This is a genomic window from Streptomyces sp. NPDC002888, from assembly GCF_042888465.1.
Classification (GTDB): Bacteria; Actinomycetota; Actinomycetes; order Streptomycetales; family Streptomycetaceae; genus Streptomyces.
On sequence record NZ_JBIAPU010000013.1, the window covers coordinates 1 to 115,343 of the forward strand.

87 protein-coding genes, 1 tRNA gene, 1 rRNA gene, 1 other RNA gene and 3 pseudogenes (1 of these 93 running past the window's edge) are annotated in these 115,343 nt (G+C 70.9%); 55 read left to right on the forward strand and 38 right to left on the reverse strand.

Features of this window, described 5'->3' with window-relative positions:
• Positions 1 to 91 (forward strand): 5S ribosomal RNA (gene rrf / locus ACFYWX_RS21590); the annotation flags it as partial.
• Positions 92 to 183: 92 nt separating this feature from the next.
• Here rrf and ACFYWX_RS21595 read toward each other — a convergent pair.
• Genes ACFYWX_RS21595 through ACFYWX_RS21615 form a run of 5 tightly spaced genes read right to left on the reverse strand, consistent with a single transcriptional unit; the run spans position 184 to position 5,857 of the window.
• Entirely contained in the window at positions 184 to 1,494 is a 1,311-nt protein-coding gene (locus tag ACFYWX_RS21595) for a DUF58 domain-containing protein (RefSeq protein ID WP_389425676.1), read from the reverse strand.
• The gene (locus tag ACFYWX_RS21600; protein WP_389425677.1) at positions 1,494 to 2,486 is read right to left on the reverse strand and encodes an AAA family ATPase; all 993 of its coding nucleotides are present in this window, start codon (positions 2,484 to 2,486) and stop codon (positions 1,494 to 1,496) included. Before ACFYWX_RS21600 ends, ACFYWX_RS21595 begins: the two co-directional genes overlap by 1 nt.
• Positions 2,483 to 3,679 (reverse strand): DUF4350 domain-containing protein, encoded by a 1,197-nt coding sequence (locus ACFYWX_RS21605; RefSeq protein WP_389425678.1) that lies wholly within the window; start codon positions 3,677 to 3,679, stop codon positions 2,483 to 2,485. The genes ACFYWX_RS21600 and ACFYWX_RS21605 overlap by 4 nt, the downstream gene beginning before the upstream one ends.
• Positions 3,676 to 4,458 (reverse strand): DUF4129 domain-containing protein, encoded by a 783-nt coding sequence (locus ACFYWX_RS21610; RefSeq protein WP_389425679.1) that lies wholly within the window; start codon positions 4,456 to 4,458, stop codon positions 3,676 to 3,678. Before ACFYWX_RS21610 ends, ACFYWX_RS21605 begins: the two co-directional genes overlap by 4 nt.
• Before the next feature lie 4 nt (positions 4,459 to 4,462).
• Positions 4,463 to 5,857, reverse strand: a complete 1,395-nt coding sequence (locus tag ACFYWX_RS21615) for a hypothetical protein (protein ID WP_389425680.1) — start codon at positions 5,855 to 5,857, stop codon at positions 4,463 to 4,465.
• 140 nt (positions 5,858 to 5,997) lie between these two features.
• On the opposite strand from ACFYWX_RS21615, the gene mtnA reads away from it, so the two are divergent.
• The 7 genes from mtnA to ACFYWX_RS21650 all read left to right on the forward strand — a co-directional run bounded on the left by mtnA (position 5,998) and on the right by ACFYWX_RS21650 (position 15,061).
• On the forward strand, positions 5,998 to 7,140 hold the full coding sequence (gene mtnA, locus ACFYWX_RS21620; protein ID WP_389425681.1) for an S-methyl-5-thioribose-1-phosphate isomerase: 1,143 nt from the start codon (positions 5,998 to 6,000) through the stop codon (positions 7,138 to 7,140).
• A 151-nt stretch (positions 7,141 to 7,291) separates the two neighbouring features.
• Positions 7,292 to 7,981 (forward strand): two-component system response regulator MtrA, encoded by a 690-nt coding sequence (gene mtrA / locus ACFYWX_RS21625; RefSeq protein WP_187283109.1) that lies wholly within the window; start codon positions 7,292 to 7,294, stop codon positions 7,979 to 7,981.
• Position 7,982: 1 nt separating this feature from the next.
• A complete protein-coding gene (mtrB, locus tag ACFYWX_RS21630; RefSeq protein ID WP_389425682.1) occupies positions 7,983 to 10,058 on the forward strand; it encodes an MtrAB system histidine kinase MtrB in 2,076 nt (691 codons plus the stop codon).
• Positions 10,048 to 11,880 carry an LpqB family beta-propeller domain-containing protein gene (locus ACFYWX_RS21635; protein ID WP_389425683.1) on the forward strand — a complete coding sequence of 611 codons (1,833 nt, stop codon included), beginning with the start codon at positions 10,048 to 10,050 and terminating at the stop codon, positions 11,878 to 11,880. Before mtrB ends, ACFYWX_RS21635 begins: the two co-directional genes overlap by 11 nt.
• Positions 11,881 to 12,055: 175 nt before the next feature.
• A complete protein-coding gene (locus tag ACFYWX_RS21640; protein WP_389425684.1) occupies positions 12,056 to 13,105 on the forward strand; it encodes a ComF family protein in 1,050 nt (349 codons plus the stop codon).
• Between the two features lie 315 nt (positions 13,106 to 13,420).
• Complete coding sequence (gene hpf / locus ACFYWX_RS21645) at positions 13,421 to 14,113, forward strand: ribosome hibernation-promoting factor, HPF/YfiA family (protein ID WP_389425685.1); 693 nt, start codon at positions 13,421 to 13,423, stop codon at positions 14,111 to 14,113.
• 201 nt (positions 14,114 to 14,314) lie between these two features.
• Positions 14,315 to 15,061: a response regulator gene (locus ACFYWX_RS21650; protein WP_389425686.1), complete on the forward strand. Its 747-nt coding sequence runs from the start codon at positions 14,315 to 14,317 to the stop codon at positions 15,059 to 15,061.
• A gap of 43 nt (positions 15,062 to 15,104) precedes the next feature.
• Here the strand turns inward: ACFYWX_RS21650 and ACFYWX_RS21655 are convergent, their stop codons facing one another.
• On the reverse strand, positions 15,105 to 16,277 hold the full coding sequence (locus tag ACFYWX_RS21655) for a winged helix-turn-helix domain-containing protein (protein ID WP_389425687.1): 1,173 nt from the start codon (positions 16,275 to 16,277) through the stop codon (positions 15,105 to 15,107).
• A gap of 194 nt (positions 16,278 to 16,471) precedes the next feature.
• Positions 16,472 to 17,041, reverse strand: a complete 570-nt coding sequence (locus tag ACFYWX_RS21660) for a GNAT family N-acetyltransferase (protein ID WP_389425688.1) — start codon at positions 17,039 to 17,041, stop codon at positions 16,472 to 16,474.
• 243 nt (positions 17,042 to 17,284) lie between these two features.
• Here ACFYWX_RS21660 and secA point away from each other — a divergent pair, with 243 nt between their 5' ends.
• The gene (secA, locus tag ACFYWX_RS21665) at positions 17,285 to 20,098 is read left to right on the forward strand and encodes a preprotein translocase subunit SecA (RefSeq protein ID WP_389425689.1); all 2,814 of its coding nucleotides are present in this window, start codon (positions 17,285 to 17,287) and stop codon (positions 20,096 to 20,098) included.
• A gap of 64 nt (positions 20,099 to 20,162) precedes the next feature.
• On the opposite strand, the gene ACFYWX_RS21670 is transcribed toward secA, so the two are convergent.
• Positions 20,163 to 20,591, reverse strand: coding sequence for an Rv3235 family protein (locus ACFYWX_RS21670; RefSeq protein ID WP_389425690.1), 429 nt, complete (start codon positions 20,589 to 20,591; stop codon positions 20,163 to 20,165).
• Positions 20,592 to 21,372: 781 nt separating this feature from the next.
• Here ACFYWX_RS21670 and ACFYWX_RS21675 point away from each other — a divergent pair.
• Together ACFYWX_RS21675 and ACFYWX_RS21680 are read left to right on the forward strand one after the other, a co-directional pair.
• On the forward strand, positions 21,373 to 21,888 hold the full coding sequence (locus ACFYWX_RS21675; protein WP_389425691.1) for a DUF6912 family protein: 516 nt from the start codon (positions 21,373 to 21,375) through the stop codon (positions 21,886 to 21,888).
• Positions 21,889 to 22,022: 134 nt separating this feature from the next.
• Positions 22,023 to 22,688 (forward strand): HAD family hydrolase, encoded by a 666-nt coding sequence (locus ACFYWX_RS21680; RefSeq protein ID WP_389425692.1) that lies wholly within the window; start codon positions 22,023 to 22,025, stop codon positions 22,686 to 22,688.
• Positions 22,689 to 22,697: 9 nt separating this feature from the next.
• Here ACFYWX_RS21680 and ACFYWX_RS21685 read toward each other — a convergent pair whose 3' ends face one another.
• A complete protein-coding gene (locus tag ACFYWX_RS21685; protein WP_389425693.1) occupies positions 22,698 to 23,264 on the reverse strand; it encodes a DJ-1/PfpI family protein in 567 nt (188 codons plus the stop codon).
• A 577-nt stretch (positions 23,265 to 23,841) separates the two neighbouring features.
• On the opposite strand from ACFYWX_RS21685, the gene ACFYWX_RS21690 reads away from it, so the two are divergent.
• Together ACFYWX_RS21690 and ACFYWX_RS21695 are read left to right on the forward strand one after the other, a co-directional pair.
• Positions 23,842 to 28,782 carry an NAD-glutamate dehydrogenase gene (locus ACFYWX_RS21690; protein ID WP_389425694.1) on the forward strand — a complete coding sequence of 1,647 codons (4,941 nt, stop codon included), beginning with the start codon at positions 23,842 to 23,844 and terminating at the stop codon, positions 28,780 to 28,782.
• A gap of 130 nt (positions 28,783 to 28,912) precedes the next feature.
• Positions 28,913 to 30,370: a hypothetical protein gene (locus ACFYWX_RS21695; RefSeq protein ID WP_389425883.1), complete on the forward strand. Its 1,458-nt coding sequence runs from the start codon at positions 28,913 to 28,915 to the stop codon at positions 30,368 to 30,370.
• A 135-nt stretch (positions 30,371 to 30,505) separates the two neighbouring features.
• On the opposite strand, the gene ACFYWX_RS21700 is transcribed toward ACFYWX_RS21695, so the two are convergent.
• The 4 genes from ACFYWX_RS21700 to ACFYWX_RS21715 all read right to left on the reverse strand — a co-directional run bounded on the left by ACFYWX_RS21700 (position 30,506) and on the right by ACFYWX_RS21715 (position 36,327).
• Positions 30,506 to 32,209, reverse strand: a complete 1,704-nt coding sequence (locus tag ACFYWX_RS21700) for a glycosyltransferase family 2 protein (RefSeq protein WP_389425695.1) — start codon at positions 32,207 to 32,209, stop codon at positions 30,506 to 30,508.
• Complete coding sequence (locus ACFYWX_RS21705; RefSeq protein ID WP_389425696.1) at positions 32,206 to 34,404, reverse strand: CDP-glycerol glycerophosphotransferase family protein; 2,199 nt, start codon at positions 34,402 to 34,404, stop codon at positions 32,206 to 32,208. The genes ACFYWX_RS21700 and ACFYWX_RS21705 overlap by 4 nt, the downstream gene beginning before the upstream one ends.
• Positions 34,405 to 34,580: 176 nt before the next feature.
• Positions 34,581 to 35,414: an ABC transporter ATP-binding protein gene (locus tag ACFYWX_RS21710; RefSeq protein ID WP_389425697.1), complete on the reverse strand. Its 834-nt coding sequence runs from the start codon at positions 35,412 to 35,414 to the stop codon at positions 34,581 to 34,583.
• Entirely contained in the window at positions 35,407 to 36,327 is a 921-nt protein-coding gene (locus ACFYWX_RS21715) for an ABC transporter permease (RefSeq protein ID WP_389425698.1), read from the reverse strand. The genes ACFYWX_RS21710 and ACFYWX_RS21715 overlap by 8 nt, the downstream gene beginning before the upstream one ends.
• Positions 36,328 to 36,583: 256 nt before the next feature.
• Here ACFYWX_RS21715 and ACFYWX_RS21720 point away from each other — a divergent pair, with 256 nt between their 5' ends.
• Positions 36,584 to 37,222, forward strand: coding sequence for a TetR/AcrR family transcriptional regulator (locus ACFYWX_RS21720; RefSeq protein WP_389425699.1), 639 nt, complete (start codon positions 36,584 to 36,586; stop codon positions 37,220 to 37,222).
• 80 nt (positions 37,223 to 37,302) lie between these two features.
• Positions 37,303 to 37,947, forward strand: coding sequence for a LuxR C-terminal-related transcriptional regulator (locus ACFYWX_RS21725; RefSeq protein WP_389425700.1), 645 nt, complete (start codon positions 37,303 to 37,305; stop codon positions 37,945 to 37,947).
• A 133-nt stretch (positions 37,948 to 38,080) separates the two neighbouring features.
• Here the strand turns inward: ACFYWX_RS21725 and ACFYWX_RS21730 are convergent, their stop codons facing one another.
• Positions 38,081 to 38,425, reverse strand: coding sequence for a hypothetical protein (locus ACFYWX_RS21730; protein WP_389425701.1), 345 nt, complete (start codon positions 38,423 to 38,425; stop codon positions 38,081 to 38,083).
• A 291-nt stretch (positions 38,426 to 38,716) separates the two neighbouring features.
• Entirely contained in the window at positions 38,717 to 39,004 is a 288-nt protein-coding gene (locus ACFYWX_RS21735; RefSeq protein ID WP_389425702.1) for a hypothetical protein, read from the reverse strand.
• A gap of 201 nt (positions 39,005 to 39,205) precedes the next feature.
• Between ACFYWX_RS21735 and ACFYWX_RS21740 the strand changes: the two genes are divergently transcribed.
• Complete coding sequence (locus ACFYWX_RS21740; RefSeq protein ID WP_389425703.1) at positions 39,206 to 40,402, forward strand: RNA-guided endonuclease InsQ/TnpB family protein; 1,197 nt, start codon at positions 39,206 to 39,208, stop codon at positions 40,400 to 40,402.
• Between the two features lie 30 nt (positions 40,403 to 40,432).
• On the opposite strand, the pseudogene ACFYWX_RS21745 reads toward ACFYWX_RS21740, so the two are convergent.
• The 3 genes and pseudogenes from ACFYWX_RS21745 to ACFYWX_RS21755 form a co-directional block, all read right to left on the reverse strand.
• Positions 40,433 to 40,723, reverse strand: a pseudogene (locus ACFYWX_RS21745) (RNA polymerase sigma factor); the annotation flags it as partial.
• 5 nt (positions 40,724 to 40,728) lie between these two features.
• The gene (gene galE, locus ACFYWX_RS21750) at positions 40,729 to 41,709 is read right to left on the reverse strand and encodes a UDP-glucose 4-epimerase GalE (RefSeq protein WP_389425704.1); all 981 of its coding nucleotides are present in this window, start codon (positions 41,707 to 41,709) and stop codon (positions 40,729 to 40,731) included.
• Positions 41,710 to 41,793: 84 nt separating this feature from the next.
• The gene (locus ACFYWX_RS21755) at positions 41,794 to 42,282 is read right to left on the reverse strand and encodes a MarR family winged helix-turn-helix transcriptional regulator (RefSeq protein WP_389425705.1); all 489 of its coding nucleotides are present in this window, start codon (positions 42,280 to 42,282) and stop codon (positions 41,794 to 41,796) included.
• Between the two features lie 120 nt (positions 42,283 to 42,402).
• On the opposite strand from ACFYWX_RS21755, the gene ACFYWX_RS21760 reads away from it, so the two are divergent.
• On the forward strand, positions 42,403 to 42,816 hold the full coding sequence (locus ACFYWX_RS21760) for an organic hydroperoxide resistance protein (RefSeq protein WP_389425706.1): 414 nt from the start codon (positions 42,403 to 42,405) through the stop codon (positions 42,814 to 42,816).
• Between the two features lie 21 nt (positions 42,817 to 42,837).
• Here ACFYWX_RS21760 and ACFYWX_RS21765 read toward each other — a convergent pair whose 3' ends face one another.
• The 9 genes from ACFYWX_RS21765 to ACFYWX_RS21805 form a co-directional block, all read right to left on the reverse strand.
• Positions 42,838 to 44,391, reverse strand: coding sequence for a hypothetical protein (locus ACFYWX_RS21765; RefSeq protein ID WP_389425707.1), 1,554 nt, complete (start codon positions 44,389 to 44,391; stop codon positions 42,838 to 42,840).
• 73 nt (positions 44,392 to 44,464) lie between these two features.
• Entirely contained in the window at positions 44,465 to 45,727 is a 1,263-nt protein-coding gene (locus ACFYWX_RS21770) for a hypothetical protein (RefSeq protein ID WP_389425708.1), read from the reverse strand.
• Positions 45,724 to 47,946: a CDP-glycerol glycerophosphotransferase family protein gene (locus ACFYWX_RS21775; RefSeq protein WP_389425709.1), complete on the reverse strand. Its 2,223-nt coding sequence runs from the start codon at positions 47,944 to 47,946 to the stop codon at positions 45,724 to 45,726. Before ACFYWX_RS21775 ends, ACFYWX_RS21770 begins: the two co-directional genes overlap by 4 nt.
• Before the next feature lie 8 nt (positions 47,947 to 47,954).
• Complete coding sequence (locus ACFYWX_RS21780) at positions 47,955 to 50,174, reverse strand: CDP-glycerol glycerophosphotransferase family protein (protein ID WP_389425710.1); 2,220 nt, start codon at positions 50,172 to 50,174, stop codon at positions 47,955 to 47,957.
• 108 nt (positions 50,175 to 50,282) lie between these two features.
• Complete coding sequence (locus ACFYWX_RS21785; RefSeq protein ID WP_389425711.1) at positions 50,283 to 52,574, reverse strand: CDP-glycerol glycerophosphotransferase family protein; 2,292 nt, start codon at positions 52,572 to 52,574, stop codon at positions 50,283 to 50,285.
• Between the two features lie 150 nt (positions 52,575 to 52,724).
• Positions 52,725 to 53,567, reverse strand: coding sequence for a carbohydrate ABC transporter permease (locus tag ACFYWX_RS21790; protein ID WP_389425712.1), 843 nt, complete (start codon positions 53,565 to 53,567; stop codon positions 52,725 to 52,727).
• A complete protein-coding gene (locus tag ACFYWX_RS21795) occupies positions 53,564 to 54,907 on the reverse strand; it encodes a carbohydrate ABC transporter permease (protein WP_389425713.1) in 1,344 nt (447 codons plus the stop codon). The genes ACFYWX_RS21790 and ACFYWX_RS21795 overlap by 4 nt, the downstream gene beginning before the upstream one ends.
• Before the next feature lie 7 nt (positions 54,908 to 54,914).
• Positions 54,915 to 56,297, reverse strand: a complete 1,383-nt coding sequence (locus ACFYWX_RS21800) for an ABC transporter substrate-binding protein (RefSeq protein WP_389425714.1) — start codon at positions 56,295 to 56,297, stop codon at positions 54,915 to 54,917.
• Positions 56,298 to 56,469: 172 nt separating this feature from the next.
• The gene (locus ACFYWX_RS21805; protein WP_389425884.1) at positions 56,470 to 60,231 is read right to left on the reverse strand and encodes an FHA domain-containing protein; all 3,762 of its coding nucleotides are present in this window, start codon (positions 60,229 to 60,231) and stop codon (positions 56,470 to 56,472) included.
• 353 nt (positions 60,232 to 60,584) lie between these two features.
• Here ACFYWX_RS21805 and ACFYWX_RS21810 point away from each other — a divergent pair, with 353 nt between their 5' ends.
• The 4 genes from ACFYWX_RS21810 to ACFYWX_RS21825 all read left to right on the forward strand — a co-directional run bounded on the left by ACFYWX_RS21810 (position 60,585) and on the right by ACFYWX_RS21825 (position 65,801).
• Positions 60,585 to 62,258 (forward strand): serine/threonine-protein kinase, encoded by a 1,674-nt coding sequence (locus tag ACFYWX_RS21810; protein WP_389425715.1) that lies wholly within the window; start codon positions 60,585 to 60,587, stop codon positions 62,256 to 62,258.
• Between the two features lie 145 nt (positions 62,259 to 62,403).
• Positions 62,404 to 63,645 (forward strand): serine/threonine-protein kinase, encoded by a 1,242-nt coding sequence (locus ACFYWX_RS21815; RefSeq protein WP_389425716.1) that lies wholly within the window; start codon positions 62,404 to 62,406, stop codon positions 63,643 to 63,645.
• Positions 63,646 to 63,747: 102 nt separating this feature from the next.
• On the forward strand, positions 63,748 to 64,854 hold the full coding sequence (prfB, locus tag ACFYWX_RS21820; RefSeq protein ID WP_389425717.1) for a peptide chain release factor 2: 1,107 nt from the start codon (positions 63,748 to 63,750) through the stop codon (positions 64,852 to 64,854).
• A gap of 284 nt (positions 64,855 to 65,138) precedes the next feature.
• Positions 65,139 to 65,801, forward strand: coding sequence for a hypothetical protein (locus tag ACFYWX_RS21825; RefSeq protein ID WP_389425718.1), 663 nt, complete (start codon positions 65,139 to 65,141; stop codon positions 65,799 to 65,801).
• 104 nt (positions 65,802 to 65,905) lie between these two features.
• Here the strand turns inward: ACFYWX_RS21825 and ACFYWX_RS21830 are convergent, their stop codons facing one another.
• On the reverse strand, positions 65,906 to 66,097 hold the full coding sequence (locus tag ACFYWX_RS21830; RefSeq protein WP_389425719.1) for a hypothetical protein: 192 nt from the start codon (positions 66,095 to 66,097) through the stop codon (positions 65,906 to 65,908).
• A gap of 248 nt (positions 66,098 to 66,345) precedes the next feature.
• On the opposite strand from ACFYWX_RS21830, the gene ftsE reads away from it, so the two are divergent.
• The 7 genes from ftsE to ACFYWX_RS21865 all read left to right on the forward strand — a co-directional run bounded on the left by ftsE (position 66,346) and on the right by ACFYWX_RS21865 (position 72,270).
• Positions 66,346 to 67,035, forward strand: a complete 690-nt coding sequence (ftsE, locus tag ACFYWX_RS21835) for a cell division ATP-binding protein FtsE (protein WP_389425720.1) — start codon at positions 66,346 to 66,348, stop codon at positions 67,033 to 67,035.
• Between the two features lie 43 nt (positions 67,036 to 67,078).
• Entirely contained in the window at positions 67,079 to 67,996 is a 918-nt protein-coding gene (gene ftsX, locus ACFYWX_RS21840; RefSeq protein ID WP_389425721.1) for a permease-like cell division protein FtsX, read from the forward strand.
• Positions 67,997 to 68,063: 67 nt separating this feature from the next.
• The gene (locus ACFYWX_RS21845; RefSeq protein WP_389425722.1) at positions 68,064 to 69,233 is read left to right on the forward strand and encodes a S41 family peptidase; all 1,170 of its coding nucleotides are present in this window, start codon (positions 68,064 to 68,066) and stop codon (positions 69,231 to 69,233) included.
• Positions 69,234 to 69,290: 57 nt separating this feature from the next.
• On the forward strand, positions 69,291 to 69,830 hold the full coding sequence (smpB, locus tag ACFYWX_RS21850) for an SsrA-binding protein SmpB (protein WP_389425723.1): 540 nt from the start codon (positions 69,291 to 69,293) through the stop codon (positions 69,828 to 69,830).
• A gap of 104 nt (positions 69,831 to 69,934) precedes the next feature.
• Positions 69,935 to 70,323, forward strand: a transfer-messenger RNA (tmRNA) gene (gene ssrA / locus ACFYWX_RS21855).
• 88 nt (positions 70,324 to 70,411) lie between these two features.
• Positions 70,412 to 71,635 (forward strand): hypothetical protein, encoded by a 1,224-nt coding sequence (locus ACFYWX_RS21860; RefSeq protein ID WP_389425724.1) that lies wholly within the window; start codon positions 70,412 to 70,414, stop codon positions 71,633 to 71,635.
• Entirely contained in the window at positions 71,632 to 72,270 is a 639-nt protein-coding gene (locus ACFYWX_RS21865; RefSeq protein WP_389425725.1) for a hypothetical protein, read from the forward strand. Before ACFYWX_RS21860 ends, ACFYWX_RS21865 begins: the two co-directional genes overlap by 4 nt.
• Before the next feature lie 25 nt (positions 72,271 to 72,295).
• On the opposite strand, the gene ACFYWX_RS21870 is transcribed toward ACFYWX_RS21865, so the two are convergent.
• The 6 genes from ACFYWX_RS21870 to ACFYWX_RS21895 form a co-directional block, all read right to left on the reverse strand.
• Positions 72,296 to 73,303, reverse strand: coding sequence for a LacI family DNA-binding transcriptional regulator (locus ACFYWX_RS21870; RefSeq protein WP_389425726.1), 1,008 nt, complete (start codon positions 73,301 to 73,303; stop codon positions 72,296 to 72,298).
• The gene (yicI, locus tag ACFYWX_RS21875; protein ID WP_389425727.1) at positions 73,303 to 75,552 is read right to left on the reverse strand and encodes an alpha-xylosidase; all 2,250 of its coding nucleotides are present in this window, start codon (positions 75,550 to 75,552) and stop codon (positions 73,303 to 73,305) included. Before yicI ends, ACFYWX_RS21870 begins: the two co-directional genes overlap by 1 nt.
• Positions 75,553 to 75,565: 13 nt before the next feature.
• Positions 75,566 to 76,390, reverse strand: a complete 825-nt coding sequence (locus ACFYWX_RS21880; RefSeq protein ID WP_389425728.1) for a carbohydrate ABC transporter permease — start codon at positions 76,388 to 76,390, stop codon at positions 75,566 to 75,568.
• A complete protein-coding gene (locus tag ACFYWX_RS21885; protein ID WP_389425729.1) occupies positions 76,387 to 77,352 on the reverse strand; it encodes a carbohydrate ABC transporter permease in 966 nt (321 codons plus the stop codon). Before ACFYWX_RS21885 ends, ACFYWX_RS21880 begins: the two co-directional genes overlap by 4 nt.
• Positions 77,349 to 78,641: an ABC transporter substrate-binding protein gene (locus ACFYWX_RS21890; RefSeq protein ID WP_389425730.1), complete on the reverse strand. Its 1,293-nt coding sequence runs from the start codon at positions 78,639 to 78,641 to the stop codon at positions 77,349 to 77,351. Before ACFYWX_RS21890 ends, ACFYWX_RS21885 begins: the two co-directional genes overlap by 4 nt.
• Positions 78,642 to 78,814: 173 nt before the next feature.
• On the reverse strand, positions 78,815 to 80,137 hold the full coding sequence (locus ACFYWX_RS21895) for an MFS transporter (protein WP_389425731.1): 1,323 nt from the start codon (positions 80,135 to 80,137) through the stop codon (positions 78,815 to 78,817).
• Positions 80,138 to 80,220: 83 nt separating this feature from the next.
• Between ACFYWX_RS21895 and ACFYWX_RS21900 the strand changes: the two genes are divergently transcribed.
• From ACFYWX_RS21900 to ACFYWX_RS21955, 12 genes are all read left to right on the forward strand, one after another.
• Positions 80,221 to 81,186: a LysR family transcriptional regulator gene (locus ACFYWX_RS21900; protein ID WP_389425732.1), complete on the forward strand. Its 966-nt coding sequence runs from the start codon at positions 80,221 to 80,223 to the stop codon at positions 81,184 to 81,186.
• A gap of 228 nt (positions 81,187 to 81,414) precedes the next feature.
• Positions 81,415 to 82,320 carry a hypothetical protein gene (locus ACFYWX_RS21905; RefSeq protein ID WP_389425733.1) on the forward strand — a complete coding sequence of 302 codons (906 nt, stop codon included), beginning with the start codon at positions 81,415 to 81,417 and terminating at the stop codon, positions 82,318 to 82,320.
• The gene (locus tag ACFYWX_RS21910) at positions 82,320 to 84,530 is read left to right on the forward strand and encodes a bifunctional polysaccharide deacetylase/glycosyltransferase family 2 protein (RefSeq protein ID WP_389425734.1); all 2,211 of its coding nucleotides are present in this window, start codon (positions 82,320 to 82,322) and stop codon (positions 84,528 to 84,530) included. The genes ACFYWX_RS21905 and ACFYWX_RS21910 overlap by 1 nt, the downstream gene beginning before the upstream one ends.
• Positions 84,527 to 85,747, forward strand: coding sequence for an acyltransferase (locus tag ACFYWX_RS21915; RefSeq protein WP_389425735.1), 1,221 nt, complete (start codon positions 84,527 to 84,529; stop codon positions 85,745 to 85,747). The genes ACFYWX_RS21910 and ACFYWX_RS21915 overlap by 4 nt, the downstream gene beginning before the upstream one ends.
• A gap of 225 nt (positions 85,748 to 85,972) precedes the next feature.
• Positions 85,973 to 87,355, forward strand: a complete 1,383-nt coding sequence (locus ACFYWX_RS21920; RefSeq protein WP_389425736.1) for a nitrate/nitrite transporter — start codon at positions 85,973 to 85,975, stop codon at positions 87,353 to 87,355.
• A gap of 134 nt (positions 87,356 to 87,489) precedes the next feature.
• Positions 87,490 to 88,641, forward strand: a complete 1,152-nt coding sequence (locus ACFYWX_RS21925; RefSeq protein WP_389425885.1) for a uroporphyrinogen-III synthase — start codon at positions 87,490 to 87,492, stop codon at positions 88,639 to 88,641.
• A gap of 181 nt (positions 88,642 to 88,822) precedes the next feature.
• Positions 88,823 to 89,425: a CGNR zinc finger domain-containing protein gene (locus tag ACFYWX_RS21930; protein WP_389425737.1), complete on the forward strand. Its 603-nt coding sequence runs from the start codon at positions 88,823 to 88,825 to the stop codon at positions 89,423 to 89,425.
• 301 nt (positions 89,426 to 89,726) lie between these two features.
• On the forward strand, positions 89,727 to 90,308 hold the full coding sequence (locus ACFYWX_RS21935; protein ID WP_078947779.1) for a sigma-70 family RNA polymerase sigma factor: 582 nt from the start codon (positions 89,727 to 89,729) through the stop codon (positions 90,306 to 90,308).
• A gap of 50 nt (positions 90,309 to 90,358) precedes the next feature.
• The gene (locus ACFYWX_RS21940) at positions 90,359 to 91,123 is read left to right on the forward strand and encodes an anti-sigma factor family protein (protein ID WP_389425738.1); all 765 of its coding nucleotides are present in this window, start codon (positions 90,359 to 90,361) and stop codon (positions 91,121 to 91,123) included.
• 82 nt (positions 91,124 to 91,205) lie between these two features.
• Complete coding sequence (locus ACFYWX_RS21945) at positions 91,206 to 93,641, forward strand: HelD family protein (RefSeq protein WP_389425739.1); 2,436 nt, start codon at positions 91,206 to 91,208, stop codon at positions 93,639 to 93,641.
• Positions 93,642 to 93,946: 305 nt separating this feature from the next.
• A complete protein-coding gene (locus tag ACFYWX_RS21950; protein ID WP_389425740.1) occupies positions 93,947 to 95,374 on the forward strand; it encodes an NAD-dependent malic enzyme in 1,428 nt (475 codons plus the stop codon).
• Positions 95,375 to 95,777: 403 nt separating this feature from the next.
• Complete coding sequence (locus ACFYWX_RS21955; RefSeq protein WP_004000874.1) at positions 95,778 to 96,059, forward strand: HU family DNA-binding protein; 282 nt, start codon at positions 95,778 to 95,780, stop codon at positions 96,057 to 96,059.
• Positions 96,060 to 96,355: 296 nt separating this feature from the next.
• Here ACFYWX_RS21955 and murA read toward each other — a convergent pair whose 3' ends face one another.
• Positions 96,356 to 97,696: a UDP-N-acetylglucosamine 1-carboxyvinyltransferase gene (gene murA / locus ACFYWX_RS21960; protein ID WP_389425741.1), complete on the reverse strand. Its 1,341-nt coding sequence runs from the start codon at positions 97,694 to 97,696 to the stop codon at positions 96,356 to 96,358.
• A 310-nt stretch (positions 97,697 to 98,006) separates the two neighbouring features.
• Between murA and ACFYWX_RS21965 the strand changes: the two genes are divergently transcribed.
• The 13 genes from ACFYWX_RS21965 (at position 98,007) to grrM (ending at position 113,133) form a co-directional block, all read left to right on the forward strand.
• On the forward strand, positions 98,007 to 98,579 hold the full coding sequence (locus tag ACFYWX_RS21965; protein ID WP_389425742.1) for a YqgE/AlgH family protein: 573 nt from the start codon (positions 98,007 to 98,009) through the stop codon (positions 98,577 to 98,579).
• A gap of 29 nt (positions 98,580 to 98,608) precedes the next feature.
• Positions 98,609 to 98,890, forward strand: a complete 282-nt coding sequence (locus ACFYWX_RS21970) for a DUF3039 domain-containing protein (protein WP_289936940.1) — start codon at positions 98,609 to 98,611, stop codon at positions 98,888 to 98,890.
• A 229-nt stretch (positions 98,891 to 99,119) separates the two neighbouring features.
• Positions 99,120 to 100,412: an extracellular solute-binding protein gene (locus ACFYWX_RS21975; RefSeq protein WP_389425743.1), complete on the forward strand. Its 1,293-nt coding sequence runs from the start codon at positions 99,120 to 99,122 to the stop codon at positions 100,410 to 100,412.
• Positions 100,412 to 101,398 (forward strand): carbohydrate ABC transporter permease, encoded by a 987-nt coding sequence (locus ACFYWX_RS21980; RefSeq protein WP_389425744.1) that lies wholly within the window; start codon positions 100,412 to 100,414, stop codon positions 101,396 to 101,398. The genes ACFYWX_RS21975 and ACFYWX_RS21980 overlap by 1 nt, the downstream gene beginning before the upstream one ends.
• Positions 101,395 to 102,240, forward strand: a complete 846-nt coding sequence (locus ACFYWX_RS21985) for a carbohydrate ABC transporter permease (RefSeq protein ID WP_389425745.1) — start codon at positions 101,395 to 101,397, stop codon at positions 102,238 to 102,240. The genes ACFYWX_RS21980 and ACFYWX_RS21985 overlap by 4 nt, the downstream gene beginning before the upstream one ends.
• Before the next feature lie 4 nt (positions 102,241 to 102,244).
• Positions 102,245 to 103,921, forward strand: coding sequence for a beta-N-acetylhexosaminidase (locus tag ACFYWX_RS21990; RefSeq protein ID WP_389425746.1), 1,677 nt, complete (start codon positions 102,245 to 102,247; stop codon positions 103,919 to 103,921).
• Positions 103,922 to 104,185: 264 nt separating this feature from the next.
• Positions 104,186 to 105,079, forward strand: a complete 894-nt coding sequence (locus tag ACFYWX_RS21995) for an FAD binding domain-containing protein (protein WP_389425747.1) — start codon at positions 104,186 to 104,188, stop codon at positions 105,077 to 105,079.
• Positions 105,076 to 107,268, forward strand: a complete 2,193-nt coding sequence (locus tag ACFYWX_RS22000; protein ID WP_389425748.1) for a 2Fe-2S iron-sulfur cluster-binding protein — start codon at positions 105,076 to 105,078, stop codon at positions 107,266 to 107,268. The genes ACFYWX_RS21995 and ACFYWX_RS22000 overlap by 4 nt, the downstream gene beginning before the upstream one ends.
• Entirely contained in the window at positions 107,265 to 109,574 is a 2,310-nt protein-coding gene (locus ACFYWX_RS22005; protein WP_389425749.1) for a xanthine dehydrogenase family protein molybdopterin-binding subunit, read from the forward strand. The genes ACFYWX_RS22000 and ACFYWX_RS22005 overlap by 4 nt, the downstream gene beginning before the upstream one ends.
• Before the next feature lie 120 nt (positions 109,575 to 109,694).
• Positions 109,695 to 110,225 carry an AAA family ATPase gene (locus tag ACFYWX_RS22010; RefSeq protein WP_389425750.1) on the forward strand — a complete coding sequence of 177 codons (531 nt, stop codon included), beginning with the start codon at positions 109,695 to 109,697 and terminating at the stop codon, positions 110,223 to 110,225.
• Positions 110,226 to 110,380: 155 nt separating this feature from the next.
• Positions 110,381 to 111,583 (forward strand): SUKH-4 family immunity protein, encoded by a 1,203-nt coding sequence (locus tag ACFYWX_RS22015; RefSeq protein ID WP_389425751.1) that lies wholly within the window; start codon positions 110,381 to 110,383, stop codon positions 111,581 to 111,583.
• A gap of 66 nt (positions 111,584 to 111,649) precedes the next feature.
• Positions 111,650 to 111,943, forward strand: a complete 294-nt coding sequence (locus ACFYWX_RS22020) for a hypothetical protein (RefSeq protein WP_389425752.1) — start codon at positions 111,650 to 111,652, stop codon at positions 111,941 to 111,943.
• On the forward strand, positions 111,940 to 113,133 hold the full coding sequence (grrM, locus tag ACFYWX_RS22025) for a cyclophane-forming radical SAM/SPASM peptide maturase GrrM/OscB (protein ID WP_389425753.1): 1,194 nt from the start codon (positions 111,940 to 111,942) through the stop codon (positions 113,131 to 113,133). The genes ACFYWX_RS22020 and grrM overlap by 4 nt, the downstream gene beginning before the upstream one ends.
• Positions 113,134 to 113,228: 95 nt before the next feature.
• On the opposite strand, the pseudogene ACFYWX_RS22030 reads toward grrM, so the two are convergent.
• Positions 113,229 to 113,813 (reverse strand): annotated as a pseudogene (locus tag ACFYWX_RS22030) (DinB family protein).
• 5 nt (positions 113,814 to 113,818) lie between these two features.
• Between ACFYWX_RS22030 and ACFYWX_RS22035 the strand changes: the two are divergent.
• Positions 113,819 to 113,986 carry a hypothetical protein gene (locus tag ACFYWX_RS22035; protein WP_389425754.1) on the forward strand — a complete coding sequence of 56 codons (168 nt, stop codon included), beginning with the start codon at positions 113,819 to 113,821 and terminating at the stop codon, positions 113,984 to 113,986.
• Positions 113,987 to 114,064: 78 nt separating this feature from the next.
• Here ACFYWX_RS22035 and ACFYWX_RS22040 read toward each other — a convergent pair.
• A tRNA-Cys gene (locus ACFYWX_RS22040) sits at positions 114,065 to 114,139 on the reverse strand.
• 159 nt (positions 114,140 to 114,298) lie between these two features.
• Positions 114,299 to 114,424 (reverse strand): annotated as a pseudogene (locus tag ACFYWX_RS22045) (HAD family hydrolase); the annotation flags it as partial.
• Between the two features lie 484 nt (positions 114,425 to 114,908).
• Here ACFYWX_RS22045 and ACFYWX_RS22050 point away from each other — a divergent pair.
• On the forward strand, positions 114,909 to 115,343 hold the 5' portion of the coding sequence (locus ACFYWX_RS22050) for an MFS transporter (protein ID WP_389425755.1). The gene runs 1,011 nt beyond the window's last position; only the first 435 of its 1,446 coding nucleotides appear in the window; the start codon lies at positions 114,909 to 114,911; its stop codon lies beyond the right edge, outside the window.

Sequence of the window (115,343 nt, forward strand, 5' to 3'; positions counted from 1 at the left end):
GCCCGGTTACATTTCGAACCCGGAAGCTAAGCCTCACAGCGCCGATGGTACTGCAGGGGGGACCCTGTGGGAGAGTAGGACGCCGCCGAACAATCATTGGGAAAACCCCCGCACCTTATGGTGCGGGGGTTTTCTGCGTTACACACCCCTGTATGCCCGTGCGTTACAGGACGGCCTTTCCCCTCACAGCCGTCCCGCCGCCTTGAGTGCCAAATACGCATCCGCCAGCGCCGGCGCCAGTTCCTCCGGAGTAGCGTCCACGACCGTTACGCCGTGTCGCCGGAGTTGCTCGGCCGTACGGTGGCGTTCGGTTTGGGCCTGCGCCGCAGCCGCTGCCTCATAAATCGCCTCCGCGTTGCCGCGTGCCGTCGCCATGCGGGCGATGTGGGGGTCGGCCACTGATGCCACCAGGACCGTGTGGCGCTGGGTGAGCTGCGGGAGCACGGGGAGCAGGCCCTCCTCCACGGGGGCCGTGTCGAGCGTCGTGAGGAGCACGATCAGGGACCGGCGGGGAGCCGAACGGAGGGCGGTGGCCGTGAGGCCCCGGGCGTCTGTCTCGACGAGTTCGGGTTCGAGTGTGGCCATCGCGTTGACGAGGGACGGCAGGACGTCGCCGGCCGCCCGGCCCTGGACCAGGGCGCGTACCCGACGGTCGTAGGCGAGCAGGTCCACGCGGTCGCCGGCGCGGGATGCCAGCGCGGCGAGGAGAAGTGCCGCGTCCATGGAGGCGTCGAGGCGCGGGGCGTCGCCGACGCGGCCCGCGGAGGTGCGGCCGGTGTCGAGGACCAGCACGATGTGGCGGTCGCGTTCGGGACGCCAAGTGCGTACGGCGACCGCGGACTGGCGGGCAGTGGCGCGCCAGTCGATGGAGCGGGTGTCGTCACCGGGGACGTACTCGCGCAGGCTGTCGAACTCCGTGCCCTCGCCGCGGGTGAGCACGCTGGTGCGGCCGTCGAGTTCGCGCAGGCGGGCGAGTTTCGAGGGCAGGTGCTTGCGGCTGTTGAACGGGGGCAGGACGCGTACCGTCCAGGGGACCTTGTGGGTGCCTTGGCGGGTGAAGAGGCCGAGGGGGCCGTACGAGCGGATCGTCACGCGGTCGGCCTGGTGGTCACCGCGGCGGGTCGGTCGTAGACGCGTGGTGACGCGGCGGCGTTCGCCCGGGGGCACCGTGAGGTGGTGGCGGGAGGCTGTCGTTTCGGTGCCGGACCGCCAGGTGCTGGGGGGCCACGCATCGCGGAGGTGGGCCCGCAAGGGTCGGCGGCTGGAGTTGGTGACCGTGAGAGTGACGTCGGCGAATTCGCCCAGGCGTACGGAGGTGTCGCCGGAGCGGGTCAGGCCCAGGCGTCGCACAGGCGCGGCGAGGGCGAAGTCGCAGGCGCAGGCGAGAGCCAGGGGGGCGTTGACCGCGAGGATGCCCGTCCAGCTGGGGTCCCAGATGCCGACGGGGAGGGAGCCGAGGGCCGCGAGGAGCGCGGTGCGTCCGGTGAGTGCCATCAGCGGGGGACGGGGACGTGGGCCAGGACCGCGTTGATCACGGAGTCGGGCGTCACGCCCTCCATCTCGGCTTCCGCGCGCAGTTGTACGCGGTGGCGGAGAGTGGGGAGGGCGAGGGCCTTGACGTCGTCGGGGATGACGTAGTCCCGGCCGGTCAGCCATGCCCACGCGCGTGAGGCGGCGAGGAGAGCGGTGGCACCGCGCGGGGAGACGCCGAGGGTGAGGGACGGCGACTCGCGAGTGGCGCGGCAGATGTCCACGACGTATGCGGTGATCTCGGGGGAGACCGTCGTCTTGGCGACTGCGGCGCGGGCGGCTTCCAGGTGGGCCGGGCCCGCTACGGGGCGTACGCCGGCGGCGTGCAGGTCGCGTGGGTTGAAGCCCTCGGCGTGGCGGGTGAGGACGTCGATCTCGTCCCGACGAGAGGGGAGCGGGATCGTGAGCTTGAGGAGGAAACGGTCCAGCTGGGCTTCCGGGAGGGGGTACGTGCCCTCGTATTCCACGGGGTTCTGGGTCGCGACGACGAGGAAGGGGTCGGGGAGGGGGCGAGGGGTTCCGTCGACCGTGACCTGGCGTTCCTCCATGGCTTCCAGGAGGGACGACTGGGTCTTCGGGGGCGTGCGGTTGATCTCGTCGGCGAGGAGCAGGTTGGTGAAGACCGGGCCGGGCTGGAAGGAGAACTCGGCGACGCGGGTGTCGTAGACCAGGGAGCCGGTCACGTCGCTCGGCATCAGGTCCGGGGTGAACTGGACACGCTTGGTGTCGAGTTCGAGTGCGGATGCGAGGGCGCGGACGAGCAACGTTTTGGCGACTCCGGGGACTCCTTCAAGGAGAACGTGTCCGCGGCAGAGGAGGGCGACGACGAGGCCGGTCACGGCGGGATCCTGGCCGACCACGGCCTTGGCGATCTCGGCGCGCAGGGCCTCCAGGGAGGCGCGGGCGCTGCCCGGGTCCCCCGTGGGCCCGGCGTTGTCAGTGGTCGGGGCCATCATGGACGGCGTACCTCTCTTTCGAGGGCGTCGAGTTGGTCGGTGAGTGCGAGCAGGGCCGCGTCGTCGCTGGGGGGCGGGCCGAAGAGGAGGGAGTGCAGGGACTGTCCGTCGCCGTGGAGGTGCGCGGAGAGGGCGGGGAGCATGACCTCGGGCGTGTGCGCCTGGGTGACGGGGACGCCGATGAGGGGGGCGAGGCGGGTGCGGGTGGTGGAGCGAAGAGCGGCGGCCGCGCGGTCGCGGGCGTTGGCCTTGCGGTAGAGGCGGGCGCGGCCTTCGACGGTTTCGGAGGCGCGGATCGCCACGGGGAGTTTTTCGGGCACGAGGGGGCCGAGTCGGCGTGCCCGCCAGAGGGCGGCCAGGGCTGCGGCGACGAAGAGCTGCAGGGTGCCCCAGAGCCAACCGGAGGGGAGCAGGTCGAAGAAGCCGCGCTCGTCTTCGGGCTCGGCGGCCGAGGTGTCGGAGAGCGAGGGGAGGTACCAGACCAGATGGGGGCGGGAGCCGAGGAGTTGAAGGGCGAGGGAGGCGTTGCCCTGCTCGTCGAGGTGGTGGTTGAGGAGGATGTCGGGCGCGCCGAGTGCGACGGTGTCGCCGTTCCCGGTCTTGTCCGGGACGCGGACGAGGGTGGCGAGGCGTTCGCTGGGGTAGCACTTGTCGGCGTCGAGGTGGGTGGTGGTGTAGCGGATGCCGCCCGTGTCGGCGGTGCCCGCGCGCTCGGCGGCGGGCAGCTCGCAGTGGGGGGAGAGCGTCGAGTCGAGGCTGGTGGCGGGGTCCGCGATGACGCCGGGAGCGAGTCTTTCGACGGACGGGCTGCCGGCGGCGACGAGGACGGTACGGCCGCCGGAGTCGGCCGTCGCCGAGTGCAGTCGGTTCTGTTGACGGTGCGTCAGCAGGTCGGGGGCGGCGACCAGGAGGGTGGTGTCCGGGCCGACCGCGTCGCGTGCCTCGTCCAGCGTGGTCACCACGTGCGTGTCCACGCCGCGTTCGGAGAGGAGTTCGGCGACGGCGTGGCTGCCGTACGGGTCGACGGAGCGTGGGTCGAGGGAACCGTGCCGGGTGTCGGAGCGGACCACGGCGATCGCCACGGCCCCGGCGATGAGGAGGGCGAGGGCCAGGGCGATGCCTCGCGCGCGGGTCCACACCTGGCGGGCGGTGGGCGAGGCCGAGGTGGGCGGGAGCGTGGCCTCGGAGGTCATTCGGCGGCTCCCCGGCGGGCGTTGTGGGCCGTGCTGGGGGTGCTGCTCGTGAGCTGTGGTTTGGTGCGCTCCAGGTCGCGGTCCAGTTCGGCGATGCGGTGGTACGACAGCTCGCTCGCGCTGCGGCCGCCGTACGTGACGTCGTCGAACTGCTCGGCGGCGGCGCGGAGTGGGTCCGTGTGGGCGGGCAGGGCGCGGCCGGCCTCGGCGGCCGCCTCGTCGGCGGTGCGGCCCGGGCGGACGTCGAGAAGGGCGCGTTCCTCGAGGGCGCGGACGATGGCTCGCATGCGTTCCTGGAGGGCTTGGTTCCAGTGGCCCTGGGCGGCGTGTGCCTCGGCGGCCGCGCGGTGTTCGGCGGCGCTGCGGGGGCGGTCGTCGAACAGGGCGGGGGCGGAGGTGGGTTGGCGGCGGGGGGTGCCGAGGCGCCACCACAGGGCGCCCAGGACGGCGAGGACGGCGAGGATGATGACGACGAGGCCGACCGTGCCGCCGGGTGTCGCTCCCGAGGCGGCGTTGAACAGGCCGTCGACCCAGTCCCAGAAGGCGTTGAGGGCGCGTTGGAACAGGCTGGGGTCGTTCTCGTGGTACATGCGTTTGGACAGCTCGCGTCGAGCCGCCTCCCGCGCGGGATCACGCGGGATCGTCAGCGGCGGCTCGTCGTCGGAGGCCACCGATGTGAGCACGGCTGTGTCGCCGGCGCGCAGCAGGGACCGTACGGCTGTTTCGGCGGCGTGTGGCAGTGCCGGCAGTGTTGTGAGAACTCCCCCCGCCAGGCTCACCGCATCAACTCCCCGCGGTGGTGCCGGGGGCGGTGGTGCCGGGGGTCTGGACACCGGCGGCGCGGGCCAGTTCGAGGTCGAGGGCCTCGCGGCGGATGCGCTGGTCGATGTAGAGGAGCACGGCGACACCCGCCGATATCGGGAAGGTGATCATGGAGCCGATCACCGAGCCGATGCCGCTGATGATGAGGAAGGTCCAGCCGAGGCCGGTGCCGCCGGTGTTGACGAAGCCGCTGATGCCGGAGTCGCTCATGGCGGCAGCGAGGAAGGTGAAGGGGAGGACGATGATCGCCGCCAGGATGTAGGCGATGATCATGGCGAGCAGCTCGATGCCGAAGATTCGCCACCAGGAGCCGCTGACCAGCTTCGTGGAGCGGCTCATCGACTTCCAGATGCCCTGCTTCTCCAGCATCAGTGCGGGCGAGGCGAGGGAGAAGCGGATCATCAGCCAGAGCGCGACGACGGCGGAGCCGAGGGTGCCGAGGACGATGAGTGCGGCGGCCGCGTCACCGCCTCCGGCGGCGCCCACGAGGATGCCGGGCACGGCTCCTGCGAGGCCGATGCCGAGCGCGATGAGTACCAGGAGGAAGATCAGGCCGAACAGTTTCGGCACTCGGGGGCGGGCGTCGCGCCAGGCTTCGCCGATGGTGACGGGCCTGCCGAGCACCGCGCGGCTCGTGACCGTCGTGAGCAGGGCGGTCGCGGTGATGGTGCCGATCAGGGTGATGACGAAGAGGACGGCGGAGCTGAGCATGGCGTCGCCCATGGCGCTGGTCAGTTCGCTGAGGGTCGCGCTCGGGTCGTTGAGGGCTTGGGTGTCGACGCGGTCGTCGAGGACCAGGCCTCGGAGCAGCACGACGAGGATCTGCGTGATGACTGCGACGGTCAGCGAGATGCCCAGCACCGTGCGCCAGTGGGTGCGCATGGTGGACACCGCTCCGTCGAGGATCTCGCCCACGCCGAGTGGGCGGAGCGGGATGACGCCGGGCTTGGCAGCGGGGGGAGGGCCGCCCCAGCCTGCGCCCCAGCCGGGATAGCCGCCGGGGCCGGGGTAGCCGCCGGGGCCGGGGGCGCCGTAGCCGCCCCCGTAGCCGCCATAGCCTGCGCCGGGGCCGACGGGAGGCTGAGGGCCCCATCCCGGGCCGGGAGGAGGCGGTGGGGGAGCCTGGCCGGGGCTCGGAGGGCCGGTCGGGGCGGACCACTGGCTGGGAGGCGGTTGCTCTGTGGACCACTTCGAGCCGGCGGGCTGTTGGCCCGCGTCCTGCTGGTGTGTGCCCGGCTCGTCCGCGGGCTGGGCGGTGCCGGGGCGGTCGGCGGGCTCGGCAGGGCCGGACGCGTCGGGTTCCTGCCCGCCGGACGGGGCGGATCCGGGCGAGGCCCAGCCCGGAGTGTCGTTCATCGTCGCTCCTTCACGGTGCCCGTCCGCGGTCGCGGCGGCAGGTTGGCAGCCATCGTGCCATGGGGTGGTCGTGGGGGGACCGGGCGAGGTAGGGGCTGTGCACCTTCAATGGTCCGCCGGATAACGGGCAGACTGACCGCATGGCTGATCAGTACGCGCAATCCGGTGAGGACAAGAGGCCGACCGAGATACCGGCGATCCGCTGGGAGGAGCCACCCGAAGGGCCCGTGCTGGTCCTTCTCGACCAGACGAGGCTGCCGGCCGAGGAGGTCGACCTGGTCTGTACGGACGCGTCGGCGCTGGTGGAGGCGATCCGTTCGCTCGCCGTGCGTGGGGCTCCGCTGCTCGGCATCGCGGGGGCGTACGGGGTCGCGCTCGCCGCGGCGCGCGGCTTCGACGTGGAGGAGGCCGCGGTGGCGCTGGCAGGTGCCCGGCCCACCGCGGTGAACCTCTCCGTCGGGGTGCGCAGGGCCCAGTCCGCCTACCAGGCCGAGATCGCCAGGAGCGGGGATTCCGGGCAGGCTGCCCTGGCCACGCTGGCGGCTGCGCGGGCGCTGCACCGGGAGGACGCCGAGGCCAGTGCCCGGATGGCCCAGCACGGGTTGGCGCTGCTGGACGAGCTGGTGCCCGGCGGCGGGCAGCGGATCCTCACGCACTGCAACACCGGTTCGCTGGTGTCGGGCGGCGAGGGCACGGCGTTCGCGGTGGCGCTCGCCGCGCATCGGGCGGGGCGGCTGCGGCGGCTGTGGGTCGACGAAACGCGTCCGTTGCTGCAAGGGGCACGCCTGACGGCGTACGAGGCGGCTCGCAGCGACATGGCGTACACGTTGCTCACGGACAACGCGGCGGGCTCGCTGTTCGCGGCCGGGGAGGTGGACGCGGTTCTGATCGGGGCGGACCGCATTGCGGCCGACGGTTCGGTGGCGAACAAGGTGGGGAGCTATCCGCTCGCGGTGCTCGCGCGCTACCACCATGTGCCGTTCATCGTGGTGGCACCGGTGACGACCGTGGATCCGGAGACCCCGGACGGAGCATCCATCGAGGTCGAACAGCGCCCCGGGTTCGAAGTGACGGAGGTCACATCGCCCCAGGTGCAGGTGGCGGGGCCGGGCGGCGGGATTCCGGTGGCCCCCCTGGGTACTCAGGCGTACAACCCGGCGTTCGACGTGACACCGCCCGAGCTGGTGACGGCGATCGTCACCGAAGAAGGCGCCGTCTCGCCCGTGACCGCCGAGGCCCTTGCGGAGGTGTGCGCCCGATCACGCCAGGTGACAACGATCTGATCAGGCGGGGACGGGCCCTCTCCCTGCGGGACGCGCGGGGGAGGGGCCGCACAAGGATCACGTCCGGGCAGACAGTAGCGGCCCCATACGACTATCGTCACAGGCCAGTGACCTTCCCCACCAGCGCCCCGGTCACTGTTACGAGAATGGGATGATGTCGTTTATGAAGGGACGAGTCCTTGTCGTCGACGACGACACCGCACTGGCCGAGATGCTCGGCATTGTGCTGCGTGGTGAAGGTTTTGAGCCGTCTTTCGTAGCTGACGGCGACAAGGCGCTGGCCGCTTTCCGGGAGGCGAAGCCTGATCTGGTGTTGCTGGATCTGATGCTGCCCGGGCGGGACGGTATCGAGGTGTGCCGTCTGATCAGGGCGGAGTCGGGTGTGCCGATCGTGATGCTCACGGCCAAGAGCGACACCGTCGACGTCGTCGTGGGCCTGGAGTCGGGCGCCGACGACTACATCGTGAAGCCGTTCAAGCCGAAGGAGCTCGTCGCCCGTATCCGGGCGCGGCTGCGGAGGTCGGAGGAGCCGGCGCCCGAGCAGCTCGCCATCGGGGACCTGGTCATCGATGTGGCCGGTCACTCCGTGAAGCGGGACGGGCAGTCGATCGCGCTGACGCCGTTGGAGTTCGATCTGCTGGTCGCGCTCGCGCGCAAGCCGTGGCAGGTGTTCACGCGTGAGGTGCTGCTCGAGCAGGTGTGGGGCTACCGGCACGCCGCGGACACCCGGCTGGTGAACGTGCATGTGCAGCGGCTGCGCTCCAAGGTCGAGAAGGACCCGGAGCGGCCGGAGATCGTGGTGACCGTGCGTGGTGTCGGATACAAGGCAGGACCGAGCTGACATGTCCGGGGACAGTGCCGCTTCGGCCCCCGGCCGGTCCGGGGCCCGTCCGGGGCGGCCTGTCGGCCGGAAGACGACGGGTTCGCGCTGGGGACGCTTCTTGGAGGGCGGGCTGCTGCAGGGCGGAGTCCACGGCAGCCCGGTTCTCCGCCTCTTCATGCGCTGGGTGCGTCGGCCGCTGCTGCCCGTCATGCGGCTGTGGCGACGCAACATCCAGCTCAAGGTCGTCGTCACGACGCTGCTGATGTCGTTGGGCGTTGTGCTGTTGCTGGGCTTCGTCGTCATCGGGCAGGTGCGCAACGGGCTGCTTGACGCCAAGGTGAAGGCCTCGCAGAGCCAGGCCACCGGCGGTTTCGCGGTGGCCAAGCAGAAGGCCGACGAGGCCGCCGCCGGGACGGACGAGGAAGCCTCGACGGTGGACGGGCGGTCCTCGCAGAACCTCACCTCGTGGATGAGCAACCTCGTGTCGTCGCTCTCCAGCGGTGGTCAGGGCGCCTTCGACGTGGTGACCCTGCCCGCGGGTGACGACAGCGGCGGTGCGCGTGGGCCGCGTGCGTCCGGTTACGTGGATCCCAACAAGAGCGTGCCGGAAGCCCTGCGCGAGCGGATCAACGGCGACCCCACGGCCGCCCAGAGCTACACGCGGATCATCTACAGCAACAGCAAGGACTCCCAGCCGGCACTGGTCATCGGCAAGCAGGTCAGCGACCCGAACGGCGACCCGTACGAGCTGTACTACCTCTTCCCGCTCACGCAGGAGGAGAAGTCGCTCAGCCTGGTCAAGGGCACGCTGGCGACCGCCGGGCTCTTCGTGGTCGTGCTCCTGGGCGCGATCGCCTGGCTCGTGGTGCGTCAGGTCGTCACGCCGGTGCGGATGGCCGCGGGGATCGCCGAGCGGCTGTCCGCGGGCCGTCTGCAGGAACGGATGAAGGTCACCGGCGAGGACGACATCGCGCGGCTCGGCGAGGCCTTCAACAAGATGGCGCAGAACCTTCAGCTGAAGATTCAGCAGCTGGAGGACCTGTCGCGGATGCAGCGCCGGTTCGTGTCCGACGTGTCGCACGAGCTGCGGACGCCGCTGACGACCGTGCGAATGGCGGCCGACGTCATCCACGAGGCGCGCGCGGACTTCGACCCGGTGACCGCCCGGTCGGCGGAGCTGCTCGCCGACCAGATCGACCGGTTCGAGTCGCTGCTCGCCGACCTGCTGGAGATCAGCCGCTTCGACGCGGGGGCCGCCGCGCTGGAGGCCGAGCCGATAGACCTCAGGGAGGTCGTCCGGAGGGTCGTCAGCGGGGCTGAGCCGCTCGCCGAGCGCAAGGGGACGACGATACGGGTCCTGGGCGACCAGCAGCCCGTCGTCGCCGAGGCTGACGCCCGGCGCGTGGAGCGGGTGCTGCGCAACCTCGTCGTCAACGCCGTGGAGCACGGCGAGGGCAGGGACGTCGTCGTCAAGCTCGCCGCGGCGGGCGGGGCGGTTGCGGTCGCCGTGCGCGACTACGGTGTCGGGCTCAAGCCCGGCGAGGCCACCCGGGTCTTCAGCCGCTTCTGGCGGGCCGACCCGGCACGCGCGCGTACCACCGGCGGTACGGGGCTCGGGCTGTCGATCGCGTTGGAGGACGCGCGGCTGCACGGCGGCTGGCTGCAGGCCTGGGGTGAGCCGGGCGGCGGCTCGCAGTTCCGGCTGACGCTGCCGAGGACCGCGGACGAGCCGCTGCGGGGCTCGCCGATACCGCTGGAGCCCAAGGACTCTCGCCGTAATCGTGGACTCAACGACGCCGGTCTGCCGCGCGGGAGCGGGGAGAAGTCGGCCACCGTGCCGGCACAGCCGGCGAGCGAACAGGCTCCGATGACGTCTCGGGATCCGATCGCGCCGCGGCTGGCCGGCGTGCCCCCCACGGCGGACCCGACGGCGCTGCCCGGCAACGGCGCGCGCGTGGTGCCGCGGCCCGGCGGAGGCACACGACGGCAGGACGACCGGCCCGTCGCGGACACCGAACGCGGCGCGAATCCGGGCCGCCAGGACACAGGCCCGGAGGGTTCGGACAAGCATGGGGAGGCATTTCGTGGGCGCTGACCGCGACGGGGGATCCCGGCGTACGCCGGGGCGCGCGGTGGCGTACGCCGCCTGCGGGGTCGTACTGCTGGCGGGGTGTGCCTCGATGCCCGACAGCGGGGATCTGCGGGGCGTCGAGTCCACGCCGAGGCAGGACACCCAGTTGCGGGTGTTCGCCATGCCGCCCTCGAAGGACGCGCCTCCCTCGGCCATCGTCCAGGGCTTCCTCGAGGCGCTGACCAGCGACGATCCGAACTACTCGACGGCCCGCCAGTACCTGACGGGGCAGGCCGCGAAGGTGTGGAGACCGGAGCAGTCGACCACCGTGCTCGCGGACGGGCCGGGCACCGAGGCCGACCGTTCGGGGGGCCGGGAGGACGGCGCCGAATTCTCGTTCACGCTGACCGGCACCAAGGTGGCCGCGGTCGATGCGCAGCAGGCGTACGCGCCCGCCTCCGGGCCCTACAACCAGCCGGTGCATCTCACGAAGGACAAGAAGACCAGGCAGTGGCGCATCGACGCCCTGCCTCCGGGCGTCGTCATGGGCAAGTCGGACTTCCAGCGGAACTACATGTCCGTGAACAAGTACTACTTCGCCTCGAACACCACCGCAGCGTCCTCCGCGCAGCCCATGGCCGTCGCCGATCCGGTCTTCGTCCGGCGTCGTGTCGACCCCATGACCCAGGCGGTGGTCTCCCTGCTCAAGGGGCCCACCACCTGGCTCAGGCAGGTCGTCCGGTCGAGTTTCCCGACGGGTACGCAGTTGGAGAAGGGCGTCACCTCGCTGACGCCCGACGACCGGAGCAAGCTCACCGTGCCGTTGAACGACAAGGCCGCCCGGATCGGCGAGAGCAGGTGCGACGAGATGGCGGCTCAGCTCCTGTTCACGCTGCAGAACCTCACCCCCGCGGTGGACGAGGTCACGCTGCGGGCGGGCGACAAGCAGCTGTGTTCCCTCGCCGAGGACCGGGTCGCGGACGTCGCCGCGCGCGGGGCGACGCAACGCCCGGCGTACCTGTACTTCCTCGACGGTGAGCACCGGTTCGTACGGATCGCGAGCGGCAGCAGCGGCACGAAGGCCCAGCGGGTGCCGGGCGCGCTGGGCGAGGGCGACAAGGCGCTGCGGTCGGTGGCGGTGTCGCGGGACGAACAGTCCGCGGCCGGGGTCGGGCTCGACGGCAAGGCGTTGTACGTGGGTGCGACGGTGTCGGGCGGTCCGGACGAGGAGCTGGTGCTGCGCAGCCAGGGCAAGGCCGAGACCGACCGGCTGACGCAGCCCAGCTGGGACGCGCAGGGCGACCTGTGGGTGGCGGACCGGGACCCCAAGCACCCGCGGCTGGTGGTGCTGCGGCAGGGCGGCGGTGAACCGCTGGAGGTGCGGACTCCCGGGCTGGACGGGCGGATCAACGCCGTGCGGCTGGCCGCGGACGGGGTGCGGATCGCGCTCGTCGTGGAGAAGGGCGGCAAGCAGTCCCTGCTCATCGGGCGGATCGAGCGCGACGAGAAGGACGCGGAGCGGCCGGTGATCTCGGTCCTCGAACTGAGGTCCGCGGCGCCGGAGTTGGAAGAGGTCACGACCATGTCGTGGGCCGGTGACAGCCGGCTCGTGGTGGTCGGGCAGGAGCAGGGGGGCGTGCAGCAGATGCGGTACGTCCAGGTCGACGGCTCCACCCCGGAGGGGCCGGCGCCCGCCGCGCTGACCGGGGTGCAGGAGATCGCCGCGTCCGACGACGACCAGGTGCCGCTGGTGGCTTACTCGCTGGACGGGATCGTGCGGCTGCCGTCCGGGGAGCAGTGGCAGAAGATGGTCAAGGAAGGGTCGGGGCCGGTCTATCCGGGGTGAGTACCGAGACGACGGCCGCCTCTGTCCGGGACCCCGGACGGAGGCGGCCGTTTCTGTTCACCTTCTGTTGCCGCGCTCGTGTGGGTGAACGTCGGGTGGGCGATGCGTGGAGTTTTCCACAGGGGGTTTTCCACAGGGGTGGCCGGTCGGCGCGGGCGTTGGCACAGTGGAGGGCATGCGGGGGTTGTGGCGGGACCTCACCGACCTGGTACTGCCGGCCGAGTGCGGAGGCTGCGGAAGGCCTCGCACGGTGCTCTGCCCGGAGTGCCGTGCCGCCCTGGACGGGGCCGTACCGCGCCGGGTGCGACCGGTGCCGGAACCACCCGGGCTGCCGGTGGTGCACGCTGCGGCCCGGTACGGGGACGCGGTGCGGGCCGTGCTGCTGGCCCACAAGGAACGGGGCGCTCTGGCGCTCGCGGGGCCGCTCGGTACGGCGCTGGCGGGAGCGGTGCGGGCCGGGTTTGCGGAGGCTCGGGCACGGACGGCGGCAGGAGCGGTCGAAGGTGTGTCAGGAGAAGGCACCAGGGCACATGAGGGGACCGGCGGGACGGCGATCGGGTGCGTCTCGGGCTCGAGGCCGGGCTTGTCGGGCCACGGCGGCCGCGCGCGGTCGGGCGGCTCCGGCGACGGAGTGCTGCTCGTTCCCGTTCCGTCCGCGCGTGCGGTGGTGCGGGCCCGGGGACAGGATTCCGCGCGGCGGATCGCGCTCGCGGCGGCAGCCGAGTTACGGCGGGCCGGGACGCCGGCCCGGGTGCTGGCGGTGCTGCGACAGCGGCGGACCGTGGCCGACCAGTCGGGGCTCAACTCCCGGCAGCGGCTGGACAATCTCGCGGGTGCGCTGGCCGTGGCGCCCGGCGGGGCCCGGTTGCTCTCCGGCGGTCGGGTCGTGCTCGTCGACGACCTGATGACGACGGGTGCGTCGTTGGCGGAGGCGGCGCGGGCCGTACGGGCGGCGACGGCCTGGTGCCGCACTGAGACGGGTTCGCGGTCGAACGCGTATGGAGGGGAGGCGGAGTCGGTGTCGGCCGGTGTCGATGTGGTGAGGCCAGTGTATGCGGGTGTGGCTTGGGAAAGCAGAAGGGAACGGATGGCGGACGCCGTGGAAGGGGGCATGGACCGGGCGGGCGTCGGGCTTGGAATGGCGGGAGTGACCGGCGGCGGTGATGTGATCCGTGCGGCCGTTGTCGCGGCCACGCCAGATTCTTTCGAAATGAACTGGAACTGACTGCGAACTTGCAACGTTGCAGGTAACGAGAGGGCTAATTCACCTGAACGGAGGTACGCCGCAGTAGAGGGTGACGACATCCGTCCGGGCGAGATATGTTCGGTTGTGAGGGAAAGCCGCAGGCCACACCTCTCCTATCCCAATGCCGTGCTGGGGTTTTCCGCATTTGCCCACAGCACAGGGGATGGAGATCTTGCCCATGGGGGAAGAGGAGGTGGACGTCACCGAGTCCGAGGTTCCGGGGTTCACCGGAGCCTGGTGCAAAAGGGAGATGCTCCGTCAACGAAGCGGAGCGATCCGGGAACGGAGTTCTGCGTGGACATCGTCGTCAAGGGCCGCAAGACCGAGGTGCCGGAGCGGTTCCGCAAGCACGTGGCCGAGAAGCTGAAGCTGGAGAAGATCCAGAGGCTCGATGCCAAGGTGATCAGCCTCGACGTCGAGGTGTCCAAGGAGCCGAACCCGCGACAGGCCGACCGCTGTGACCGAGTGGAGATCACGCTCCGCTCCCGCGGTCCGGTGATCCGGGCGGAGGCGTCGGCCAGCGATCCGTACGCGGCACTCGACCTGGCGGCGGAGAAACTGGATGCCCGGCTGCGCAAGCAGCACGACAAGCGTTACACGCGCCGGGGGGCACGCCGGCTCACGGCAGCAGAGGTCGCCGACCACGTTCCGGGAGTGGCGACGCTCAACGGCAACGGCCACCCCGTCCCGGCGGAAGAGGCGGAGAGTGTGCCGACGAAGAAGATCGGCTCGCTCGAAGTGCAGGGCGACGGACCCCTCGTGGTACGCGAGAAGACCCACGTCGCCGCACCGATGACTCTCGACCAGGCTCTCTACGAGATGGAGCTGGTCGGGCACGACTTCTACCTGTTCGTCGACTCCGAGACGAAGGAACCCGCTGTCGTCTACCGGCGGCACGCGTACGACTACGGTGTGATTCATCTCAGGACGGACACGATGGTCACCCACGCGCACTCTCCCGAGGCGGGCGGCGCGCTGGGTGGTTGATCTTCCTGGTGGCAGCTGAGGCGGTGCCCCTGGAGCGCGTGTGCGCCCCCAGGGGCACCCGTGTGCGCCCGTTACGCGCACCGCTTGTCACCGTGTTGTCGCCCGGGCATGGAATCATGGCCGCATCGACTCAACGAGTGGGTCGTTGCCTTGGGTTGGCGATGGCACAGCACCACGGCCACAGCCTCAGGGGGAGGAACGATGGCGGACACCTTCGGACCGATGCATGACGGAGATGCGGACGACGGCGTCGTCGGCATGGGCCCGGATGCGGGCACTCCACGCAAGGAGCCGATCAGAGTCCTTGTGGTGGACGACCACGCTCTGTTCCGCCGGGGCCTGGAGATCGTGCTGGCGGCCGAGGAGGACATCCAGGTCGTGGGGGAGGCGGGTGACGGCGCCGAGGCTGCCGACAAGGCCGCCGATCTACTGCCCGACATCGTCCTGATGGACGTGCGGATGCCGAAGCGCGGCGGTATCGAGGCGTGCACCTCCATCAAGGAGGTGGCTCCCAGCGCGAAGATCATCATGCTGACGATCAGCGACGAGGAAGCCGACCTCTACGACGCGATCAAGGCCGGTGCGACGGGCTATCTCCTCAAGGAGATCTCCACGGACGAGGTGGCCACCGCCATTCGCGCGGTGGCCGACGGGCAGTCGCAGATCAGCCCCTCCATGGCGTCGAAGCTGCTCACCGAGTTCAAGTCGATGATCCAGCGGACGGACGAGCGCCGGCTGGTGCCCGCGCCGCGGCTGACGGACCGTGAGCTGGAGGTCCTCAAGCTCGTGGCCACCGGGATGAACAACCGGGACATCGCCAAGGAGTTGTTCATCTCCGAGAACACCGTGAAGAACCATGTGCGCAACATCCTGGAGAAGCTGCAGCTGCACTCCAGGATGGAGGCGGTGGTCTACGCGATGCGGGAGAAGATCCTCGAGATCCGGTGAGCCGCTGAGGTGTTGAGCCGTTGACGCGTCGAGGCGTTGGGGCTCAGGCGAGCAGGCGGGCGAGTTCCCTGGTGAGGGGCTCGCGCAGCTCAGGGGCGTCCACGCGTTCCACGCGTACGTCCGTGCAGTCCACCCAGCTCGCCGCCTCGACCAGGGCCTGCGCCACCGCCGGGACCGCGTTCGGGCCGTCCAGGGTGATCTGCCTGGCGACCAGGGTGCGGCCCTCGCGGGCCGGGTCCACGCGGCCGACGAGGTGGCCGCCGGCGAGAACCGGCATCGCGAAGTAGCCGTGGACGCGCTTCGGCTTGGGGACGTAGGCCTCCAGGCGGTGGGTGAAGCCGAAGATGCGTTCCGTGCGGGCGCGTTCCCAGATCAGGGAGTCGAACGGGGACAGCAGCGTGGTGCGGTGGCGACCGCGCGGAGGTGTCTCCAGAGCCGCCGGGTCGGCCCAGGCGGGCTTGCCCCAGCCGTCGACCGTGACCGGGACCAGGCCCGAGTCGGCGATCACCTGGTCGACCTGGTCGCCCTTGAGGCGGTGGTAGTCGGCGATGTCCGCGCGCGTGCCGACGCCGAGGGACTGGCCGGCGAGGCGGACCAGGCGGCGCAGGCACTCGGTGTCGTCTATTTCGTCGTGCAGCAGGGCCTCGGGGACGGCGCGCTCGGCGAGGTCGTAGACGCGCTTCCAGCCGCGGCGTTCGACGCAGACCACTTCGCCGTACATCAGGGCGCGTTCGACGGCGACCTTCGTGCCCGACCAGTCCCACCACTCGCTGGTCTTCTTCGCGCCGCCCAACTCCGTGGCGGTGAGGGGGCCTTCGGAGCGGAGCTGCTTGATGACCTGGTCGTAGGTGCCGTCGGGGAGGGCGTGGTTCCAGTGCGGGCGGTTGCGGTAGGCGCGGCGGCGGAAGGCGAAGTGGGGCCATTCCTCGATGGGGAGGATGCAGGCGGCGTGGGACCAGTACTCGAAGGCGTGGGTGTCTTTCCAGTAGGCGTGCTCGACGGTTGTGCGGCCCACTGCGCCGAGGCGGGCGTACGGGATGAGTTCGTGGGAGCGGGCGAGGACGGAGATGGTGTCGAGCTGGACCGCGCCCAGGTGGCGGAGGACGCCGCGGACGCCGGTGCGGCGGTTGGGGGCGCCGAGGAAGCCTTGGGCTCTCAGGGCGATGCGGCGGGCCTCGTCTGCCGAGAGGGTGGTTGTGGGGCGCGGGGTCGTCATGGGTCGCACGATAGGGCGTGGGTCTGACAGTGGAGTGGGGGCGGGTCGCGCGGCCCGGCGCTTGCGGGGTGCCGCCCGCGCCCCCTCCCCCACTCTCGGCTTCGCTCGAGCGGGGGGACCCCCATCGCCTCAGCCGAACGACTGCCCGCGGACCACGGGGTCGGGTGCCCGCGGACCAACGGGGTTGGGGTCCCCTAGCTTCGGCCCGGCAGGTATGGCGCCGTCGATGGGAGGCCCAGGTCTGAGGGGAGTAGGGAGCCCACCCAGCAGTCTCGGCGGACGCCCTTGTTGTTGATGGCGGAGCGGAGGGTGCCCTCGATGGTGAAGCCGGTGTGTTCGGCCACCGCGCGGGAGGCGGTGTTGCCGACTTCGGCTCGCCATTCGACACGGTCGACGGCGAGGTGGGTGAAGGCCCACCGGGAGGCGGTGAGGGCGGCCTCGGCGATGTAGCCGTTGCCACGGTGCTCCTTGGCGGCCCAGAAGCCGATCTCGGCGGCGCCCAGGGAGCGCATGGTGAGGCTGAGCATGCCCACCAGTTCACCTTCGGGGAGGAACACGCCGAAGGTAAACATCGAGGAGTCGGCCCAGCCGTCCGGGACCAGTTGTTCCGTGAAGCTCTCGGCGTGTTCACGGTGGTAGGGGGAGGGAATGGTGGTCCACCGCTGGATGTCGGGGTCCTGGGCGGCGGCGTAGACGGCGTCGGTGTCGTGGGGGCCGACCGTGCGCAGGACGAGACGGTCGGTGGTGAGCGTCACGGGTTCCATCGGCCGATTCTGCTCGGGGGTGCGCCACATCGCCATCTTTTTGCGCTGCGTGAGCGCGTGATCACATTTCGTGCAATTCGTCGACGGTGCGCGGCACCATCCGCGGGCCCCGACCGTTGTGCCCTTTGAAGCGGATGTGCGGGCCTCCCGGCGCGGTGGGGTCCTCGCATACGATGGCCGTTGCTCAGTAAGTCAAATGGAAACCGACCGTCCCAGGCCCGACCGGCAAGGAGACCAACCCCCGTGTCCGTCCTCTCGAAGATCATGCGTGCAGGCGAAGGCAAGATCCTGCGCAAGCTGCACCGCATCGCGGACCAGGTCAACTCCATCGAAGAGGACTTCGTCGACCTCTCCGACGCCGAGCTGCGGGCCCTCACCGATGAGTACAAGCAGCGGTACGCCGACGGAGAGAGCCTCGACGACCTGCTCCCCGAGGCCTTCGCCACGGTCCGCGAGGCCGCCAAGCGCGTACTCGGCCAGCGGCACTACGACGTCCAGATGATGGGCGGCGCCGCCCTGCACATGGGCTACGTGGCCGAGATGAAGACCGGTGAGGGCAAGACCCTGGTCGGCACGCTGCCCGCGTACCTGAACGCCCTCTCCGGAGACGGCGTCCACCTCATCACGGTCAACGACTACCTGGCCGAGCGCGACTCCGAGATGATGGGCCGCGTCCACAGGTTCCTCGGCCTCACCGTCGGCTGCATCCTCGCCAACATGACGCCGGCCCAGCGCCGCGAGCAGTACAACTGCGACATCACTTACGGCACGAACAACGAGTTCGGCTTCGACTACCTGCGCGACAACATGGCGTGGTCCCAGGACGAGCTCGTCCAGCGCGGCCACAACTTCGCCATCGTCGACGAGGTCGACTCCATCCTCGTCGACGAGGCCCGTACACCGCTGATCATCTCCGGCCCCGCCGACCAGGCCACCAAGTGGTACGGCGACTTCGCCAAGCTGGTCACGCGCCTGAAGAAGGGTGAGGCGGGCAACCCCCTCAAGAGTCTCGAGGAGACCGGCGACTACGACGTCGACGAGAAGAAGCGCACGGTCGCCATCCACGAGGCCGGTGTCAGCAAGGTCGAGGACTGGCTGGGCATCGACAACCTCTACGAGTCGGTGAACACCCCGCTCGTGGGCTACCTGAACAACGCCATCAAGGCCAAGGAGCTCTTCAAGAAGGACAAGGACTACGTCGTCATCGACGGCGAAGTCATGATCGTCGACGAGCACACCGGCCGTATCCTCGCCGGCCGCCGCTACAACGAGGGCATGCACCAGGCGATCGAGGCGAAGGAAGGGGTGGACATCAAGGACGAGAACCAGACGCTCGCCACGATCACCCTGCAGAACTTCTTCCGCCTCTACGGCAAGCTCTCCGGCATGACCGGTACGGCGATGACCGAGGCCGCCGAGTTCCACCAGATCTACAAGCTCGGCGTGGTCCCGATCCCGACGAACAAGCCGATGGTCCGCATGGACCAGTCGGACCTGATCTACCGCACCGAGGTCGCGAAGTTCGAGGCGGTTGTCGACGACATCGCCGAGAAGCACGAGAAGGGCCAGCCGATCCTCGTCGGTACGACGTCGGTCGAGAAGTCCGAGTACCTCTCGCAGCAGCTCAGCAAGCGCGGCATCCAGCACGAGGTGCTGAACGCCAAGCACCACGAGCGCGAGGCGACGATCGTCGCCCAGGCCGGCCGCAAGGGCGCCGTGACCGTGGCCACCAACATGGCCGGCCGTGGTACGGACATCAAGCTCGGCGGCAACCCCGACGACCTCGCCGAGGCGGAGCTGCGTCAGCGCGGCCTCGACCCCGAGGAGCACATCGAGGAGTGGGCGCACGCCCTGCCCGCCGCGCTGGAGAAGGCCGAGCGTGCGGTCAAGGCGGAGTTCGAGGAGGTCAAGGAGCTCGGCGGGCTCTACGTCCTCGGTACCGAGCGGCACGAGTCGCGCCGTATCGACAACCAGCTGCGCGGTCGTTCCGGCCGTCAGGGCGACCCCGGCGAGTCCCGCTTCTACCTGTCCCTCGGTGACGACCTGATGCGTCTGTTCAAGGCGCAGATGGTCGAGCGCGTGATGTCGATGGCGAACGTCCCGGACGACGTGCCGATCGAGAACAAGATGGTCACGCGCGCGATCGCGTCCGCCCAGTCGCAGGTCGAGCAGCAGAACTTCGAGACCCGTAAGAACGTCCTGAAGTACGACGAGGTCCTCAACCGTCAGCGCGAGGTCATCTACGGCGAGCGGCGCCGTGTCCTTGAGGGCGAGGACCTGCAGGAGCAGGTTCACCACTTCATGGACGACACGATCGACGCCTACGTCGGCGCGGAGACCGCCGAGGGCTTCGCCGAGGAGTGGGACCTGGACCGGCTGTGGGGCGCCTTCAAGCAGCTCTACCCGGTGAGGGTCACCGTCGAGGAGCTGGAGGAGGCTGCCGGCGACCGGGCCGGGCTGACCGCGGAGTTCATCGGCGAGTCCATCAAGGACGACATCCGCGAGCAGTACGAGGGGCGTGAGACGCAGCTCGGCTCCGAGATCATGCGGGAGCTGGAGCGCCGGGTCGTGCTGTCGGTCCTCGACCGCAAGTGGCGCGAGCACCTCTACGAGATGGACTACCTCCAGGAGGGCATCGGCCTGCGCGCGATGGCGCAGAAGGACCCGCTGGTCGAGTACCAGCGTGAGGGCTTCGACATGTTCTCCGCGATGATGGACGGCATCAAGGAGGAGTCCGTCGGCTATTTGTTCAACCTGGAGGTCCAGGTCGAGCAGCAGGTCGAGGAGGTCCCGGTCGAGGACGCCAAGCCGTCGGCCGAGGGGCCGAAGGACGCGGTTCCGGCGCAGGCGGGTTCCCGTCCCGAGATCCGTGCGAAGGGGCTCGACGCCCCGCAGCGGCGGGACCTGCACTTCTCCGCGCCGACCGTGGACGGTGAGGGTGGTGTCGTCGAGGGTGACTTCGAAGACGACGAGGAGCCGGTGCGTTCGGAGGCCGACGGCCTCACGCGCGCGGAGCGGCGCAAGCAGGCCAAGGCCGGGCGTCGCCGCAAGAAGTGACGGTGCGGCCGCTGGGCCGTAGCTGAAGGGCCGGGCCACCCGCGGGTGGCCCGGCCCTTCGGCGTCAGTCGTCGTCCGGGTGCGGGCTGCGCGGACCGCCGAGCTCGACCGCCGTGCAGCGCCAGCGTCGGTCCCGGCCCAGTTCCAGGCGGAAGGCCATGGCGCGCAGCCGGTCACCGGCGCCGATGCGGGCGAAGGCCTCGATGGCGCCGGGGCGGGGGCTCTCGTAGCCGATGTCGCGGATGACGGGGCGGGAGCCTCGGATGGTGCGCAGGGGGCCGCTTTCGGCGAGCCAGGCCAGTTCGTCGTAGGCGCGGCCTGCGGTGAGGCCCAGCATGAAGTGGACGGGGCGCTGGCCGCTGAGGACCGCGAGGAGGCGGTCGGCGAAGACGTCGGTGGGGCGGAGTCGGGCGGCCGGCCGACGCGGGGCCTGAGCGGGGACGCGCGGCTCGGCGTCGGTGGCGGTGACGGCGATGGCCCCCGCGGCGCTCACGGCCCTTCCGGCGGTCGTTGCGCCGCGACCCGGGCCGGACGCCGGGCGGGTGTCCGCGGGGCGCGTACGTGCGCGACCGGCCGCCTTCGAGGGCCCTGGGCGACCACCGCCAGGTGCCGTGCGGGTCCTGCCACCGCCCGGAGTGCGGGGCGGGGCGGCGGCGGGTGCGCGGGTCGAGGCGGCGCTCGGTCCGCGGGGCGGTGTGGAGCCCGGTGGGCGGGGCGAGGTGGTGCCCGGTGCGGGTGTTGCGGTCGGGCCCGGGGTGCGGGTTGCGGCGGTGCCCAGGGGGCGGGGTGAGGCTGAGACCGGTGGGCGGGACGGGGCGGGGTCTGGAGTGCGGGGTGAGGCTGAGCCCGGTGGGCGAGGTGGGGAGGTGGTGGGGCGGTGGGTGTCGTGGGGGACGGGCGGTCGGGGGGTCGTGGGGTGTTGCGCCCTGGTCATGACCTTGTTCATGGGGGATCCCGTTCAGCCGGCCCGGGATGTACCGGGCAGTAACTTGCTGGTGGGGATCTTGTACGGGGCCGGGTGGGGCGGCGGCAAGGAAGCGGGGGCGGGCGGCGGACGGGCGGGAAGTTCACCTATCAGGGTGGTCGAGGTGGGCACAAGCCCGTGGTGGCGGGGGTGGGGCGGGTGAGTTCCGGGGCGTGAGGTGGACGCCTGCGGGGGTGTGGGCAGGGACTCGAAAGGGGACGCCCGCACGTATCCTGAAGGCCCTCCGGGGGGCGCCCGCCGCTCTCCCAGGGGTCTCAAGGCGGAACCCTCGACCACGAAAGCGGCAGCCATGCGCGTCTACGTCCCCCTGACCCTTCCCGGTCTCGCCGAGGCGTACAAGACGGGTGAGCTGGGCGTCGGGCCGCTCGTCGCGTACGCCGTCACGCCGGCGCTGCGCGAGTGGTACGTCTCCGACGACCTGGAGGAACTGGAGTACGCGGCACTGAACCGGGCCGCCCTGGCCTCTCTGCGGCTGCTCGCGGCGGATCCGGAGGCGGCCAGGCGGCGCGTCGTGGTCGCCGTCGACGTCCCCGACCGCGCGGCCGCGTCCGACCCCGACCGGGCGCTCGACCCGGCCGCGCTCGGCGAGGTGCGGGTCGACGGGGCCGTGTCGCTGGCGAAGGCGGCGGCCGTGCACGTGGACGCGGGGGACGCGGAGGCGGACGTGGCCGCGGCGGCGCAGGCGCTTCAGGCGGCGGACGGTGGTGACGACGACGCGCAGTTCGTCGTGGACGGAGCCGAGGACCACGAGCTGCTCTGGTACGCGACGCAGGAGATCCAGAACCTGGTGGGACTGGGGGACTGAACCCCTCGGTCGTGCACCGCTGTGCCCCGTCGAGCCCCGGGGTGCGCCCCGTTGAACCCCGGGTGTCGCACCTCGCATCCGTCCCGTGACGTTCCGTCCTCTTGATTGTCAGTGGCGGCGGGTACGTTTTTGGCATGGGGAAGCACGAAGCTGCGCACATTGTCTGGGACTGGAACGGAACGCTGTTCCACGACAACGAGGCGATCATCGGCGCCACGAACGCGGCGTTCGCCGAGCTGGGCATCGAGCCCATCACGATGGAGCAGTACCGGGCGCTGTACTGCGTACCGGTGCCGAAGTTCTACGAGCGGCTGATCGGGCGGCTGCCGACGGACGTCGAGTGGGAGCTCATGGACGGGACGTTCCACCGCTACTACGCCGAGCACCGGGTGGCGTGTGCGCTCACCACGGGCGCGGTGGAGCTGCTGACCGGGTGGCGGTCGTCCGGCCGGAGCCAGTCGATCCTCAGCATGTACGTGCACGACGAGCTCGTCCCGTTGGTGCGGGGGTTCGGGATCGAGCAGCACTTCATACGCGTCGACGGGCGCACCGGGCCCTCCGGGGGCAGCAAGGCGGAGCACATGGTGCGCCACCTCGGGTCCCTCACGGGGATCGAGGCGAGACGCACGGTGGTGATCGGGGACGCCGCCGACGACGCGGTCGCCGCACTTCACGTGGGGGCGCGGGCCGTGCTGTACACCGGGGGCTCGCACAACCGGGCGAGCCTGGAGCAGGTGGGCGTCCCCGTCGTGGACACGCTCGAGGAAGCGGTGGCGGAGGCCGAGCGGCTGGCGGCGTGAGGCGCCGTGTCAGCTCACCGGAGCCTTCGCCCGCAGCACCTTCAAGAACTCACGCATCCAGCCGGGGTGGTCCGGCCAGGCGCGGGACGAGACGAGGGTGCCGTCGACGACCGCCTCCGCGTCCTGGAAGGTGGCACCGGCGGTCTGCATGTCGAGTTCGAGCGCGGGGTACGCCGTGACGCGGCGCCCGCTGAGGCTGTCGATCGCGGCGGTGAGGAGGGGGCCGTGGCAGATCTGGGCGACCGGTTTGTCCGAGTCGAAGAAGGACTTGAGGATCTTGCGGAGCTCGGGATCGTTGCGGAGGTACTCGGGGGCGCGGCCCCCGGGGACGACGACGGCCACGTACTGACCGGGGTCCACCTCGGAGAAGGCGAGGTCGGCGGGCCAGGTGTAGCCGGGTTTCTCGGTGTAGGTGTCGAAGCCGGGCTCGAAGTCGTGGACGACGAACTGGAGCTTCTTGCGGGTGGGGGCTGCGATGTGGACCTCGTAGCCCTCTTCGCGGAGGCGCTGGTAGGGGTACAGGACTTCCAGGGATTCCGCCGCGTCGCCGGTGACGATGAGGATTTTCGCTGTCATGTCGGTGAACTCCCCTCAGGACCGTGGCTTCCTGGCAACGTGCCTCTCGGGGGCGACCCTGCCAAGAGGCCCGGTCACTTTCAGGGTGCCCCGGCGCGCGGGCCGGCGTCGAGTCTTTCCACCCTCTGCACGCGGACACGGCCCTCGTCCCTGTGCAGAACGTCAAACTTCCACCCCTGGATTTGTACACATACGGCTCATGACGGGCCCCCGGTGAGGAGCGATAGCCTTGGTGGCGTGATCAGCGCGATAGCTCGCGGGGGCGCGGTTGCCCCTGCCCCGCGCCCGGTGAGCACGGACCATCTCCGTGACCGGGCGGCGGTCGCTGATCGGCGCGGGCGGGACGGGGCCTCGAGAGCCTCCAGGACGCCGTACACACCCATGGAGCGGATGGCGCCGAGAGCAGCGTCACACCCTTCAAGCGGGTCGAGAATGGCTGATAACCCCCCGCTCATCTCCCCTTGCGGCATAGCGTCGAAGCAGACCGGACACCCCGCGTCGAGGCGTTGCGTCGGAAGGGCGGAGACCGTACTTCCTTCTACGTCACGCAACGGCGCGCGACAGGAGCCAGAGGACAATGCAGACCAAGCTGGACGAAGCCAAGGCCGAGTTGCTGGAGAGGGCTGCTCGGGTCGCTGAGAACAGCCCGGTCGGGGGGCACCTACCCACCGGGACGACGGGCGAGGGCACCCCGGACCGGGAGACCGTGCTCGCGTTCCTCCAGCGCTACTACCTGCACACCGCCCCGGAGGACCTGGGCGACCGCGACCCGGTCGACATCTTCGGAGCCGCTTTCTCGCACTACCGGCTGGCCGAGAACCGCCCGCAGGGCACCGCCAACGTCCGGGTCCACACCCCGACCGTCGAGGAGAACGGCTGGACGTGCAGCCACTCCGTCGTCGAGGTCGTCACCGACGACATGCCGTTCCTCGTGGACTCCGTGACGAACGAGCTGACCCGCCAGGGCCGCGGCATCCACGTCGTCATCCACCCGCAGATCGTCGTCCGCCGTGACGTCACCGGCAGGCTCATCGAGGTGCTCACCGCCCCCCGCACCGAGGACCTCCCGCACGACGCGCACACCGAGTCCTGGATCCACGTCGAGATCGACCGGGAGACCGACCGCGGCGACCTGAAGCAGATCACCGCCGACCTGCTGCGCGTCCTGTCCGACGCCCGTGAGGCCGTCGAGGACTGGGACAAGATGCGGGACGCGGCGCTGCGCATGGCCGACGAGCTGCCCACCGAGCCCGTCGCCTCCGACCTGCGCGAACTGGAGATCGAGGAGGCCCGCGAGCTGCTGCGCTGGCTGGCCGCCGACCACTTCACCTTCCTCGGCTACCGCGAGTACCAGCTGCGCGACGACGACTCCCTCGCCGCCGTGCCCGGCACCGGCCTCGGCATCCTGCGCTCCGACCCGCACCACTCCGGCGAGGAGAGCCACCCGGTCAGCCCGTCCTTCGAGCGGCTGCCGGCCGACGCCCGCGCCAAGGCCCGCGAGCACAAGCTGCTCGTGCTGACCAAGGCGAACAGCCGGTCCACCGTGCACCGGCCGTCGTACCTGGACTACATCGGCGTCAAGAAGTTCGACGCGGACGGCAACGTCGTCGGTGAGCGTCGCTTCCTCGGCCTGTTCTCCTCCGCCGCCTACACCGAGTCCGTCCGCCGGGTCCCGGTGATCCGGCGCAAGGTCGACGAGGTCCTGGAGCGCGCCGGCTTCTCGCCCCACAGCCACGACGGACGCGACCTGCTCCAGATCCTGGAGACGTACCCGCGCGACGAGCTGTTCCAGACCCCGGTCGACGAACTGCAGTCCATCGTCACCTCGGTGCTCTACCTCCAGGAGCGCCGGCGCCTGCGGCTCTACCTCCGCCAGGACGAGTACGGGCGCTACTACTCCGCCCTCGTGTACCTCCCCCGCGACCGCTACACCACCGGCGTCCGGCTGCGGATCATCGACATCCTGAAGGAGGAGCTCGGCGGCATCAGTGTCGACTTCACCGCCTGGAACACCGAGTCGATCCTCTCCCGGCTGCACTTCGTCGTCCGCGTCCCGCAGGGCACCGAGCTGCCGGAGCTCAGCGACTCCGACAAGGAGCGCATCGAGGCACGGCTCGTCGAGGCCGCCCGCTCCTGGACCGATGGGTTCTCGGACGCGCTGAACGCCGAACTCGGCGAGGAGCGCGCCGCCGAGCTGCTGCGCAGCTACAGCAACGCCTTCCCCGAGGGCTACAAGGCGGACCACTCCCCGCGTGCGGCCGTCGCCGACCTGTGCAACCTGGAACGGCTCAGCGAGGAGGAGGGCAACGACTTCGCCCTCAGCCTGTACGAACCGGTCGGCGCCGGGCCCGACGAACGCCGCTTCAAGATCTACCGCAGAGGCGAATCGGTCTCCCTCTCCGCCGTGCTGCCGGTCCTCAGCCGGCTCGGCGTCGAGGTGGTGGACGAGCGGCCGTACGAGCTGCGCTGCTCGGACCGGAGCGTCGCCTGGATCTACGACTTCGGCCTGCGCATCCCCAGGGCGCTGGCCGGCGGAAACGGCGACTACCTCGGTGACGACGGCCGTGAGCGGTTCCAGGAGGCCTTCGCCGCCACCTGGACCGGCAAGGCGGAGAACGACGGCTTCAACGCCCTCGTGCTGGGCGCCGGGCTGACCTGGCGGCAGGCGATGGTCCTGCGGGCGTACGCGAAGTACCTGCGGCAGGCCGGTTCGACGTTCAGCCAGGACTACATGGAGGACACCCTCCGCACCAACGTCCACACCACCCGCCTCCTGGTCTCCCTCTTCGAGGCGCGGATGTCCCCGGAGCGCCAGCGCGCCGGGATGGAGATCGTCGACGCGCTCCTGGAGGAGCTGGACGCCGCCCTCGACCAGGTGGCGAGCCTCGACGAGGACAGGATCCTGCGGTCCTTCCTCACCGTCATCAAGGCGACGCTGCGCACGAACTTCTTCCAGGAGGCGGCGCGCGGCAAGCCGCACGCGTACGTCTCGATGAAGTTCGACCCGCAGGCCATCCCGGACCTGCCGGCCCCGCGCCCGGCGTTTGAGATCTGGGTGTACTCGCCGCGTGTCGAGGGCGTGCACCTCAGGTTCGGGAAGGTCGCGCGCGGTGGTCTGCGCTGGTCCGACCGGCGTGAGGACTTCCGGACCGAGATCCTCGGCCTGGTGAAGGCGCAGATGGTGAAGAACACCGTCATCGTGCCCGTCGGCGCCAAGGGCGGCTTCGTCGCCAAGCAGCTGCCGGACCCGAGCGCCGACCGGGACGCCTGGCTGGCCGAGGGCATCGCCAGCTACAAGATGTTCATCTCGGCACTGCTCGACATCACCGACAACATGGTGGCCGGCGAGGTCGTCCCGCCGGCGGACGTCGTCCGGCACGACGAGGACGACACCTACCTGGTGGTCGCGGCAGACAAGGGCACGGCGACGTTCTCGGACATCGCCAACGAGGTCGCCGAGTCGTACAACTTCTGGCTCGGGGACGCCTTCGCCTCCGGCGGCTCGGCCGGTTACGACCACAAGGGCATGGGCATCACCGCCCGCGGCGCCTGGGAGTCCGTCAAGCGGCACTTCCAGGAGCTGGGGGTGAACACGCAGGCCGAGGACTTCACGGTGGTCGGCATCGGCGACATGTCCGGTGACGTGTTCGGCAACGGCATGCTGCTCTCCGAGCACATCCGCCTGGTCGCCGCCTTCGACCACCGGCACATCTTCATCGACCCGCACCCGGTCGCGGCCACCTCCTACGCCGAGCGCCGCCGCCTGTTCGACCTGCCCCGCTCCAGCTGGGCCGACTACAACACCGAGCTGCTGTCGCCCGGTGGCGGAGTGTTCCCCCGTACGGCGAAGTCGATCCCCGTCAACGCGCACATCCGCGAGGTCCTCGGCATCGAGGAGCGCGTCGCCAAGATGACGCCGGCCGACCTGATGAAGGCCATCCTCAAGGCGCCGGTGGACCTGCTGTGGAACGGCGGCATCGGTACGTACGTCAAGGCGTCCGGTGAGACGCACGCCGACGTCGGCGACAAGGCCAACGACCCGATCCGCGTCGACGGCGGGGACCTGCGGGTCAAGGTCGTCGGCGAGGGCGGCAACCTGGGGCTCACCCAGCTCGGCCGGATCGAGTTCGCGCTGCGCGGCGGCCGCATGAACACGGACGCCATCGACAACAGCGCGGGCGTGGACACCTCCGACCACGAGGTGAACATCAAGATCCTGCTCAACGGCCTGGTCACGGACGGCGACATGACCGTCAAGCAGCGCAACAAGCTGCTCGCCGAGATGACCGACGAGGTCGGCAGCCTGGTCCTGCGCAACAATTACGCGCAGAACACGGCGATCGCCAACGCGCTGGCCCAGTCCAAGGACATGCTCCACGCCCAGCAGCGCTTCATCCGCCACCTGGTGCGCGAGGGCCACCTCGACCGGGCCCTGGAGTTCCTGCCCACCGACCGTCAGATCCGCGAGCGCCTGGGCCAGGGCCAGGGCCTGACCGGTCCGGAGACGGCCGTCCTGCTGGCGTACACGAAGATCACGGTCGCCGAGGAGCTGCTGCACACCTCGCTGCCGGACGACCCCTACCTGCGCGGTCTGCTGCACTGCTACTTCCCGACGGCGCTGCGCGAGCAGTTCGCCGAGCGTGTCGACGGCCACCCGCTGCGCCGTGAGATCACCACGACCGTCCTGGTCAACGACACGGTCAACACGGGTGGTACGACGTATCTGCACCGGCTGCGCGAGGAGACCGGCGCCTCCCTGGAGGAGATCGTCCGGGCGCAGACGGCGGCCCGTGCGATCTTCCGCTCCGCCGAGGTGTGGGACGGGGTCGAGGCGCTCGACAACAAGGTCGACGCCGACGTCCAGACCCGCATCCGTCTGCACTCGCGCCGACTGGTGGAGCGCGGCACGCGCTGGCTGCTCAACAACCGGCCGCAGCCGCTCCAGCTCGCCGAGACCGTCGACTTCTTCGCCGAGCGCGTCGAGCAGGTGTGGTCGCAGCTGCCGAAGCTGATGCGCGGCGCGGACCTGGAGTGGTGGCAGAAGATCTACGACGAGCTGACGGGCGCCGGCGTGCCGGACGAGGTGGCCACCCGCGTGGCAGGGTTCTCCTCCGCCTTCCCGGCGCTCGACATCGTCTCGGTGGCCGACCGCATGGGCCGGGAGCCGCTGGACGTCGCCGAGGTCTACTACGACCTCGCCGACCGGCTGCACATCACCCAGCTCATGGACCGCATCATCGAGCTGCCCCGCGCCGACCGCTGGCAGTCCATGGCCCGCGCCTCGATCCGCGAGGACCTGTACGCCGCCCACGCGGCGCTGACGGCGGAGGTCCTGGCCGTCGGCAACGGCACCTCCACTCCCGAGCAGCGCTTCAAGGCGTGGCAGGAGAAGAACGCGGCGCTCCTGGGCCGGGCGCGGACGACTCTGGACGAGATCCAGAGCTCGGACTCGTTCGACCTGGCCAACCTGTCGGTGGCGATGCGGACGATGCGGACGTTGCTGCGGTCGCATTCGTAGGCGATACGACGGTGAGGGCGCCCCGGGCCGGAAGGCTCGGGGCGCCTGTCTTTGCGCTGCCCGCCCACGGTGAGGCATTTCCGGCCTAATTAGGCATTTCCGATAAAGTGATCGCGTGACTCCGAGCGGGATGCGCGTCATGGCCCCCAGGGCGGCCGCCGCCCTCGTTCTCGTTCTGCTGCTCCGGGTCGTCGTCAGGCTTCCTTGGGCCGGTGACCTCGGCATGCACGCGGCGACCGTCGAACGACTGCGGCACAGCATCACCGACCCCGGCAACCCGCTGGTCGACGCGGACACGCCGAGCCCGTACTACTCGCCGTGGACGCTGCTGCTCGGCTGCCTCGCGCGCGCGACGGGCCTCTCGGCGTTCGTGGTGCTGAGGGTGGGGGCGCTCGTCGGTCTGGGGCTGCTGGTGACGGGCGTGTGGCGGTACGTCCGGACACTGAGCGAACACCGTGCGGCGCCCGCGCTCGCGCTGCTGTGCGTGCTGTTCCTGTGGGGCACCGAGCTGTTCAACTGGAGCGGTTTTCTCGGACTGAACTCGCTGGCGCTGACGGTGTCGTACCCGAGTGTGCTGGCGCTGGGGCTCGCCTTCCACTTCTGGGCGTGGCTGGGTGGGGCGGTGCGGCGCGCGGACGAGGGGTGGGGGGTGTGGTGCGGGCTGGGGGCGCTGTGGGCGGTGATCCTGCTGTGTCACCAGTTCTCCGGGGTCGTCGCCTCCGTGGGGGCCCTTGCCACGGTGGTCGCGGCGCGGCCCGGGCGGGTGGTGTGGGCGCGGTTGGCGGTGGGGCTGCTGGTCGGGGTGGTGGTGCTGTGGGTGTGGCCGTACTACGACTTCTTCGCGTTGTTCGGGGCGGCGGGGGTCGGGCTGGAGGCGCTGCACCGGGTGCTGTATCAGGACCTGCTCGGGAGGTTCGGGCTGGTGTGGGTGGGGGTGGTGGCGCTGGGGGTGCGGTGGTGGCGGGAGCGGTGGGATCCGTTGGTGCTGTTCTTCGGGTTGGGTGTGGTGGTGGTCGGGGCGGGGTGGGTGAGCGGGCACTACGCGTGGGGGCGGGCGCTGCCGGCCGTGCTGATTCCGGCGCAGGTCGCCGCGGCGCTGGAGGTGGTGGGGGCGGGGCCGCGGGCGGTGCGGGCGGGGTGGGCGTGTGTGCTGGCCGGGGCGTTGGTGGTGGGGGCGTGGACACAGGTGGGGACGCTTGGTTACGTGGCGGGGCGGGGGTGGTTGCCGGGGGTGGTGGCGGCGAAGTACCGGGAGCCGTGGGCGGGGTATCACTGGATCACGCCGTGGGTGCGGTACGGGGACGTGGTGATGGCGCGGGCCGGGCGGGTGGCTCGGCAGATTCCGGCGTACGGGGCGTACACCGTGGCGCCCGGGTATCCCGACTTCTTCCTGCCGGACGAGGGGCGGCGGGCGGCTGCGGTGCGGCGGTATTTCGCCGTGGGGGTGTCGGTGGGGGAGAGGGCTGAGATCGTGCGGGTTTATGGAGTGCGGTGGGTGGTCGACCGGGGGGTGGGCAACGGGGGTCCGGGACTGCGGGTGGTGGCTCGGGGGCCGGATGGGCAGGTGCTGTACGCGGTCGTGCGGTGAGGTGTTTTCGTCCCCGCCGCCCCTACCCGTCCCATCCCGGGGGCTGCCGCCCCCGGACCCCCGCTTCGGCCTCAACGGCCTCGTCCTCAAACGCCGGACGGGCTGGGATACGCCGACCAGCGTCGACAGGGGCCGTCATCTCAACACGCTCGACACCAGCCGCACCGCACGCCTCACCCTCGGGCGGGCTGCTCTGCGCACCAGGGGGCGGATCAGGGCCGTCATGCCCATCGGTTGCCATTGGATCTGCAGGCGGCCGGGGCCTCGGGGTTCGGGTTCGATGGTGAGGCGGTGGTGGTCGACGCGGGTGGTGAACGGGGGGAAGGTCAGGGGGGCCAGGAGGAGGGCCGTGTGGGTGAGGCCCTGGTGGTGGATGCGCAGGACGGGGTGGCGGGTGCCCTGGAAGCCGTGCAGGGGGAGGGGGGCCGCCGCCAGGTCGAGGTGGACGTGCCCCTCGAAGAGGCCGGGGCGGACCGGCGAGAGGCAGAAGGGGACGGTGAGGCGGCGCCGGCCGGGGGAGAGGAGCAGGGAGGCCCGCTGCGGGCCCACGGGGAGGCGCATGGCGGGGTCGAAGGTGCGGATGGTCAGGTCGACCGAGGCGCCCGGGCCGCGGGTGACCTCGGTGATCTCGTGGCGGAAGCGGGCCCGTGGGAAGGGGCAGGTGTCCAGGGCCAGGTCGGAGAGGTCGAGCTCCCGGCGGGACCAGTCGGAGTCGGGGACTCTGCCGCCCCAGTACACGCGGCCTTCCGTATCCGTCGTCACCTCTCTCGGCGCCGCGCCGTGGGCGACACCGCGGGCCGCCAGCCGGGCCTCGGACAGGCGGCGGTCGCGGACCAGTTGGAGGATCACCCGTTCCGCGCGCGGCAGCCGGGCGTAGGCGCCCGGAGCGAGCGTCTCCAGGTACGGGGTCACGATCTCGGCGAACGCGGCCAGCCACTCCTCGTCCCGGTGCGGCAGGTCCCCCGCGTACATGCGGAAGTCGTGCTTGAGGAACTTGTAGTCCTTGTCCTCGCGCAGGGATTCGTGCCCGCTCTCGGCGAGGAAGGCGTCGATGAGTCCTTGGACGTGGACGCGGTCACGGGCGTTGGTCAGCTTGTGGCGCGAGTTGGAGATGGAGGCCGCGTCGGAGGCCGCGTACGGCGCGGTGTACCAGCGGTACACCGGCTCGGGGACGATCGTGAACGACTTCGCCAGGCAGTACGCCCGTGCCGTGAACAGCTGGTCCTCGTAGTGGATGTCCTCGGGGAAGCGCAGGTCGTGACGGTCGAGGAAGGCGCGCGCGTACATCTTGCTCGTCGCCAGGTGCTCGAAGAACAGGCGGGGGTCGGCCTCGATGCCGTCCAGGGTGCGGCGCTCGGCGACGAGGTGTGGCATCCACGTCGAGCGGTTGCCGGTGTCCTCGCGCACGTGTTGCACCGCGCCCATCGCGAAGTCGATCTCCCGCTCGCGGTGGGCGGCCAGCAGCAGCTCGACCGCGTTGTCGGTGAGTTCGTCGTCGCTGTCGAGGAACATCAGGTAGGGCGCCCGGGCGGACTCCAGCGCGCGGTTGCGCGGCGCGCCGCAGCCGCCGCTGTTGCGCGGCAGGCGGAGGTGGCGGATACGCGGGTCCTGGGTGGCCAACCGCCGTGCCGCCAGCGGGGTCTCGTCGGTGGAGTGGTCGTCGCTGATGACGATCTCGATGTTGCGGTGCGTCTGGCGGCGCACGGAGGCGACGGCCCTCGGGAGGCGCTCGGCGTCGTTGTAGACGATGACCGTCACCGTCACGTCGGGAGTCACGTCGGGACTCGTGACGGCAGGAGTGACTGAAGGAGTGCCGGAAGGCGTGCCGGGAGTGCTCATGCGCCGCTCGCCTCCTGCGGGCTGGGCGCCGGGGTGCGCTCGTCGAGCGGGATCACCGGCGGCAGCGACTCCTCGGGCGCGCCGAGGAAGACCCGGCGTACGACCCGTTCGGCGGCGCGTCCGTCGTCGTACTCGCAAAAGCGTCGCCGGAACGCCGCCCGCGCCTTGCCCGCGCTCTCGTCCCGCCAGGCGCCGGAGGTGAGGATCTCCGTCAGCTCCTCCTGGGTGCGCGCCACCTGGCCCGGCGGCTCGGCCGGCAGGTCGAAGTAGACGCCGCGGGTGGTTTCGTACGTCTCCCAGTCGTCGGCGTAGACGACGATCGGGCGGTCGAGGTTGGCGTAGTCGAACATGATGGACGAGTAGTCCGTGATCAGCGCGTCGGCGGCGAGGGCGAGCTCCTCGACCGGGGTGTACGACGACACGTCGACGACCCGGCCGGTGCGGCGCAGGCCGGCCAGGGGGGAGGCGGAGCCGCCGTAGAAGTAGTGGCCGCGCACGAGGAGGACCGTGTCCTCGCCCAGGCGGTCGGCGAGTTCGGCGAGGTCGAGGCGCGGGGTCCAGCCGGCCTCGTAGTCGCGGTGGGTGGGCGCGTAGAGGAGGGCCCGGCGGCCCGGCGGGATGCCCAGGCGGGCGCGGACCGCTAGGACGTCGGCGGCGGTCGCGGTGTAGTAGACGTCGTTGCGCGGATAGCCGTGGTCGAGGGAGACGAACCGGGACGGGTACGCGCGCTCCCACATGCGGGTGGAGTGGCTGTTGGCGGAGACGCTGTAGTCCCACTTGTCGATGCGCGCCAGCAGGGCGTCGAAGTCCAGGCCCTGGGCGGCGGCAGGGAAGTGCATCTGGTCCAGGCCCATGCGCTTGAGCGGGGTGCCGTGGTGGGTCTGGAGGTGGACCGCGTCCGGGCGTTTCACCACGGCGTTGGCGAAGTTGACGTTGTTGACCAGGTACTTCGCGGTCGCCAGGGCCTCCCAGTAGCGGCGGGTACCGGGGATCACGTGGTCCGTGCCGGGCGGCAGGAGCGCCGCGTTCTGCGATGTCACCACCCACACCGGGTGGATCCACGGGGCGAGTTCGGTGAGCTTGTCGGCGATCGCGGCCGGGTTGCAGGCGACTCCGCGGTTCCAGTAGGCCGCGAAGACGGCCAGGTGCGGGTTGACCGGGCGGTCGAGCGCCTTGCGGTACTGGTGGGCCCGGATCTTCGCGCCGGCCTGCCGTTTCCGGGTCCGTACGGCGGCCCGGGCGGCGCGGCGGGTGCGGTTGGCGGCCTGGAAGGCCCGGTACTTGGTGTAGGCGCCCTCTTCGAGCAGCGAGCGGCGTACGCCCTCCAGGCCGGCCGGGCGGCGGTGGTTCGCCGGGCGGTGGCGCAGGGCCGCCACGGACGACCGGCGGAAGAACTCCCGCGCCACCGGGTCGGGCAGCGGCGTGCGGGCGAAGGTGCGCAGGCAGTCCTGGACCATGACGTCGTAGAGGGCGGCGTGGGCGGCGGGGCGCTCCCTGGTCAGGGGGAGGAGGGTCTCGTAGCGGTCGACGAGGGCGTAGTGGTCCTCGGGGGCGGTCGGCGGGAGGCTCTCGGGGCGCAGTCGGCGGTGCTCGTACGCGACCTGGTCGAGGCAGCCGATCCGGTCGGCGCGCAGGAGGACGGAGTAGGCGGCGAACGCCTCGTCGTCCGTGGTGAGTTCCTCCTGGTGCGCCCGCCAGAACTCGGCGCGTACGGCCCGGTTGCCGAGGAGCGGGGGCAGGCGCAGCAGGTGCGGGGCGTCGTCGAGGGTGAGGTCGGTGCGACCCGCGCGGGCGAGGAGGCGGCCGCCCGGGGAGGGCGCGGCGGTGGTCTCCCAGGTGGAGCGGACGTGGTCGAAGAGCAGGACGTCCACGGTGTCCGGCAGTTCCGCGGCGCGTTCGGCGACGGCGTGCGGGGCGCCCGCGGGCAGTCCGTCCTTGGCGTGGACGAAGTGCAGCCAGCGGCCGGTCGCGCGCGCCGCCCCGGCCGCCCGGGCCTCGGCCGCGGTCGTGCCGTCCGGCAGGGGCAGCGCCAGCATCTCGGGGGTGTGGCGCTGCGCGGTCTCCCGGGCCCAGTCGCCGACCGCGGCCACGATCACCTCGACGCCCGGGAGGGGCTGGGCGGCCAGGGCGTCGAGCAGGCCGGTCAGGTGCCCCTGGGTGTTGGGTCCGTGGACGATGACGCTGAGCTCGGGCATCGCGGGGGACTCCTTCGCCTCGTGGCCGCCGGAACATCCATGGGGGTGCGGACTTTCGGGCGCACCCTTTTGGTCATGGTGGCATCAAGGGGGAGAAAGGGATAAATATGGTTGGGCCGGTCGGGCAGGGAGGCGGGGCGGTGTGCCGGTGAGAGGGTGCGGCGGTGGGGTGTCGGCTACGCCGCCTTCGGTGTCCGGTTCGGCGCCTTGTCCGTGGCGCCCGTGAACGCCTCGTACTCCCGCAGGACGTCCTCCGTCGGCCCGTCCATGCGCAGCTCGCCGCGCTCCAGCCACAGGACGCGGTCGCAGGTGTCGCGGATCGACTTGTTGTTGTGGCTGACGAGGAACACCGTGCCGGCGTGCTTGCGCAGCTCGCGGATGCGTTCCTCCGAGCGCTTCTGGAAGGAGCGGTCGCCGGTGGCCAGGGCCTCGTCGATGAGGAGGACGTCGTGGTCCTTGGCGGCGGCGATGGAGAAGCGCAGGCGGGCGGCCATGCCGGAGGAGTACGTCCGCATCGGCAGCGTGATGAAGTCGCCCTTCTCGTTGATGCCGGAGAAGTCGACGATCTGCTGATAGCGGTCCTTGACCTGCTCGCGGGACATGCCCATCGCCAGTCCGCCCAGGTGGACGTTGCGTTCGCCGGTCAGGTCGTTCATCAGGGCGGCGTTCACGCCGAGGAGGGAGGGCTGGCCGTCGGTGTAGATCCGGCCGTTCTCCACCGGGAGCAGCCCGGCGACCGCCTTCAGCAGGGTCGACTTGCCGGAGCCGTTGGTGCCGATCAGGCCGATCGCCTCGCCCGTGTAGGCGACGAAGGAGACCTTCTTGACGGCGTGCACCTTGCGGACGCCCGCCGCCTTCTCGGCCTGCTTGCGGCGCAGCATGCGGTTGAGGGCGGCGGTCGCGGAGCCGCGGCCGGCGCCGGTGCCGTTGACCCGGTAGACGATGTCGACGTCGTCCACGACGACGGTGGGAACGTTGCCCCTTGTGTTGCTGCTTGCGTACTCAGCCACGGCCGTACGTCTCCTCAGCCTTCCAGAAGTAGATGAAGCCGCCGACGCCGGCGAGCAGCGCCCAGCCGGCCGCGATCGCCCACACGTGGGGCGGCAGCTGGCTCGAGTGGAAGCTGTCGATCAGCGAGAAGCGCATCAGGTCGATGTAGACGGCGGCCGGGTTGGCCTGCAGTACGGGGCCCACCCAGGACGGCAGGTTCTTGTGCTGGCCGGCCATGTGGTCGATGCTGAACATCACGCCCGAGACGTACATCCAGGTGCGCAGCACGAACGGCATCAGCTGGGCGATGTCAGGCGTCTTCGCACCCATCCGGGCCATGATCATCGCGATGCCCGCGTTGAAGGTGAACTGCAGGACCAGCGCCGGGATCGCCAGCGCCCAGGACGCGGTCACCGGCACGCCGAAGCAGAGAAGGATCACGAGCAGGGCGGCCATCGAGAACAGCAGCTGCTGGAGCTGCTGCAGCGCGAACGAGATCGGCAGCGCCGCCCGCGGGAAGTGGAGGGCCCGTACGAGGCCCAGGTTGCCGGAGATCGCCCGGGTGCCCGCCATGATCGAGCTCTGCGTGAACGTCCAGATGAACACGCCCGTCACCAGGAACGGGATGTAGTCCTGCACGCCCCGCTTGGTGTTCATCAGCACACCGAAGATGAAGTAGTAGACCGCCGCGTTGAGCAGCGGGGTCATCACCTGCCAGACCTGGCCCAGCTTCGCCTGGCTGTACTGGGCGGTGAGCTTGGCGGTGGAGAACGCGGTGATGAAGTGGCGGCGCGCCCACAGCTGGCGGATGTACTCGGGCAGCGAGGGGCGGGCGCCGCTGACCGAGAGGCCGTGACGTGCGGCGAGGGCCGCGAGGCCGGCTTCGGACGGGGCGGGGGCCGTCGGGGGCGGTGTGTCGAGGACCTGGCTCACATCCGCTGCTTTCGTTCGGGAGGAGGGGGGTTGCGACGTTTTCTTACCTGACTCTTGACGTCTTCTTACGTCGGAACGCAACCGTATCGTCGCAACGTGAGCGTAGGTCGAAGTGGCGTCGGAACGCAACCGTTTCGTCGCGACGGGGCCGGCGTCGGGACGCGACCGTTTCGTCGAGACGCACACCGGCGCCGGGACGAAACGGCCTCGTCGTCACGTTCCGCGTAGGGACGGGACCGTATCGTCGCTACGCCCTATGCTGGTCCGTATGACGACGAACGCCGGTCAGCCCGAGACGCGTCCGCGCCGCCGCAGCCCCGCCGGGGCGGCCGTACTCCGTGAGGATGTGACGGAAGCCATCCGCGCGGCCGTCTTCGAGGAGCTCGCGGCCGTCGGTTATGCGCGGATGTCGATAGAGGGGATCGCGCGCCGCGCGGGAGTCGGCAAGACGGCGGTGTACCGCCGCTGGCGTTCCAAGCTGCACCTGGTGCTCGACGTGGTATCCGCGATCGCGGTGATGGGCCTGCCCGCGCCGGACACGGGCTCCCTGGAGGGCGATCTGCGGCTGTTGTACGAGGTGACCTCGCGCGCCCTGCGCCACCCCGTGGCCTCGCAGATCCTCCCGGACCTCCAGGCCGAGGCGGCCCGCAACCCGGAGATCGCCGAGGCCCTGCAGAAGGCGCTGGAGCAGGGGCAGGACGGGGTCGCCAGCTCGATCGTGAGGGCGGCGGAGCAGCGCGGCGAGCTGCGCGTCGGCGTCGACGACGAGCTGGCCCTCGACATCATCTCGGGCCCCCTGTACTGGCGCTCCGTGGTGGTGCGCAGCCCGAAGCTGCCCAAGGGGTATCTGGACGCCCTGGCCCGGGCCACCGCCGAGGCGCTCAAGGCGCTGTGAGTAAGCTGCGCGCACCGACCGCCGGTTGATCGAGGTGGCGTCGCCGTGCGGGCGGTGACCGGAGCGGAGGCGGAACCGCCGTGAGAGTCGTGATCGCCGAGGACAACGCCCTGCTGCGCGAGGGCCTCGTTCTCCTGCTGACGTCGGCCGGGCACCAGGTCGTGGCCGCCGTCGTCAACGGCCCCGAGATCCTGCCCGCGCTCCTTGAGCACCGCCCCGAAGCCGCCGTGCTCGACGTACGGATGCCGCCCCACTTCCGCGACGAGGGACTGCGTGCCGCCCTCGCCGCGCGCAAGGAGATCCCCGGGCTGCCGGTACTGGTCCTGTCCCAGTACGTCGAGGAGTCGTACGCCGCCGAACTGCTCGCCGGCGGCGCGAGCGGCCTCGGCTACCTGCTGAAGGACCGTGTCGGCCGGGTGGACGAGTTCCTCGACGCGCTGGAACGGATCGCGGCCGGCGGCACCGCGCTCGACCCCGAGGTCGTCACCGAGCTGATGACCCGGCGCCGCGATTCCCCGCTCGACTCGCTGACCCCGCGCGAGCGCGAGGTGCTGGCGCTCATGGCCGAGGGCCACGACAACGCGACCATCGCCAAGACCCTCGTCGTGACGGAACGCGCGGTCCACAAGCACATCGGCAACGTCTTCTTGAAGCTGGGGCTTCCGCAGAGCGACAGTGGGCATCGCCGCGTGCTGGCCGTGCTGACGTACCTGAACAACGTCTGAGGAATGCTTTTCTGTATATCCAAGTCAAATGCACTGCGGTGCAGCTGATGCCCGTCGTATGTGGGGCAGCAACTGCACCGCAGTGCATGGCGCGCCAGGAGCTTGCCATGGCGCACTGTCTATGAGTGCAGGGTCAGCACTTGTAGATTCCGATGAAGAAACCGGAGGCACCCTGCTGGAACTTGATGTGGCTCTTCTTCCCGGCAGGTATCGAGAAGCACTCGTGCGACACGGAGCCGTTGTGGTCCTCGATCCGGGCCGCGGCGCGCACGGTGTAATTGCAGTGGTTGTTGTAGTAGACGGTCGTGGTGACGGTCCCGGGGGTGTAGGAGAAGTTCACTCTGTTGGAGCTGTTGTCGCATCCCCACGAGTTCTTCGCCGCCGGACCGTCGAACGCCTGGGCGCTCCCGGCGAAAACGGGGACCGAGAGAGCGAGGCTCAGGGCGACGATACCGGCCCTGGAGAATACTTTCCTCAACTTTTTACCATTCCTGTGGGGGGGGGCTTTCTCTTACATCCGAGATGTTTTCATCATGAGCATGGCGAAGCAATGATGTTGAGCTAGATTTGAGCTTGTTGATCTTGGCGGAATTTTCAATTCCGCTTAACCTCGGCATTTGTTCGAAGGATCGGACGCCGGTGGACCGGGAGCTGTGTCTGCCTCTGGTGGTTTCTGAATGCGGCCGTGATGTCGGCGAGGAATGCGGAATCCACCTGACAGAATTCAGCAGCCCTCATCCGGAGTGGCGCGCAGCGCCAGGAGTTCAGGTCAGGGGCGGGCGCCCGGCTTGTCCACGACGCCCCAGGCCGCGCGGGCGCTGACCATCGTGTAGTCGGGCATACGGGACGGGGTCGGCATGCCCTTGGGGATCTCGACCGGGGCGGCCCGTGTGATCTCTCCCAGGTACGCGTACGTCCTGGGGTCGAAGAAGATCTCCTGCTTGCCCTGATGGCCCGAGGGCGTGGGCTTGGCGTGGTTCACGGTCACGGCGATGGCCGCGCGCCCGAGGGGGTCCTTCACGCCCGTCTCCACGCGCGTGCCGGGAATCTTGGCCATCGCCCGGAACAGGCCGGCTTGCGCGTTCGGCGGGATGCTCGTTCATCGGGATTCCTCCGTGGATACCCCCGCCTTCAGGCGGGGGAGGGAACGGACTCCTGCGGAGCAGGGCAGGGAGAGTCGATTCGCCCTCCGGGCGGATCGGCATCCATCACCACCTGTCAGTACGTGGTCACACATTGTTGTGCTAGCTTGTGAGCTGTGGCCACTCACGTGAAGCGGGCCTTCAAGTACCGCTTCTATCCGACCGACGCGCAGGCAGCCGAGCTGTCGCGCACCTTCGGATGCGTGCGCAAGGTCTACAACATGGCACTCGCGGCCCGCACCGAGGCGTGGGCTCGGCAGGAACGGGTCAACTACAACCAGACCTCGGCCCTGCTGACCGCGTGGAAGAAGACCGAGGAACTGGCCTACCTGGGCGAGGTCTCCTCCGTCCCGCTGCAGCAGGCACTGCGGCACCTGCAGACCGCCTTCGCGAACTTCTTCGCCAAACGCGCCAAGTACCCGCGCTTCAAGGCGAAGAAGACGTCCCGCGCGAGCGCGGAGTACACCTCCTCCGCCTTCCGGTTCCGTGACGGTCGTCTGACGCTGGCGAAGATGGCCGACCCGCTCGATATCGTCTGGTCGCGTCCGCTGCCTGACGGGGCGACGCCGAGCACGGTGACCGTGAGCCGGGACAGTGCCGGACGCTGGTTCGTCTCCCTGTTGTGCGAGGACCCGCGGGTGATGCCGCTCGCGGCCACCGATACGGCGGTCGGTATCGACGTCGGCCTGGACCACCTGCTGACCCTCTCCACCGGGGAGAAGATCGCCAACCCCCGGCACGAGCGCCGTGACCGCGAGCGCCTGGCGAAGGCTCAGCGGGAGCTGTCCCGCAAGGCCAGGGGAGACGGCGCCAACCGGCGCAAGGCCCGCCAGAAGGTCGCGAAGATCCACGCGCGGATCGCTGATCGCAGGCGGGATGTGCTGCACAAGCTGACCACTCGACTCGTGCGTGAGAACCAAACGCTCGTGATCGAGGACCTGACCGTACGCACCATGGTCAAGAACCGGAGCCTGGCTCGTGCCATCAGCGATGCCGCGTGGGCCGAGTTCCGGAGCATGCTGGAGTACAAGTCTGGCTGGTACGGGCGGGAAGTGATCGCGGTGGACCGCTTCTTCCCCTCGTCCAAGCTGTGTTCCACCTGCGGCACCCTCCAGCCGGTGATGCCGCTGAGCGTCCGTACCTGGACGTGCGTCAGCTGTGGCACGGTCCATGACCGGGACGGGAACGCGGCGAAGAACCTTCTGGCCGCCGGGCTGGCGGTGTCTGTCTGTGGAGCTGGTGTAAGACCTCAACGGAGAACTCCGGACGGGCAGTCGGCGATGAAGCAGAAAACCCCACGGCGCGAGCCGTAGGAATCCCCCTCGTTCACGAGGGGGAGGAAGTCAAGCGAGGTCACCTCCGGGGCGCGCGCGGTGGGCGGCGGGGCGTTTGAGGGCGAGGCCACGGTTGAGCCGGGAGCGGACGGTGCCGACGGGGATGTCCAGCGCCTCGGCGATCTCCTGGTAGGTGAAGTCGGCCCAGGCGAACAACAGCAGGGCGTGCCGGTCGCCTTCGGCGAGCCTGGCCAGGGCCTTGGCCAGGGTCCGGGAGGCGGCCTGCGCGGCGATACGGTCGTCGGCGGACTCGGTCCAGGACTCGGCCACCGGGTCGTGGCCGGTGCGGGCGAGCAGCTTCGGCTCTACGCCCGTGCCGCCCCCGGATGCAGGCGTACCCAGCCCTCCCAGGCCGAGGTGATCATGTCCTGGATGTCGTGCTTGGCCTTCCAGCCGAGTTCGGTGGTGATGCGGTCGGCGGAGGCGACGACGCGGGCCGGGTCGCCGGGGCGGCGTGGGGTGGCTGTGGGCGGGCGGTCGTAGCCGGTGACCGCGTTGACGAGGTCGATCATCTCGCGGACCGAGACGCCCTCGCCGCGGCCGATGTTCAGGGTGAGGGCGCGGCCGGGGGAGGCCTGGAGTGCGCGGGCGGCGGCCACGTGGGCCTCCGCCAGGTCCACGACGTGGATGTAGTCGCGGACGCAGGTGCCGTCGGGGGTCGGGTAGTCGTCGCCGAAGATGCGCGGGGACGCGTTCTGCGTCAGCCTCTCGAAGATCATCGGGATGAGGTTGAAGACGCCCACATCCGCCAGCTCCGGGGCCGCCGCGCCTGCCACGTTGAAGTAGCGCAGGCAGGCCGTGGACAGGCCGGTGGCCCGCCCGGTCGCCCGTACCAGCCACTCACCGGCCAGCTTCGTCTCGCCGTACGGCGACATCGGCACGCACGGCGTCTCCTCCGTCACCGACTCGACGTCCGGCATGCCGTACACCGCCGCCGAGGAGGAGAAGACGAAGGACGGTACGCCGGCCGCCGTCACCGCCTCCAGGAGGACGCGCAGGCCCTCGACGTTCTCCCGGTAGTAGTGCAGGGGCAGGTCGACCGACTCGCCGACCTGCTTCTTCGCCGCCAGGTGGACGACGCCGGCGACATCGTGGTCCGCGAGAGTGCGGGCCACCCGTTCCCCGTCCAGCGTCGAGCCGACCACCAGCGGCACGCCCTTCGGTACGCGCTCGGCGATCCCCGTCGACAGGTCGTCGTACACCACCGCCCGCTCGCCCGCCTCGGTCATCGCGCGGACGACGTGCGCCCCGATGTAGCCGGCACCGCCGGTGATCAGCCAGGTCATATGCGGCCGTCCCCTCGTCAGTTCGCCCGTGAATGTGCGGGTTCCGGCACCAGTGAAGCAGGCGGGGAGGCGACTGCCGGACAACTACGAGCGGTCCCGCGCCTCGTCCAGCGCCGCCGAGTCCAGCGCGCCCGTGAGCTGGTCGAGGCGTTCCCGCAGTTCGCGGATCTCCTCGAACTCGAAGCCGGTCGCGGCGACGATGCGGCGCGGTACCCGCAGGGCGCGTTCGCGCATGGCGGCGCCCTCGTCGGTCAGGCGTACCTCGACGGAGCGCTCGTCGCGGGCGCTGCGCTCGCGGTGTACGAGGCCGGCCGCCTCCAGGCGCTTGAGGAGGGGGGAGAGCGTGCCGGAGTCGAGGCGGAGGTGTTCGCCGAGCTTCTTGACGGGGAGTTCGCCCTGCTCCCACAGGACCAGCATCACGAGGTACTGGGGGTAGGTCAGTCCGAGGTCCTTGAGGATCACTCGGTAGACACCGTTGAAGGCGCGCGAGGCGGCGTGCAGGGAGAAGCAGATCTGGCGGTCGAGGCGGAGCCAGTTCTCCTCGGCGGTGGGTGTCGGTGTCGTCGGGGTCATGCCTCCAGGATAGCTCTAGTGGGCCATTTAGTTGTGTGCAATTGAGTTGTGTGCTCTACTTGTCGTCGTGCGGCGGCCGGACCGGGCCGCCGGAACGTGACCTGAGAGGGATGGTTTTCCATGGACGCGCTCTACACCGCTGTCGCCACCGCCACCCACGGCCGTGAGGGCCGCGCCGTCTCCTCCGACGGCAAGATCGACCTCGCGCTGGGCATCCCCGTGGAGATGGGCGGCAACGGGCAGGGCACCAACCCGGAGCAGCTGTTCGCCGCCGGTTACGCCGCCTGTTTCGGCAGCGCCCTCGGCCTCGTCGGCCGCCAGGCCAAGGTCGACGTCAGCGAGGCCGCCGTCACCGCCGAGGTCGGCATAGGCAAGCAGGGCGAGGGCTTCGGCCTCAAGGTCACCCTCCGCGTCGAGCTGCCCGACACCCTGGAGCAGGAGACCGGCCGCAAGCTCGTCGAGCAGGCCCACCAGGTCTGCCCCTACTCCAACGCCACCCGCGGCAACATCGAGGTCGACCTCGTCATCGAGTAACCCCCAGGAAAACCACCGGGCTCACCCGACCCGCGCCAGTACCTCCCCCGTCCGTCCGCTCCACGCCACCACCACCGCCTCCTCGGGCAGCGGGTGCCGGCGCGTCAGCAACAGCCAGCGCACGTGGTAGCGGCGGGCGACGGCGGTGCGCTCGGTGCGGGTCGACCCGGGGGAGAGGTAGGCGCGGACGTCCTTGAGGCGTCGTAGCCGCTCCCGCTCGTCCAGGGCCGCGTCGGGCCAGGCGGGCGCGGCGAGGTCGGGGCCGTGGCCCGCGATCGCGTGGACGGCGTAGTAGCCGTCGGTGATCACGACCTCGCCGGGCCCGATGTACCGCGCGGCCCAGTCGTACGTCGGCCAGCGCGGCGGCTGTTCAAAGCCGACGGGGTCGAGTGAACGGGGCACGACCGCTCCCGCCTGCACGGTGAGGAAGCCCAGGCAGGCCCCCACCGCCGTGACCGCGCACAGCACCCTCCGGCCCACCCTCCACGGGCGCGGCGCCGCCAGCTCCACCGCCAGTGCGAACTGGAGCGGCACCAGGGTCAGCCCGAGGATCCTGCCGTAGGTGTAGTGGCCGCTGACCCAGCCGTACCCCACGACCAGGCAGTCCAGGGCGAACATCAGCACCAGCGGGTCGCGCGCCGACCGGCGCCATCGCAGCCACAGCGCCGGCAGGCCGAGGAACGCCAGCCAGAAGTGCCCGGCCAGGTCCTGGTACAGCCGCCGGTGCATCGCGTCGACGCTGCCGTCCCCGGCGAGCGCGAACACGTCGAAGTACGGCCAGCTCCGGGCGACCAGCAGGGCCGCCGCCCCGGTCACCGCCCACCGGCCCACCAGTGCCGGGCTCCACCCCCGCTGCCGGCCGGCGACGAAGGCCGCGCCACCCAGCGCCGCCGCCACCGCCGTGATCGGGTGGACCAGCAGGACCACCCCGTACAGGGCGCCCAGCGTCACATAGCCGGTGATGCCGCGCAGGCCGCCCGGTCCCACGTACCGCACCCGGCGCGTGTCCCGCGCCCGGGCCCCCGTCAGCGCCCAGGCCCAGAAGGCCAGTCCGATCGCGAAGGTCGACGGGTAGGCGAGGTTGCCGGTCATCGACATCAGCCCGAGGTAGCCGCTCCACCAGGCCCGCTCGGTGCCCCACAGCAGCGTCATCGTGGCCGACGCGAGCACCGGCGCCCACGGCCGGGGCGTCAGCACCCGCACGAAACGGTTGACGCCGGTCAGCAGCACCAGCAGGTTGAAGGGCCCGGCGAGCCGCACCACCTCCCAGCCGGACAGCCCGCTCAGCCGGGCGAACGCGCCCTGCGCGACGGCATACGGCGAGTAGTACGGGCTGCCCGCGCCCGGCAGGTCGGCCATCGGATGGCGCGGCCGCAGCAGATGGGCCTTGAGGCGCTCGACGACCGCCGCGTGCTGGCCGGCGTCGCAGCACAGCGGCACACGCCAGTACGCCAGCGACATCACCAGCCAGAACAGGAAGCCTGCGACCTGGTACGGGGTCGGACGCCAGACGCGCCCGCCGCGCAGCGCCGTGGCACCGCGCACCGGCCGTCGGGTCAGGGCACCGGTGCTCATCGGCGACGTACAGAAGTGCGCGTATAGGGCATTGGCCGTATATTCCCGCCAGGGTCAACGGCCTTGCGGTTCGTCACCTCATCGAGTGAGCCCGCCCGGAGTCCTGCACCGGCAGCAGCACCTGCCCGCGCACCACGGGCGCCAGCAGCAGCGGCACCCCCAGCACCGGCAGCAGCCACGCCAGCACGATCAGCCGCCCGCCCCAGATGTCGATGTCGGGGTGCCCGGCCTGGGTGAGGATCCCCGTGAACGCCGCCGCGAGCAGGAAGACGCCGAACGCCCGCTGCCTGAGCGCCCCCCAGATCCCCGCCGCCAGCAGGGTCAGGAACAGCGGCTCCCACAGCTGCCGCCGCAGCCACTCCACCCAGAAGTTGGCCTGGAGGTGCAGGAACTCCGGCCAGAGGCGGGCCCGGTCCGGCCGGGCGAAGTGGGCGGTGAGCAGGTCCTGGAGGCTCTCCGACTCGGACGGGTAGTGCAGCGCCTTCGCCACGAGCAGCGTCCCGAGGACACCGCAGCACCCCGCCACCGCGACCGCCACGGCCCCCCGGCGGTCGGCGGACCGCCGTCGCCGCAGGGCCAGGAGGGCACCCGCCCCCGCCAGGCACGCCCCGAGGAACAGCGCCTGCGAGTGCTTGACCGTGAACAGTGCCGCCAGCGAGCCGCCCACGAGCCAGATGCCCGCCCGTACCCGGCCGTCCAGGGCCAGCGCACAGCCCCACACCGCCGCCAGGGTCAGCGTCAGCAGCAGCCCCTCGGTCATCGGACGCATGGCGGTCGTCCCGCACGGCAGGACGTGGAACAGGGCCTGACCGGCCAGCGCCACCGGCACCGACGCCCGCAGGGTGCGCAGAATCAGGAATGCCAGCACCCCGCCCGAGACCGTGACCACCACGCTCGCCGCCCACACCCCCCACGTCACGCCGAACACGGTGACGAACGGCACGAGGAACACCGGATAGCCCGGCCGGACCTCGAAGATCCGCATGAACCGCTCCGGCATGAACGGCACGGTGTGCCCGCCCGTCTGCCCGGCCCGCAGCCGCGCCTCCACGTTCCGCCACTCCGCCGCCCGGCACTCCGCCATGACCCGAGCGGTGGGGTCGGGCCGGTGGAAGCGCAACACGTGGACGCTCTGGTCGCGGGCCGCGATCGCCGCCTTCCCCGCACAGGCGTACTCGATGGTGGCGGCCGCCGCCTCCCTCTTGCTGTCGCCGCGCAGGCTGAGCGCGTACGACAGGTAGTTCTTGGTGTCGGGAGTGTCCCGGCCGGTGACGTTCGCGAGCTGGAGCAGCGCGAACACCCCGGCCAGGACGAGGACCCAGGTGCGGGGCCTCACGACGAGGGCGCGAGCACGTCATGCCCGGTGGCGGGTCCCGGCACCTTGACCTCGGCCGACGGGGACGGCATCCGCTCGCCCAGCATCAGCGTCCGTACGACCCGCTCGGCGGCCCGGCCGTCGTCGAACTCGCAGAACCGCTCGCGGAAGGAGGACCGCAGCCGCGCCGACTCCTCGTCCCGCCAGCTGTCGGAGGCCAGCAGCCACGCCAGCTCCCGGTAGGAGCGCGAGACATGGCCCGGCGGCTCGGCGGTCACGTCGAAGTAGGCGCCGCGGCTCGCCGCGTACGCCGGCCAGTCGTCGGCGTGGATCACGATCGGCCGGTCCAGGTTGGCGTAGTCGAACATCAGGGCCGCGTAGTCGGTGACGAGCACGTCGGAGGCGAGCATCACGTCCTCGACGTGCAGTTCGTCCGTCGCGTCGACCAGCACCCCGCGCCGGTGCAGATCGGCGAGGCCGAGGCCGCGCGCCGGGCCGGTGGCGAGGGAGGGGTGCAGGCGCACGACGAGGGTGTGACCGTCGCCGAGGTCCGCCGCGAACCGGGCCAGGTCGACCCGGTCGACATGGCCGCCGCGCCGGTACTCACGGCGGGTCGGCGCGTACAGCACGACCGTGTGGTCCGCCGGGATGCCGTGCCGTTCCCGGAACGCGGCGCCGTCCTCCGGGCGGGCGCCCACCAGGACGTCGTTGCGGGGACTGCCGGTACGCGCGGACGTGAAGTGGCACGGGTAGGCCCGCTCCCACACCAGCTCCGAGTGGCGGTTGGCGACCAGGCTGTAGTCCCAGCGGTCGGCGCGGCGCAGCATCTGCGGCACGTCGACGCCGTGCCGGGCGCCGGGCTTGGCCAGCAGGTCGGCCGCCATGTACTTCAGCGGGGTGCCCTGATGGGTGTGGATGTGGACGCTGCCGGGCCGCTTGACCAGCGTGCCGGGCCAGCTGACGTTGTTGACGAAGTACGTCGCCCGTGCGGTGATCCGGCGGTAGGGCAGCGAGTCGAGGAGCACGTGCTCGACCCCGTCGGGCAGCTGGGCCGCCTCCTCCTCGCTCCGGACCACCCACACGCCGCGGATGTGCGGGGCCAGCTCCCGCGCCTTGCGGTGGACGGCCGCCGGGTCGCCCAGCACTCCGCGGTGCGAGAACGCCGAGTACACGGCGAGGTTCGGATCCAGTGAGCGGCGGGCGTGCGCGGCCGCGTAGGCACGCTTGACCCGTCCGGCCGCCGCCTTGCGCACCTCCAGTGCCCGGCGCCCCGCCTCCCCGGCGGCCCGTCCGGCCTGCCGCTTCAGCACGTACGCCGGGTAACCGCCTTCCAGCAGCCGCAGTTCGTCGTCCACGGTCGCGTCTGCGGGCTTGTGCGCGCGGAACATCTCGGCCGTACGGCGGAAGAACTCGGCCTTGTCCTTCGAGGGCAGCCGGTCCGGCTTGGCGAGGATGTCGAGACAGTGCTCGCCCATCTTGCGGTGCAGGTAGGGCCGCCGGCTCGCCAGCTCCGGGTGGGAGTCGACGAACGCGAAGACCCGCTCGTACTGGTCGTGGATGTCGAAGTGCTTGCGGCTGGTGGTGGACAGGATGTTGCCCTGGCGGCGCTGCCGGTAGTTCAGGCAGATCCGGTCCAGGGCGGCGATCCGCCCCGCGCTGAGCATGACCGGGAACGTCCACGGGGTGTCCTCGTAGTAGCCCGGCGGGAACTGGAAGTCGTTGTCCTGCACGAAGTCGCGGCGGTAGACCTTGTTCCACACCACCATCAGCAGGTCGAGGATCTCTGGGTGCTCGTCCACCGTGAACGTGCCGTCCCCGGCCTGAGCGAGCACGTGCGCGAGCACGTTGCGCCGGGTGCCGCCCCACCAGTAGGTCCGCGCGTAGTCGAAGACCAGCACGTCCGGGTCGGACGTCTCGTCGAGGCGGTCGGCCATCGCGCGCAGCGCGCCCGGGGTGAGGGTGTCGTCGCTGTCGAGGAAGAAGAGGTAGTCGCCGGTGGCGTGCGGCATGCCCGCGTTGCGGGCGCGGCCCAGGCCGGCGTTCTCCGGCAGGTGCAGCGCCTTCACGCGCGGGTCGCGGGCCGCGTACTCGTCGAGGATCGCGCCGCAGCCGTCCGGCGAGCAGTCGTCTACGGCGATCACCTCGAAGTCCCGGTACGACTGATCCAGGACCGAGTCGAGGCACTCGGCCAGGAAGCCCTGGACCTTGAAACAGGGGACGATGATGCTGAAGCGGGGCACTGCGGACGTCAGCTCCTTACGAGGGGGGAGGCGGCGGGGGCCGGGACGCGCTCCGCGAGCGGGAGCACGGGCGGAATCGCCTCGGGCGGCTCGCCGAGCAGCACCCGGCGCACGACGCGTTCGGCGGCCCGGCCGTCGTCGAACTGGCAGAACCGCTCACGGAACGCGGCCCGCAGGGACGCCGACTCGCCGCCCGCGTAGGAGCCGTCGCGGAACACCCGGGCCAGCTCCTCCGGCGTGCGGGCCACCGGGCCCGGCGGTGCCTCCAGAAGGTCGAAGTAGACGCCCCGCGTCTCCTCGTACACCTCCCAGTCGTCGGCGTACACGACGATCGGGCGGTCCAGGTTGGCGTAGTCGAACATGATCGACGAGTAGTCGGTGACCAGTGCGTCGGCGGCCAGGCAGACGTCCTCCGACGAGCGGTGCCCGGTGACGTCGATGATCCGGCCGCTGCTCTTCCTGCCGCCCCGGTCGTAGAAGTAGTGGGCGCGCAGCAGGACGACGACGTCCTCGCCGGCCGCCTCGCAGAAGGCCTCCAGGTCGAGGCCGGTGTCGAAGCCGGTCCGGTAGTCGCGGTGGGTCGGCGCGTACAGGACGGCCGTCTTGCCCTCCGGGACGCCCAGCTCCTTGCGGACGCCTGCCACGTCGTCCGCGGTCGCCGTGTAGTAGACGTCGTTGCGCGGGTAGCCGTACTCCAGGTGCTCGTAGGAGCCGGGGAAGGCGCGCTCCCACATGCGGGTGGAGTGGCTGTTGGAGGAGAGGTTGTAGTCCCAGCGGTCGACCCGGCCCAGCAGCTTGGCGAAGCTGCCGGTCGCGGCCGCCACCACCGGGTACGTCGACTGGTCGACGCCCATCTTCTTCAGTGGCGTGCCGTGCTGGGTCTGCACGTGCACGCTGCCCTCGCGCTTGACCACGCCCTCCGCGAAGTTGGCGTTGTTGATCAGGTACTTGGCACGGGCCAGGACCTCCCAGGAGCGGCGGCTGCCGATCACCGCGTGGTCGACGTCCTTCGGCACGGTGTGCGCATGGTCGGGCTCGACCAGGAACACCGAGCGGATGTGCGGGGCGAGTTCGCGGGCCTTGGCGTGGATCGCGGCGGGGCTGCAGGCGTAGCCGCGGCCCCAGTAGGCGCAGTACACGGCGAGGTTCGCGTCGAGGCGGCGGCTCAGGTGGCGCCGGTAGTGCAGGCGGGTGCGCAGCAGGTGCGGGCGCGGGACGCGCTCGATCGTCTGCGTGGCCGCCCGGTTGGCGCCGCGCAGCGCACGGAACGCCGTGTACGCCCCCGTCGCCAGCAGCCGGTGCTGCACCCGCAGGCTGCCACCGGGCGCCCGGTAACCGGCGGGGCGGTGACTCCGGTACAGCTTGCCCGCCCGGCGGAAGAAGGCACGGCGGTGGCGCAGCGGCAGCCGCCGGGGGTGGGCGGCCGTCTTGAGGACCGCGGCGAACAGCTGCTCGAACAGCGGGCCGAGCCGCTCGGCCGACAGCCCCTCCTCGGCGGCCCGGGTGAGCACCAGCTCGGTCTGGTCGAGCAGTTCGGCGTGGTGCGCGCCGGGCAGGTTCAGCCGGTTGCCCTGCCTGCGCAGCAGATGCCGTACGACGACCCGGCGCAGCACCGCCACCCGCTCGGCCGCGACGGTGACCAGGCCACCGAAGCCGACGTCCGTGAAGTGCCCGTCGGGGAAGACCAGTCGGCGCTCGGTGAGGAACGCCCTGCGGTAGGCCGCGCTCCACGCCGGGAGCTGCGCGCCGGTGATCTCCGGCGCCCGGTCGGGGGCGAAGGCCCCCTTCGGTGCCTTCGCCAGCAGGGGTGCGGCCGGGTTGGTGGGGTCGCCCTCCCACCAGGGGGTGCGCTCGTGCTCGAAGTACAGGACGTCCACGCCGTCGCCACCGGTGCCGCCGGCCTCGGACAGCCGCGCGTCCAGCGCGGACAGCGCGCCCGGCGCGAGGACGTCGTCGCCGTCGAGGAACAGCAGGTACGCACCGGTCGCCGCCCGCATCCCGGTGTTGCGCGCCCCGGCGAGATGGGCCGACGGCGGCGAGTGCACCGGCGCCACCCGCGAGTCCCGCTCCGCGTACCCGGTGGCGACGCCGGCCGCGGGGGAGTCGGGCGCGTCGCACACCGGGATCAGCTCGAAGTCGCCGAAGGACTGGGCGAGGACGGAGTCCAGAGCCAGGGACAGCCGACCTGCCACCCCATGGGACGGGACGATGATGCTGAAGCGGGGCATTCTGCTCTTTCTGTTGTCGGCCCGATGTTCTTCTCAGGCCGTGTGCGGTGCTTTCAGGCCGTGTGCGTGAGGGGGCGCATCAGGAACTCCCGCAGGGGAAAACGGCGTTCAGAGGCGGTCGGTGACGGGCAGGGAACCGGTGGGTTGCGGCACGGCGGCGTGCGGCGAGCCCGCGACAGCCGCCGCCGACGGCACCGGATGACGCCCGGCGAGCGGCACGACGGGCAGCACCTCCGTCTCGCCCAGCACGACACGGCGTACGACCCGCTCGGCGGCGCGTCCGTCGTCGTACGGGCAGAACCGCTCCCGGAACGCGGCCCGCAGCTGGGCCGAGCGGGAGCCGCGCCAGTGGCCGGTGGCGAAGATGTCGATCAGCTCGTCCTCGCTGCGCGCGATCGCGCCCGGCGGGAAGGAGCGCAGGTCGAAGTAGGTGCCGCGGGCCGCCTCGTACGCCTCCCGGTCCTCGGTGTGCAGGACGATCGGCCGGTCGAGGTTGGCGTAGTCGAACATGATCGACGAGTAGTCGGTGACCAGGGCGTCCGAGGCCAGGCAGAGCGACTCGACGCTCGGGTGGTCGGTGACGTCGATGACACGGTCGCTGCCGCTCAGGGGGCCGTCGTGCCAGTAGTGGGCGCGGGCCAGGATCACGAAGCCCGGGCCCAGGCGGCGCAGGACGCGGTCCGGGTCGAGGGGGCTGCGCTGGATGCGGCGGTAGTCGCGGTGGGTCGGCGCGTACAGGATCGCGACCGTGTCCTTCGGGATGCCGAGCGACTCGCGCAGCCGGGCCACGTCGGCCGAGGTGGCCCGCTGGAAGACGTCGTTGCGCGGATAGCCGTAGGGGAGCGTGGTGTAGCCCCCGGGGTAGACGCGCTCCCAGGTCAGGGTGGTGTGGCGGTTGGCGGACAGCACGTAGTCCCACTTGTCGACGCCCCGCAGGAGCTCGGCGAAGTCCATGTCACGGGCGGCCGCCGGGTGTTCGCGCAGGTCCAGGCCCATGTGCTTGAGGGGGGTGCCGTGCTGGGTCTGCACGAAGACCTGGCCGGGGCGCTTGACCAGCCGACGGTCGAAGTTGACGTTGTTGACCAGGTACTTGGAGCGGGCGAGCGCCGTCCAGTACGCCGCCGAGCCCGGGCTGAGCCGACGGGTGCCCTCGGGGACCGTGTCCTGGTGCTCGGGGCGGGCGATCCACGCCGTGCGTACATGCGGGGCGTGGGTGCGCAACGCCCGCTCCAGGGCGCCCGGGTTGCAGCCGTGGCCGCGGCCCCAGTAGGCGCTGAAGACGGCCCGGTCGGCGCGCAGGGGCAGGCGGAGCTGCGTCTTGTAGTGGAGCTGGAGGGCGGCCGCCCGCAGGGCCCGCGCGAGCCGGGCGGCGCGCTCGCGGGTGCGGCGGCGCAGCGCCATCGCCCGTTGCAGGGCGCGGTAGGTGCGGTGCAGACCCAGGCGGACGAGGGAATGACGCAGCCGGGCGCGGTGGGGGTGCCCCCGCTTGAGCGAAGCCGAGAGTGGAGGAGGGACGGGGGCGCCCGGGACGCGGTAACGGCGGTAGTGGGCGCGGGCCCTGCGCAGGAACTCGGCTCGGGCGCCGCGCGGGAGCCGGCCCCGCCGGGTGAAGACCGTCGTGAAGTGGTCGACCATGCGGCGGAACAGCACCGGCCGCCACCGGGCGAGTTCGGGGCGCCCGGCGACGAACGCGAAGACCCGGTCGTACTGCTCGAAGACGTCGAAGTGCCGGCGGCTGGTGGTGCCGAGGATGTTGCCCTGACGGCGCTGGCGGTAGTGCACACAGACCCGGTCCAGGGTGGCGATGGACTCCGCGGCCATCAGGGCCGGGTACGTCCAGGGCGTGTCCTCGTAGTAGCCGGGCGGGAAGGTGAGGCCCGCGCGCTCGACGAAGTCCCGCCGGTACGCCTTGTTCCAGGCCACCATCAGCACCCGCAGCAGGCCCGGGCGGTCCTCCAGGCGGAACGGGGCCGGGCCCTGCTCGGCGAGTTGGAGGGCGACCTTGTTGCGGACCGCCTCGCCCGACCAGTACGTGCGCGCGTAGTCGTAGACCAGGACGTCCGGTTCGCCGGTCTCCTTCAGCCGGTCCGAGATGGCGTGCAGCGCGTCGGGGGTGAGGGTGTCGTCGGAGTCCAGGAAGAGCAGGTAGTCGCCGGTCGCCTGCTCCATCCCGGCGTTGCGGGCGCGGCCCAGGCCCCGGTTCTCCGGCAGGTGCAGGGGGCGTACGCGCGGGTCGCGGGCCGCGAACTCGTCGATGATCTCGCCGCAGGCGTCCGGCGAGCAGTCGTCGACCGCGATCAGTTCGAGATCGGGAAACGACTGGGACAGCACCGATTCGAGGCACTCGTGCAGGTACGCCTGAACCTTGTACGCGGGGACGATGACACTGAACCTGGGCAACGGACATCCATGGGTCGGCGCGGGCGTTCTGCCCGGGAACGGCCAATGGAGTGAATTGGTTACGGTTCAGTACGGCATACGGGGGATCGTGGTGAACGCGAGGGGACGGGCCGATGGCGGCCCGCCCCCTCGGAAACGTCCCGTTCGTCGCTACTTGACCGCGCCCGCCATCACACCGGACACGAACTGCCGCTGGAACGCGAAGAACACGGCCAGCGGGATCACCATCGAGATGAACGCGCCGGGCGCCAGGACATCGATGTTGTTGCCGAACTGCCGTACCTGCGTCTGCAGGGCGACCGTGATCGGCTGGCTGCCGGAGTCGGTGAACACCAGCGCGACCAGCATGTCGTTCCACACCCACAGGAACTGGAAGATCCCCAGGCTCGCGATCGCGGGCCCGCCGAGCGGCATCACCACCCGTGCGAACAGGCGCAGTTCACCGGCGCCGTCCAGGCGGGCCGCCTCCAGCAGCTCCTTCGGGATCTCCGCGAAGAAGTTCCGCAGCAGGAACACCGCGAAGGGCAGACCGAAGCCCACGTGGAAGAGGATCACCCCGAGGACGGAACCGAACAGACCGATCTTGCCGAACAGTTCGGCGATGGGGATCAGCGCCACCTGCACCGGCACCACCAGCAGCCCCACCACGCCCAGGAACCACCAGTCCCGGCCCGGGAACTCCATCCACGCGAACGCGTAGCCCGCGAGCGAGCCGATCACCACGACCAGCACCGTCGCCGGGACCGTGATCAGCACGGTGTTGACCAGCGAGTCGGTGATGTCGCTGTTCTGCAGGAGCTTGTCGTAGGCGTCGAAGGTGAGCTGGGACGGCTTGGTGAAGACGGTCCACCAGCCGCTCGCCGCCATGTCCTGCGGGGTGCGCAGCGAGGACAGCAGCAGACCGATGGTCGGCACCAGCCAGAACAGGCCGACGAGGAGCAGGAAGACGCGGACCAGACCGCCGTTGACCTTCGCCACGAGCCACTTCGTCATCGCCGCACCTCCCGCCTGAGCCGCCGGACGTTGAACCACATCACCGGGATCACGAGCAGCAGCAGGAACACCGAGATGGCGCTGGCGATGCCCGGCTGGTCCTCGGCGAAGCCCTTCCGGTACAGCTCCAGGGCGAGCACGTTCGCATCGTCCTGGGAGGAGCCCGGCGCGATGATGAACACCAGGTCGAAGACCTTCAGCACGTTGATCATCAGGGTGACGGCGACCACCGCGAGGACCGGCGCGAGGAGGGGCACGGTGACCCTCCGGAACACCTGCCACTCGTTGGCCCCGTCGACCCGGGCGGCCTCAAGGAGCTCACGCGGCATCCCCGCGAGCCCCGCCGCGATCAGCACCATCGCGAAGCCCGCCCACATCCAGATGTACGACCCGATGATCGCCGGGGTGACCAGCGACGGGCCGAGCCAGTCCAGACCGTTGTACGGCTCCTTGAAGTTGCTCGCGGGCAGCCGCAGCTGTGCCCCGTCGGCCTTCGCCGGGAGCGTGAAGGTGCCGTCGTCGGCGGCCTTCGTGGAGGCGACCACCTTGCCGTCCTTGACCGCCTCGATCCTCATCCCGGCGTAGCCCAGTTCGGCCGGGTCGGGCGCGCCGAGGGTGCCGACGCCCTTGCCGCGGGTGAAGTCCTGCCAGGTCGTTCCGGTGATCTTCCCCGGCTCGGCCTTCGGCGCCGCGGCGGCCTTCGCGCCGTCGGGCAGCTGGTCGGGGGCGACGCCGACCAGGGGGAGGGTGACCGTGTCGCCGGCGCGCACGGGAGCCTTGGTGATGAAGCCGCCGCTCTGCGCCTGGAGCGGGGAGTCCCGACCCGGATGCGCCTTCGGGAACGCCGACGCCTCGGCGAAGGTGTCGTGCACGCCCACCCAGACGGCGTTGGCGACGCCCTTGTCCGGGTCCTGGTCGTAGACCAGGCGGAAGATGATGCCGGCCGCGAGCATCGAGATCGCCATTGGCATGAACACGACCAGCTTGAACGCCGTGCCCCAGCGCACCCGTTCGGTCAGCACCGCGAAGACCAGACCGAGCGCGGTCGCGACCGTCGGCGCGAACACCACCCAGAGGATGTTGTTCTTCAGCGCGGTGCGGATGCCGTCGTCGGTGAAGAGGGCCTTGTAGTTGTCGAAGCCGGCGAAGCCGTCGCCGGACTGGTTGGAGAAGCTGCGGACGACCGAGTACCCGATCGGGTAGACCACGAGCGCGCCCAGCAGCACCAGGGCGGGCAGCAGGAACAGGGCTGCCACGGTCCTGCGGGTGCCGGTGACGCTCTTGCGACTGCGCGGAGCGGCAGGGGCCGCGGTGGCCCCTGCCGCCGGTGGCGACGTCATCGCCGGATCAGCTTCCGTACGCCTGTGCCGCGTCCTGCTCCAGCTTCTTCTGCGTGCCCGCGACGTCGGTCGGGTTCTTCAGGAAGTCCTGGAGATCCTTCCACTCGCCCTTGCCGGGCGTGCCGCCGAAGGCCTGCGGTGCCTGGTCGGACATGTCGAAGCGGAAGTCGTCACCGGCCGCGATCAGCGACTCGGCCATCTTCTTCTGCACCTCGTTCGGGTACGCGGACAAATCGACACTCTTGTTGGGCGAGAGGTAGCCGCCCAGCTTGGCCTGCACGGTGGCCGCGTCCGGCGACGCCAGGAAGGTGGCCAGGGCCTGCGCGCCCTTGGAGTCCTTCAGGATCACCGCCGCGTCACCGCCGGAGACCACCGGCGCGGTGTCGCCCACCGCCGGGAACGGGAACACCTTGGCGTCCGTGCCCACCTTGGCCTTCGTCTCCCCGATGTTGACCTGCACGAAGTCGCCCTCGAAGACCATGCCCGCCTTCGGCTGGTCGCCGCCGGTGAAGGTCTGCGTCACCGAGGCCGGGAACTCTGTCTGCAGCGCGCCCTTCGCGCCGCCCGCGACGAAGTCCTTCTTGCCCCAGATCTGGGCGAGGGTGGTGAGCGCCTCCTTCACGGAGGGGTCCGTCCACTTGATCTTGTGCTGGGCGAGCTGGTCGTACTTCTCCGGGCCCGCCTGCGAGAGATAGACGTTCTCGAACCAGTCGGTGAGCGTCCAGCCGTCGGCGGCGCCTATGGAGAACGGCGTCACGCCCGAGTCGTAGACCGCCTGGGCGGTGCCGAGCAGGTCCTTCCAGGTCTTGGGCTCGCTCGCCCCCGCATTCTCGAAGACCTTGGCGTTGTACCAGATCAGCGACTTGTTGGCCGCCTTGTAGTAGACGCCGTACGGCTTGCCGTCGACCTTGCCGAGGTCCTGCCAGCCCTGCGAGTAGTTCTTCGCGAGCTCCGCCTGCGCCTCGGCCCCGAGCGGCTTCGCCCACTTCTTCTCGACGGCCTGCTTGACCGCGCCGACCTGCGGAAGCATCGCCACGTCCGGCGGTGCTCCGCCTGCGATCTTCGAGCCGAGGAAGTTGATGATCGGGTCCTGAGCGGGCACGAAGGTGACCTTCGCGCCGGTGCGCTTCTCGAACTCGGCGAGGACCTTCTTGAAGTTCGCCTGTTCGGCGCCGGTCCACACGGCGGCGACCTCCAGGGTCGTGCCGTCCAGCTTGGGAAGGGAGAGGGAGGTGCCTGGCTCCTTGCTGCTGCCCGAGGGGTTGTCGCTGCTCTTGTCGTCGTCGCTGCCGCCGCACGCGCTGAGTGAGAGCGCGAGGGCTCCCGCGAGTAGGGCGGCCGCCGTCTTCGCGGCTCCGCGTGTCCGGTGAGTGCTGCCAGTGCTGCCCATCACTGCCCCGTTCTTCGTCCTCGTCGAACGTTCGAGCGCTGTCCCGTGGCACTGGTCTACGCCGCGAGTCAGGGGTCGGCAAGAGCGCCTGCCTTGTCAACCCGGGTATCGTGACCGCCTCGTGACTGTGTCTCCGACGGTTCGGCCGATGACGGACGGTTCGTCAGGCCGGCTACAGCAGCGAGGGCACCTCCGCCGCCGAGACCTCCCGGGCCGCCCGCTCCAACGCGCTCGCCAGCAGGGCGAGGTCGGTCGGGCCGTTGCCCAACTCCCGTACGGGCCGCCGGGTCGGCGGGTCGCCCATCCGCCGCCAGTCCAGGGCGACCACCGTGGGGCGCAGGGTCGCCGTGCGAGGGATGCGTCCCGTGACGCGCCCGCCCTGGAACGGCGTGAGACGCCCGTCGTCATGGGCCAGGCACCCGCGCCCTGCTGACGGCTCGTCAGGACCTGATTCCACTGCGTCGAGGGTGATGCGCAGCGCGGCCCGCCGGGCGGTCTCCGACTCCGCCGTACGGCCGCCCAGCGCGGCCGCTGCCACCAGGTGCACGCCGAGCTGCTCGCCGTCGCGGGCCACCGCCTCCAACGCCCGCACCACGGACCCGGCCGCCGGTCGCCCGGGCGATCCGAGCGGGGGTGAGACCAGCGCGTCCAGGTCGTCGACGACCACTATCAGCCGGGGCAGCGGCGGAGCGGCCTCCGTCTGCCGGCGCGCGGCCGCGGCCGGGCGCAGCCGCATCGTGGAACTGGGCGGGGAGTCGAGATCCCCGGCGCCGCCCGACGCCGCACCTGCCGCCCTGGGGGTGCCGCGGGCCGCGCCGCGTTGGGCGACGATCCGGCCCGACACCTCGCGGTGGGTGTGCCATTCGGCGAAGTCGGACCGCCCGAGCAGCTCGGCCCGCCGCTTCAGCTCGGCACTCAGGGACTGCGCGAACTCCCGCATGCGGACCGGGTCGTTGGCGGTGAGATGGGTCGTGACATGCGGTACGTCGGTGCAGACGCGCAGGCCCTCGCCGTGACCGTTGCCGCCCGTGCCCACGGTGTCCCGGCCGTCGACGAGGACGATGCCCAGCCGGTCGGGGCGTTCGGCGGCGGCGAGCGAGGCGACGACGGCCCGCAGCAGTTCCGTACGGCCACTGCCCGCCGGGCCCTCGATCAGCAGGTGCGGGCCGTCGGCGACGAGGTCCACACCGACCGGCCCGCGCGGACCGGCGCCGAGCACGGCCCGGGCCCGTCCGCCCAGTGCCTCGGCGTCGTCGGCCGCGTCCGCCCAGCGCGCCATCAGGGACGCCGGGGTGGCCCGGGCGAGACCCAACTCGTCCAGGAGCCGTGCCGTCTGGGGCAGCGGTGCCGACACGCGCGCGTGGCGCTCGCCGCCGGTGCCGTCCGTGCGCAGCGGTGCCAGTGCCCGCGCGAACCGCTCCGCCCAGGCGGGGGACACGGCGTCCACGGCGGCCACCGTGCCGTGGCCGACGGGGCCGGAGCGCCGGTTCGGGTGGCTGTCGGGGCGGTCCTGCTCCGTCGGGGTCCGCGCGATCCGCAGCAGCCGCAGGGCCGTCGCCACGTCTCCGCTGAGCAGCGCCGCGGCACCGCACTCCCGGAACGTCGGCGACGCCGTACAGGCCGCCTCGTACGTCTCCGTCACCGGCGACGCGGGTGAGGCGGGCGCCGTCTCGGCGAGGCACACGAGGTGTATCCCGGCCCGCGGGCCCTCCACCGCCAGCCGCGCCACCGCCTCCCGCAGATCGGCGCCCCCGGGGTCGCCGTCGACGACCACCACGGTGTACGGCCCCGGGAACACGCCGTCCGTGTCCTCGTCCGCTATGGCCCAGGCGGGGCGCTGGGCGGCGCGGCGGGTCTGGTCCGCGGGGGTGCCGGAGGCTTTCGAGGCGTCGGAGGGGCGGGGGGTGGCCGTGGACGCGCGGGGCGCTTCGGGGGCGCCGTCGGCTGCCGGTGCCGCGCCACTCGCGGTCTGGGGCAGCTGTTCCTCCAGGCGCCGCAGGAGTTCGCCGGTGCGGGCGGCGGCCTGCTCGCGGTCGTAGGCGAGGAGGAGGCGGCAGTCCTGGCCGTGGCCCGGGCGCAGGTGGGGCAGCCAGCCCAGCCAGGACCACTCGGCGACGCGCTCCTCGTGCGGGCGGGAGCGGTCGGTGCTGATCAGCACGAGTTCCAGGGCGTCGGGGGAGTGCAGCGCGGCCAGTTGGGCCACCACCGCGCGGGCCAGCCCGGACAGACGCGTGCGCGGTCCGGCCAGGCCCAGCGCCGCTACCTCGCGCAGGTCCGCGGTCACCGGCACGGCGGGCAGCAGGCCCGAGCCGTCGGGTGCGGCCCGGTCGGCCGTGCCCAGCCGTACCGTCAGCGCCTCCGGGTGGCCCGGTCCGCGCTCCCACAGCCGGGGGCCGGGGCCCAGCGCCGTCAGCAGCAGCGCGGCCGGGTCCGGCCAGGTCTCCGGCATCCCGTCGGCGACGACCGACGGCTCGGGGACAGCGCCCATCGCCTCCTCGTCGTCGTACGCCTCGCTCCCGGTCGTCTCCTGTGTGCCGCGTCCGCCCTTCAGCCGGCGCGCCCAGGCGGAGAGGCCTCCGCGCTTGCGGACGCCCTGCGGGACGTCGGTGCCGCGGAGGGGGGTGCCTTTGCGGTGGGCGGTTTCGCGGGGGTCCGGGGCGGTGGGGGAGGTGCCGGGGTCGGACGGCCGGGTGCCGGAGGGGGACGTGGGGGCGCGGGTGGCTCCGTCGGTGGCGGGCGCACCGCCGAGCGCGCCCACGGTGAAGCCTCCGCCGTGGGTGTCCCCGCCGTCGCCGGGTGCCGGGCGGGGCGGGGTGCCGCGTGAGGGGGTGCCGGGAGCGGCGCCGCGGGATGCCGTGCCGCTGTCCCGGGACCGTGTGCTCCGCGGGTCGTCGTGTGTCTCGATGCGTGGTGCCCCGCCCTGGCCCGGCACCACGTGCGGTTCCGCCGGGCCGGGTGCCCGGGTGCCCGGGGGCGTGGCGGTGGCGGCCCAGTCGACCGCGCCGTAGGCGTGCCCGGTGTCCCCGGACGGCTGGCCCGGGGCGGTTTTGTCGCCCGCGCCAGGTGCCGCCCGGTCCGCCGTCGGGGTCCCACCCGAGGAGGTGGCACCCACGCCCCCGGGGGCCGGCATGCGCGCATGGGCCGTGAACGGTCGTCGTGCCGCCGCCGGTGTCGCACCGCCGCTCCCGGTGTCCGTCTCCGCGGCCTCGCCGCCCGGCACCCGCACATGCCCCTCGCCGTCGGGCGTCGTCGGGACACGCGCGCCGGGGCCCCCGGCGGGGGCCAGCCGCAGGGCCGACTCGCCGATGCGCAGCAGGGCGCCCGACGTCAGGCGGACCGGGCGGGAGCCGACGCGGGTCCCCTCCAGCGTGGTGCCGTTCGTGGAGCCGAGGTCGGCGACCGTGACGCGGCCGTCGGGGGAGAGGGTGACCGCGCAGTGCAGGCGGGAGACGTCGGGGTCGTCCAGCGGGACGTCGGCGTCGGCGGAGCGGCCGACATGGATCTGCCCGCCGTGCAGCAGATGGACCCCGCCGGCGTCGGGACCGGCGACCACGTGGAGCTGCGCCGGGGCGTCGTCGACCTCCGGATGGGGCTCGGGGTCGGCGGGGGCGCCCAGGGACAGCACGGCGCCGTCGATCAGCGGGGGCTCGCCCAAGGTGCAGCGCTGGGCGTCCAGCCGCTCCGCGCCGGCGTACAGCACCACGGGGGCACCCGTCTGCTCACGCCCGCGCGACGAGGAACCGCCGCCCTGCTCGCGGCCGCGCTCGGCGGGGACGGCACCCCCGTCACCCGAGACCGCCGAGGCCAGGGCCGACGCCACCGCGGCGAGGGCCGTGCCGGCGGGCGCCGTGACCAGCACGTCGCAGCACGCGGTGCGAGGCCGCGTCTCGGAGGGCGGGACCAGCGGGTCTACGACGGTCAGCCGGATCTGCATCGCCCTGAGCGGTCCCTTCCAGCACGCGGCCAGTACTGGCAGCATCCTCGCATCTGCCACCGACACCGCGCCCCCAACTCGGCGTCGAGTGATCTTGATTGGTCGGCTCTGCCCGCAAAAGTGCCTGACCACGCCATCGACATTGATCACTTGAGATCGGTCACGTCCGGCCCTGGCAACCAGCAGACCAGGGCGAGCGTCTTTCCTTCGAACATGTACGGGAACGCGTACGTACGACCCGGGGAAACCGCGAGGAAAGTCGACAACCCGGTGCCAGGCGGGGCGGCACTACAGTGGGTCGGAACATCCGCAAGCAACTCGGAACAGTCCGCAAGCAACAGGGAGCGCATGACGTGCGGCCGGTAGGCAGCAAGTACTTCCTCGAGGAGCCGCTCGGGCGCGGCGCCACGGGGACCGTCTGGCGAGCCCGCCAGCGCGAGACCGCGGGCGCCGAGGCGGCCGTACCCGGCCAGCCCGGCGAGACCGTCGCGATCAAGGTCCTCAAGGAGGAGCTCGCGAACGACGCGGACATCGTGATGCGGTTCATGCGGGAGCGGTCCGTCCTGCTCCGCCTGACCCATCCGAACATCGTCCGGGTGCGCGACCTCGTGGTCGAGGGCGATCTCCTCGCCCTGGTCATGGACCTCGTCGACGGCCCCGACCTGCACCGCTACCTGCGCGAGAACGGCCCCTTCTCGCCCGTCGGCGCCGCGCTGCTCACCGCCCAGATCGCCGACGCGCTCGCCGCCAGCCACGCCGACGGCGTCGTGCACCGCGACCTGAAGCCCGCCAACGTCCTGCTCCAGCAGAACGGCGGCCAGATGCACCCGATGCTCACCGACTTCGGCATCGCCCGACTGGCCGACTCGCCCGGACTGACCCGTACGCACGAGTTCGTCGGCACGCCCGCCTACGTCGCGCCCGAGTCCGCCGAGGGCCGCCCGCAGACGTCGGCCGTCGACATCTACGGCGCCGGCATCCTGCTGTACGAGCTGGTCACCGGCCGCCCGCCGTTCTCCGGCGGCTCCGCACTCGAAGTCCTGCACCAGCATCTGAGCGCCGAGCCGCGCCGTCCGTCCACGGTCCCCGACCCGCTCTGGACGGTCATCGAGCGCTGCCTGCGCAAGAACCCCGACGAGCGGCCCAGCGCCGAGAACCTCGCGCGCGGCCTGCGCGCCGTCGCCGAGGGCATCGGCGTGCACGCGAACTCCGCGCAGATCGCCACGGCGGAGGGCGTCGGCGCGCTGCTCGCGCCCGACCCGACGCCCGCGACCGTCCCCGGCTCCGCCGACCCGACGCAGGTCTTCCAGAACGGCGCCGGTGGCTACGACCCGAACGCCGCGACCAGTGTGCTGCCCCACACCGGCGGCCCCGCGGGCGCCGCGGACCCCACCGCCGTCCTGCCGAACACCGGGGCCGCCGACCCCACGGCCGTCATGCCGCCGGTGCCGCAGAACCAGCCCGGCGGGCAGTCGCCCGAGCAGCCCCACCCCTGGCAGAACCAGCTGCGGGCCGCCCGCGACCGCAACGAGCAGACGCAGGTCCAGCAGTACCTGGACCCGGGCGAGGACCCGCTGCGCCGCCGCCCCCAGCGGCAGGTCGCGCGCCCGCAGCAGCAGCCGCGGCCCGCACAGCAGCGCCCCCAGCAGCGCCCGCAGCCCGGCTACGGGCATCAGCAGCCCCAGCAGCCGCAGCAGTACGCCCCGCCGCAGCCCCAGCAGCCGCAGCGGTACGCGCCGCCGCAGCCCCAGCAGCCCCAGCAGCCCCAGCGGCCGCAGCGGCCCGAGCGGGAGCCCCGGGCGCCGCGGCAGCGCAGCGCCAACCCGATGAAGATCCCGGGCCTGGGCTGCCTGAAGGGGTGCCTGTTCACGATCGTCGTCCTGTTCGTCGCGGGGTGGCTGGTCTGGGAGCTGAGCCCGCTGCAGGAGTGGATCGGTACCGGCAAGAGCTACTGGGCGCAGCTCACCGACTGGTTCGACACCGTGACCGGGTGGATCGGCGAGCTGGGCGGGAGCTCCGGGCAGTAGCTCCGGGCAGTAGGACCTCCCGCTCGGAGGACTTCTGCGACTCTGTGGACTTGTCGACATCTGGCGGGTGATTTCTGTCTCCGCGGTGAAGGTTGGCTCGTCGGACGCGTACTTTTAACGGCAACACGCGTCTGTAGGAGCAGCCTTGGCACGGAAGATCGGCAGCCGGTACACCGCCCACCAGATCCTGGGGCGGGGCAGCGCCGGCACGGTGTGGCTGGGTGAGGGGCCGGACGGGCCCGTCGCCATCAAGCTGCTGCGTGAAGACCTCGCGTCCGACCAGGAACTCGTCGGACGCTTCGTCCAGGAGCGCACGGCGCTGCTCGGCCTGGAGCACCCGCACGTCGTCTCCGTCCGCGACCTGGTGGTCGACGGCAACGACCTCGCGCTGGTCATGGACCTCGTCCGGGGCACGGACCTGCGCACCCGCCTGGTCCGCGAGCGGCGCCTCGCGCCCGAGGCGGCCGTGGCGATCGCGGCGGACGTCGCGGAGGGCCTGGCGGCGGCGCACGCGGCCGGGGTCGTGCACCGGGACGTGAAGCCGGAGAACGTCCTCCTGGACATGCAGGGCCCCCTCGGCCCCGGCGGCTCGCACCGGGCGCTGCTGACGGACTTCGGGGTCGCGAAGCTGATCGACACGCCGCGTCGGACCCGGGCCACGAAGATCATCGGCACGCCCGACTACCTCGCGCCGGAGATCGTCGAGGGCCTGCCCCCGAGAGCCTCCGTGGACATCTACGCCCTGGCCACGGTCCTCTACGAGCTGCTGGCCGGCTTCACGCCGTTCGGTGGAGGCCACCCGGGCGCGGTCCTGCGCCGTCACGTCACGGAGACGGTGGTGCCGCTGCCGGGCATCCCGGAGGAGTTGTGGCAGCTGCTCGTGCAGTGCCTGGCGAAGGGACCGGCCTCGCGGCTGCGGGCGTCGGAGCTGGCGGCGCGGTTGCGGGAGCAGCTGCCGGTGCTGGTGGGGATGCCACCGCTGGACGTCGACGAGCCGGACACGGAGCCGGAGGAGGAGCCCACGCGGGAGGCTCCGCCGGAGGAGCGGCTGTCCGAGACGCCGGTGCGGAGGGGGGCCGTGCCGTTGGTGCCGGGGGCGAAGCCCGCGGACTCCAACCGGGACACGCACACCTCGATGCGGGTGCCCGCACCGGACGAGCTGGCCGGCGGCGCCCGCGGCACCGCACGGGCCCCGCGGGCCTCGGGCGCGCCGCGGCCCGGGTCCGCGCGGCACCGGGCGGTGACTCGACGACGCCGGCTTGCGCTGGGGGTCGCCGCGGTGGCGCTGGCCGCTGCGGCGGGTGTGGGTACGTGGCTGGCGACGTCCGGGGACGACGCGGGGGCGACGCCCTCGGAGCCGGGTTCTTCGGCACCGGCGGCGCCCTGACCTTCGCAGGGGCTCCGCCCCCTGCAACCCCGCCAGGGGCTCCGCCCCCAGTCGTTACGGTCAGCGGCGTTGGCCGGTTGGCGGAGCCGTTACGCTGGGAGGGTGGCAGTCGTCGATGTATCCGAAGAGCTCAAGTCCCTCTCCTCGACCATGGAGTCGATCGAGGCCGTTCTGGACCTCGACAAGCTGAGGGCAGACATCGCCGTGCTCGAGGAGCAGGCGGCCGCGCCGTCCCTGTGGGACAACCCGGACGAGGCGCAGAAGATCACCAGCAAGCTGTCCCACCTCCAGGCCGAGGTCAGGAAGGCGGAGACGCTGCGCGGACGGATCGACGATCTCGCCGTGCTCTTCGAGATGGCCGAGGAGGAGGACGACCCGGACACCCGCGCCGAGGCCGAGTCCGAGCTCACCGCCGTCCGCAAGGCACTGGACGAGATGGAGGTCCGCACGCTCCTCAGCGGTGAGTACGACGCCCGCGAGGCGCTCGTGAACATCCGCGCCGAGGCCGGCGGCGTCGACGCAGCCGACTTCGCCGAGAAGCTCCAGCGGATGTACCTGCGGTGGGCTGAGCAGAAGGGCTACAAGACCGAGGTCTACGAGACGTCGTACGCCGAAGAGGCCGGCATCAAGTCGACCACCTTCGCCGTGCAGATCCCCTACGCCTACGGCACCCTCTCCGTCGAGCAGGGCACCCACCGCCTCGTGCGCATCTCGCCCTTCGACAACCAGGGACGCCGCCAGACCTCCTTCGCGGGCGTCGAGATCCTCCCGGTGGTCGAGACGACCGACCACATCGAGATCGACGAGTCCGAACTGCGGGTGGACGTCTACCGGTCGTCCGGGCCCGGCGGCCAGGGCGTCAACACCACCGACTCCGCGGTGCGCCTCACCCACCTCCCCACCGGCATCGTCGTCTCCTGCCAGAACGAGCGGTCGCAGATCCAGAACAAGGCGACCGCGATGAACGTCCTCCAGGCCAAGCTGCTCGAGCGGCGCCGCCAGGAGGAGCAGGAGAAGATGAACGCCCTCAAGGGCGACGGCGGCAACTCCTGGGGCAACCAGATGCGTTCCTACGTGCTGCACCCGTACCAGATGGTCAAGGATCTGCGCACCGAGCACGAGGTCGGCAACCCCGAGGCCGTGTTCAACGGTGAGATCGACGGATTCCTGGAGGCCGGGATTCGCTGGCGCAAGCAGCAGGAGAAGTAACTTTGTCGACTTGAACACCGTCTGACAACTGCCGCCCGAAGGGCGGCAGTTGTCGTTTGTCGGGGTTTTACATCACACTCACAGGTTCCAATCCCCAGTAAATAAGACGCCCATGGACATTGCGCCCGAAATGGCCTTGACGTTGCTTTGAAAAATGGGAAGGGTGAAGCGCGGCATGCGTATCTCTGGGGCGCATGTGAACCGGGGGACTTCAGTAGCTTTCTCCGTTGATCACGGCCCCGAACGCCGCTCATAGACGATCAGCTACTGGGGGTAGCAACCACATGACGAAGAAGACGCGGATACGTGTCGCGCGGATCGCCGCAGGAGCCGTGATCGCGGCCGGCGCCTCGCTGACCGCCGCGGGTGCCGCTTCGGCGCTCGACATCGGCGTCGGCCTGAGTGTCGACCAGAAGGGTGTGGGCGTCGGAGTCGACGTCGACACCGACCCGGTCCCGCCCACCCCGCCGACCACCCCGCCCGGGACCAACGTCCCGACCGCGCCCTCCACCCCGGAGCCGCCGGCCACGCCCATCCCTCCGACGACTCCCGAGCCGCCGGCCACGCCGACCGCCCCGGGTACGCCCACCGACCCGGCCCCGACCGGCCCCGGTAACGGGAACGGCAATGGCAACGGGAACGGGAACGGCTCTGGGAACGGCAACGAGGGCGGTGGCGGCAACAACAACACCAACCCCGACGGCGGCTCCAACGACTCCGCCCAGGAGGCCGGCTCCTCGTCCCTGACCGACACCGGCTCCGACAACACCGGCTCCGGCAGCTCCGGCTCCGACGCGCAGGCCCAGGGCAACGGTCAGGAGCTCGCCGAGACCGGTGCCGCGCAGACCACCTTCCTGGTGATCGGCGCCGCCACGATGATCGCCGGCGGTATCGGCTTCCGTATCCTGCCGCGCCTGGTGAGCGGCCGCGGCGGCGCTGCTGCCTGACGGTAGCCGCTGCCGTACGGAACGTACGGCCGTGTGCACACGCATGGGGCCCGGAGCGCATCGCTCCGGGCCCCTCGCACGTCCTCAGCGGGCCGCTGCGGCCCTTACGCGGTCTGGTGCGCCAGCAGCGCCACAGCGGCGACCAGCACCGCCAGCAGCGCGACGAGCGCCATCGGGTTCAGCCCCGCGAAGAAGTTCTCGTGCTGCAGCCGCTCGCGGTTGGCGCGGCACACCGGGCACCGGCCCTCGCTCACGGGCGCCGCGCAGTTAGCGCACACCAGCCGGTCGTACGTCATGCGCTCGCCCTCCTTGCACCGGTTCCACGTGGACAACGCTCTCGGAAACGAGAACGTTCCCCCTCCACTGTGCCAGGTTCCGGCAAATTCAGCGCGGCCCTCTTGACGAAAGGGGGTGCGGGGCATGTGCGGCCGTCGCCCGGTACAAAAGCGCACAACAGTGGCGCAACCCCGTCCGGCGCCTGCGCTCGCGTACCCGTTTCGCGTATGGTCACGCTCATCTACCCCCGGCGACCCGTGGTGCATCCGTGATCCGATTCGACAACGTCTCCAAGGTCTACCCCAAACAGAGCCACCCTGCCCTCAGGGATGTGTCCCTCGAGGTCGAGAAGGGCGAGTTCGTCTTCCTCGTGGGGTCCTCCGGCTCCGGCAAGTCCACCTTCCTGCGGCTGATCCTCCGCGAGGAGCGGTGCAGCCAGGGCCAGGTGCACGTTCTGGGCAAGGACCTCGCGCGCCTCTCCAACTGGAAGGTGCCGCAGATGCGGCGCCAGCTGGGGACCGTGTTCCAGGACTTCCGCCTGCTGCCGAACAAGACGGTCGGCGAGAACGTCGCCTTCGCGCAGGAGGTCATCGGAAAGTCGCGCGGCGAGATCCGCAAGTCCGTGCCGCAGGTGCTCGACCTCGTCGGGCTCGGCGGCAAGGAGGACCGCAGGCCCGGTGAGTTGTCCGGTGGTGAACAGCAGCGCGTGGCCATCGCGCGCGCCTTCGTCAACCGCCCCAAGCTCCTCATCGCCGACGAGCCCACCGGCAACCTCGACCCGCAGACCTCCGTCGGCATCATGAAGCTGCTCGACCGCATCAACCGGACGGGCACGACCGTGGTGATGGCGACGCACGACCAGAACATCGTGGACCAGATGCGCAAGCGCGTCATCGAGCTGGAGAAGGGCCGCCTCGTCCGCGACCAGGCACGCGGCGTCTACGGCTACCAGCACTGACCGCCGTCTGACGACCGTCCACGGAAAGGCTTGACCACACGCCATGCGCGCCCAGTTCGTTCTGTCGGAGATCGGTGTGGGTCTCCGTCGCAACCTGACGATGACCTTCGCGGTCATCGTCTCCGTCGCCCTGTCCCTGGCGCTGTTCGGCGGTTCGCTGCTGATGAGCGACCAGGTGACGACCATGAAGGGCTACTGGTACGACAAGGTCAACGTCTCGGTCTTCCTCTGCAACAAGAGCGACGCCGAGTCCGACCCCAACTGCGCCAAGGGCGCCGTCACCGAGGACCAGAAGAAGGCGATCGTCACCGACCTCGACAAGATGTCGGTCGTCGAGAAGGTGACGTACGAGTCGCAGGACGACGCCTACAAGCACTACAAGGAGCAGTTCGGCGACTCCCCGCTGGCCAGCTCCCTCACGCCGGACCAGATGCAGGAGTCGTACCGCATCAAGCTGAAGGACCCGGAGAAGTACCAGGTCATCGCGACCGCCTTCGACGGGCGGGACGGCGTGCAGTCCGTGCAGGACCAGAAGGGCATCCTGGACAACCTCTTCGGACTGCTCAACGGCATGAACTGGGCCGCCCGCGCGGTGATGGCGCTGATGCTCGTCGTCGCGCTGATGCTCATCGTCAACACCGTGCGCGTCTCGGCGTTCAGCCGTCGGCGCGAGACCGGGATCATGCGTCTGGTGGGCGCCTCCGGCTTCTACATCCAGGCGCCGTTCATCGCGGAGGCCGCGGTCGCCGGACTCATCGGCGGCACGGTCGCGTGCGGATTCCTCGTTGTCGCGCGGTACTTCATCATCGACCACGGACTCGCTCTGTCGGAGAAGCTGAACCTGATCAACTTCATCGGCTGGGACGCCGTCCTGACGAAGCTCCCGCTCATCCTCGCGACCAGCCTGTTGATGCCCGCCCTGGCGGCGTTCTTCGCGTTGCGCAAGTACCTCAAGGTGTGACGCATGCCAAAAGGGCCGTACGGACAACCGTCCGTACGGCCCTTCTCCTTGTCCTAGACTCACCGCCATGTCAGGTCGTGACCTGTTCTGTCAGCCCCGCCGTCTCGGCCGCGGGGCCGCCCTGACATTGGTGTTCACGAGCGTGCTCGTCGCCGGTGCCGCGACAGGCTCCCTCCCCGTGGGTGAGCGCAGGGCCACGCCCGGCGAGACCCGCCAGGCCGCCCCCACCGGTCGCCACGAGGAGGTCGCCCGGGCCGCCGCCGAGGCCATGGCCGACGGCAAGTCCCCCATGGAGGCCGCCGAACGCGCCGTCAGCCGCAGCGGGGACCGCTGGGCCGCCGTCTACTCGCAGGGCGAGTACGAGGAGTTCGAGGAGGCCCTCGACGGCGAGTACACCGGCGTCGGCCTGTGGGCGCGCCAGGAGCGCGGCGGCCGTGTCGAGGTGACGAAGGTGGCCTCCGGCTCGCCCGCGGCGGCCGCCGGGATCCGCGAGGGCGACCAGCTGCGCCGCGTCGACGGCAAGAACGTCGACGGGCGCCCGGTCACGGAGGTCGTCTCCTTACTGCGCGGTGACGCCACGGACGCGCCCGCCGGCACCACCGTCCGCGTCGGCCTCCGGCGCGGCACGCACGCGTGGACCGAGACGCTGCGCCGGGCCCGCCTGTCCACGGACTCGGTCACCGTCCGACACCTCGCCGACGGTGTCACCGTCATCCGGATCGCCTCGTTCACCAAGGGCTCCGGCGACACCGTTCGCACCGCCGTACGACAGGCCCCTGCCGACGCCGGGATCGTCCTCGACCTGCGCGGCAACTCCGGCGGTCTGGTCACCGAGGCCGTCACCGCCGCCTCCGCGTTCCTCGACGGCGGCCTCGTCGCCACGTACGACGTGGACGGCGAACAGCGTGCCCTGCACGCCGACGCCGGCGGCGACACCACTCGGCCCCTGGTCGCCCTCGTCGACGGCGGCACGATGAGCGCGGCGGAGCTGCTCACCGGCGCCCTGAAGGACCGCGGCCGCGCGGTCGTCGTCGGCTCGCGCACCTTCGGCAAGGGGTCCGTCCAGATGCCGAGCCGGCTGCCCGACGGCTCCGTCGCGGAGCTCACCGTCGGCCACTACCGCACCCCCAACGGGCGCGGTGTCGACGGCACCGGCATCACCCCGGACCTGGAGGCCGACACGGGCGCGCTCCGGCGGGCGCAGGCCATCCTGAGCGGGCTCGGGGACGTGCCGTAATCGGCTTTCCCTCTCACCCCCTCGGAGTGCGAAAATGGCTGCACTATGAGCAAGGGAATGTACGTACCCAAGGAGTCCCAGCAGAAGCAGGGGACGGCCGCCAAGTCCCGGGACGGCGACAAGGGCGGCAAGCGCAAGATCGTCGCGCAGAACAAGAAGGCCCGTCACGACTACGCGATCATCGACACCTACGAGGCCGGGCTGGTGCTGACCGGCACCGAGGTGAAGTCGCTGCGCCAGGGGCGGACCTCGCTGGCCGACGGCTTCGTCCAGATCGACGGGGGTGAGGCGTGGCTGCACAACGCCCACATCCCCGAGTACAGCCAGGGCAGCTGGACCAACCACTCCGCGCGCCGCAAGCGCAAGCTGCTGCTGCACCGAGAGGAGATCGACAAGCTGGCGGTGAAGTCCGAGGAGACCGGTCACACGATCGTGCCCCTCGCCCTGTACTTCAAGGACGGCCGCGCCAAGGCCGAGATCGCGCTGGCGCGGGGCAAGAAGGAGTACGACAAGCGGCAGACGCTGCGTGAGCAGCAGGACCGCCGGGAGACCGACCGCGCGATCGCCGCGGCGAAGCGGAAGCAGCGCGGCGCGTAGCCCTGCGGGAATGCGCTGGCACCGACCTGCGTTGGTCACGTACGATGGCACCTGTGCCCCACGCCGGGCGCGAGCCCTCTTCGGAGGGATTGAAAAATCAACATGGGGATGATCGGTTTCGACAGCGGATGTTGAACCAGGGGAAGCGTGTCGAGGAAGCGGCAATGATCTCGTAAACCATATGTCGCAAAAAATAATCGCCAATACCAAGCGCGATTCCCAGTCCTTCGCCCTCGCTGCCTAATAAGCAGTGAGTGAGGGACCCTTAATGGGTGTCAGCCCGGGAGTGTTCCCGACCCGGATCCTGGCATAATCTAGGGAACTAAACCAGCGAGCCCGGTCACGGGGTTCGCTGGGAAATCAAACAGTGACTGGGCCCGTCGGCGACTTGTTCGCGTGATCGCCGGGGCCGAGAAAATCGCAGCGAACTGCACACGGAGAAGCCCTGATTTTGCACCGTTGGACGCGGGTTCGATTCCCGCCATCTCCACACGATCGGGAGGTCTTCGGACCTCCCAACCCATGTGGGCGAAAGCCCCGCTGCTTGCGAGCAGCGGGGCTTTCGCCTTGTGGAGGGGGATATGGGTGTGAAAGCTGAGCCGGCCGCTGAGCGGTACGAGACGGATTTCGGGCTCAGCGGGGTGACGGAGGGGTTCGTCTTCGCGCGGTGCGACAGCGCGGAGGACGCGCTCGCGCTGATCGTGGCGCGCCTCGACGCGGACGACGCCGAGCACTTCGTGGACTGGTCGCGGATGGACGACATGGACCAGGACCAGCGGAAGGTCTACGGCTGGGACGTCTTCCACGACGACTGGGGGTACATCGCCGAGCTGCGCCAGGACCTGCGGGCACTGCTGGACTCCAGGCTGCCGGACGACGAACTCGCCGAGGTGTGGAGCGCGGCCACCGGTGGCGCCTGGCGCCCCGAGGCACATGGCATGAGCGTGCGCGACTGGCTTCGGCGGATCGACGAGACGTGCGCGGGCCGTACGCCCCGCAAGGAGCTCGGTCGGCGCCCGGGGCCGTATCACGGGTTCTGGCGGCCGCAGCCGGAAGGCGAGATGCGGAACAGGGCGGTCGCGGAGATCCGACGGTCCGGTGCGGCACTGGGACGGGTGGCGGCCCCGCTGGAACGGGTGGCCGGCGACGTGAACGCCGACCTCGGGTACCGCCTGTACCTGCGGGCCATGAAGGCGTCCTCCGTCCCGGTCGACCTGGACCAGTACGACCGCTACCAGGACCTGGGCTGCCGGTTCGGGCATCCCCTCCGTCTGGGCCACGACGGGCTGCGCGTCCTGTGGCCCCGCTTCGACGCGACCGACGTGGTCCGGCCCCGCATGGAAGGGGTTTTCATCGGGCTGCCGTGGCTGGGGGGTACGACCGACGAGGACGTGCGGAGCGCCCTCGCCGACCGCCCGGGCGACGTTCCGGGTTCCGACGCCTACGTGGCGCTGGAGGACTCGCTGCGACTCCTTCAGTCACCGCTGTCCGACGAGACGCTCGGCCTCCTGTGGCGCGAGACCAGCGATCGCGGCGACCACGCCGACCGGCTCGCCGCCGATCCGCGAGGCGCGCTGCGCCGGATCGCCGGGCTGTGCGTCGAGCGGCTGCGGGAGATCGACCCCGGGTTCACGCCCGACATCTTGCCCGCCCGCATCGAAAGGGCCGACGAGGTGCTGAGGATGCTGGACGGGAGGCTGCCGGAACCGACGGCGGACGCGCTGACCGCGGTCGTGACCAGCGTCGATCCCGACCTCGGCCAGCGGTTCCACACGCGGATCCTGGACGAGCGGGCGAAGTGGTGAGCCACCCCACCGAACCCCGCCACCTCCTCGTCCGCGCCCAGGGTGACCCCTGGCCCCTGTACACGGGCGACGAACCTCTCGACCTGAACCTCCCCGACACCCTCGCCGACCGACTGCGCTCCTGGACCCTGGCCCGCCCGCCGGGCGGCTTCACCGCCCGCCCGGCGCTGCGCAAGCACGTCTCCGCAGGGCTGGAGGCCGCCCAGGCGCTGGCGAAACACCTCGGCCCTGCCTGGGCGGTCCAGTACTGGGACGAGCGGCACCGCACCGCCAAGTACATCTGCTGGGGATGCGGACGCACGTCCTTCACCTCCGACGCCCACGGCAACCCGCCGCACCCCCTCCACATCGTCGTCGAGGCCGAGTACGCGTGGCATCCGCTGCGCGCCGACGGGTTCGGGGACTTCGCCCCCGACGACCCCGCCGCCGCGCTCGACCTCTCCGACGCCCTGGTGGCCGACCTCAAGGCCTGGGCCCAGAGCCACAAGGCGGTCATCGACCACTGGCTGGAGCACCGCGACGACACCCAGGAGCGGGCCGCCGTCGAGCGACTGTGGCGAGAGGGCGAACTCCTCACCGAGCGCGTCGCCCGCGAACTGCCCCCGGGCCGTACCGTCACCTACCGAGGCCTCTGACCAGGCTGAACGCACCTACGGGGCTTCAGGCGTCGCGTGGTGCCGTGCTCGCGCGTTCCGTCAGTCGGGGCGGCAGCAGTGTCGCCTCCGGTACGTCGTCGCCGCCCAGCTTGCGCATCAGCAGCTCCACCGCCCGCTCGCCCACCTCGGCGGACGGCAGGGCGACGGAGGTGACGGGCACCCGGACGCTCTCGGCGAGTTCGTCGGGGCAGATGGCGGTGACGGACAGATCGCCGGGCACCCGCAGCCCGAGCTGCTCGAAAGCGTCGATCAGCGGCTCCAGGACCGGCTCGTTGTGCACGACGACCCCGGTCAGCGCCGGCTGCTCGCGCAGCAGCTGCTCGGCGACCCGGCGGGCGGCGGCGGGCCCGGCCTCGCACGGATGGACGGCGGACGCCAGCCCGCTGCGGTCGGCGGCGGCGGTGAACCCCTGCACCACGCGCTGCGCGAACGCCGTCCCGCGCACGTACACCTCCGGCGGTGACCCGACGAGGGCCACCACCCGGTGCCCGAGCCGCGCCAGATGGTCCACGCAGGCCTCGCCGGCCGCCCGGAAGTCGAGGTCGATGCAGGTCAGGCCCTCGGAGTCGGAGGGGAACCCGATCATCACGGACGGTCTCTCCAACGAGCGCAGCAGCGGCAGCCTGGGGTCGTCGAGCTGGACGTCCATCACGATCAGCGCGTCGACCAGCGCGGTGTCCGCGACCCGCCGCAGCCCCTCCTCGCCCTCCTCCTGGGTGAGCAGCAGGACGTCGTGGTCGTGCCGGCGCGCGGTGGTGACCACGGACACCGCGAACTGCATGACGACGGGGACATGGATCCCCGCCCGCAGCGGTACGACCAACGCCAGCACGTTCGACTTGCTGCTGGCCAGCGCCCGGGCCCCCGCGTGCGGGCGGTAGCCCAGCTCGCGGATGGCCGCCTCGACGCGCTGCCGGGTCTCCTCGGAGATCGGGCGCTTGCCGCTCAGCGCGTACGAGACCGTGCTGGGCGAGACACCGGCATGCTTCGCCACATCGGTGATCTTGACCATCAGCCCAGCTCCAGGGTGAGGAAGCCGGTCCCCGCCTGCGCCCGCGCGATCCGCTCCCCGGCCGCCAGCGCCCAGGGCGCCGAGGGATCACTGGAGGACGCCCGCAGCGTGTCCCCCTCCCGTACGACGGTGAAGGTCACGTCCCCGACCGGCACCGTCACCTGGGCGCCCCGCCGCAGTCCGTACGCCCGCAGGGTGACCCCGTCGGCGTGCGGATAGTCGGGCCGGTCGTCCACCGCGCCCACCGGGATCACCGCACCCGGCCGCACAAGCAGCGGCACGCTGAGGAACTCGTGCTTCTCGCGCACCCAGCGCGGCCCGGTCACGGTCTCCCCGGTGACGAAGTGGGTCCACGTGCCCTCGGGGACGTAGTAGGAGACGTCCCCCTCGTCGCAGAACACGGGCGCCACCAGCAGGTCCGGCCCGAGCATGTACTGCCGCTCCAGATGCGCGCACCCGGGGTCGTCCGGGAACTCCAGCACCATCGCCCGCATCATCGGCAGGCCCTCGGTGTGAGCGATGCGGGCGGCCTCGTAGAGATAGGGCATGAGCCGGAGCTTCAGCCGGGTGAAGTGCCGCAGCACGTCCACCGACTCCTCGTCGAACAGCCATGGCACCCGGTAGGAGGAGGAGCCGTGCAGGCGGCTGTGCGAGGAGAGCAGGCCGAAGGCCAGCCACCGCTTGAAGAGGGCCGGAGTGGGCGTGCCCTCGAAGCCGCCGATGTCGTGGCTCCAGAAACCGAAGCCGGAGAGGCCGAGCGAGAGCCCGCCGCGCAGCGACTCCGCCATCGACTCGTACGTCGCCTCGCAGTCGCCGCCCCAGTGCACGGGGAAGCGCTGGCTCCCGGTGGTCGCCGACCGGGCGAAGAGGACCGCCTCGCTCTCGCCCCGGTGCCCCCGCAGCACGTCGAAGACCGTGCGGTTGTAGAGATACGTGTAGTAGTTGTGCATCCGCTCCGGGTCGGAGCCGTCGGACCAGGCCACGTCGAGCGGGACGCGCTCGCCGAAGTCGGTCTTGAAGCAGTCGACGCCCTGCGCGAGCAGCGCCTCCAGCTTCGCCGCGTACCAGTCGCGGGCGGCCGGGCTGCTGAAGTCGACCAGCGCCATGCCGGGCTGCCACATGTCCCACTGCCAGACGCTCCCGTCCGGCCGCTTCAGCAGATGCCCGAGTGCCTTGCCCTCCGCGAACAACGGCGACCTCTGCGCGATGTACGGGTTGATCCACACACAGATCCGCAGGCCACGCTCCTTCAACCGCGCGAGCATGCCCTCCGGGTCGGGGAAGACCCGCGGATCCCACTGGAAGTCGCACCAGTTGAACTCGCGCATCCAGAAGCAGTCGAAGTGGAAAACGGACAGCGGCAGTTCGCGCTCCCGCATGCCGTCGATGAAGGAGGTGACGGTCTCCTCGTCGTACGAGGTGGTGAACGACGTCGACAGCCACAGCCCGAACGACCAGGCGGGCGGCAGGGCCGGGCGGCCGGTGAGGGCCGTGTACTTGCGCAGGATGTCCTTCGGGGTCGGCCCGTAGATGACGTAGTACGTCAACTGCTGGGTCTCCGCGCTGAACTGCGCCCGCGACACGACCTCCGAGGCGACCTCGAAGGACACCTTGCCCGGGTGGTCGACGAAGACGCCGTAGCCCGCGTCGGTCAGATAGAAGGGGACGTTCTTGTAGGCCTGCTCGCTGCAGGTGCCCCCGTCGGCCTGCCAGACGTCGACGACCTGGCCGTTCTTGACCAGCGGGCCGAAGCGTTCACCGAGGCCGTAGACGCTGGTCCCCACCCCCAGGTTGAGCTGCTCGCGCAGATAGTGGGCGCCCGTGGCGTCGCGCATGATGCCCATGCTCTTGTGTCCGCTGGAGGTGAGGACGCGGCCGTGGGCGAGGAACTCGACGTTCCAGGGGCCGCCCCGGGCGACCTTCACGGACAGGGCGCCGGAGGTCAGGGTCGCGTGCTCGTCGTCGTAGGAGACCTGGGGGGTGGTCCCGCCCTCGGTGAGCTCGAACTCGGGGCCGCGCTGCTCCTCGCCCGTGAAGTGGGTCAGGGTGAGGCCGATGACGTCGGGCATCGGGGTGTGCGCGTTGATCGTCATGACCGGTCCCGTCATCAGGTCGCCGCGCGAGCGGATGGGCCGGGTGGGCGCGTGGATCTCCAGCGTGCCGTCCGACGCGGTGACGTCGAGCACCTCGGCCGGGTGGGCCGCGATGACGCCCTCGCGCAGCAGCCAGTAACCGTCGGTGAACTTCATAGGTGGGGGGTCCTTACTTCACTGCTCCCACCGCGATGCCGCGGGTGAGCGTTCGCTGGAAGACGAGGAAGAACACGAGGGCGGGGAGCACGCCGAGCAGGGCCGCCGCGTTGGTCATGGTGGCGTCCATCAGGCGCTGGCCCTGGAGGACGCCGAGAGCCACCGAGACGGTCTGGTTGTCGTTGGAGATCAGCATGACCAGGGGGAGCAGGAACTCGTTCCAGGTCCAGATGAAGAAGAAGACCATCAGCACACCGAGGGTGGGGCGGCTGACGGGGACGATGATCCGCCACAGGACCTGCCACTTGTTCGCGCCGTCGATACGGGCGGCCTCGATGATCTCCCGGGGGAACTGGCCGAGCACGGAGGACAGGAGATAGGTGCCGAAGGCCGCCTGGATCACCGTGAAGACGATGATCACGCTGAGCCTGGTGTCGTACAGGCCGGCCTGCTTGCTCAGGTAGTACACCGGGTAGACCAGTGCCTCCTGCGGCAGCATGTTGGCGAGGACGAAGAAGGCCAGCACCCAGGTGCGGCCCTTGATGCGGCCGATGCCGATCGCGTAGGCGTTGAGGACCGACAGCACCACCGCGAGGACCGCCACCGAGCCGCTGATCAGGACCGAGTTCACCAGCTTCTGGCTGTAGTCCACCCGCTCCCAGAAGTCCTTCAGACCGTCCAGATAGAGACCGTCGGGCAGGCTCAGCGGACCGTTCTGGGAGTAGTCGGCCGGGGACTTGACCGCGTTGACCGCCACGATCAGGAACGGGACGACCATGAAGAGGGCGCCGAGGCAGAGGGCGATCAGGACCGGGTAGCGGCGCAGGGCCGTCGTCATGTGCGCACCCCTTCCTCGGCGTCCTCCGCGCGGGTCTGGAGCTTCAGGCCGACCAGCGAGAGGGCAAGGATGATCACGGTCAGGACGGTGGAGATCGCGGCGCCGTAGCCGACCTGGGTCTTCTCGAAGAACGTGGTGAAGGAGAAGTAGGAGGGGACGTTCGTGGCGCCGCCCGGCCCGCCCTTGGTGAGGACGTACACCGCGCCGAACACCTTCAGGGCGGCGATGCTGCACCAGGTGAGGACGACATAGGTCTCCGGACGGATCTGCGGCAGCGTGATGTGCCGGAAGCGGCGCCACCAGCCGGCGCCGTCCAGCTCGGCCGCCTCGTACAGCTGCGGGTCGACGCGTTGCAGTCCGGCCATGAAGACGACCAGCGGGAAGCCGATCTGCACCCACACCATCACGCCCATCACGCTGTAGAGCGCGAGATCGGGGTCGCCGAGCCAGTCCTGCTGCCAGGAGTCCAGGCCCACTGCCTTGAGGAGCTCGTTGAGCGAGCCGTTGTCCGGGGCCAGGATCCAGCTCCAGACGATCCCCGCGACCGCGATCGGCAGCACCTGGGGGAGGTAGAAGCAGGCGCGCAGTACGGCGGCTGTCCTGGCCCCGAAGTGCTTGCCGACGAAGTCGAACAGGGCGGCCGCCAGAAGCAGCCCGAGGACCGTGGGGATCGCCGCCATGGCGACGACCATGAACAGGCTGTGCCGGAAGGACTCCCAGAACTCCGAGTCGTCCAGCAGCTCGCGGTAGTTGGCGAGCCCGGACCACTTCGGGCTGCCCACCCCCTGCCAGTCGGTGAAGCTGACGCCCGTGTTCATCAGGAACGGAACGACGATCACGGCGAGGAAGGCGAGGGCGCCCGGGAGCAGGAACAGCGCGTACGAGGAGCCGGGGCGGCGCGGGGGCCGGGGGCCGGGGCCCTTGTCGACCACCCGCGCGTTCCGTTCGACGGTCACCGTCATTGTTTCGGCGCGCCCTTGTCGTAGGCCTCCTGGAGGGCGTCGAGGTACGCGTCCGGTTTCCCGCTGCCGGTGATCAGCTTCTGGGTCTCGGAGACGAGGACGTCGTAGAAGCCGGCGACCGGCCAGTCGGGGTAGAAGGCGAGACCGTCCCGCCCGCTCAGGGTGTTGAAGTTGGCGATGAGGGCCTTGGCCTTGGGGTCGGTGATGGCGTTCGCGTCGGCCGCGACCGGGACGCCGCCCTTGTTGCCGAGGAGGTCCTGGATCTTCTTCGACATGGTGATGTCGATGAAGTCGTAGGCGAGATCCTTGTTCTTGGCGTTCTTGGGGACGACCCACAGGTTGCCGCCGGAGCCGAGGGTCAGGTTCGAGCCGGGCCACAGGAAAGTGCCCCAGTCGAACTTCGCCTCGTCCTGGAAGCGGCCGTACCACCAGCTGCCGGAGAACAGGATCGGCGACTTGCCCTGGATGAAGGAGACGCCCGCCTCCTCGGCCTTCGCGCTGGTGGAGTTCTTGGCGATGTACCCCTTCTTCACCCAGTCGGCGAAGGTCTCGGCGGCGTACGTCCAGGCCTGGTCGTGGAAGTCGGTCTTGCCCTTGTACAGCTCGTACGAGTCGACCCAGGAGCGGTCGGCCTTGGAGAGGGCGAGCTGGTAGAGGTACTGCTGGGCGATGTACTCGGCGCCCGCGTTGGAGAGCGGGGTGACGCCGTTCTTGACGAAGGTGTCCATCGCGGCGGTCAGGTCGTCGAACGTCTTCGGCTCGGCGATCTTGTACTTGGCGAAGAGGTCCTTGTTGTAGAAGGCCATCGTGTACTCGGCGTAGTTGGGCACGCCGTACCACTTGCCGGAGCCCATCACGCCGTTGGTGTCGTACACGCTGGTCGTGCGCACGCCCGCGCTCAGCTTCTTGTCCCAGCCGCGCTGGGTCGCCTCGGCGGACAGGTCGGTGAGGAGTCCCTGCTTGGAGAGCAGGCCCGCCGTCGCGTTGCCCTTGTTGTACTCCATGAGGTCGGGGGCGTCGGAGGAGTTCAGGACCATCGGGGCGGTCTTCTGGATCTGCTCGAAGCTCTTCTCCTCGTACTTCACCTTCACGCCCGGGTGCGTGGCCTCGAACTCCTTGATGGCCTCGTTCCAGGCGGCGCCCATCGCGCTGTTCGGGGCCTCGTAGTGCCACAGCCGCAGGGTCTTGCCGTCGGAGGAGCCGCCGTCCGATCCGCCGCAGGAGGTCATGAGCAGGGATCCGGCCAGGACCACCGCGCTCGCCACCACACGCCTTCGTGCCGTCAACATCCAGTCTCTCCAGGAGGTCGGAGTCGGATGGGTCTGGGCGCCGCGCAGGGGTTCGTCGAATCGATTCGATGCGCGGCGTCGAAGCGCTTCGACGGGTGAAGGTATGTGGCGGCTGTGAGCGCGTCAATGGGGTGTGCACGAATTGCCGTGGCGTGCGGGGCGGGCGAGAGCGATCAGCAGGGCCGTCCTGCCGGGCGGGCCAGGGTGAGCAGCAGGCCTGTGGCCGCGGCCGTCACCGGCACCCCGAATCCGGCCGTCGGGGACACGTGCTCGACGACCCATCCGCCGGCCGCGCTGCCGCAGGCGATGCCGCCGAGCAGGGCGGTCACCGCGAGGGACATGCCCTCGTTCAGGCGGCCGGGCGGGGTGCGTTCCTGGACGAGGGCCATGCTGGTGACCATGGTCGGGGCGGTCGCCATCCCGGCGACCAGCAGCGTGCCGGCCAGGGCGAGGAGCGAGCCGGTCAGGGCCGCCGCTAGCAGCGGCAGCGTCAGCAGGGCCGTCATCGCGGCGACGCACCCCGGGTAGTGGGACTCGGCAGGCCCGGTCGGCTTCATCGCCCCGTAGACCAGGCCCGCCACGCACGAGCCGGCCGCCTGGAGCGCGAGCACGACACCCGCCGCCGTACGGTGCCCCTGTGCGTCCGCGAACGCGATGGTGACGACCTCCGTCGCGCCGAACACCGCCCCCACGGCGAGGCAGACGGCGAGCAGCGGCGGTATGCCGGGGGCGCGGTAGGGGGCGCCGCCGGGCGGACGGCGCTGCGGGGGCGGCTCGGTCGAGCGCTGGGCGGCGAACAGCAGCACGCCGGTCACCAGCAGCACCACGCCGACCAGGGTGCCCGCCTCCGGGAAGAACGTGCCGCACAGGAAGGCCGCGAGGACCGGGCCCAGCATGAAGCACAGCTCGTCCGCGGCCTGCTCGAAGGAGTTCGCGGTGTGCAGGGCGCGGGCGTCGCCCTTCAGCAGGTGGGCCCAGCGGGCCCGGGACATCCCGCCCGTGTTGGGCGTCGTCGCGGTGGCGGCGTAGGCGGCGAACAGCGTCCAGCCGGGGGCCCCGTGGCGCACGCACAGCAGCAGCGCCAGCGAGCCGAGGGCGGCGACCAGCGTGGCCGGTACGGCGATCCGGGCCTGGCCGTAGCGGTCGACCAGCCGCGCCGTCCAGGGGGCGACCAGCGCGGTCGTCGCGAGGCCGGTCGCGGTGACCGCGCCGGCGAGGGCGTACGAGCCACGCGTACCGGCGATCATCACGACCGCGCTCACGCTGAACATGCCCATGGGCAGCCGTGCGATCAGGTTCCCGAGGGTGAACGCGCGGGCGCCGGGGAGGGCGAGGAGACGGCGGTAGGGGCCGGACGGGCGTCGGCGAGCCGGACGGCGGCGGGTGTCCCGGCCGGGGTCCCTGCCGGGGCCCCGGCGGGGGCCGAAGTCGACGGCGACCAGCGTGTCGGCGGTGACGGTGTACAGGGGAGGTCTGCGGGAGGTCGGTTGCGGCATGCCCTCACAGTCGCCTGGGAGTGATCACGGGGTCCAACACCTGCTCCGTACCGATTGACGCACCCCCGTTGTAAGTTCGCCGGATGCCCCAGCACCTGGACCCCCGACTCCTGCGCGCCTTCCTCGCCGTCGCCGAGGAACTGCACTTCACGCGGGCCGCGACCCGCCTCTACGTCGCTCAGCAGGCGCTCAGCCGGGATGTGCGGCGGCTGGAGCGGGAGCTGGGCGCGGAGTTGTTCGTGCGGACGACCCGGCAGGTGACGCTGACGGCCGACGGCGAGCGGCTGGTGCCGTACGCGCGCCGCGTGCTGGAGGCGCAGGACGCGCTGCTGGCCGTGTTCGGGCAGGCCAGGCCCCTGCTCGTGGACCTCAACTCCCCGGGCCTGGGCACCGGGCGCCGGGTGCTGCACCGGGCGCGCGAACTGGCCCCCGGGCACGAGCTGATGGCCCGCTATGAGAGCGGGCTGACGGGGGCCGCGGGCGAGATGATCGCGGGCCGCCTCGACGCGTCGTTCGGCCGGTTCGCGGGCCTGGCCCCGGCGTTGCGGTCCCAGCTCGACCACCAGCCCGTACGCCTCGAACCGATGGCCGTGGTGCTGCCCGAGGGGCACCGGCTGGCGTCGCTGGAGGAGGTGCCGCTGGCCGCGCTGGCGGGGGAGCGTGTGTATGTGGGCGCCGGGAACCCGCGCACCCAGGAGTGGACCGATCTCGGCCACCGGCTGTTCGACGGGCGGGGGATCGAGGTGGCGCCGGCCGTACCGCTGGCCGTCGGGGACGAGGAGTTCCGGCGGATCATGTCGAAGACGGGCAATCCCATCCTCGCAGTGGTGAATTTTCCGGCCATGCCTGGAACGGTGCTGCGGCCGCTCGTCGATCCCGTTCCGCTCTCCCCGGTGTCACTGGTGTGGCGGAAGGGCCTGGTCCATCCGGGATTCGATGCGCTTCGACGGGCCGCGGCCCGGCTGTCGGCCGAGGAGGGGTGGCTGGCTCGGCCCGCAAATGGATGGATTCCGGCCATAGACGTGGACATGCTAAAAACCGGCAATTGACGCGTTGACGCACTTACCGGTCGCGTCTGCGCTAGATTCAGGGCCCCCGAGCGCCCTGTGTCAAGGGGGCGCGCAAAATCCGGTGGGGGCCGGATTCCATCGACGTGCGCTCGGGTCGTTTCGCGCACCCGGAATCGTCCCGTGGGGGGAACAGCGCACGTGAAGAAATGGCGGAAAGACGCTCAACCGGAATGGCCCGATGCGGCATCCGCGACCCGAAGCACACCGGTGACGGGCGTCAACACACAGGAGTTCCCGGCAACCGGAGCGAGCGACGCCCCACCGGTCTCGGTGGCAGAGCTGCCCGGGACCGAGGTCCGGGACCCCTGGCAGGAGCAGCAGGACGACAGCGGGGCCGCGGCCAACGACCCGCGGGAGGTGACCGTCCAGCTCGACTCCGCGCGGTTCGGTGACGCCGTACCGCAGGGCACGGGCGAGGCGGGCGACACCCAGGAAGCTTCCGACGGGCCGGTGTTCGTCGACGAGACCGGCCGCCGCCGACTCCGCATCCGCCGCCTCGGCATCTGCGTGGGCATCGCCTGCGCCGCCTACGCCGTCGTCATCGTCGGCACGCTCCTGTCCGGCAACTCCGACGCGCCCTGGCTGCCGGTGCCGGTCCAGGACGACGACAAACCCGCGGTCGAGGTCGAGGCCGACAGCCCACCGCAGCCCAGCAGGACGGCCGCTCCGGTCCTGCCTCCGGTCGGCCCCCTCCTGCCCGGCCCGGTCGGCCCGTTCCTGCCCGGCGTGAGGGCCACGCCCTCCGTGGGCGGCGTGGCCCTCACTCCGGGGAGCACGCCGCGCCCCAGTGCCTCCGCCGGCCTGCCCGGACCGAGCCCGTCCGTCAAACCCGGGCCCACGACCAGCGCTCCCGTCAAGCCGACCCCGGGCGTCACCACGCCCGGCCCGGCCCCCGGTTCGAGCGCGCCGGTCCTGCCGCCGCCGTCCTCCCCGCAGCCCTCCCCGACGAGCGACAGCCCCTCGCCCGTCGCCTCCCCGTCCCCGGCCGGGGACGGCACCGGCACCATGGCCGAGGGAACGCCCTCGCCGGTGCCCACCGCGTCCGAGGCGACGCCGTCCGCGGCGCCCGACCCGTCGAGCCCCGCCTCCCCGTCCCCGGAGAACGTCGTCTGATGGCACCCCGTACCAACCGTCGATCCGCCAAGAAGACCGGGAAAGCAGGCGGTTCGACGGCCGCTCGACGACGCCCGCTTCCGATGCGGCAACTGCTGCCCCTCCTGCTCCTGCTCGCGCTGACGGCCATGCTGATGCTGCGCGGCTACGTACACAGCGAGATCCTCGCCGACCACCGCATCGGGCCCGAGGCCGCCGCCGACCGGGTGCCCGAGAAGATCCTCGAGGGCGGCCCCGTCATCGACACCCGGGGCGCCACCGACACCACCCTCGACGTGCCCGACGGCCGGATCGTCCTCACCTTCGACGACGGCCCCGACCCGACCTGGACGCCCAAGGTCCTCGACGTGCTGAAGAAGCACCACGCGCACGGCGTCTTCTTCATCACCGGCACCATGGCCTCCCGCTACCCCGACCTGGTCCGGCGCATGGCGGCCGAGGGCCACGAGATCGGCCTGCACACCTTCAACCACCCCGACCTCTCCCTGCAGACCAAGAAGCGCATCGACTGGGAGCTGACCCAGAACCAGATGGCGCTCGCGGGCGCGGTCGGCATCCGCTCCTCGCTGTTCCGGCCGCCGTACTCCTCCAGCGCCTCCGCCATGGACAACAAGTCCTGGCCGGTCACCCGATACGTCGGCAGCCACGGCTACATCACCGTCCTCACCACCGCCGACAGCGAGGACTGGCGCAGGCCCGGCGTCGCGGAGATCGTCCGCAACTCCACCCCGAAGGACGGCAAGGGCGCCATCGTCCTGATGCACGACTCCGGCGGCGACCGCCACCAGACCGTCCAGGCCCTCGACCGGCTCCTGCCCGAACTCAAGGAGCGCGGCTACCGGTTCCAGAACCTCACCGAAGCCCTGAACGCCCCGTCCGCGCACACCGAGGTCACCGGCCTCGACCTGTGGCAGGGCAGGGCCTGGGTCTTCCTGGTGGGGGCCTCCGACACCATCACCACCGTCCTGGTCGTCGGCCTCGCGGTGATCGGCTTCCTGGTCCTCGCCCGCTTCGGCCTGATGCTGCTGCTGTCCGCCATCCACGTCCGCCGCACCCGCCGACGCGGCTTCACCTGGGGCCCGGACGCGCCGGTCACCGAACCGGTGTCGGTGCTGGTCCCGGCGTACAACGAGGCCAAGTGCATCGAGAACACCGTGCGTTCCCTGATGCGCAGCGAGCACCCCGTCGAGGTCCTCGTCATCGACGACGGCTCCGCCGACGGCACGGCCCGCATCGTGGAGAACCTGGACCTGCCGAACGTACGCGTCGTCAGACAGCTCAACGCGGGCAAGCCCGCCGCCCTCAACCGCGGCATCGCCAACGCCCGGCACGACCTGATCGTGATGATGGACGGCGACACCGTCTTCGAACCGGCCACCGTCCGCGAACTCGTCCAGCCCTTCGCCGACCCGCGCGTCGGCGCCGTCGCCGGCAACGCCAAGGTCGGCAACAAGGACACCCTCATCGGCGCCTGGCAGCACATCGAGTACGTGATGGGCTTCAACCTCGACCGCCGTATGTACGACGTCCTGCGGTGCATGCCCACGATCCCCGGCGCGGTCGGCGCCTTCCGCCGCAGCGCCCTGGACCGCGTCGGCGGCATGAGCGACGACACCCTCGCCGAGGACACCGACATCACCATGGCCATCCACCGCGACGGCTGGCGGGTGGTGTACGCGGAGAAGGCCCGCGCCTGGACGGAGGCCCCGGAGTCGGTCCAGCAGCTGTGGTCGCAGCGCTACCGCTGGTCGTACGGCACCATGCAGGCGATCTGGAAGCACCGCCGCGCGCTCGTCGAACGGGGCCCCTCGGGCCGCTTCGGCCGGGTGGGCCTGCCCCTGGTCGCGCTGTTCATGATCGTCGCCCCGCTCCTGGCGCCCCTGTTCGACGTGTTCCTCTTCTACGGACTGGTCTTCGGGCCCACGGGCAAGACGATCGCCGCCTGGTTCGGAGTGCTCGCCATCCAGGCCGCCTGCGCCGCGTACGCCTTCGTCCTCGACCGCGAACGCCTGACCCCGCTGATCTCGCTGCCCCTCCAGCAGCTCCTCTACCGCCAGCTCATGTACGTCGTCCTGCTCCAGTCCTGGATCACCGCCCTGACCGGTGGCCGGCTGCGCTGGCAGAAGCTGCGGCGCATGGGCCAGGTGTCCGCGCCGCCCGCCGAGGCGGAACCGCGCCGGCAGTCCGTGGACCAGGAGGCGGCCCGATGAGCACGACTCCCACCCTGCCGTCCGACACACAGGACGAGCCGGTCCCGGTCGAACCGCCGCGCAGGGCACCGGTCCGCGACCGCTACTTCGACCTGCTGCGCGCGATCGCCCTCTTCCGCGTCGTCTTCTACCACCTGATGGGCTGGGCCTGGCTGCCCGTGGTGTTCCCGTCGATGGGCGTGATGTTCGCCCTCGCCGGCAACCTCATGGCCCGCTCCCTGAAGCGTCCCGCCGTGCAGGTCGTACGCGGCCGGCTGCGCCGCCTGCTGCCGCCGCTGTGGCTGCTCGGCGCGGTCGGCGTGACCGGCATGCTGCTCCAGGGCTGGGGGCCGGACTCCGAGGGGCACCCGGGCTGGTGGTGGCTCCACCTCACCTTCTGGATCCTGCCGCTGAGCGAACCGCAGGCCGCCGAGACCCTGCCCGGCGTCCACGGATTCCTCGGCGAGGACTGGGCGGCCCAGCTCGCCGTCCCGCTCTGGTACGTCCGCGCCTACCTCTGGTACGTCCTGCTCTCCCCGTTCCTGCTCAAGGCCCTGCGGGCGCTGCCGTGGCCGACGATCCTCGCCCCGATCGCCCTCACCGGCGCCCTCACCTGGGGCTGGATCGACCTCCCCAGCACGCGGATCGACTCCGCCGTCGCCGACTTCGCCACCTTCGGCGCCTGCTGGCTCCTCGGCATGGCCCACCAGGAGGGCATCTTGAAACGGCTGCCCCGCTACGTCGTCCCGTCCGTGGCGCCCGCCGTCGCCGCCGTGGGCCTCTGGTACGCCCTCACCCACGGCTTCCGGCCCGGCCACGACCTCGACGACATCCCCTTCGGCCAGGCCCTGTGGTCCTTCGCGACGGTGCTGCTGCTCCTGCACCTCAGCCCGACCTGGACCGAGTGGCCGCGCCGGCTGCGCCGCTGGGACCGCCTGATCACGCTCCTCAACTCCCGCGCGGTGACGATCTACCTCTGGCACAACGTGTGCATCGTCGTCGCGGCGATGCTGTGGGACCGGCTGTGGGGCTTCGAGGTGCTGGAGCTGCACTTCTCCTGGCTCCTTGTGAGCTCCTGGCCGGTGCTCGTCCTCGTCTGGATCCTCGTCGCCGGCTGTGTCGTCTGCTTCGGCTGGGCGGAGGACCTGGCGGCGCGGCGCAGGCCCAGGCTGTGGCCGGACGGGGCTCAGCGGCAGCGCGGGCGCGGCCGTGTCCGGGCGGGAGTGCACCGGGCCTGAGGCTCGGGTGCGCGGCACCGTACTCGGCTACGGTGTGGGGGACGGGTGCCGAGGTCGGCGGAAAAGACCTCTCATCCCGTCCTCCTCGAAGGTGAGAGCAAAGTTCCTTTCCGGTCACCCGCAGCCACAGACAGGAAACGCGCCCTCCCTACCTTCGGGACTCAACACCGCTCAATCGCCCTGAACCACCCGAGCACCCGAGCCCCGAAGCCCCGTGGAGGCGTCATGACAGCCCCTGGTACAGCCCCCGCACGAAGCAGGGGAGGTCGCTGGATCGAGCACTGGGATCCCGAGGACGAGACCTTCTGGCAGCAGAGCGGCGAGAAGATCGCCCGCCGGAACCTGTTCTTCTCCGTCCTCTCCGAGCACATCGGGTTCTCGGTCTGGACCATGTGGTCGGTACTGGTGCTCTTCATGGGCCCGGAGTACGGCCTGACCCCGGCGGACAAGTTCCTGCTGACGTCGGTGGTCACCCTGGTCGGCGCGGTCGTCCGCGTCCCCTACACCTTCGCCGTCGCCGTCTTCGGCGGCCGGAACTGGACGATCATCTCGGCCGGGCTCCTGCTCATCCCCACCGTCGCCGCGTTCACGGTGATGGAGCCGGGAACCTCCTTCAACACGTTCCTCCTCGTCGGCCTGCTCGCCGGCATCGGCGGCGGCAACTTCGCCTCCTCCATGACCAACATCAACGCCTTCTTCCCGCTGCGCAAGAAGGGCTGGGCGCTCGGCCTGAACGCGGGCGGCGGCAACATCGGCGTGCCGGTGCTCCAGCTGGTCGCGCTCGCGGTCATCGGCGCGAGCGGCGGGCCGCGCGTGCTGCTCGGCATCTACATCCCGCTGATCCTGGTCGCCGCCGTCCTCGCCGCCCTGTTCATGGACAACCTCACGTCCGTGAAGAACGACACCGGCGCCGCCAAGGACGCCGCGAAGGACGCCCACACCTGGATCATGTCCTTCCTCTACGTCGGCACGTTCGGCTCGTTCATCGGCTACAGCTTCGCCTTCGGCCAGGTCCTGACGAACCAGTTCGGCCGCACCCCGCTGCAGGCCGCGTACCTCACCTTCATCGGCCCGCTGCTCGGCTCCCTCATCCGCCCCGTCGGCGGCTGGCTCGCCGACCGCTACGGCGGCGCCCGCATCACCCTCTACAACTACGTCGGCATGGCCGCCGCCACCGGCGTCCTGGTCTTCGCCAGCATGCAGAAGTCGCTGCCGCTCTTCGTCTCCGTCTTCGTGGTGCTGTTCGTCCTCAGCGGCCTCGGCAACGGCTCGACGTACAAGATGATCCCCGGCATCTTCCAGGCCAAGGCCGTGGCGAAGGGGCTCCAGGGCGAGGAGGCCGCGAGCTACGGGCGGCGGCTGTCCGGGGCTTCCATGGGCCTCATCGGGGCCGTGGGCGCGCTCGGCGGCGTCGGCATCAACCTCGCCTTCCGGCAGTCCTTCCTCTCCTACGGTTCCGGCACCGGCGCCTTCGTCGCCTTCCTCGCCTTCTACGGGGCCTGCTTCGTGGTTACTTGGGCCGTATACCTTCGCCGGTCGGCCGGTCGGATCACGGCCACGGGCGGCGCTTCGGAGGCGAACCCGCAGCTCAGCTACGCCGAGGTGTGAGCTGTACCACCGGCGAAACACGTGCCGGGGGTGTGACGTAACACCGGCGACATGAAGCCGAACCGAGCCTGTCACGCACCGTTGACAGGCTCGCTCGGCATGTAGGTGCAATGAACTCGAGCGGGACGAGTGTGATGTACGAGCAACAGCAGCGACCGGAACACGGGCCCCTCGCGGGGTTCACAGTAGGAGTCACCGCCGCGCGCCGGGCCGACGAGCTCGGAGCGCTGCTCCAGCGGCGCGGCGCGGCGGTTGTCCACGCGCCCGCTTTGCGCATCGTGCCGCTCGCCGACGACGGTGAGCTGCTCGCCGCCACCAAGGACCTCATCGACCAGGCGCCCGACGTCGTGGTGGCCACCACCGCGATCGGCTTCCGGGGCTGGATCGAGGCCGCCGAGGGGTGGGGGCTCGGCGAGTCGCTGCTGGAGCGGCTGCGCGGGGTGGAGCTGCTCGCCCGCGGGCCCAAGGTCAAGGGGTCGGTCCGGGCCGCCGGGCTGACCGAGGAGTGGTCGCCGTCCAGCGAGTCCATGGCCGAGGTGCTCGACCGGCTGCTGGAGGAGGGCGTCGACGGCCGCCGGGTCGCCGTGCAGCTGCACGGCGAGCCGCTGCCCGGGTTCGTCGAGGCGCTGCGGGAGGCGGGAGCGGAGGTCGTCGGGGTGCCCGTCTACCGGTGGATGCCGCCCGAGGACCTCTCGCCGCTGGACCGTCTCCTCGACGCCGCCGTCACGCGCGGCCTCGACGCCATCACCTTCACCAGCGCGCCGGCCGCCGTGTCCCTGCTGGCCCGGGCCGAGGACCGCGGGCTGCTGGCCGAGCTGCTGGCCGCCCTCAGCCACGACGTGCTGCCGGCCTGTGTCGGCCCGGTCACCGCGCTGCCTTTGCAGGCCCAGGGCGTGGACACGGTCCAGCCCGAGCGCTTCCGGCTCGGCCCCCTCGTCCAGCTGCTGTGCCAGGAACTCCCCGCCCGGGCACGGTCGCTGCCGGTCGCGGGGCACCGGGTGGAGATCCGCGGCCACGCGGTCCTGGTGGACGGCGAGCTGAAGCCCGTACCGCCGGCCGGGATGTCCCTGCTGCGGGCGCTGTCCCGCCGGCCCGGCTGGGTCGTCCCCCGCGCGGACCTGCTGCGCGCGCTGCCGGGGGCGGGACGTGACGAACACGCGGTGGAGACGGCGATGGCCCGCCTCCGTACGGCCCTGGGGGCACCGAAGTTGATCCAGACGGTGGTGAAGCGTGGCTACCGCCTGGCGCTGGACCCGGCGGCCGACGCGAAGTACGCGGACGCATAAGGGGCATAGAGGGACAGTCGGCGCTCCATGAGGGAGGGGCCCGGGCGCACCGCACATGCTTGACCGGCGTCACGAGGGGTTCCAGGCGCGGCAGCGGGAAGGCACTGTAAGAGAGAACGGTTCTTCCCGCCCTTCCCACTGGTCCCTTCCCCCGGGGCAACCCCTAGGCGGTGACAGGCACATGGCACTGGGTACGGCCACGGTCTCGTACGAGCTGCGGTTCGACGCCGGGCGGATCTGTCTGGATCTGCTCGCCACCTCCCACCCCTTCGAACACCTCGACTCCCTCCCGCCCCTGTGCGCCTGGATCACCGGCTCCGGACTCGTCCCGGCCGGCACCGCGCTGGCGCACGCCGACGACTCCTGGCTCGTGGGATTCCTGGAACTGCGCCGGTCCGTCGGCCTGTTGGTGCACGGCCGGCTCGCCCCGCCCGAGGCGCGGACGCCGGCGTACGACCTCGCGCTCGCCCGCGTCAACGACCTCGCCCGCGCCGCACCCCCCGCCCCCCGCGCCGTGCCGGGTGAGGACGGATCCCTCGTACGGGAGTTGTCCGGCCCGCCGGTCTGCGCCGCGCTGCTCGCCGCCGTCGCCCGGGACACCGTGGAACTGCTCACCGACCCCGCCGCCCGCGCCGGACTGCGCCAGTGCGAAGGGGACAACTGCCCCATCGTGTACGTCGACACGTCCCGGGGCCGCAGGCGCCGTTGGTGCTCCAGCGAGGTCTGCGGAAACCGGGAAAGGGTGGCCCGGCATCGCCGTCGAGTGGCCCTCACGCGCGCTTGAAAGAGCCCAACCATGGGTATGTGCACGGCCGTACGGCTTCTTGGTGACCGATATGCGGCTTCTGTGGAGCGACTGTCGAAGTGATTTCGACAACACTCCGTTTGGTTACGGCGGCGTACGGGCAGTGCCGCCGAACTTGCCAACGTGGCGGAAATGTAAAGAAGAAGCGGTGAGTATGTGCACCCATGTCCGCCCTCGTCACGTCTCCCCGAGAAAAGTCTCGCGTCACTTTGAACACGCAACGCCCCCCGTGCGTACCCGGTGTTGAGCGACCGGCAGGGGGAACCCCCGGACATCGGAGGTGGGCGTGCGCAAAGATTCCGTCGTGGCCAATGAACGTGGAACGAGGGCCCGACATCGCATGTCCCAGCCCTCGGAACCTGATGAGGAGCTGATGCGTGCCCTCTATAGAGAGCATGCGGGACCGCTGCTCGCTTATGTCCTGCGCCTGGTTGCCGGAGACCGGCAGCGCGCCGAGGACGTCGTGCAGGAGACGCTCATCCGTGCCTGGAAGAACGCCGGTCAGCTCAATCGTGCGACCGGATCTGTACGCCCCTGGCTGGTGACGGTCGCTCGCCGCATCGTCATCGACGGCCACCGAAGCCGGCAGGCCCGGCCGCAGGAGGTCGACCCGTCGCCGCTGGAGGTCATCCCCGCGGAGGACGAGATCGACAAGGCGCTGTGGCTGATGACGCTGTCGGACGCACTCGACGACCTGACCCCGGCTCACCGGGAGGTGCTCGTCGAGACGTACTTCAAGGGGCGTACCGTCAACGAGGCGGCTCAGACCCTGGGGATACCCAGCGGCACCGTCCGTTCGCGGGTCTTCTATGCCCTGAGGTCGATGAAGCTTGCTCTTGAGGAGCGGGGGGTGACGGCGTGATGAGCGTTTACGGGGGATTCGGAACAGGTGGTTCGGGTATGTCTGGCCCCATGCAGGGATCTCCGGCTCCGAACGAGCACGAGACCGTCGGCGCCTATGCCCTCGGGATCCTCGACGACGCAGAGGCAACGGCCTTTGAAGCGCACCTCGCCACCTGCGAGTGGTGCGCCCAGCAGCTCGACGAGCTCGCCGGGATGGAACCGATGCTGGCGGCCCTCGCGGACCTGCCGGGCACCGGCACGCCCACGATCGGCGACTCGCTGTCCGCCACGCCGACTCCACGGATGGCGGAGAAGCTCGTCGACGAGGTCGCCGATCGCCGCGCCCAGAAGCGCCGGCGCAGCTTCTACATGCTCGCGGCCTCGGTCGCGCTGATCATCGCCGGGCCGCTCGCGGCCATGGCGGCGAGCGGCGGCGACAGCGGCGGCGGTACGACGGTCGAGGCGGGCGCCAGCCCCGCCCAGTCCGTCTTCCAGAAACTTCCCGAGAAGGTCACGGGCACCGACCCGAGCACCAAGGTCACGGCGACCGTCGGCATGGAGAAGAAGGCCTGGGGCACCGAGGCCGTGGTCGAGCTGAAGAACGTGGCCGGCCCCAACAAGTGCTCGCTGATCGCCGTCGGCAAGAACGGCGAGCGCGAGACCATCTCCTCCTGGTCCGTCCCGGAATGGGGCTACGGCCTCCCCGGAGCCAAGACCGAACAGGCCAAGAACCCGCTCTACGTCCAGGGTGGCGCGGCCTTCACCCCCGACGAGATCGACCACTTCGAGGTCATGACCTTCGACGGCAAGAAGCTCGTCGAGATCGAAGCCTAGAGACTGCCCCGCAAGCCCCTCGCCACCACCGGCCCCTTTCGCGTACGGTTGACGGCTGCCCAGCACGTCAGAAGGGGGCCCGGTGGCCGCTCAGGCTCAGCAGGAAGCCGCGCTCGTCTCGGTTCACGACTCGGTTCGTGACGGGGAGATCAGCGTCGAACAGGAACACCTCGACCGGGTGTACCGGCGTCTCGAGGAGAAGATCCACGAGGCCGAGTTCCTCATGCACGACGCGGCCCAGCGCGGCCAGGTCGGCACACCCGGCGCGCTCGCCGAGCGGGACGCACAGGTGTTCCGGGCGGGCGTCCACCTCAACCGGCTCAACAACGAGTTCGAGGACTTCCTCTTCGGCCGGATCGACCTGCTGCAGGGGAAGGACGGCAAGAAGGGGCCGGACGGCGCCTACACCGCCGTCGAACCGGCGGACGGCGCGGTCCGCCCGGACAACACCGCCGACATCGCCGAGACCCTGCACATCGGCCGCATCGGCGTCCTCGACGCCGACTACACCCCGCTCGTGATCGACTGGCGGGCCCCGGCGGCCGCCCCCTTCTACCGCTCGACCCCGGTCGACCCCGGCCGGGTCGTGCGCCGGCGCGTCATCCGCTCCAAGGGCCGCAGGGTGCTCGGCGTCGAGGACGACCTGATGCGCCCCGAGCTGAAGGCCCACCTCGACGGCGGCGAACTGCCCGTCATCGGCGACGGCGCCCTCATGGCCGCCCTCGGCCAGGCCCGCAGCCACACCATGCGCGACATCGTCGCCTCCATCCAGGCCGAGCAGGACCTCGTCATCCGCGCCCCCGCCGCCTCCGTCACCTACGTCGAGGGCGGCCCCGGCACCGGCAAGACCGCCGTCGCCCTGCACCGGGCGGCCTACCTGCTGTACCAGGACCGGCGCCGCTACGCGGGCGGCATCCTGATCGTCTCCCCGACCCCGCTGCTCGTGGCCTACACCGAAGGCGTCCTGCCCTCCCTCGGCGAGGAGGGCCAGGTCGCCATCCGCGCCATCGGCTCCCTCGTCGACGGCACCGAGGCCACCCTCTACGACGCCCCGGCCGTGGCCCGGGCCAAGGGCTCGCACCGGATGCTGAGAGTGCTGCGCAAGGCGGCGCGCGGGGCACTGGAACTGGGTGCGGGCACCCCCGCCGACCGACGCGCCCTCGACGCCGGGAACGGGGGTTCCACCGGCCGACGCGCCGTCGGGGCTTCCGAAGGCATGGCCCCCGTCGGCCAGCTCGCCTTCGACGCCCCCGAGGTCGCCGCCCCCGCCGGTCCGCCCACGCGTCTGCGGGTCGTCGCATTCGGCCGGCGGCTGGAGCTGGAGGCCGACGAGCTCGGCCGTATCCGCCAGGCCGCCCTCGGCGGCACCGCACCCGTGAACCTGCTGCGTCCCCGCGCCCGCAAGCTGCTCCTGGACGCCCTCTGGGAGCGCTCCGGCGCCGCCGGCCGCCACAACGACCCCGAGCTCGCCGCCGAGCTGCGCTCCTCCTTCGACGAGGACATCATGTCCGAGGACAGCTTCATCGCCTTCCTCGACGCCTGGTGGCCGGAGCTGACCCCCAGATCCGTCCTGGACGCCATGGCGGACGAACGGCGCCTCGGGCGCTGGGCCCGCCGGATCCTGAACCCCGGCGAGGTGCGCAGGGTCGCCCGCTCCCTGAAGCGCCAGGGCCACTCCGTGCACGACATCGCGATGCTCGACGAGCTCCAGGCGATCCTCGGCGCCCCGGCCCGCCCGAAGAAGCGGCGCGACCTCGACCCGCTCGACCACCTCACCGGCCTCGAGGAGCTGATGCCCGTACGCGAGGAGTCGCAGCGCGAACGGGCCGAGCGTCTGGCCCAGGAGCGCACCGAGTACGCGCACGTCATCGTCGACGAGGCCCAGGACCTCACGCCGATGCAGTGGCGCATGGTCGGCCGCCGCGGCCGGCACGCCACCTGGACGGTCGTCGGCGACCCGGCCCAGTCCTCCTGGTCCGACCCCGACGAGGCCGCCGAGGCCCGCGACGAGGCCCTCGGCACCCGCCCGCGCCGCCGCTTCCAGCTGACCGTGAACTACCGCAACCCGGCCGAGATCGCCGAACTGGCGGCCAAGGTGCTGGCGCTGGCCATGCCCGGCGCCGAGTCGCCCTCCGCGGTCCGCTCCACCGGCGTCGTCCCGCGCTTCGCGGCCGTGGAGGGCACCCTGGGCGCCACCGTCCGTGCCGAGGCCGAGCGCCTGCTGGAGCGCGTCGACGGCACCGTCGGCGTCGTCGTCGCCATGAACCGCCGCGAGGAGGCCCGGCGCTGGCTCGCCGGCCTCGGCGACCGCGTGGTGGCCCTGGGCAGCCTGGAGGCCAAGGGCCTGGAGTACGACGCCACCGTGGTCGTCTCCCCGGCCGAGATCGCCGACGAGTCCCCGGCCGGCCTGCGGGTGCTCTACGTCGCCCTGACCCGGGCCACCCAGCAGCTCACGGTCGTCTCGGGGGAGCGGGACGAACCGGACGCCGCGGGTGTGCCGGACCTGCTGAGGGACTGATTCCGATGAACTCCCCGCACGGGAATGGCCTTACGGGATCCGTTTGTTAGCCTGGACGTGGCACCGGCCCGATCCAAGCCCCCGGGCCCAACCTTCGTCGCTACGAGCGACCACTTGCCGCGAGGCGAGCATGGCGGGTCGGTGTCACTGAACAAGCGGGAGAGGCCCACGTCACGATGTGACGTGGGCCTCTTTCGTTGAGAACAAAACGTTCGCAATGCTGGGCGGCTACCGCGTACTCGGCGGTAGGTGCGACGATCGGACGGCACATCCAGCGTCACAGGTGAAAGCAGAGGAAGTCGGCCATGGCAACGGCGCCCAGCGTCTCCTACTCGATGACGGTCCGGCTGGAGGTGCCCGCGAGCGGAACCGCGGTCTCCCAGCTCACCGGAGCCGTCGAGTCCCACGGAGGCTCGGTCACCGGCCTCGACGTCACCGCCTCCGGGCACGAGAAGCTCCGGATCGACGTCACCATCGCGGCGACCTCGACCGCGCACGCCGACGAGATCGTCGAGCAGCTCCGCCACATCGAGGGCGTCACCCTCGGCAAGGTCTCCGACCGTACGTTCCTGATGCACCTCGGCGGCAAGATCGAGATGGCGTCCAAGCACCCCATCCGCAACCGTGACGACCTCTCGATGATCTACACGCCGGGTGTGGCCCGCGTCTGCATGGCGATCGCCGAGAACCCCGAGGACGCCCGCCGCCTCACCATCAAGCGCAACTCCGTTGCGGTCGTGACGGACGGCTCGGCCGTGCTGGGCCTGGGCAACATCGGCCCCAAGGCCGCCCTGCCGGTCATGGAGGGCAAGGCGGCCCTCTTCAAGCGGTTCGCCGGCATCGACGCCTGGCCGATCTGCCTGGACACCCAGGACACCGACGCGATCGTCGAGATCGTCAAGGCCATCGCCCCCGGCTTCGCCGGCATCAACCTCGAGGACATCTCCGCGCCGCGCTGCTTCGAGATCGAGGCCCGGCTGCGCGAGGCCCTCGACATCCCCGTCTTCCACGACGACCAGCACGGCACGGCGATCGTCGTCCTCGCCGCCCTCACGAACGCACTTCGCGTCGCGAGCAAGGCAATTGAGAACATCCGGGTCGTCATGTCCGGTGCCGGCGCGGCCGGTACGGCCATCCTCAAGCTGCTGATCGCCGCGGGCGTGAAGAACGCCGTCGTCGCCGACATCCACGGTGTCGTGCACGCCGGCCGCGAGGACCTCGTCGACGCCGCCCCGGGCTCGGCGCTGCGCTGGATCGCCGACAACACCAACCCGGAGAACCTCACCGGCACGCTGAAGGAGGCCGTGCGCGGCGCCGACGTCTTCATCGGCGTCTCCGCCCCGAACGTCCTCGACGGCGATGACGTGGCCGCCATGGCTGAGGGCGCGATCGTGTTCGCGCTCGCGAACCCGGACCCCGAGGTGGACCCGGCGATCGCCCGCCAGACCGCCGCGGTCGTGGCCACCGGCCGCTCCGACTTCCCGAACCAGATCAACAACGTGCTGGTCTTCCCGGGTGTCTTCCGCGGTCTGCTGGACGCGCAGTCCCGCACGGTCAACACGGAGATGATGCTGGCGGCCGCAAAGGCGCTGGCGGACGTGGTGACCGAGGACGAGCTGAACCCGAACTACATCATCCCGAGCGTCTTCAACGACAAGGTCGCCGGTGCCGTCGCCGGCGCGGTGCGGGAGGCCGCGAAGGCCGTGGGAGCAACGGCGCCGACGGCGTCGTAGGCTCGCTCGTAGGGTGATTCGCGCAGTTGTGAGGATCGCCACGACTGGCCGGGCACCGGCGCGTCGTGGAACCAGGGGCCTTCGGCCGCCCTCTATCGTGGCGGCCAGGCTCAGGTCCTCAGGGCCTTGCGGTCCGCTGCCGGGAGAAGCCGGAGCGTCACCACACCGAGGCAGTGGCGCTTTTCGTGTGACTCCCACGGGTGTTCTCGCGACTCCTGCGGGTGCCGGATTGGCTTTCCCGCCGCAGGTAGGGGCAGGATGCGTCCCTGGGCGCGAGGGTCTGACGACGGACCCGGCTCCGGGGACTGTCAGAGGACCCTGGCAGCATCGGCTTCGCTGTGCCCAACATGCGGCTCCGCCGCGTGGCACGCCTCAACGGCAAGAAGAACACGGGAGTAACAACATGAACCGCAGTGAGCTGGTGGCCGCGCTGGCCGACCGCGCCGAGGTGACCCGCAAGGACGCCGACGCCGTGCTGGCCGCGTTCGCCGAGGTCGTCGGCGACATCGTCTCCAAGGGCGACGAGAAGGTCACCATCCCCGGCTTCCTGACCTTCGAGCGCACCCACCGTGCCGCTCGCACCGCGCGCAACCCGCAGACCGGTGACCCGATCCAGATCCCGGCCGGCTACAGCGTGAAGGTCTCCGCGGGCTCGAAGCTCAAGGAAGCTGCCAAGGGCAAGTAATCGCTCCGCTGAGAGCGTCGTGGGCGACTGCGGGCCGTCGTGGGCTGGTCGCGCAGTTCCCCGCGCCCCTTTGGGGCGCGTCCGTAGAGGGCGCGTGAATCGCCGATGGGCGGCCACCCGGATTCCGGGTGGCCGCCCATCGGCGTACATGACAGGGGTCAGCCGAGGGCCTTGCCCGGCAGCTCGGCCTTCGCGCCGAGCTCGACGAGTTTCTCCATGCTGTGTCTGTCCGGGGGATGACCCCCGGACCCCCAGCCGGAGGCGCGTGGCCCCGGTCCGGGGTGGTGAGGCTGCGGTCAGCCGAGGGCCTTGCCCGGCAGCTCGACCTTCGCGCCGAGCTCGACGAGTTTCTCCATGAAGTTCTCGTAGCCGCGGTTGATCAGATCGATGCCGTGGACGCGGGACGTGCCCTGGGCCGCGAGGGCGGCGATCAGGTAGGAGAAGCCGCCGCGGAGGTCGGGGATGACCAGGTCGGCGCCCTGGAGCTTCGTGGGGCCCGACACGACCGCGGAGTGCAGGAAGTTGCGCTGGCCGAAGCGGCAGTTGGAGCCGCCGAGGCACTCGCGGTAGAGCTGGATGTGGGCGCCCATCTGGTTCAGCGCGGAGGTGAAGCCCAGGCGGGACTCGTAGACCGTCTCGTGGATGATGGACAGACCCGTGGCCTGGGTGAGCGCCACGACCAGCGGCTGCTGCCAGTCCGTCTGGAAGCCCGGGTGCACGTCGGTTTCGAGGGCGATGGACTTCAACTGCCCGCCGGGGTGCCAGAAGCGGATGCCCTCGTCGTCGATCTCGAAGGCACCGCCCACCTTCCGGTAGGTGTTCAGGAACGTCATCATCGAGCGCTGCTGGGCGCCGCGGACGTAGATGTTGCCCTCGGTCGCCAGCGCCGCGGACGCCCACGAGGCGGCCTCCAGGCGGTCCGGGAGGGCGCGGTGGTTGTAGCCGCCGAGCTGATCCACACCGGTGATGCGGATCGTGCGGTCGGTGTCCATCGCGATGATGGCGCCCATCTTCTGAAGGACGCAGATCAGGTCCTCGATCTCGGGCTCCACCGCCGCGTTGGAGAGCTCGGTGACGCCCTCCGCCAGGACGGCCGTCAGCAGCACCTGCTCGGTCGCGCCGACGGACGGGTACGGCAGCTGGATCTTCGTACCGCGCAGCCGCTGCGGCGCCTCCAGGTACTGCCCGTCCGCCCGCTTCTCGATCCGCGCGCCGAACTGCCGCAGCACCTCGAAGTGGAAGTCGATCGGTCGGCCGCCGATGTCGCAGCCGCCGAGACCCGGGATGAAGGCGTGTCCGAGCCGGTGCAGCAGCGGACCGCAGAACAGGATCGGGATGCGGCTCGAACCGGCGTGCGCGTCGATGTCGGCGACGTCCGCGCTCTCCACGTTCGACGGGTCCATCACCAACTCGCCCGGCTCCTCACCCGGACGGACCGTCACACCGTGCAGCTGCAGCAGGCCTCGTACGACACGCACGTCACGGATGTCCGGGACGTTGCGCAGTCGACTTGGCGCACTGCCCAGCAGCGCGGCGACCATTGCCTTCGGTACGAGGTTCTTCGCACCGCGGACACGGATCTCGCCCTCCAGCGGGGTTCCGCCGTGGACAAGCAGGACATCGTCGTTGACGGTCATGTATCTCGCGTTCCGATGAGTGGGGCAGGGGCCAGGAGGGAAAGGGTAATCGCCGCACACCCCCCTTCTGTAAGCCCGAGGACCACCCAGGTACGTCATGGCTGTGTCACAACACGAACCGTTCCGTGCCGGGCACACGGGGTCACCACGGCCGCCGTGCGCCCGCCGACGCGTCCGCGTGCCCGCCCGTCTCCCCACCACCACCCTCAAACGAGGCCTTACCAGGCCACCTCTCCAAATCATGGCTGCGTTCACTCGCGAACCCCGATTGCCTCCCCATGCGGAGGGAAGATGCGGGATCATGTCTGGCATGACCGAGGTGTCCTCGCTCACAGGGCGGCTGCTCGTGGCCACGCCCGCCCTGGCGGACCCGAACTTCGACCGCGCGGTGGTGCTCCTTCTCGACCACGACGAGGAGGGCTCCCTCGGTGTCGTCCTCAACCGTCCGACCCCCGTCGACGTGGGTGACATCCTGGAGGGCTGGGCGGACCTCACCGGTGAACCCGGCGTCGTCTTCCAGGGCGGCCCGGTCTCCCTCGACTCGGCCCTCGGCGTCGCCGTCATCCCCGGCGGCACGTCCGTCAACGGGGCCCCGCTCGGCTGGCGCCGGGTGCACGGCGCGATCGGTCTGGTCGACCTGGAGGCCCCGCCGGAACTGCTCGCCTCTGCCGTCGGCTCCCTCAGGATCTTCGCCGGATACGCCGGCTGGGGCCCCGGCCAGCTGGAGGACGAGCTGGTCGACGGCGCCTGGTACGTCGTCGAGTCCGAGCCCGGCGACGTCTCCTCCCCGTCCCCGGAGGGACTCTGGCGCGAGGTCCTGCGCCGCCAGCGCAGCGAGCTGGCGATGGTGGCGACGTATCCGGACGACCCGTCGCTCAACTGATGTCCGTGAGCCCCAGTACCCTTGGCGATATGAGCACTCTTGAGCCCGAGCGCGGGACTGGTACGGGGACCCTCGTAGAGCCGACGCCACAGGTGTCCCACGGCGACGGCGACCACGAGCGCTTCGCCCACTACGTCCAGAAGGACAAGATCATGGCGAGCGCCCTCGACGGGACCCCCGTCGTGGCGCTGTGCGGCAAGGTGTGGGTGCCGGGCCGCGACCCGAAGAAGTATCCCGTGTGCCCCATGTGCAAGGAGATCTACGAGTCCATGGGCGCCGGCGGCGACGAGGGCAAGGGTGGCGACAAGTAGGTAGGCGGTAGCCGCCCGCCCGAGCAGACTTCGTGAAGGCCCCCGGAGCGCGTTGACGCGCTCCGGGGGCCTTCACGTCTTTTCGTGTCGTTGCAAGGAGTGCGTCCGCCGGTCACAAAGTGGTTGAGACCTCTTGTGGACGTGTTCATGAAGTCCCTAGCCTCCCGAGTGTTGTGCACAGCGAAACTGTCATTGCGCATGTTGCAACACCTCAGCGGAGGAAGACTCCATGAAGCTGTCCGTCCGGATCACCGCGCTCGCCGCCGTCCTCGCCACCGCCGCCTGCGCCCCTCAGACCTCCTCGACCTCCTCCTCCGACAAGGACGACAAGAGCGGCACCCTGCGGGTGTGGCTCTTCCAGGAGGTCGGCAACAAGCCGAAGCAGCAGGTCGTCGACTCCGTCGTCGCCGACTTCGAGAAGGCCCACAAGGGCACCGAGGTCGACGTCGAGTACATACCCGTCGAGACCCGCGCCCAGCGCGTCAAGGCCGCCTTCAACGACCCGAAGTCCGCCCCCGACGTCATGGAGTACGGCAACACCGACACCGCCGGATACGTCCACGACGGCGGACTCCTCGACGTCACCGAGGAGTTCGGCGACTGGAGCGAGTCGAAGGACACCGACCCCACCGCGAAGCAGTCGGTCACCGTGGACGGCAAGCTCTACGGCGCGCCCCTCTACGTCGGCGTCCGCGCCCTGTACTACCGCACGGACGTGTTCGAGGAACTGGGCCTGACACCCCCGAAGACCCTCGCCGAACTGGCCACCACGGCACGGAAGATCCGCGCCGCCAAGCCCGACCTGTACGGACTCGTCGTCGGCGGTGCCTACACGTACGGCGCGATGCCGTTCGTCTGGGCCAACGGCGGCGAACTCGCCACCGGCAAGGGCGGCTCGTACGCCTCCGCCATCGACAGCGCGGCCGCCCAGAAGGGCATCAAGGAGTACACCTCCCTCTTCACCGACGACAACTGTCCCGCCGCCAAGTGCGCGGGGATGGGCGGCAACGACACCGTCACCGCGTTCGCGGCCGGCAAGGCGGGCATGGTGATCGGCGGCGACTTCAGCCACACGGCTGTCGAGGCCGGAAAGGTGAAGGGCAAGTACGCGGTCGTACCGCTGCCGGGGGTCGAGTCCGGCTCGATCGCTCCGGCCTTCGCGGGCGGCAACAACATCGGCGTCCTGAAGAGCACCTCGCACCGCACCCTCGCGATCGACCTGATGGAACAGCTCGCCTCCAAGAAGACCCAGACCGAGCTCTTCGACGCGATGGGCTTTCTGCCGACCTTCACGGACGTGCGGCAGCAGGTGGCCGCGAAGCAGCCGTTCGTGAAGCCCTTCGTGCGGACTCTCGCCGCCGGCACCAAGTTCGTGCCCGCCTCGCCCGCCTGGTCGCAGATCGACTCCTCGTTGGTGCTGCCGACCATGTTCCAGGAGGTCGTCAGCGGTAAGAAGGATGCGGCTGGGGCCTCGGCGGAGGCGGCGAAGAAGATGGACGAGGCGTTTGGCTCCGCAGGGTGATGCCGGTGACGCCTGATGGCTCGGAGACTGCGGATCGTTCGCGGGTGCCGGCCGTGCGTGGCTGGTCGCGCCCACGCGGCGGAGCCGCAAATGTCACAGCCCCGCGCCCCTGGAGGGGTTGGGGTGCCCCTTGGTTGTATCTCGCGCCTGCTCTTGTTGTCCTCGGGGGGCTGCTTGTCTACCCCGTTTACCAGCTCGGCCTGATCTCGTTCTTCCAGTACACGCAGGCCCAGGTCAGCGGTGGTGAACCGACGACCTTCGAGGGGTTCGGGAACTACGCGGAGCTGTTCTCCGACGGGCAGTTCTGGCAGGTGCTGCTGGCGACGGTGGTCTTCGCGGCGGCGTGCGTCGTGTCGACCCTCGCCGTCGGCTGTGCACTCGCCGTGCTGCTCACGCGCGTGCGTGCCGTGCCCCGGCTCGCGCTGATGCTGGCCGCGCTCGGTGCCTGGGCGACCCCGGCGATCACCGGCTCGACGGTGTGGCTGTTCCTGTTCGACCCGGACTTCGGGCCGGTCAACCAGATCCTGGGTCTCGGGGACCACTCCTGGACCTACGGGCGCTACAGCGCCTTCCTCCTCGTCCTGCTCGAAGTGGTCTGGTGCTCCTTCCCGTTCGTGATGGTGACGGTCTACGCCGGTATCCGCGCCGTACCGGCCGAGGTGCTGGAGGCCGCCGCGCTGGACGGTGCCTCGCAGTGGCGTGTCTGGCGGTCGGTGCTGGCGCCGATGCTGCGGCCGATCCTGACGGTCGTCACCATCCAGTCGGTCATCTGGGACTTCAAGGTGTTCACCCAGATCTATGTGATGACGAACGGCGGCGGCATCGCCGGCCAGAATCTCGTCCTGAACGTCTACGCCTACCAGAAGGCGTTCGCGTCGTCGCAGTACAGCCTCGGCTCGGCCATCGGCGTCGTGATGCTGCTGATCCTGCTCGCCGTCACCCTCGTGTACCTGCGGCTGCTGCGCCGCCAGGGGGAGGAACTGTGAATCTTCTTCAGTGGCGTGTGCGGCGACCGTGGCGGCTCGCGGCCGAGGCCTCGGCGCTGCTGATCGCCGTGGTGGTCGCGTTTCCGCTGTACTGGATGGTGCTGAGCGCCTTCAAACCGGCCGGGGAGATCGAGTCGACGCGACCGCGGCCCTGGACGGCGTCGCCCTCCCTGGATTCCTTCCGGCGCGTGTTCGAACAGCAGGAATTCGGCCGGTACTTCCTCAACAGTCTGATCGTGGCGTGCAGCGTCGTGATCGTCTCGGCCTTGATCGCGTTTCTTGCCGCGACCGCCGTGACGCGATTCCGCTTCCGCTTCCGGACCACTTTGTTGATCATGTTTCTGGTGGCCCAGATGGTGCCCGTGGAGGCGCTCACGATCCCGTTGTTCTTCCTCATGCGGGACTTCGGTCAGCTGAACACGCTGGGATCACTGATCCTGCCCCACATCGCCTTCTCGCTGCCGTTCGCGATCTGGATGCTGCGGGGGTTCGTGAAAGCCGTACCGGAGGCGCTGGAGGAGGCCGCGTACATCGACGGGGCGAGCCGGGCGCGATTCCTGTGGCAGATCCTTTTCCCGCTGGTCTTCCCCGGACTGGTGGCCACCAGCGTGTTTTCCTTCATCTCCGCCTGGAACGACTTCCTGTTCGCCAAGTCGTTCATCATCAGTGACACTTCGCAGTCGACACTGCCCATGGCGCTGCTCGTCTTCTTCAAGCCGGACGAGCCGGACTGGGGCGGTGTGATGGCGGCGTCCACGGTGATGACGATTCCGGTGCTGATCTTCTTCGTACTCGTACAACGACGACTCGTCTCCGGCCTCGGCGGAGCGGTGAAGGAATGACGGCATGAGCGACTACGGCAACTCCCCGTTCCCCGAGCCCGACGTGGCGCTCGTTCCGGCCCCCGGCCGGCTGTCGGCCTCCCTCCCCGGCGGCGGCACCGGATACGTCATCGACGAGGAGACCGAGATCGAGGCACAGCCCGGCACCGAGCGGGTCGCGCGCTGGCTGCGCTCGACCGTCGGCGCGGCCACCGGGCTCTCGCTGCCGCCGCACACCGACAACTGGAACCGGATCCTGCTGCGGATCCTGCCCGAGCTCGCGGAGGAACTCGGCGGCCCCGAGTCGTACCGCCTCAGCGTCGACGGATACGTCGTCGCCATCGACGGTGCGAGCGAGGCGGGCCTTTTCTGGGGCGCCCAGACCTTCCGTCAGCTGCTCGGCCCGGACGCCTTCCGGCGCGCCCCCGTCTCCGCCAATCGGGAATGGGAGGTGCCGGCGGTCACTCTCCACGACAGCCCGCGCTTCCGCTGGCGCGGACTCATGCTCGACGTGGCCCGGCACTTCCTGCCCAAGGAAGGCGTTCTGCGCTACCTGGATCTGATGGCCGCCCACAAACTCAACGTCCTCCACTTCCATCTGACGGACGACCAGGGCTGGCGCGTCGAGATCAAGCGCTACCCGAAGCTCACCGAGATCGGCTCCTGGCGCGGCCGCACGAAAATCGGCCATCGTGCCTCGCCGCTGTGGGAGGAGAAGCCGCACGGCGGCTACTACACCCAGGACGACATCCGGGAGATCGTCGCCTACGCCGCCGAACGGCATATCACCGTCGTCCCCGAAATCGACGTACCCGGCCACTCGCAGGCCGCCATCGCCGCGTACCCGGAACTCGGCAACACCGACGTCATCGACACCACTTCCCTGACCGTCTGGGACAACTGGGGGATCTCTCCGAACGTACTCGCCCCCACTGACAACACCCTGCGCTTCTACGAGGGCGTGTTCGAAGAACTCCTGGAACTGTTCCCCGCACGGTTCGTCCACGTCGGGGGTGACGAATGCCTCAAGGACCAGTGGCGGCAGTCGCCCACCGCCCAGGCGCGGATCAAGGAACTCGGGCTCGCCGACGAGGACGCGCTCCAGGCGTGGTTCATCGGCCACTTCGACAGATGGCTCGCCGCGCGCGGGCGCAGGCTCATCGGCTGGGACGAGATCCTGGAGGGCGGACTGGCCGAGGGGGCCGCGGTGTCCTCCTGGCGCGGGTACGGGGGCGGGATCGCCGCCGCGCGGGCCGGACACGACGTCGTGATGTGCCCCGAGCAGCACGTGTACCTCGACCACCGGCAGGACGCGGGCCCGGACGAGCCCGTGCCGATCGGCCACGTGCGCACGCTGGAGGACGTCTACCGCTTCGAGCCGGTTCCGCCGCAGCTCGACGAGGAGGAGGCCCGCCATGTGCTGGGCACGCAGGCCAACGTGTGGACCGAGGTGATGGAGGACCACGCGCGCGTGGACTACCAGACGTTCCCGAGGCTCGCGGCCTTCGCCGAGGTGGCGTGGAGCGCGCTGCCCGAACCGGGGGAGCGGGACTTCGCGGACTTCGAGCGGCGGATGGCCGTCCACTACCGGCGACTTGACGCCCTGGGGGTCGGCTACCGGCCACCGGCCGGGCCGAGGCCGTGGCAGCGGCGGCCGGGTGTGCTGGGGCGGCCGATCGACGGCCCGCCTCCGAACAGGTAGTCCTGCAGGTGGTCCTGGCCGGCAGACCCGAACACGTAATGGAAAAAACCCGCCAGGGTCACCGAAGAGTGGCAATTCCAGCGCACCGGTGATGTCGCCTCAAAACGGACTATCTCCCTGGTGAGGCGGGCGAATGCCTCCTAGCGGACCCCCGTCTTCGGGTGTTGCGAAGATGTGCCAGAGTTGCCACGTCCGCCCTGTCAGCACGTACCGTACGGCAACACAGGTGGGACCAGGTGGGGCAGCGGGAAGGGGCAGCCGGTTTTGAGCACGCACACACCGCAGGCGGCGCAGGCCGTCACGCTGCCCACGACGCTGGACGAGGCAGTGGCGGCGCTCACCGCCATGCCCGCCGCCGTGCCCGTCGCGGGCGGCACCGACCTGATGGCCGCCGTCAACTCCGGGCAACTCAGGCCAACCGGTCTGGTCGGTCTCGGACGGATCAGCGAGATCCGCGGCTGGCAGTACCTGGACGGCCACGCCCTGCTCGGCGCCGGCCTCACGCACGCGCGCATGGGCCGCCCCGACTTCGCCGCGCTCATCCCGGCCCTCGCGGCCTCCGCGCGCGCCGCGGGACCGCCGCAGATCCGCAACGCGGGCACCCTGGGCGGCAACATCGCCTCGGCCGCCCCGACCGGGGACGCGCTGCCCGTCCTGGCCGCCCTGGAGGCGACACTGATCATCGCGGGCCCGGGCGGAGCCCGCCGGGAGATCCCGGTGTCGCACCTGCTGGCCGGCGTGGAGATGCTGCGCGGCGGCGAACTCATCGGCTACGTGCGCGTGCCGCTGCTGCACGCGCCCCAGGTCTTCCTCAAGGCCACCGGCCGCACCGGACCGGGCCGCGCGCTCGCCTCCGTGGCCCTGGTCCTCGACCCCGCGCGCCGGGGCGTGAGATGCGCGGTGGGAGCCATAGCGCCGATGCCGCTGCGGCCCCTTGAGGCCGAGCAGTGGGTCGCCCAGCTGATCGACTGGGACAACAACCGCGCGATCGTCCCGGAGGCGCTCAACGCCTTCGGCGAGTACGTCGCCGCGGCCTGCATCCCCGAACCGGTCCCGGCCGAGGACGGTTCCGTGCAGCAGCTTCCGCCCGCCGTACTGCACCTGCGGCGCACCGTCGCCGCGCTGGCCCGACGAGCACTGGGGAGGGCGCTGTCGTGACCGACGACCAGCACGGAGAGGGCACGCCCCAGGGCGGCGGCCGCTGGGACCCGCTGCCCCAGGGCGACTACGACGACGGCGCCACCGCCTTCGTGAAACTCCCCGAGGGCGGCATCGACGCGCTCCTGTCCGGCGACAGCCCGCTCGCCGCGCCCGGCCACGGTTACGTGCCCCCGCAGATAACGGCGGCGCCCCCCGCGAACGACGGAACCGACCCGGCGGCCGGCGGTGCGTGGGGGACCCCGGCCGGCGGCACCCAGTGGCCCGACCCGAACGCCGTACCGGCTCAGGAGCCGGGCGGGGGCGACCGGTTCACGTACAACCCCGGCGCCACGGGCCAGTGGAACTTCGGCGACGCCAACGCGCCCGACCCGGCCCCGGGCCCCGGCCACGACGTCACCGGCCAGTGGTCCATCCCCGTCGCCGGGGGCGACCTCCCCGACGAGTCGGGCGAGTACTCGACGTCGGCACTCCTGGAGCAGTGGGGCAGCACGCCCCCGGCCACGCTGCCGGGCGGCGCACCCGCACCCTGGGCGACGACCGGGACGGGCGGCGCGAGCGGACAGCCGTGGGAACAGCCGGAGACGGCACCGGGTGCCGACCCGTACGCGCAGACACTGGGGCGGTACGACACGGGCGCGCAGGGCGCTTCGTCCCCGGCCGTCGACGCGGCGGTGGCCGAACGGTACGCCTCCGCGGCCGACGCGGCCCTCGGTGAGGCCCACACGGCCGCCGAGGCGTCCTCGACCGCAGCGGCCTACGAGGGGTACGCCGACTCTCCCGCACTGCACGGCTCGGCGGACGCGGAGCCGGGCTTCGGGCAGGGCGCGGGGGAGCAGCCGCTGCGTGCCTCCGGCGCGGGCACCGCGTACGACACGGCACCCGGCACCCCGGAGGGATCGACGGACGGGTTCCACGACGCGCCGACGGTCGGCTTCCCCGCCGTGTCGAAGGGCGGGTTCCCGGGCGCGCGGTCGGGCGAGTTCTCCGACGCCCCGGCCGGTTCTCCGGAGCAGGCGGAGGCGGGTGCCCCGCAGCAGACGGAGGCCGGTCTCCCGCACGGCTCGGTCTCCGGTGTCGTAGACGTGACACCGGGTGCCCCGGACGGGTCGACTTCCGGTCCAGAAGGTGACGCGCCGCCCGACTTCCCCGGTGCGCCTTCGGGTGCCCCCGGCGGGTCGGACTCGGCCGCCGGCACCGCGGACTTCCCGGACGGAGCGGCCTCCGACGCCTCGCCCCCTCTGCCTCCTGAGCGTCCCACTCCCGCCGACGAACCGGTTTCGGGCTCTGCGGAGGGTGTGGAGGCCGCGGAAGACGCAGGGGCGACCCCGGACTCCACGGACCCCTCGGCCGAGGCCGACCCCCAGAGCGAGGCCGCCGACTCCTCGGACCCCGCGGCGGACACCGCCCCCGGCGACGGGACGCACCCCGCCCCGGAGGCCGCCGCCGTCCCCGCCCCGGACGCCGCCACCCCGCACGACGCCCCCGCGCCTCCCCAGGAGGAGCACCCGCTCGCCTCGTACGTCCTGCGCGTCAACGGCGTGGAACGGCCCGTCACCGACGCGTGGATCGGTGAGTCGCTGCTCTACGTGCTGCGCGAGCGCCTCGGGCTCGCCGGAGCCAAGGACGGCTGCTCGCAGGGCGAGTGCGGGGCCTGCAACGTGCAGGTCGACGGGCGGCTCGTCGCGTCCTGCCTGGTGCCCTCCGTCACCGCCGCCGGCAGCGAGGTGCGCACGGTCGAGGGACTGGCCGTCGACGGTCAGCCCTCCGACGTGCAGCGCGCGCTCGCCAGGTGCGGCGCGGTGCAGTGCGGCTTCTGCGTGCCCGGCATGGCGATGACCGTGCACGACCTGCTGGAGGGCAATCCGGCGCCGACCGAACTGGAGACCCGCCAGGCCCTGTGCGGCAACCTGTGCCGCTGCTCCGGCTACCGGGGCGTCCTTGAGGCCGTCAGGGAGGTCGTCACCGGACGCGAGGCACACACCGCGGCCGACGGTGAGTCGGACGCGGACGAGGCACGTATTCCGCACCAGGCGGGCCCGGGCGCCGGCGGCGTCCACCCGTCGGCGTTCGACTCCCCGGGGTTCCCGAGCGCCAACGGGCCCAGCGGGCCCCCCGGCCCTCAGGGACCCACCGATCCACCCGGACCGCATGACCAGGCGTACGGCCAGGACGGAGGCCAGGCGTGAGCAACGAAGCCGCCACCGCGACCACCGCAGCGGAGGCAGCACCCGCCCCCGAGCCGATCCCACACGGCCTCGGCGCCGCCCTGCCGCCCGCCGACGCCCGCGCCAAGACGGAGGGCACGTTCCCGTACGCGGCCGACCTGTGGGCCGAGGGCCTGCTGTGGGCCGCCGTCCTGCGCTCACCGCACCCGCACGCGCGCATCGTGTCCATCGACACCTCCCACGCGCGCGAGATGCCCGGCGTACGAGCCGTCGTCACCCACGAGGACGTCCCCGGCCGCCCGATGCACGGCAGGGGCACGGCCGACCGCCCGGTGTTCGCCTCCGACGTCGTACGCCACCACGGCGAGCCCATCGCGGCCGTCGCCGCCGATCACCCGGACACCGCGCGGATGGCCGCCGCGGCCGTCATCGTCGAGTACGAGGTGCTCGACCCGGTGCTCGACCCGGAGCAGGCCTTCGAGGCCGAGCCGCTGCACGTGGACGGCAACCTGATCCGGCACATCCCGCTGCGCCACGGCGACCCGGACGCGGCCGGCGAGGTCGTCGTCGAGGGCCTGTACCGCATCGGCCGCGCGGACCCCGCCCCCATCGGCGCCGAGGCCGGCCTCGCCGTGCCCCGCCCCGACGGCGGCGTGGAGCTCTACCTGGCCTCCACCGACCCGCACACCGACCGCGACACCGCCGCCGCCTGCTACGGCCTCGACACCGAACGCGTGAAGATCGTCGTCACCGGAGTTCCCGGTGCCACGGCCGACCGCGAGGACCAGGGCTTCCAACTTCCGCTCGGCCTGCTCGCGTTGAAGACCGGCCGCCCGGTCAAGCTCACCGCGACCCGCGAGGAGTCCTTCCTCGGGCACTCCCACCGACACCCCACCCTGCTGCGCTACCGCCACCACGCCGACGCCGAGGGCAGGCTGGTGAAGGTCGAGGCGCAGATCCTGCTGGACGCGGGCCCGTACGCGGACGCGTCGTCGGAAGCGCTGGCCGCCGCCGTCTCCTTCGCCTGCGGCCCGTACGTCGTCCCGAACGCCTTCATCGAGGGCTGGGCCGTGCGCACCAACAACCCGCCCGCCGGCCATGTGCGCGGCGAGGGCGCCATGCAGGTGTGCGCCGCCTACGAGGCGCAGATGGACAAGCTCGCGAAGAAACTCGGCGTCGACCCGGCCGAACTGCGCCTGCGCAACGCCCTGGCCACCGGTGACGTGCTCCCGACGGGCCAGACGGTGACATGCCCGGCGCCGGTGGCGGAGCTGCTGCAGGCCGTCCAGGACTTCCCGCTCCCGGCCCTGCCCAAGGACACCCCCGAGGAGGAGTGGCTGCTGCCCGGCGGCCCCGAGGGCGCGGGCGAGCCGGGCGCGGTGCGCCGGGGCGTCGGCTACGGCCTGGGCATGGTGCACATGCTCGGCGCGGAGGGCGCGGACGAGGTCTCCACGGCGACCGTGAAGGTCCACGACGGCGTCGCGACCGTGCTGTGCGCGGCCGTCGAGACCGGCCAGGGCTTCACCACCCTGGCCCGGCAGATCGTCCAGGAGACCCTCGGCGTCGACGAGGTGCACGTGGCGCCCGTCGACACCGACCAGCCCCCGGCGGGCCCGGGCTGCCGCGGCCGCCACACCTGGGTGTCGGGCGGCGCGGTGGAGCGCGCGGCGAAGATGGTCCGCACCCAGCTGCTCCAGCCCCTGGCCCACAAGTTCGGCATGTCCACCGAACTGCTCCAGATCACCGACGGCAAGATCACCTCGTACGACGGGGTCCTCTCGACCACCGTCACCGAGGCGCTGGAGGGCAAGGAGCTGTGGGCGACCGCGCAGTGCCGCCCCCACCCCACCGAGCCGCTGGACGGCGCCGGCCAGGGCGACGCCTTCGTGGGTCTCGCGTTCTGCGCGATCCGCGCGGTCGTCGACGTCGACATCGAACTGGGCTCCGTACGCGTGGTGGAGCTCGCGATCGCGCAGGACGTGGGCCGGGTGCTCAACCCCACCCAGCTCGCCGCGCGCATCGAGGCGGGCGTCACGCAGGGCGTCGGCATCGCCCTCACGGAGAACCTCCGCACCCCCCGAGGCCTGATCCGCCACCCCGACCTCACCGGCTACGCCCTGCCCACCGCCCTGGACGCCCCCGACATCCACATCGTCAAGCTCGTCGAGGAACGTGACGTGGTCGCTCCCTTCGGCGCGAAGGCGGCCAGCGCGGTACCGGTGGTGACGTCCCCGGCGGCCATCGCCTCCGCCGTACGGGCCGCCACGGGCCGCCCGGTGAACAGGCTGCCCATAAGGCCCCAGGCGGCGGTGGTGACGGCACAGTGACCCAAGAGCCCCGGTACGAACCGCCGCCCAGCGTCGGCAAGGTGCTGGTGTGGGTGCTGCTGTTCGTGCTCGCGGCGGTGGTCGTGGTGCTGGGTGGCGTGTACCTCACGTGATGCCTTGATGGACGGTGTCGTTCTCGTCACCGGCGTGATGGCGTCCGGCAAGTCCACGGTGGCGCAGGCACTGGCGGCGAGGCTGCCGCGGGCGGCGCACGTCCGCGGGGACGTCTTCCGGCGGATGATCGTCTCGGGGCGGGCGGAGTACCTGCCGGGGGCGCAGGACGGCGAAGCGGAAGCCCAACTCCGGCTGCGGTACCGGCTGTCGGCGGCCACCGCGGACGCGTACGCCGAGGCGGGCTTCACGGCGGTCGTCCAGGACGTCGTTCTGGGCGCGGACTTGGCGGCGTACGTCGAACTGGTGCGCACCCGCCCGCTGTACGTCGTCGTCCTGGCTCCGGACGGGCAGACGGTCGCGGCCCGCGAGAGGGGACGTACGAAGTCGGGCTACGGGGCGTGGACCGTCGAGCGGTTGGACGGGATCCTGCGGACGCGAACCCCGCGCATCGGGCTGTGGCTGGACACGTCGGAGCTGACCGTGGGGGAGACGGTGCAGGCGATCGTGGCAGGCAGGGAACGCGCGAGGGTCGCCTGACGTCTTCCGGTGAGGACCCTGGTGCGTGGGGCGGGCCGTTGTCAGTGGTGCGGCGTAGTGTTCTGGGCAGTGGGGAGGCCCGCCTGCGATCACCACGTACGGCCGGCTGTCGTGCCCTGCCCGGGGACGAGGAACATTCACACGGGGGAAGAACGATGAGCACGACCGACACCGTGGACACTGCCGGCACTGCGGACCCCTTCGGCACCGCGATGATCGTCCTGACCGAGACGGAGCTGGGCGCGTACGTCACGCACGCGCCGTCGCGCCGCTGGCTGACCGGCCCCGGACTGCCCGGCGTCGGCGGCCTGTTGACGTTCGAGGCGCTGCGCCGGGACGGCCTGCGCACGGTCGCCGACTCGACGGGCGACCCGGACAGCCGCCTCTCGCCGGAGCTGCGGGACCAGCTGGTCATAGGGGGCCTGCTGGGCGCCGCGGGCCCGGAGACGGAGTCGGTCCTGCTCGACGGGTCGACGGGCGAGATCTCGACGACGTACTTCCTCCACGACCGTCCCGACCTGATGGACCGTCGCCCGTTCGCGCCGTCCCTGGAGAAGCTGGTCCGCTTCGCCACGGCGGCCGACGAACTGGCGGCCCTGCGCGGCCAGTTCGCGGCGTACGCGGGCCGCTTCGGCCCCCAGGCGGTGGCGGAGGCGTCGCGCCAGTTGCTGGCCCTGTACGAGGAGGGCACGGGCGGCGACGTCCCCCCGTTCTGGAAGATGGCGGCGGTGATCCGCCCCCTGGCCCTGGTGGCGGGCCGTGGCACCGTCTCCGAACTGGCCCTGGACCTACCGCTCCGCCTGCTCGACGAGGAGTTCGGCGCCGGCGCGATCGTCCGCTTCGAGGACGTCGACTTCCCGCCCACCCTCACCCACGAGCCGACCCGCCGCTTCCTGCGCGAGGTGGGCCTGCCGGAGGAGGTCGTCTGGTTCACCCTGGACACGGACATGCCCCTGCGGACCCTGACGGAGTACGCCGAGGAGGGCTCGGTCGACCTCCCCGAGGGCGCGGACCGCCTGATCCGCCTCGGCCACCTGCTGGAGGACACCAGCCTGGTCATCGACGGCACGACGGGTGCAATCCTCTGCTGGTCCGAGCCGGACACCACCCTGCGCCCCCTGAACGCCGACATCTCCACCCTCGGCTTCACGTTGTGGCTCATCCACCGCGAACAGACCCTGGACGCGGAACACGGCCTCACCGAGGCCTACGACCAACTGGCCGACACCATGACCCGCACCCTCGCCGCGGTCGACCCCCTCGCCTGCAACCACACCCTCCTGACCCCGGGCGACGACGGCTGGCGCTACTGGCCGGAGGTCTTCGAGGACCAGGCGGGCGGGGGACTGTACGCGTAGGAGGGCCGCACCTCGTACGGCGTAACCCAACCGCCCCGAGGCGGACGAGGCGGTTAGCGTCGAATCATGGTGGACAACAACCCCGGCAACGACACCGGCCAAGGCACCCCGCGAGACCCCGACATCGAGTCCGTCTTCGAGACCATCGAGCAGCTGCACGAACGCATCGCGGAGCTGCGCCCCGATCTCATCTTCAACATCTCCTTCGGCCACCGGCTCAAAGCCCCGGAGCGCAACCGCAAGGAGCCCGCGCCGGACGAGGCGAGGTTCGGCGACTACTTCGCCCTGAGCCAGTCGTTCGACAACGTCTTCGACAAGGCCGGCGACGGTTTCATCAACATCCACAGCCTCCCGGTGTGACCAGCGCACCGATGGGTCGCCCGGAGATCCGCCTGGCGATCCTGCAGCCCACGTCCCTGTGCAATCTGAACTGCACGTACTGCTACGTCCCCGACCGCAGGAACGCGGCACTGATGTCGGACGAGGTGCTGGAAGCGGCCGCGAGCTTCGTGTTCGAGGCGGCACCGGAGTCCCAGCGTGCGTTCACGATCCTGTGGCACGCGGGGGAGCCGCTGACCGCCGGCCTGGACTTCTACCGCCGAGCCTTCGAGACCTTCGAGGCCGCACGACCACGCGACGCGACGGTGCGCCACTCCTTCCAGACGAACGCCACCCTGGTGACGGACGAATGGAGCTGCTTCTTCGCATCGCACGGGGCGACCATCGGAGTGAGCGTCGACGGCCCGCGCGCACTCCATGACGCGAACAGGGTCAGATGGTCAGGCAAGGGATCCTTCACCCGCACGATGCGCGGCGTCGCGTCCCTGCGCCGCCACGGCTTCGACCCCGCCGCCATCTGCGTACTGACCCCCACGTCACTCCAACACCCCGACGAGATCTACGACTTCTTCCGCGACGAGGGCTTCCCGTCCGTCGGATTCAACGTCGAGGAATCCGAGGGCAGCTACGCGCGCTCCCGCCACCTCGACCGGGACCGTGGCGACACACGCCAGGACTACATGCGCTTCATGCGCCGCATCTGGCAGCGTCGGCAGTCCGACCAAGGCCGCCTGCGCATCCGTGAGTTCGACCGCGAGCTGGCGATGATCCGCGACCTGCGCCGCGACCCGGATTTCGTGGCCACCCCGGACGAGGTGGTGACCTTCGCGAACGTCACCATCCGCCGAGACGGCGGCATCAGCACGTTCGCACCGGAGTTGGCCTCCACCGCGAGCGCCGAGTACGACGACTTCGTCATCGGCAGCGTACTGGCGGACTCACCGGCGGACGTCCTGTCAGGCGCTGCTCTGCACCGCCTGCGCGAGGACCTGGAAAAGGGCCGCGACCTGTGCCGCCGACAGTGCGCCTACTTCCCGGTGTGCGGCGGCGGCTATCCCTCCAACAAACTCGCGGAACACGGCACCCTGGAAGCCGCGGAAACGTCGACCTGCCGCCTCCACAGAATGGCCCTCACGGACGTGGTGATGACAGAACTGACGGCACTCAACCAGCACGTCAATGTGCTCGGTAGCCCCGCATTCCCAATGTGAATTGTCGGAGTAAGTCTGCCGTTCTGGATGGGCATTCGCGGGTGTGGCGCCGAGGGTGGAAAGTCCGAGTGCTGCGCCGATGCACGCCGCGGCATTTAAGCCTTGATTGGTGCGGCCGACCTGGCGGCCTGCTCGATCTTCGCGCAGTAGGCTGCACGGGCTTCCTCGTTGATCTGCTTCTCGTGTTCGGCGCGCAACCCGGTCCGGCCGTCGAGGCCCTCGCGCAGGATATCGGCGTGCCCGGCATGCCGGATGGACTCGCCGAGGACATGGACCATGATGGCGAACAGGTTCGTGTTGGGATAAGGCTCCGGCCACCACGGCACGTGGCCGGGGGCGTCGAGGGGAAGCTCGTTGAGCGTCGCGTCCGAGTGTTCTCACGTGCGCCGGTAGAACCCGATGATCTGATCGCGGGTCTCGTCCTCGGTTGCCCACAGATCGCTGCCGTTGGAGTCCTGCCACCGGGGCAGCGGTTCCGGGGAAGGGCGGTCGAAGACCTCGCCGAAGTACCTGGCCTCGACGGTGGCCACGTGTTTGACCAGGCCGAGGAGGTTGGTCCCGGTCGTTGTCAAAGGTCGGCGGGCGTCGTATTCGGACAAGCCGTCGAGTTTCCAGAGCAGCGCCTTGCGGTCCCGCCGCAGTCTCCCGTGCAGGTTGTCTCTCGCGAATTCATCGATCATGCGGCATGAGCCTGCCATGGGCTGCTCGTGGTCTCAAGATCCCGTACGTGGTCCGCAACGACTGGCAGAGCCGAGGCCTGGCCATGGCCGCCGCCCTTACCTGCTACAAGAAGTCCGACGGGGCGCGGGGCGCCCTCAATGTAGTAGTCCTCGGTGTAGTAGTGACGAACTGAGACGGGACTGAGACGGACCGACCGAGAGGGCGGCACCCTTTCGGGGGTGCCGCCCTCTCGGTCTGCCTGGTCAGTCAATGGAGGCCGTGGCGGGAATCGAACCCACGTAACTCGCTTTGCAGGCGAGCCCCTAAACCACTCGGGCACACGGCCGGACTCCGAGTTCGTCGGGGAGTGGAGGCTCCTGTCCGAACTCGGTGAGATGACCGTAGGCCGGGGTGGGAAGGGAGCTCAAGGGACACGCCGGGTCTGCAATGGGACTGCCATACGCCGTTCACAAAGGGCGCGTCGTGCTGGTCGTACTCCCTCGACTCAGCTGGGCTTCTCGCCGAGCGCGGCGCGCAGCCAGTCCAGTGGTCCCATGCTGAGCAACTGGTCGGCGAGTGCGATGGCGGTCTTGGTGGTGAGGCGGGCGCGGCTGTTGTCGATCCAGCGTTGGCCCACCGCGTGGGGGCAGCCCTCGGACGTCGACGCGTTCCTCGACGAGGCCCTCAACGGTGGTCCGGCTCATCTGCGATTCGCGCTATCAGCGCGACTACGCTCTTGTACCGGACGGTATGCCCGAGACGTGGCGGGGACGCGGCCGAGGAATAACAAGGGCTGGGCGTCGACTGCCTGGGGCGCGACTCCTATGTGGGTGTGCCTCGGGTGGGAGCGGGGTTCGACTCCGAAGCCGGTCGCTCGTACTGGTCCGGCCGGACTCCGAGTTCGTCGGGGAGTGGAGGCTCCTGTCCGAACTCGGTGAGATGACCGTAGGGCGGGGTGGGGAGGGGGCTCAAGGGGCACGCCGGGTCTGCAGTGGGACTGCCATGCGCCGTTCATGAAAGGGGTGGCGGCGGGGTGGTCGTAGGACCAAGGGTGCAGGGAGAGGTCCGGCTTTCGACAGGGGTCAAAGCCGGCTGTGAACCTTACGCTGGGCTGCATGACCGCCCTCGACAACTCCGCGATCACCTACGACAGCGAGATACGCGAAGGGGTGTTGGGGCGGTCCTATCGGGCCCTCAGCGTCGGCATCGTCTCCGTCGTGCTGCTCATTGCCTTCGAGGCGACTGCCGTCGGGACGGCGATGCCCGTCGCCGCGCGGGAGCTGGACGGGGTGTCGCTGTACGCGTTCGCGTTCTCGGGGTATTTCACGACGAGTCTGTTCGGGATGGTGCTGGCCGGGCAGTGGTCGGACCGGCGGGGGCCGGTGGGGGCGTTGACCGGGGGGATCGTCGCGTTCGCGGCGGGGTTGTTGGTGTCGGGGACGGCCGGGGTGATGTGGTTGTTCATCCTGGGGCGGGCCGTGCAGGGGCTCGGGGGCGGGCTCGTGATCGTCGCCTTGTATGTGGTCGTCGGGCGGGCTTATCCGGAGCCG

What these genes read in the sequence shown, in the direction of transcription:
- ACFYWX_RS21595 (WP_389425676.1), bottom strand. Translation starts at nt 1,494, where the DNA reads ATGGCACTCACCGGACGCACCGCGCTCCTCGCGGCCCTCGGCTCCCTC.
- ACFYWX_RS21600 (WP_389425677.1), bottom strand. Translation starts at nt 2,486, where the DNA reads ATGATGGCCCCGACCACTGACAACGCCGGGCCCACGGGGGACCCGGGC.
- ACFYWX_RS21605 (WP_389425678.1), bottom strand. Translation starts at nt 3,679, where the DNA reads ATGACCTCCGAGGCCACGCTCCCGCCCACCTCGGCCTCGCCCACCGCC.
- ACFYWX_RS21615 (WP_389425680.1), bottom strand. Translation starts at nt 5,857, where the DNA reads ATGAACGACACTCCGGGCTGGGCCTCGCCCGGATCCGCCCCGTCCGGC.
- mtnA (WP_389425681.1), top strand. Translation starts at nt 5,998, where the DNA reads ATGGCTGATCAGTACGCGCAATCCGGTGAGGACAAGAGGCCGACCGAG.
- mtrA (WP_187283109.1), top strand. Translation starts at nt 7,292, where the DNA reads ATGATGTCGTTTATGAAGGGACGAGTCCTTGTCGTCGACGACGACACC.
- mtrB (WP_389425682.1), top strand. Translation starts at nt 7,983, where the DNA reads ATGTCCGGGGACAGTGCCGCTTCGGCCCCCGGCCGGTCCGGGGCCCGT.
- ACFYWX_RS21640 (WP_389425684.1), top strand. Translation starts at nt 12,056, where the DNA reads ATGCGGGGGTTGTGGCGGGACCTCACCGACCTGGTACTGCCGGCCGAG.
- ACFYWX_RS21650 (WP_389425686.1), top strand. Translation starts at nt 14,315, where the DNA reads ATGGCGGACACCTTCGGACCGATGCATGACGGAGATGCGGACGACGGC.
- ACFYWX_RS21655 (WP_389425687.1), bottom strand. Translation starts at nt 16,277, where the DNA reads ATGACGACCCCGCGCCCCACAACCACCCTCTCGGCAGACGAGGCCCGC.
- ACFYWX_RS21660 (WP_389425688.1), bottom strand. Translation starts at nt 17,041, where the DNA reads ATGGAACCCGTGACGCTCACCACCGACCGTCTCGTCCTGCGCACGGTC.
- ACFYWX_RS21675 (WP_389425691.1), top strand. Translation starts at nt 21,373, where the DNA reads ATGCGCGTCTACGTCCCCCTGACCCTTCCCGGTCTCGCCGAGGCGTAC.
- ACFYWX_RS21680 (WP_389425692.1), top strand. Translation starts at nt 22,023, where the DNA reads ATGGGGAAGCACGAAGCTGCGCACATTGTCTGGGACTGGAACGGAACG.
- ACFYWX_RS21685 (WP_389425693.1), bottom strand. Translation starts at nt 23,264, where the DNA reads ATGACAGCGAAAATCCTCATCGTCACCGGCGACGCGGCGGAATCCCTG.
- ACFYWX_RS21690 (WP_389425694.1), top strand. Translation starts at nt 23,842, where the DNA reads ATGCAGACCAAGCTGGACGAAGCCAAGGCCGAGTTGCTGGAGAGGGCT.
- ACFYWX_RS21695 (WP_389425883.1), top strand. Translation starts at nt 28,913, where the DNA reads ATGCGCGTCATGGCCCCCAGGGCGGCCGCCGCCCTCGTTCTCGTTCTG.
- ACFYWX_RS21700 (WP_389425695.1), bottom strand. Translation starts at nt 32,209, where the DNA reads ATGAGCACTCCCGGCACGCCTTCCGGCACTCCTTCAGTCACTCCTGCC.
- ACFYWX_RS21705 (WP_389425696.1), bottom strand. Translation starts at nt 34,404, where the DNA reads ATGCCCGAGCTCAGCGTCATCGTCCACGGACCCAACACCCAGGGGCAC.
- ACFYWX_RS21720 (WP_389425699.1), top strand. Translation starts at nt 36,584, where the DNA reads ATGCTGGTCCGTATGACGACGAACGCCGGTCAGCCCGAGACGCGTCCG.
- ACFYWX_RS21735 (WP_389425702.1), bottom strand. Translation starts at nt 39,004, where the DNA reads ATGGCCAAGATTCCCGGCACGCGCGTGGAGACGGGCGTGAAGGACCCC.
- galE (WP_389425704.1), bottom strand. Translation starts at nt 41,709, where the DNA reads ATGACCTGGCTGATCACCGGCGGTGCCGGCTACATCGGGGCGCACGTC.
- ACFYWX_RS21755 (WP_389425705.1), bottom strand. Translation starts at nt 42,282, where the DNA reads ATGACCCCGACGACACCGACACCCACCGCCGAGGAGAACTGGCTCCGC.
- ACFYWX_RS21760 (WP_389425706.1), top strand. Translation starts at nt 42,403, where the DNA reads ATGGACGCGCTCTACACCGCTGTCGCCACCGCCACCCACGGCCGTGAG.
- ACFYWX_RS21765 (WP_389425707.1), bottom strand. Translation starts at nt 44,391, where the DNA reads ATGAGCACCGGTGCCCTGACCCGACGGCCGGTGCGCGGTGCCACGGCG.
- ACFYWX_RS21780 (WP_389425710.1), bottom strand. Translation starts at nt 50,174, where the DNA reads ATGCCCCGCTTCAGCATCATCGTCCCGTCCCATGGGGTGGCAGGTCGG.
- ACFYWX_RS21790 (WP_389425712.1), bottom strand. Translation starts at nt 53,567, where the DNA reads ATGACGAAGTGGCTCGTGGCGAAGGTCAACGGCGGTCTGGTCCGCGTC.
- ACFYWX_RS21795 (WP_389425713.1), bottom strand. Translation starts at nt 54,907, where the DNA reads ATGACGTCGCCACCGGCGGCAGGGGCCACCGCGGCCCCTGCCGCTCCG.
- ACFYWX_RS21800 (WP_389425714.1), bottom strand. Translation starts at nt 56,297, where the DNA reads ATGGGCAGCACTGGCAGCACTCACCGGACACGCGGAGCCGCGAAGACG.
- ACFYWX_RS21805 (WP_389425884.1), bottom strand. Translation starts at nt 60,231, where the DNA reads ATGCAGATCCGGCTGACCGTCGTAGACCCGCTGGTCCCGCCCTCCGAG.
- ACFYWX_RS21825 (WP_389425718.1), top strand. Translation starts at nt 65,139, where the DNA reads ATGACGAAGAAGACGCGGATACGTGTCGCGCGGATCGCCGCAGGAGCC.
- ACFYWX_RS21830 (WP_389425719.1), bottom strand. Translation starts at nt 66,097, where the DNA reads ATGACGTACGACCGGCTGGTGTGCGCTAACTGCGCGGCGCCCGTGAGC.
- ftsX (WP_389425721.1), top strand. Translation starts at nt 67,079, where the DNA reads ATGCGCGCCCAGTTCGTTCTGTCGGAGATCGGTGTGGGTCTCCGTCGC.
- ACFYWX_RS21845 (WP_389425722.1), top strand. Translation starts at nt 68,064, where the DNA reads ATGTCAGGTCGTGACCTGTTCTGTCAGCCCCGCCGTCTCGGCCGCGGG.
- smpB (WP_389425723.1), top strand. Translation starts at nt 69,291, where the DNA reads ATGTACGTACCCAAGGAGTCCCAGCAGAAGCAGGGGACGGCCGCCAAG.
- ACFYWX_RS21860 (WP_389425724.1), top strand. Translation starts at nt 70,412, where the DNA reads ATGGGTGTGAAAGCTGAGCCGGCCGCTGAGCGGTACGAGACGGATTTC.
- ACFYWX_RS21870 (WP_389425726.1), bottom strand. Translation starts at nt 73,303, where the DNA reads ATGGTCAAGATCACCGATGTGGCGAAGCATGCCGGTGTCTCGCCCAGC.
- yicI (WP_389425727.1), bottom strand. Translation starts at nt 75,552, where the DNA reads ATGAAGTTCACCGACGGTTACTGGCTGCTGCGCGAGGGCGTCATCGCG.
- ACFYWX_RS21880 (WP_389425728.1), bottom strand. Translation starts at nt 76,390, where the DNA reads ATGACGACGGCCCTGCGCCGCTACCCGGTCCTGATCGCCCTCTGCCTC.
- ACFYWX_RS21885 (WP_389425729.1), bottom strand. Translation starts at nt 77,352, where the DNA reads ATGACGGTGACCGTCGAACGGAACGCGCGGGTGGTCGACAAGGGCCCC.
- ACFYWX_RS21890 (WP_389425730.1), bottom strand. Translation starts at nt 78,641, where the DNA reads ATGTTGACGGCACGAAGGCGTGTGGTGGCGAGCGCGGTGGTCCTGGCC.
- ACFYWX_RS21895 (WP_389425731.1), bottom strand. Translation starts at nt 80,137, where the DNA reads ATGCCGCAACCGACCTCCCGCAGACCTCCCCTGTACACCGTCACCGCC.
- ACFYWX_RS21900 (WP_389425732.1), top strand. Translation starts at nt 80,221, where the DNA reads ATGCCCCAGCACCTGGACCCCCGACTCCTGCGCGCCTTCCTCGCCGTC.
- ACFYWX_RS21910 (WP_389425734.1), top strand. Translation starts at nt 82,320, where the DNA reads ATGGCACCCCGTACCAACCGTCGATCCGCCAAGAAGACCGGGAAAGCA.
- ACFYWX_RS21915 (WP_389425735.1), top strand. Translation starts at nt 84,527, where the DNA reads ATGAGCACGACTCCCACCCTGCCGTCCGACACACAGGACGAGCCGGTC.
- ACFYWX_RS21920 (WP_389425736.1), top strand. Translation starts at nt 85,973, where the DNA reads ATGACAGCCCCTGGTACAGCCCCCGCACGAAGCAGGGGAGGTCGCTGG.
- ACFYWX_RS21925 (WP_389425885.1), top strand. Translation starts at nt 87,490, where the DNA reads ATGTACGAGCAACAGCAGCGACCGGAACACGGGCCCCTCGCGGGGTTC.
- ACFYWX_RS21930 (WP_389425737.1), top strand. Translation starts at nt 88,823, where the DNA reads ATGGCACTGGGTACGGCCACGGTCTCGTACGAGCTGCGGTTCGACGCC.
- ACFYWX_RS21940 (WP_389425738.1), top strand. Translation starts at nt 90,359, where the DNA reads ATGCAGGGATCTCCGGCTCCGAACGAGCACGAGACCGTCGGCGCCTAT.
- ACFYWX_RS21950 (WP_389425740.1), top strand. Translation starts at nt 93,947, where the DNA reads ATGGCAACGGCGCCCAGCGTCTCCTACTCGATGACGGTCCGGCTGGAG.
- ACFYWX_RS21955 (WP_004000874.1), top strand. Translation starts at nt 95,778, where the DNA reads ATGAACCGCAGTGAGCTGGTGGCCGCGCTGGCCGACCGCGCCGAGGTG.
- murA (WP_389425741.1), bottom strand. Translation starts at nt 97,696, where the DNA reads ATGACCGTCAACGACGATGTCCTGCTTGTCCACGGCGGAACCCCGCTG.
- ACFYWX_RS21965 (WP_389425742.1), top strand. Translation starts at nt 98,007, where the DNA reads ATGACCGAGGTGTCCTCGCTCACAGGGCGGCTGCTCGTGGCCACGCCC.
- ACFYWX_RS21970 (WP_289936940.1), top strand. Translation starts at nt 98,609, where the DNA reads ATGAGCACTCTTGAGCCCGAGCGCGGGACTGGTACGGGGACCCTCGTA.
- ACFYWX_RS21975 (WP_389425743.1), top strand. Translation starts at nt 99,120, where the DNA reads ATGAAGCTGTCCGTCCGGATCACCGCGCTCGCCGCCGTCCTCGCCACC.
- ACFYWX_RS21980 (WP_389425744.1), top strand. Translation starts at nt 100,412, where the DNA reads ATGCCGGTGACGCCTGATGGCTCGGAGACTGCGGATCGTTCGCGGGTG.
- ACFYWX_RS21990 (WP_389425746.1), top strand. Translation starts at nt 102,245, where the DNA reads ATGAGCGACTACGGCAACTCCCCGTTCCCCGAGCCCGACGTGGCGCTC.
- ACFYWX_RS22010 (WP_389425750.1), top strand. Translation starts at nt 109,695, where the DNA reads ATGGACGGTGTCGTTCTCGTCACCGGCGTGATGGCGTCCGGCAAGTCC.
- ACFYWX_RS22015 (WP_389425751.1), top strand. Translation starts at nt 110,381, where the DNA reads ATGAGCACGACCGACACCGTGGACACTGCCGGCACTGCGGACCCCTTC.
- ACFYWX_RS22020 (WP_389425752.1), top strand. Translation starts at nt 111,650, where the DNA reads ATGGTGGACAACAACCCCGGCAACGACACCGGCCAAGGCACCCCGCGA.
- ACFYWX_RS22035 (WP_389425754.1), top strand. Translation starts at nt 113,819, where the DNA reads ATGAGCCTGCCATGGGCTGCTCGTGGTCTCAAGATCCCGTACGTGGTC.